128 protein-coding genes, 8 tRNA genes, 4 other RNA genes, 3 pseudogenes and 1 riboswitch (1 of these 144 cut by a window edge) are annotated in these 113230 nt (G+C 41.6%); of the genes and pseudogenes, 43 read left to right on the forward strand and 100 right to left on the reverse strand.

Annotated elements, in window-relative coordinates:
• Positions 1-258 precede the first annotated feature (258 nt).
• Both ABLT31_RS22145 and ABLT31_RS22150 read left to right on the forward strand, forming a co-directional pair.
• Positions 259-465: a DUF1657 domain-containing protein gene (locus ABLT31_RS22145; protein ID WP_367755793.1), complete on the forward strand. Its 207-nt coding sequence runs from the start codon at positions 259-261 to the stop codon at positions 463-465.
• Positions 466-689: 224 nt separating this feature from the next.
• Complete coding sequence (locus ABLT31_RS22150; protein WP_367755795.1) at positions 690-1010, forward strand: hypothetical protein; 321 nt, start codon at positions 690-692, stop codon at positions 1008-1010.
• A gap of 100 nt (positions 1011-1110) precedes the next feature.
• Here ABLT31_RS22150 and ABLT31_RS22155 read toward each other — a convergent pair whose 3' ends face one another.
• The gene (locus ABLT31_RS22155) at positions 1111-1557 is read right to left on the reverse strand and encodes a phage holin family protein (protein WP_462976524.1); all 447 of its coding nucleotides are present in this window, start codon (positions 1555-1557) and stop codon (positions 1111-1113) included.
• Between the two features lie 235 nt (positions 1558-1792).
• On the opposite strand from ABLT31_RS22155, the gene ABLT31_RS22160 reads away from it, so the two are divergent.
• Complete coding sequence (locus ABLT31_RS22160) at positions 1793-2002, forward strand: DUF2642 domain-containing protein (RefSeq protein ID WP_367756136.1); 210 nt, start codon at positions 1793-1795, stop codon at positions 2000-2002.
• 193 nt (positions 2003-2195) lie between these two features.
• On the opposite strand, the gene ABLT31_RS22165 is transcribed toward ABLT31_RS22160, so the two are convergent.
• The 4 genes from ABLT31_RS22165 to ABLT31_RS22180 form a co-directional block, all read right to left on the reverse strand.
• Positions 2196-2789: a YitT family protein gene (locus tag ABLT31_RS22165; protein WP_367755797.1), complete on the reverse strand. Its 594-nt coding sequence runs from the start codon at positions 2787-2789 to the stop codon at positions 2196-2198.
• Positions 2790-3416: 627 nt separating this feature from the next.
• Positions 3417-3617: a tripartite tricarboxylate transporter permease gene (locus ABLT31_RS22170; protein WP_367755799.1), complete on the reverse strand. Its 201-nt coding sequence runs from the start codon at positions 3615-3617 to the stop codon at positions 3417-3419.
• 6 nt (positions 3618-3623) lie between these two features.
• Positions 3624-3812, reverse strand: coding sequence for a hypothetical protein (locus tag ABLT31_RS22175; RefSeq protein WP_367755801.1), 189 nt, complete (start codon positions 3810-3812; stop codon positions 3624-3626).
• 173 nt (positions 3813-3985) lie between these two features.
• Complete coding sequence (locus ABLT31_RS22180) at positions 3986-4237, reverse strand: hypothetical protein (RefSeq protein ID WP_367755803.1); 252 nt, start codon at positions 4235-4237, stop codon at positions 3986-3988.
• Positions 4238-4446: 209 nt separating this feature from the next.
• Between ABLT31_RS22180 and ABLT31_RS22185 the strand changes: the two genes are divergently transcribed.
• Entirely contained in the window at positions 4447-5232 is a 786-nt protein-coding gene (locus ABLT31_RS22185; protein ID WP_367755805.1) for an IclR family transcriptional regulator, read from the forward strand.
• A 293-nt stretch (positions 5233-5525) separates the two neighbouring features.
• On the opposite strand, the gene ABLT31_RS22190 is transcribed toward ABLT31_RS22185, so the two are convergent.
• The 5 genes from ABLT31_RS22190 to ABLT31_RS22210 all read right to left on the reverse strand — a co-directional run bounded on the left by ABLT31_RS22190 (position 5526) and on the right by ABLT31_RS22210 (position 8965).
• The gene (locus tag ABLT31_RS22190; RefSeq protein WP_367755807.1) at positions 5526-5717 is read right to left on the reverse strand and encodes a hypothetical protein; all 192 of its coding nucleotides are present in this window, start codon (positions 5715-5717) and stop codon (positions 5526-5528) included.
• 15 nt (positions 5718-5732) lie between these two features.
• Positions 5733-6680, reverse strand: a complete 948-nt coding sequence (locus ABLT31_RS22195) for a heme-dependent oxidative N-demethylase family protein (protein ID WP_367755809.1) — start codon at positions 6678-6680, stop codon at positions 5733-5735.
• Positions 6681-6754: 74 nt separating this feature from the next.
• On the reverse strand, positions 6755-7174 hold the full coding sequence (locus tag ABLT31_RS22200) for a GlcG/HbpS family heme-binding protein (protein ID WP_367755811.1): 420 nt from the start codon (positions 7172-7174) through the stop codon (positions 6755-6757).
• A gap of 176 nt (positions 7175-7350) precedes the next feature.
• Positions 7351-7620 (reverse strand): hypothetical protein, encoded by a 270-nt coding sequence (locus ABLT31_RS22205; RefSeq protein ID WP_367755813.1) that lies wholly within the window; start codon positions 7618-7620, stop codon positions 7351-7353.
• A 16-nt stretch (positions 7621-7636) separates the two neighbouring features.
• On the reverse strand, positions 7637-8965 hold the full coding sequence (locus ABLT31_RS22210) for an ammonium transporter (RefSeq protein ID WP_367755815.1): 1329 nt from the start codon (positions 8963-8965) through the stop codon (positions 7637-7639).
• 295 nt (positions 8966-9260) lie between these two features.
• Between ABLT31_RS22210 and ABLT31_RS22215 the strand changes: the two genes are divergently transcribed.
• The 6 genes from ABLT31_RS22215 to ABLT31_RS22240 are packed head-to-tail and all read left to right on the forward strand — an operon-like array spanning position 9261 to position 13612.
• Positions 9261-9920, forward strand: a complete 660-nt coding sequence (locus ABLT31_RS22215; RefSeq protein WP_367755818.1) for a cyclase family protein — start codon at positions 9261-9263, stop codon at positions 9918-9920.
• Positions 9921-9967: 47 nt separating this feature from the next.
• Positions 9968-10384, forward strand: a complete 417-nt coding sequence (locus tag ABLT31_RS22220; RefSeq protein WP_367755820.1) for a cupin domain-containing protein — start codon at positions 9968-9970, stop codon at positions 10382-10384.
• 27 nt (positions 10385-10411) lie between these two features.
• A complete protein-coding gene (locus tag ABLT31_RS22225; RefSeq protein ID WP_367755822.1) occupies positions 10412-11656 on the forward strand; it encodes an acyl-CoA dehydrogenase family protein in 1245 nt (414 codons plus the stop codon).
• Positions 11657-11682: 26 nt separating this feature from the next.
• Positions 11683-12090: a hypothetical protein gene (locus ABLT31_RS22230; protein WP_367755824.1), complete on the forward strand. Its 408-nt coding sequence runs from the start codon at positions 11683-11685 to the stop codon at positions 12088-12090.
• 13 nt (positions 12091-12103) lie between these two features.
• Positions 12104-12619: a dimethylamine monooxygenase subunit DmmA family protein gene (locus ABLT31_RS22235; RefSeq protein ID WP_367755826.1), complete on the forward strand. Its 516-nt coding sequence runs from the start codon at positions 12104-12106 to the stop codon at positions 12617-12619.
• A gap of 18 nt (positions 12620-12637) precedes the next feature.
• The gene (locus tag ABLT31_RS22240; protein ID WP_367755828.1) at positions 12638-13612 is read left to right on the forward strand and encodes a PDR/VanB family oxidoreductase; all 975 of its coding nucleotides are present in this window, start codon (positions 12638-12640) and stop codon (positions 13610-13612) included.
• A gap of 185 nt (positions 13613-13797) precedes the next feature.
• On the opposite strand, the gene ABLT31_RS22245 is transcribed toward ABLT31_RS22240, so the two are convergent.
• From ABLT31_RS22245 to ABLT31_RS22270, 6 genes and pseudogenes are all read right to left on the reverse strand, one after another.
• A complete protein-coding gene (locus ABLT31_RS22245) occupies positions 13798-14808 on the reverse strand; it encodes a LysM peptidoglycan-binding domain-containing protein (protein ID WP_367755830.1) in 1011 nt (336 codons plus the stop codon).
• Between the two features lie 295 nt (positions 14809-15103).
• Complete coding sequence (locus ABLT31_RS22250; RefSeq protein WP_367756138.1) at positions 15104-15568, reverse strand: CheR family methyltransferase; 465 nt, start codon at positions 15566-15568, stop codon at positions 15104-15106.
• A pseudogene (locus ABLT31_RS39035) lies at positions 15546-15740 on the reverse strand (histidine kinase dimerization/phospho-acceptor domain-containing protein); the annotation flags it as partial. The pseudogene ABLT31_RS39035 and the gene ABLT31_RS22250, both read right to left, overlap by 23 nt.
• A gap of 35 nt (positions 15741-15775) precedes the next feature.
• A complete protein-coding gene (locus ABLT31_RS22260; RefSeq protein ID WP_367755832.1) occupies positions 15776-16468 on the reverse strand; it encodes an MCP four helix bundle domain-containing protein in 693 nt (230 codons plus the stop codon).
• Between the two features lie 20 nt (positions 16469-16488).
• Entirely contained in the window at positions 16489-18462 is a 1974-nt protein-coding gene (locus ABLT31_RS22265) for an EAL domain-containing protein (protein ID WP_367755834.1), read from the reverse strand.
• 18 nt (positions 18463-18480) lie between these two features.
• The gene (locus ABLT31_RS22270) at positions 18481-18963 is read right to left on the reverse strand and encodes a response regulator (protein WP_367755836.1); all 483 of its coding nucleotides are present in this window, start codon (positions 18961-18963) and stop codon (positions 18481-18483) included.
• A 265-nt stretch (positions 18964-19228) separates the two neighbouring features.
• Here ABLT31_RS22270 and ABLT31_RS22275 point away from each other — a divergent pair, with 265 nt between their 5' ends.
• Positions 19229-19867: a helix-turn-helix domain-containing protein gene (locus tag ABLT31_RS22275; RefSeq protein ID WP_367755838.1), complete on the forward strand. Its 639-nt coding sequence runs from the start codon at positions 19229-19231 to the stop codon at positions 19865-19867.
• A 60-nt stretch (positions 19868-19927) separates the two neighbouring features.
• Here ABLT31_RS22275 and ABLT31_RS22280 read toward each other — a convergent pair whose 3' ends face one another.
• The 5 genes from ABLT31_RS22280 to ABLT31_RS22300 form a co-directional block, all read right to left on the reverse strand.
• Positions 19928-20443 (reverse strand): hypothetical protein, encoded by a 516-nt coding sequence (locus ABLT31_RS22280; RefSeq protein ID WP_367755840.1) that lies wholly within the window; start codon positions 20441-20443, stop codon positions 19928-19930.
• Positions 20444-20455: 12 nt separating this feature from the next.
• The gene (locus ABLT31_RS22285; RefSeq protein WP_367755842.1) at positions 20456-21532 is read right to left on the reverse strand and encodes a ParM/StbA family protein; all 1077 of its coding nucleotides are present in this window, start codon (positions 21530-21532) and stop codon (positions 20456-20458) included.
• Between the two features lie 326 nt (positions 21533-21858).
• Positions 21859-22560 (reverse strand): SAM-dependent methyltransferase, encoded by a 702-nt coding sequence (locus ABLT31_RS22290; RefSeq protein WP_367756142.1) that lies wholly within the window; start codon positions 22558-22560, stop codon positions 21859-21861.
• Between the two features lie 489 nt (positions 22561-23049).
• Entirely contained in the window at positions 23050-23616 is a 567-nt protein-coding gene (locus ABLT31_RS22295) for a hypothetical protein (RefSeq protein ID WP_367755844.1), read from the reverse strand.
• 175 nt (positions 23617-23791) lie between these two features.
• Entirely contained in the window at positions 23792-23971 is a 180-nt protein-coding gene (locus tag ABLT31_RS22300) for a hypothetical protein (protein WP_367755846.1), read from the reverse strand.
• A 588-nt stretch (positions 23972-24559) separates the two neighbouring features.
• Here ABLT31_RS22300 and ABLT31_RS22305 point away from each other — a divergent pair.
• The 4 genes from ABLT31_RS22305 to ABLT31_RS22320 are packed head-to-tail and all read left to right on the forward strand — an operon-like array spanning position 24560 to position 26627.
• Positions 24560-24772: a hypothetical protein gene (locus tag ABLT31_RS22305; protein WP_367755848.1), complete on the forward strand. Its 213-nt coding sequence runs from the start codon at positions 24560-24562 to the stop codon at positions 24770-24772.
• A gap of 12 nt (positions 24773-24784) precedes the next feature.
• Entirely contained in the window at positions 24785-25132 is a 348-nt protein-coding gene (locus ABLT31_RS22310; protein WP_367755850.1) for a DUF2085 domain-containing protein, read from the forward strand.
• A gap of 16 nt (positions 25133-25148) precedes the next feature.
• On the forward strand, positions 25149-25559 hold the full coding sequence (locus tag ABLT31_RS22315; RefSeq protein WP_367755852.1) for a hypothetical protein: 411 nt from the start codon (positions 25149-25151) through the stop codon (positions 25557-25559).
• Positions 25560-25595: 36 nt separating this feature from the next.
• Entirely contained in the window at positions 25596-26627 is a 1032-nt protein-coding gene (locus tag ABLT31_RS22320; protein WP_367755854.1) for an S-layer homology domain-containing protein, read from the forward strand.
• 392 nt (positions 26628-27019) lie between these two features.
• Here ABLT31_RS22320 and ABLT31_RS22325 read toward each other — a convergent pair whose 3' ends face one another.
• Together ABLT31_RS22325 and ABLT31_RS22330 are read right to left on the reverse strand one after the other, a co-directional pair.
• Complete coding sequence (locus ABLT31_RS22325) at positions 27020-27481, reverse strand: C40 family peptidase (protein ID WP_367755856.1); 462 nt, start codon at positions 27479-27481, stop codon at positions 27020-27022.
• A complete protein-coding gene (locus ABLT31_RS22330; RefSeq protein WP_367755858.1) occupies positions 27482-27856 on the reverse strand; it encodes a hypothetical protein in 375 nt (124 codons plus the stop codon).
• 451 nt (positions 27857-28307) lie between these two features.
• Here ABLT31_RS22330 and ABLT31_RS22335 point away from each other — a divergent pair, with 451 nt between their 5' ends.
• Positions 28308-29369, forward strand: coding sequence for a S8 family peptidase (locus tag ABLT31_RS22335; RefSeq protein WP_367755860.1), 1062 nt, complete (start codon positions 28308-28310; stop codon positions 29367-29369).
• Positions 29370-29575: 206 nt separating this feature from the next.
• Here the strand turns inward: ABLT31_RS22335 and ABLT31_RS22340 are convergent, their stop codons facing one another.
• The 3 genes from ABLT31_RS22340 to ABLT31_RS22350 form a co-directional block, all read right to left on the reverse strand.
• Positions 29576-29872: a hypothetical protein gene (locus ABLT31_RS22340; RefSeq protein ID WP_367755862.1), complete on the reverse strand. Its 297-nt coding sequence runs from the start codon at positions 29870-29872 to the stop codon at positions 29576-29578.
• Between the two features lie 209 nt (positions 29873-30081).
• Positions 30082-30669 (reverse strand): YdcF family protein, encoded by a 588-nt coding sequence (locus tag ABLT31_RS22345; RefSeq protein WP_367755864.1) that lies wholly within the window; start codon positions 30667-30669, stop codon positions 30082-30084.
• 273 nt (positions 30670-30942) lie between these two features.
• The gene (locus ABLT31_RS22350) at positions 30943-32322 is read right to left on the reverse strand and encodes a glycosyl hydrolase family 18 protein (protein WP_367755866.1); all 1380 of its coding nucleotides are present in this window, start codon (positions 32320-32322) and stop codon (positions 30943-30945) included.
• A 216-nt stretch (positions 32323-32538) separates the two neighbouring features.
• On the opposite strand from ABLT31_RS22350, the gene ABLT31_RS22355 reads away from it, so the two are divergent.
• Positions 32539-32850: an alpha/beta-type small acid-soluble spore protein gene (locus ABLT31_RS22355; protein ID WP_367755868.1), complete on the forward strand. Its 312-nt coding sequence runs from the start codon at positions 32539-32541 to the stop codon at positions 32848-32850.
• Positions 32851-32907: 57 nt separating this feature from the next.
• Here ABLT31_RS22355 and ABLT31_RS22360 read toward each other — a convergent pair whose 3' ends face one another.
• The 9 genes from ABLT31_RS22360 to ABLT31_RS22400 form a co-directional block, all read right to left on the reverse strand.
• Entirely contained in the window at positions 32908-33330 is a 423-nt protein-coding gene (locus tag ABLT31_RS22360) for an RDD family protein (RefSeq protein WP_367755870.1), read from the reverse strand.
• Between the two features lie 901 nt (positions 33331-34231).
• Complete coding sequence (locus ABLT31_RS22365) at positions 34232-34702, reverse strand: CPBP family intramembrane glutamic endopeptidase (protein ID WP_367755872.1); 471 nt, start codon at positions 34700-34702, stop codon at positions 34232-34234.
• Entirely contained in the window at positions 34671-35099 is a 429-nt protein-coding gene (locus ABLT31_RS22370) for a hypothetical protein (protein WP_367755875.1), read from the reverse strand. The genes ABLT31_RS22365 and ABLT31_RS22370 overlap by 32 nt, the downstream gene beginning before the upstream one ends.
• Positions 35100-35643: 544 nt before the next feature.
• Positions 35644-37545 carry a sigma-54-dependent Fis family transcriptional regulator gene (locus ABLT31_RS22375; protein ID WP_367755877.1) on the reverse strand — a complete coding sequence of 634 codons (1902 nt, stop codon included), beginning with the start codon at positions 37543-37545 and terminating at the stop codon, positions 35644-35646.
• Between the two features lie 251 nt (positions 37546-37796).
• Positions 37797-38069 (reverse strand): DUF1507 family protein, encoded by a 273-nt coding sequence (locus tag ABLT31_RS22380; protein WP_367755879.1) that lies wholly within the window; start codon positions 38067-38069, stop codon positions 37797-37799.
• Between the two features lie 87 nt (positions 38070-38156).
• Positions 38157-39314: an iron-containing alcohol dehydrogenase gene (locus tag ABLT31_RS22385; protein WP_367755881.1), complete on the reverse strand. Its 1158-nt coding sequence runs from the start codon at positions 39312-39314 to the stop codon at positions 38157-38159.
• A gap of 574 nt (positions 39315-39888) precedes the next feature.
• Complete coding sequence (locus tag ABLT31_RS22390; protein WP_367755883.1) at positions 39889-40329, reverse strand: hypothetical protein; 441 nt, start codon at positions 40327-40329, stop codon at positions 39889-39891.
• Between the two features lie 367 nt (positions 40330-40696).
• The gene (locus tag ABLT31_RS22395; protein ID WP_367755885.1) at positions 40697-41467 is read right to left on the reverse strand and encodes a lipase family protein; all 771 of its coding nucleotides are present in this window, start codon (positions 41465-41467) and stop codon (positions 40697-40699) included.
• 249 nt (positions 41468-41716) lie between these two features.
• Positions 41717-41959 carry a hypothetical protein gene (locus tag ABLT31_RS22400; protein WP_367755887.1) on the reverse strand — a complete coding sequence of 81 codons (243 nt, stop codon included), beginning with the start codon at positions 41957-41959 and terminating at the stop codon, positions 41717-41719.
• Between the two features lie 277 nt (positions 41960-42236).
• On the opposite strand from ABLT31_RS22400, the gene ABLT31_RS22405 reads away from it, so the two are divergent.
• The 4 genes from ABLT31_RS22405 (at position 42237) to ABLT31_RS22420 (ending at position 45117) form a co-directional block, all read left to right on the forward strand.
• The gene (locus tag ABLT31_RS22405) at positions 42237-42368 is read left to right on the forward strand and encodes a hypothetical protein (RefSeq protein WP_367755889.1); all 132 of its coding nucleotides are present in this window, start codon (positions 42237-42239) and stop codon (positions 42366-42368) included.
• Positions 42369-42682: 314 nt separating this feature from the next.
• Positions 42683-42841, forward strand: a complete 159-nt coding sequence (locus ABLT31_RS22410; RefSeq protein ID WP_367755891.1) for a hypothetical protein — start codon at positions 42683-42685, stop codon at positions 42839-42841.
• Between the two features lie 379 nt (positions 42842-43220).
• The gene (locus ABLT31_RS22415; RefSeq protein ID WP_367755893.1) at positions 43221-44510 is read left to right on the forward strand and encodes a DUF3231 family protein; all 1290 of its coding nucleotides are present in this window, start codon (positions 43221-43223) and stop codon (positions 44508-44510) included.
• Positions 44511-44892: 382 nt separating this feature from the next.
• Positions 44893-45117, forward strand: a complete 225-nt coding sequence (locus ABLT31_RS22420; RefSeq protein WP_367755895.1) for a hypothetical protein — start codon at positions 44893-44895, stop codon at positions 45115-45117.
• Between the two features lie 31 nt (positions 45118-45148).
• On the opposite strand, the gene ABLT31_RS22425 is transcribed toward ABLT31_RS22420, so the two are convergent.
• Positions 45149-45286 (reverse strand): PTS glucose transporter subunit IIA, encoded by a 138-nt coding sequence (locus ABLT31_RS22425; RefSeq protein WP_367755897.1) that lies wholly within the window; start codon positions 45284-45286, stop codon positions 45149-45151.
• 44 nt (positions 45287-45330) lie between these two features.
• Entirely contained in the window at positions 45331-45543 is a 213-nt protein-coding gene (locus ABLT31_RS22430; protein WP_367755900.1) for a hypothetical protein, read from the reverse strand.
• Positions 45544-45609: 66 nt separating this feature from the next.
• On the opposite strand from ABLT31_RS22430, the gene ABLT31_RS22435 reads away from it, so the two are divergent.
• Positions 45610-46434: a hypothetical protein gene (locus ABLT31_RS22435; protein WP_367755902.1), complete on the forward strand. Its 825-nt coding sequence runs from the start codon at positions 45610-45612 to the stop codon at positions 46432-46434.
• An 81-nt stretch (positions 46435-46515) separates the two neighbouring features.
• Here ABLT31_RS22435 and ABLT31_RS22440 read toward each other — a convergent pair whose 3' ends face one another.
• The 5 genes from ABLT31_RS22440 to ABLT31_RS22460 form a co-directional block, all read right to left on the reverse strand.
• Positions 46516-46806: an MDR/zinc-dependent alcohol dehydrogenase-like family protein gene (locus tag ABLT31_RS22440; RefSeq protein ID WP_367755904.1), complete on the reverse strand. Its 291-nt coding sequence runs from the start codon at positions 46804-46806 to the stop codon at positions 46516-46518.
• Positions 46739-47488, reverse strand: coding sequence for an alcohol dehydrogenase catalytic domain-containing protein (locus ABLT31_RS22445; protein WP_367755906.1), 750 nt, complete (start codon positions 47486-47488; stop codon positions 46739-46741). The genes ABLT31_RS22440 and ABLT31_RS22445 overlap by 68 nt, the downstream gene beginning before the upstream one ends.
• A 107-nt stretch (positions 47489-47595) precedes the next feature.
• Positions 47596-48057 (reverse strand): hypothetical protein, encoded by a 462-nt coding sequence (locus tag ABLT31_RS22450; protein ID WP_367755908.1) that lies wholly within the window; start codon positions 48055-48057, stop codon positions 47596-47598.
• A gap of 179 nt (positions 48058-48236) precedes the next feature.
• Positions 48237-48413, reverse strand: coding sequence for a hypothetical protein (locus tag ABLT31_RS22455; RefSeq protein WP_367755910.1), 177 nt, complete (start codon positions 48411-48413; stop codon positions 48237-48239).
• 90 nt (positions 48414-48503) lie between these two features.
• Positions 48504-49277: a GT-D fold domain-containing protein gene (locus tag ABLT31_RS22460; protein ID WP_367755912.1), complete on the reverse strand. Its 774-nt coding sequence runs from the start codon at positions 49275-49277 to the stop codon at positions 48504-48506.
• A 193-nt stretch (positions 49278-49470) separates the two neighbouring features.
• Here ABLT31_RS22460 and ABLT31_RS22465 point away from each other — a divergent pair, with 193 nt between their 5' ends.
• Positions 49471-50205 carry a C40 family peptidase gene (locus tag ABLT31_RS22465; protein WP_367755914.1) on the forward strand — a complete coding sequence of 245 codons (735 nt, stop codon included), beginning with the start codon at positions 49471-49473 and terminating at the stop codon, positions 50203-50205.
• A 330-nt stretch (positions 50206-50535) separates the two neighbouring features.
• Here the strand turns inward: ABLT31_RS22465 and ABLT31_RS22470 are convergent, their stop codons facing one another.
• Positions 50536-50805, reverse strand: coding sequence for a hypothetical protein (locus tag ABLT31_RS22470; RefSeq protein WP_367755916.1), 270 nt, complete (start codon positions 50803-50805; stop codon positions 50536-50538).
• 741 nt (positions 50806-51546) lie between these two features.
• Here ABLT31_RS22470 and ABLT31_RS22475 point away from each other — a divergent pair.
• A complete protein-coding gene (locus ABLT31_RS22475) occupies positions 51547-51837 on the forward strand; it encodes a hypothetical protein (RefSeq protein ID WP_367755918.1) in 291 nt (96 codons plus the stop codon).
• A 249-nt stretch (positions 51838-52086) separates the two neighbouring features.
• Here the strand turns inward: ABLT31_RS22475 and ABLT31_RS22480 are convergent, their stop codons facing one another.
• A complete protein-coding gene (locus tag ABLT31_RS22480) occupies positions 52087-53520 on the reverse strand; it encodes an NAD(P)/FAD-dependent oxidoreductase (protein ID WP_367755920.1) in 1434 nt (477 codons plus the stop codon).
• Positions 53521-53616: 96 nt separating this feature from the next.
• Positions 53617-53716, reverse strand: a riboswitch (purine riboswitch).
• A gap of 296 nt (positions 53717-54012) precedes the next feature.
• Positions 54013-54267: a hypothetical protein gene (locus ABLT31_RS22485; RefSeq protein WP_367755922.1), complete on the reverse strand. Its 255-nt coding sequence runs from the start codon at positions 54265-54267 to the stop codon at positions 54013-54015.
• Between the two features lie 377 nt (positions 54268-54644).
• On the opposite strand from ABLT31_RS22485, the gene ABLT31_RS22490 reads away from it, so the two are divergent.
• The gene (locus ABLT31_RS22490; RefSeq protein WP_367755924.1) at positions 54645-55025 is read left to right on the forward strand and encodes a GNAT family N-acetyltransferase; all 381 of its coding nucleotides are present in this window, start codon (positions 54645-54647) and stop codon (positions 55023-55025) included.
• A gap of 199 nt (positions 55026-55224) precedes the next feature.
• On the opposite strand, the gene ffs (ABLT31_RS22495) is transcribed toward ABLT31_RS22490, so the two are convergent.
• An RNA gene (ffs, locus tag ABLT31_RS22495) (signal recognition particle sRNA large type) lies at positions 55225-55489 on the reverse strand.
• 735 nt (positions 55490-56224) lie between these two features.
• On the opposite strand from ffs (ABLT31_RS22495), the gene ABLT31_RS22500 reads away from it, so the two are divergent.
• From ABLT31_RS22500 to ABLT31_RS22525, 6 genes are all read left to right on the forward strand, one after another.
• Complete coding sequence (locus tag ABLT31_RS22500; protein ID WP_367755926.1) at positions 56225-56869, forward strand: hypothetical protein; 645 nt, start codon at positions 56225-56227, stop codon at positions 56867-56869.
• 472 nt (positions 56870-57341) lie between these two features.
• Positions 57342-57416: transfer RNA gene (locus ABLT31_RS22505), tRNA-Asn, on the forward strand.
• A gap of 7 nt (positions 57417-57423) precedes the next feature.
• Positions 57424-57512 (forward strand) — tRNA-Ser (locus ABLT31_RS22510).
• Between the two features lies 1 nt (position 57513).
• Positions 57514-57589: transfer RNA gene (locus ABLT31_RS22515), tRNA-Gly, on the forward strand.
• A 9-nt stretch (positions 57590-57598) separates the two neighbouring features.
• Positions 57599-57675, forward strand: a tRNA-Val gene (locus ABLT31_RS22520).
• A 227-nt stretch (positions 57676-57902) separates the two neighbouring features.
• Positions 57903-57978, forward strand: a tRNA-Ala gene (locus ABLT31_RS22525).
• Between the two features lie 191 nt (positions 57979-58169).
• Here the strand turns inward: ABLT31_RS22525 and ABLT31_RS22530 are convergent.
• On the reverse strand, positions 58170-58409 hold the full coding sequence (locus ABLT31_RS22530) for a hypothetical protein (protein WP_367755928.1): 240 nt from the start codon (positions 58407-58409) through the stop codon (positions 58170-58172).
• A gap of 588 nt (positions 58410-58997) precedes the next feature.
• Here ABLT31_RS22530 and ABLT31_RS22535 point away from each other — a divergent pair.
• Positions 58998-59654 carry a 2OG-Fe(II) oxygenase gene (locus tag ABLT31_RS22535; RefSeq protein WP_367756144.1) on the forward strand — a complete coding sequence of 219 codons (657 nt, stop codon included), beginning with the start codon at positions 58998-59000 and terminating at the stop codon, positions 59652-59654.
• Between the two features lie 359 nt (positions 59655-60013).
• Here the strand turns inward: ABLT31_RS22535 and ABLT31_RS22540 are convergent, their stop codons facing one another.
• The 23 genes and pseudogenes from ABLT31_RS22540 to ABLT31_RS22655 form a co-directional block, all read right to left on the reverse strand.
• On the reverse strand, positions 60014-60862 hold the full coding sequence (locus tag ABLT31_RS22540) for an SDR family oxidoreductase (RefSeq protein ID WP_367755930.1): 849 nt from the start codon (positions 60860-60862) through the stop codon (positions 60014-60016).
• Positions 60856-61935, reverse strand: a complete 1080-nt coding sequence (uxuA, locus tag ABLT31_RS22545) for a mannonate dehydratase (protein WP_367755932.1) — start codon at positions 61933-61935, stop codon at positions 60856-60858. The genes ABLT31_RS22540 and uxuA overlap by 7 nt, the downstream gene beginning before the upstream one ends.
• Before the next feature lie 36 nt (positions 61936-61971).
• Positions 61972-62988: a zinc-binding alcohol dehydrogenase family protein gene (locus tag ABLT31_RS22550; protein WP_367755934.1), complete on the reverse strand. Its 1017-nt coding sequence runs from the start codon at positions 62986-62988 to the stop codon at positions 61972-61974.
• A gap of 170 nt (positions 62989-63158) precedes the next feature.
• A complete protein-coding gene (locus ABLT31_RS22555) occupies positions 63159-63866 on the reverse strand; it encodes a GntR family transcriptional regulator (RefSeq protein ID WP_367755936.1) in 708 nt (235 codons plus the stop codon).
• A gap of 81 nt (positions 63867-63947) precedes the next feature.
• Positions 63948-65225: a TRAP transporter large permease gene (locus tag ABLT31_RS22560; RefSeq protein ID WP_367755939.1), complete on the reverse strand. Its 1278-nt coding sequence runs from the start codon at positions 65223-65225 to the stop codon at positions 63948-63950.
• Complete coding sequence (locus ABLT31_RS22565) at positions 65225-65785, reverse strand: TRAP transporter small permease (protein ID WP_367755941.1); 561 nt, start codon at positions 65783-65785, stop codon at positions 65225-65227. Before ABLT31_RS22565 ends, ABLT31_RS22560 begins: the two co-directional genes overlap by 1 nt.
• Positions 65786-65869: 84 nt before the next feature.
• Complete coding sequence (locus ABLT31_RS22570; RefSeq protein ID WP_367755943.1) at positions 65870-66928, reverse strand: TRAP transporter substrate-binding protein; 1059 nt, start codon at positions 66926-66928, stop codon at positions 65870-65872.
• Positions 66929-67426: 498 nt separating this feature from the next.
• The gene (locus ABLT31_RS22575) at positions 67427-67738 is read right to left on the reverse strand and encodes an MTH1187 family thiamine-binding protein (RefSeq protein ID WP_367755945.1); all 312 of its coding nucleotides are present in this window, start codon (positions 67736-67738) and stop codon (positions 67427-67429) included.
• A 117-nt stretch (positions 67739-67855) separates the two neighbouring features.
• Positions 67856-68177: pseudogene (locus ABLT31_RS39040) on the reverse strand (zinc-binding dehydrogenase); the annotation flags it as partial.
• Between the two features lie 180 nt (positions 68178-68357).
• Positions 68358-68678, reverse strand: a complete 321-nt coding sequence (locus ABLT31_RS22590; RefSeq protein WP_367755951.1) for an ABC transporter substrate-binding protein — start codon at positions 68676-68678, stop codon at positions 68358-68360.
• Positions 68679-68681: 3 nt separating this feature from the next.
• Entirely contained in the window at positions 68682-68831 is a 150-nt protein-coding gene (locus ABLT31_RS22595; RefSeq protein WP_367755953.1) for a hypothetical protein, read from the reverse strand.
• Positions 68819-68989, reverse strand: coding sequence for a hypothetical protein (locus ABLT31_RS22600; RefSeq protein WP_367755955.1), 171 nt, complete (start codon positions 68987-68989; stop codon positions 68819-68821). Before ABLT31_RS22600 ends, ABLT31_RS22595 begins: the two co-directional genes overlap by 13 nt.
• A 115-nt stretch (positions 68990-69104) precedes the next feature.
• The gene (locus tag ABLT31_RS22605) at positions 69105-69503 is read right to left on the reverse strand and encodes a Na-translocating system protein MpsC family protein (protein ID WP_367755957.1); all 399 of its coding nucleotides are present in this window, start codon (positions 69501-69503) and stop codon (positions 69105-69107) included.
• 30 nt (positions 69504-69533) lie between these two features.
• Complete coding sequence (locus ABLT31_RS22610; RefSeq protein ID WP_367755959.1) at positions 69534-69659, reverse strand: hypothetical protein; 126 nt, start codon at positions 69657-69659, stop codon at positions 69534-69536.
• Positions 69660-69926: 267 nt separating this feature from the next.
• Positions 69927-70019 (reverse strand): annotated as a pseudogene (locus ABLT31_RS22615) (AraC family transcriptional regulator); the annotation flags it as partial.
• Between the two features lie 342 nt (positions 70020-70361).
• Positions 70362-70874 carry a DNA topology modulation protein gene (locus ABLT31_RS22620; RefSeq protein WP_367755961.1) on the reverse strand — a complete coding sequence of 171 codons (513 nt, stop codon included), beginning with the start codon at positions 70872-70874 and terminating at the stop codon, positions 70362-70364.
• A 325-nt stretch (positions 70875-71199) separates the two neighbouring features.
• A complete protein-coding gene (locus tag ABLT31_RS22625) occupies positions 71200-71559 on the reverse strand; it encodes a hypothetical protein (RefSeq protein ID WP_367755963.1) in 360 nt (119 codons plus the stop codon).
• A gap of 263 nt (positions 71560-71822) precedes the next feature.
• Entirely contained in the window at positions 71823-72338 is a 516-nt protein-coding gene (locus tag ABLT31_RS22630) for a VOC family protein (RefSeq protein WP_367755965.1), read from the reverse strand.
• 227 nt (positions 72339-72565) lie between these two features.
• Complete coding sequence (locus ABLT31_RS22635) at positions 72566-73351, reverse strand: arylamine N-acetyltransferase family protein (protein WP_367755967.1); 786 nt, start codon at positions 73349-73351, stop codon at positions 72566-72568.
• A 239-nt stretch (positions 73352-73590) separates the two neighbouring features.
• On the reverse strand, positions 73591-74109 hold the full coding sequence (locus ABLT31_RS22640) for a DUF2269 domain-containing protein (RefSeq protein ID WP_367755969.1): 519 nt from the start codon (positions 74107-74109) through the stop codon (positions 73591-73593).
• Positions 74110-74111: 2 nt separating this feature from the next.
• Positions 74112-74318 (reverse strand): hypothetical protein, encoded by a 207-nt coding sequence (locus ABLT31_RS22645; RefSeq protein ID WP_367755971.1) that lies wholly within the window; start codon positions 74316-74318, stop codon positions 74112-74114.
• A gap of 367 nt (positions 74319-74685) precedes the next feature.
• A complete protein-coding gene (locus tag ABLT31_RS22650) occupies positions 74686-75069 on the reverse strand; it encodes a VOC family protein (RefSeq protein ID WP_367755973.1) in 384 nt (127 codons plus the stop codon).
• A gap of 547 nt (positions 75070-75616) precedes the next feature.
• The gene (locus tag ABLT31_RS22655) at positions 75617-76456 is read right to left on the reverse strand and encodes a DNA-primase RepB domain-containing protein (RefSeq protein WP_367755975.1); all 840 of its coding nucleotides are present in this window, start codon (positions 76454-76456) and stop codon (positions 75617-75619) included.
• A gap of 230 nt (positions 76457-76686) precedes the next feature.
• Here ABLT31_RS22655 and ABLT31_RS22660 point away from each other — a divergent pair, with 230 nt between their 5' ends.
• From ABLT31_RS22660 to ABLT31_RS22675, 4 genes are all read left to right on the forward strand, one after another.
• Positions 76687-77880: an AAA family ATPase gene (locus ABLT31_RS22660; RefSeq protein WP_367755978.1), complete on the forward strand. Its 1194-nt coding sequence runs from the start codon at positions 76687-76689 to the stop codon at positions 77878-77880.
• Positions 77877-78677 carry an HNH endonuclease gene (locus ABLT31_RS22665; RefSeq protein WP_367755980.1) on the forward strand — a complete coding sequence of 267 codons (801 nt, stop codon included), beginning with the start codon at positions 77877-77879 and terminating at the stop codon, positions 78675-78677. The genes ABLT31_RS22660 and ABLT31_RS22665 overlap by 4 nt, the downstream gene beginning before the upstream one ends.
• 296 nt (positions 78678-78973) lie before the next feature.
• Positions 78974-80911, forward strand: coding sequence for a PTS mannitol transporter subunit IICBA (locus ABLT31_RS22670; protein ID WP_367755982.1), 1938 nt, complete (start codon positions 78974-78976; stop codon positions 80909-80911).
• Complete coding sequence (locus tag ABLT31_RS22675) at positions 80911-82077, forward strand: mannitol-1-phosphate 5-dehydrogenase (protein ID WP_367755984.1); 1167 nt, start codon at positions 80911-80913, stop codon at positions 82075-82077. Before ABLT31_RS22670 ends, ABLT31_RS22675 begins: the two co-directional genes overlap by 1 nt.
• A 203-nt stretch (positions 82078-82280) precedes the next feature.
• Here the strand turns inward: ABLT31_RS22675 and ABLT31_RS22680 are convergent, their stop codons facing one another.
• From ABLT31_RS22680 to ABLT31_RS22695, 4 genes are all read right to left on the reverse strand, one after another.
• On the reverse strand, positions 82281-82520 hold the full coding sequence (locus tag ABLT31_RS22680) for an ATP-binding protein (RefSeq protein ID WP_367756147.1): 240 nt from the start codon (positions 82518-82520) through the stop codon (positions 82281-82283).
• Between the two features lie 1040 nt (positions 82521-83560).
• The gene (locus ABLT31_RS22685) at positions 83561-85138 is read right to left on the reverse strand and encodes a GMC family oxidoreductase (protein WP_367755986.1); all 1578 of its coding nucleotides are present in this window, start codon (positions 85136-85138) and stop codon (positions 83561-83563) included.
• Positions 85125-85727, reverse strand: a complete 603-nt coding sequence (locus ABLT31_RS22690; protein WP_367755988.1) for a gluconate 2-dehydrogenase subunit 3 family protein — start codon at positions 85725-85727, stop codon at positions 85125-85127. The genes ABLT31_RS22685 and ABLT31_RS22690 overlap by 14 nt, the downstream gene beginning before the upstream one ends.
• A 5-nt stretch (positions 85728-85732) precedes the next feature.
• Positions 85733-86125: a hypothetical protein gene (locus ABLT31_RS22695; protein ID WP_367755990.1), complete on the reverse strand. Its 393-nt coding sequence runs from the start codon at positions 86123-86125 to the stop codon at positions 85733-85735.
• A 245-nt stretch (positions 86126-86370) separates the two neighbouring features.
• Between ABLT31_RS22695 and ABLT31_RS22700 the strand changes: the two genes are divergently transcribed.
• The gene (locus ABLT31_RS22700; protein WP_367755992.1) at positions 86371-86856 is read left to right on the forward strand and encodes a hypothetical protein; all 486 of its coding nucleotides are present in this window, start codon (positions 86371-86373) and stop codon (positions 86854-86856) included.
• A gap of 273 nt (positions 86857-87129) precedes the next feature.
• Here the strand turns inward: ABLT31_RS22700 and ABLT31_RS22705 are convergent, their stop codons facing one another.
• The 7 genes from ABLT31_RS22705 to ABLT31_RS22735 all read right to left on the reverse strand — a co-directional run bounded on the left by ABLT31_RS22705 (position 87130) and on the right by ABLT31_RS22735 (position 92620).
• The gene (locus ABLT31_RS22705; RefSeq protein WP_367755994.1) at positions 87130-87327 is read right to left on the reverse strand and encodes a hypothetical protein; all 198 of its coding nucleotides are present in this window, start codon (positions 87325-87327) and stop codon (positions 87130-87132) included.
• Between the two features lie 21 nt (positions 87328-87348).
• Positions 87349-88032 carry a hypothetical protein gene (locus ABLT31_RS22710; protein ID WP_367755996.1) on the reverse strand — a complete coding sequence of 228 codons (684 nt, stop codon included), beginning with the start codon at positions 88030-88032 and terminating at the stop codon, positions 87349-87351.
• Between the two features lie 21 nt (positions 88033-88053).
• Positions 88054-88221, reverse strand: a complete 168-nt coding sequence (locus ABLT31_RS22715; RefSeq protein ID WP_367755998.1) for a hypothetical protein — start codon at positions 88219-88221, stop codon at positions 88054-88056.
• Positions 88222-88390: 169 nt separating this feature from the next.
• Complete coding sequence (locus tag ABLT31_RS22720; protein WP_367756000.1) at positions 88391-89050, reverse strand: response regulator; 660 nt, start codon at positions 89048-89050, stop codon at positions 88391-88393.
• Positions 89043-91364 (reverse strand): sensor histidine kinase, encoded by a 2322-nt coding sequence (locus tag ABLT31_RS22725; RefSeq protein WP_367756002.1) that lies wholly within the window; start codon positions 91362-91364, stop codon positions 89043-89045. The genes ABLT31_RS22720 and ABLT31_RS22725 overlap by 8 nt, the downstream gene beginning before the upstream one ends.
• Before the next feature lie 58 nt (positions 91365-91422).
• Positions 91423-91593, reverse strand: a complete 171-nt coding sequence (gene comX, locus ABLT31_RS22730) for a competence pheromone ComX (RefSeq protein ID WP_367756004.1) — start codon at positions 91591-91593, stop codon at positions 91423-91425.
• A 115-nt stretch (positions 91594-91708) separates the two neighbouring features.
• A complete protein-coding gene (locus tag ABLT31_RS22735) occupies positions 91709-92620 on the reverse strand; it encodes a polyprenyl synthetase family protein (RefSeq protein ID WP_367756006.1) in 912 nt (303 codons plus the stop codon).
• A gap of 573 nt (positions 92621-93193) precedes the next feature.
• Here ABLT31_RS22735 and ABLT31_RS22740 point away from each other — a divergent pair.
• Complete coding sequence (locus tag ABLT31_RS22740; RefSeq protein WP_367756008.1) at positions 93194-93745, forward strand: HD-GYP domain-containing protein; 552 nt, start codon at positions 93194-93196, stop codon at positions 93743-93745.
• Between the two features lie 56 nt (positions 93746-93801).
• Here ABLT31_RS22740 and ABLT31_RS22745 read toward each other — a convergent pair whose 3' ends face one another.
• The 13 genes from ABLT31_RS22745 to ABLT31_RS22805 form a co-directional block, all read right to left on the reverse strand.
• On the reverse strand, positions 93802-94272 hold the full coding sequence (locus ABLT31_RS22745; RefSeq protein WP_367756010.1) for a hypothetical protein: 471 nt from the start codon (positions 94270-94272) through the stop codon (positions 93802-93804).
• A 193-nt stretch (positions 94273-94465) separates the two neighbouring features.
• Positions 94466-94849 (reverse strand): VOC family protein, encoded by a 384-nt coding sequence (locus ABLT31_RS22750; RefSeq protein ID WP_367756012.1) that lies wholly within the window; start codon positions 94847-94849, stop codon positions 94466-94468.
• Positions 94850-95128: 279 nt separating this feature from the next.
• Positions 95129-96466, reverse strand: a complete 1338-nt coding sequence (locus tag ABLT31_RS22755; protein WP_367756014.1) for a YheC/YheD family endospore coat-associated protein — start codon at positions 96464-96466, stop codon at positions 95129-95131.
• A gap of 483 nt (positions 96467-96949) precedes the next feature.
• Complete coding sequence (locus ABLT31_RS22760; RefSeq protein WP_367756016.1) at positions 96950-97234, reverse strand: hypothetical protein; 285 nt, start codon at positions 97232-97234, stop codon at positions 96950-96952.
• Entirely contained in the window at positions 97212-97634 is a 423-nt protein-coding gene (locus ABLT31_RS22765) for a hypothetical protein (protein ID WP_367756018.1), read from the reverse strand. The genes ABLT31_RS22760 and ABLT31_RS22765 overlap by 23 nt, the downstream gene beginning before the upstream one ends.
• A 557-nt stretch (positions 97635-98191) precedes the next feature.
• On the reverse strand, positions 98192-99277 hold the full coding sequence (gene rsgA / locus ABLT31_RS22770; protein WP_367756020.1) for a ribosome small subunit-dependent GTPase A: 1086 nt from the start codon (positions 99275-99277) through the stop codon (positions 98192-98194).
• 306 nt (positions 99278-99583) lie between these two features.
• Positions 99584-99659 (reverse strand) — tRNA-Ala (locus ABLT31_RS22775).
• Positions 99660-99739: 80 nt separating this feature from the next.
• A tRNA-Val gene (locus tag ABLT31_RS22780) sits at positions 99740-99800 on the reverse strand.
• An 11-nt stretch (positions 99801-99811) separates the two neighbouring features.
• An RNA gene (gene ffs / locus ABLT31_RS22785) (signal recognition particle sRNA large type) lies at positions 99812-100077 on the reverse strand.
• A 19-nt stretch (positions 100078-100096) separates the two neighbouring features.
• Positions 100097-100286, reverse strand: a non-coding RNA gene (gene ssrS, locus ABLT31_RS22790) — 6S RNA.
• A 15-nt stretch (positions 100287-100301) separates the two neighbouring features.
• Positions 100302-100380, reverse strand: a tRNA-Arg gene (locus tag ABLT31_RS22795).
• Between the two features lie 24 nt (positions 100381-100404).
• Positions 100405-100883: RNase P RNA component class B (gene rnpB / locus ABLT31_RS22800), an RNA gene on the reverse strand.
• A 292-nt stretch (positions 100884-101175) separates the two neighbouring features.
• Positions 101176-101412 carry a DUF3237 family protein gene (locus ABLT31_RS22805; RefSeq protein ID WP_367756022.1) on the reverse strand — a complete coding sequence of 79 codons (237 nt, stop codon included), beginning with the start codon at positions 101410-101412 and terminating at the stop codon, positions 101176-101178.
• Positions 101413-101461: 49 nt separating this feature from the next.
• Here ABLT31_RS22805 and ABLT31_RS22810 point away from each other — a divergent pair, with 49 nt between their 5' ends.
• From ABLT31_RS22810 to ABLT31_RS22830, 5 genes are all read left to right on the forward strand, one after another.
• Positions 101462-101896 (forward strand): substrate-binding domain-containing protein, encoded by a 435-nt coding sequence (locus tag ABLT31_RS22810; protein WP_367756024.1) that lies wholly within the window; start codon positions 101462-101464, stop codon positions 101894-101896.
• 229 nt (positions 101897-102125) lie between these two features.
• On the forward strand, positions 102126-102710 hold the full coding sequence (locus ABLT31_RS22815; protein ID WP_367756026.1) for a Uma2 family endonuclease: 585 nt from the start codon (positions 102126-102128) through the stop codon (positions 102708-102710).
• A gap of 587 nt (positions 102711-103297) precedes the next feature.
• Complete coding sequence (locus ABLT31_RS22820; protein ID WP_367756028.1) at positions 103298-104140, forward strand: aldo/keto reductase; 843 nt, start codon at positions 103298-103300, stop codon at positions 104138-104140.
• A 444-nt stretch (positions 104141-104584) separates the two neighbouring features.
• The gene (locus ABLT31_RS22825; RefSeq protein WP_367756030.1) at positions 104585-105367 is read left to right on the forward strand and encodes an SDR family NAD(P)-dependent oxidoreductase; all 783 of its coding nucleotides are present in this window, start codon (positions 104585-104587) and stop codon (positions 105365-105367) included.
• Positions 105368-105649: 282 nt separating this feature from the next.
• Positions 105650-106471 carry an ATP-grasp fold amidoligase family protein gene (locus ABLT31_RS22830; RefSeq protein WP_367756032.1) on the forward strand — a complete coding sequence of 274 codons (822 nt, stop codon included), beginning with the start codon at positions 105650-105652 and terminating at the stop codon, positions 106469-106471.
• Between the two features lie 48 nt (positions 106472-106519).
• Here ABLT31_RS22830 and hpaD read toward each other — a convergent pair whose 3' ends face one another.
• The 6 genes from hpaD to ABLT31_RS22860 form a co-directional block, all read right to left on the reverse strand.
• Entirely contained in the window at positions 106520-107500 is a 981-nt protein-coding gene (hpaD, locus tag ABLT31_RS22835) for a 3,4-dihydroxyphenylacetate 2,3-dioxygenase (protein ID WP_367756034.1), read from the reverse strand.
• Between the two features lie 22 nt (positions 107501-107522).
• A complete protein-coding gene (hpaB, locus tag ABLT31_RS22840) occupies positions 107523-108977 on the reverse strand; it encodes a 4-hydroxyphenylacetate 3-monooxygenase, oxygenase component (RefSeq protein ID WP_367756036.1) in 1455 nt (484 codons plus the stop codon).
• Positions 108978-109001: 24 nt separating this feature from the next.
• Positions 109002-110483: a 5-carboxymethyl-2-hydroxymuconate semialdehyde dehydrogenase gene (gene hpaE / locus ABLT31_RS22845; RefSeq protein WP_367756038.1), complete on the reverse strand. Its 1482-nt coding sequence runs from the start codon at positions 110481-110483 to the stop codon at positions 109002-109004.
• A gap of 28 nt (positions 110484-110511) precedes the next feature.
• Complete coding sequence (locus tag ABLT31_RS22850) at positions 110512-110997, reverse strand: DUF1572 family protein (RefSeq protein ID WP_367756040.1); 486 nt, start codon at positions 110995-110997, stop codon at positions 110512-110514.
• Between the two features lie 866 nt (positions 110998-111863).
• Positions 111864-112517 carry a transcriptional regulator gene (locus tag ABLT31_RS22855; protein WP_367756042.1) on the reverse strand — a complete coding sequence of 218 codons (654 nt, stop codon included), beginning with the start codon at positions 112515-112517 and terminating at the stop codon, positions 111864-111866.
• Positions 112518-112752: 235 nt separating this feature from the next.
• On the reverse strand, positions 112753-113230 hold the 3' end of the coding sequence (locus tag ABLT31_RS22860; RefSeq protein WP_367756044.1) for a carbohydrate kinase family protein. Its footprint extends 494 nt past the window's final position; the window shows 478 of its 972 coding nt (coding positions 495-972); its start codon lies off the right edge, out of view — the gene reads right to left on this strand; it ends in the stop codon at positions 112753-112755.

Consider the following 113230-nt stretch of genomic DNA (forward strand, 5'->3'; position numbering starts at 1 on the left):
GGCACACACGGGACTTGAACCCGATCAGTAAGATGCGCTGCCAAGCGCACAAAAACGTGAGCTCCTTTGTCTCACTCAATAAAATGTATCCTTTAAAAATATTCTCTTTGAGACCCGTTCAATATCCGATTCTTCATTCAAATAAATTGATTTAGTTTATCAGGGTAATTTTACCAACATACTTGAAACTTATTTTATTAACACATTGGAGACATTATCTATTGGTTATTCAAATCATCTCATTCGGAGGTCCATTTAATGACGGTATCCAGCCAAGTTAAACAAGTAGTTGCGGGATTAAAAGGTGCTCAAGCAAGTTTAGAAACCTTTGCGCTCCAAACCCAAGATCAGCAAGCCAAGCAAATGTATGCTCAAGTTGCTCAACAAACACAATCCATAGTTAATACCCTGGAATTCCGAGTAAGTAAAATTGAACAACAGGAACCACAGTACAAAGGTTTCTAAAACAAGGAAAAGACCTCCATTTTGGGGGCCTTTTTACTTCAAAGCTATTATAAATGTAATTATCAGGAAAAGGGTAATTACTGTCATCATGACTATAACAATAACGGAGAATCAGAATTAATTCCCATGGCACAAGGCCAATTAATTAGGACAACATATCAAATGGTTCTAAACCAAACCTTTATTAAAATTAATCATGGCGGTGATACCATTTGAGGGGAACGTTGATATTCTTATTAGCTTCAGGAATTAGTATTCTTGCGTCTGTAACCCAAAGAAATCGAAATAATAAAGAAATGTGGCCACAAATATTGCAAACATTCTCACCCAGACGAAACAATAAATGGGGAATGCCCGTATTATTAGCTTTAGGGATAGGCTTTATCTATATTCTGACAAGAACTCGAAATAATATTGGATTGCAACAAATGATGCAACCTTTCACTAACATCATGAAAAACAGAGAAATGCAGGAAGATTTAAACCAACAAATTCAGTACGATGGTCTAGCAATAAATGACGAAATGACGATTGAAGAAAAATAACACATTAAACCGGGGGAATCCCGGTCTTTTTCTTACATCACAATATATAAATCAGTGTAATTCAACCATAGAATGATCCGATTAAAACCTCAAATTCTAGCTAAGTTAGTTCAATTCCGCCGAAATTTACGTGTAAAAGGATTGGTACCCAGAATCTTACTTGGCATCGATGCGGTTGGAAGCTTTTAATCCACTCCTCCTCCGCTTTCTGAGCAAAACGCGGTTTGGCTAGTACAAACAAATCAACAATCCCTATTGCGATAGCTGCCATCAATGCCCCAATAATTGTGACCCTAACACCTGCAATAAAAAACTGTGTAAGGTATATTACAATCGCGCTTACAATAAATCCAATAAACCCGCGGCTATAAGGGGATATTCTCGGTCCCATAAATGCTTCAATCCCCCATCCAATCGCTGCAATAATAATTGCAGCTAAGAATGCACTCCAATACCCGACAACCTCGATTCCTGGGACAATCCATCCAATTAATAAAAATACAAGTGCTGCAACGGAAAAACGAATGAGGTGACGAATAATAGTCATTATTAAACTCCTTCTTTCGTAGTTTAATCTTGTTATGTCCATTTTCATCAAGAAAATACAAAAAAATCCCCAGCCTTCGAGAGAAAGCAAAACATTACCTGCTCATTTTGTGGGTACGATATCTTAACTGAGATAAAACTAGTCTCCCTTGGAGTGGTGGATCATATAAATACGGTGTTATTAATTTTTCTAAGGAGATCTCGGGATGTGAAGTTATGCTGTTTCCCAAACGGAAATCGATTACGAACATGAAGCAAATAGGCAACTCCAAAGGCCTTTTTTATCTCACCTTCGTGAACGGAGAGGAAAAACCATTACGATTACGACTATGAGGGAAACATTAACGGGAACTTTGTCCAATATATTTAGCGATCACATTCTTTTAAATGTAGAAGGCAGGCCTACTCATATTCCATTTACAAGTATTTTATATTTCCATGATTAGATTTAGGGTGTTACTAACTTAAACTGATTGACCTGTGTCTCCATCAGATTAATTATTATGGTCATTAACGTATCTATAGAAAAAACAACCCTCACCTATAAGTGGGGGTTCATACTTGATAAAATCCAATATCGCTTGCAAAATTTTCTTAAGCAATCTCGCCTTTTAAATAATGCAAATACAGCATCGATAATTAACTCACATTTCTACTCTCCCAGGTACACAAACTTGTCATCAATCCCACAAATATAATGGTGACCATGGACAATAAAAAAGTTTCTGTGGAAATCAGGATCCCACCTATAAAGATTACAACTATGTCAATAGAAAAAATTATTATCCCGACATTAATTCGAAAGATATCAGCTAGAAATTGTGCTAATAAGTCAGTTCCACCGGTACTTGTTTTATAGCGAAGCATGATCCCAATACCAAGACCCACAAGTGCGCCGCCAATCATTGAACTCATAAGAGATGAAAATGGAACATAAGTAAGAACAGAGTCATGAAAGGGATAAAGCAAGTCAATCATGAAAGAAGAAATCAACATTCCGTGTAAGCTGTTATAAAAATAATTTCGATAATAAAACCATGCATTAACAAAGATTGGAATACTTAGCACAATGATCGTTATACCCGCTTTGACCCCCAACAAGTACCTGACAATTAACCCTAAGCCGATAATTCCTCCATCAAGCAACTCAAATGGTACAAGAAAAAAATTAATCCCCATGGATAGAACGAAACTCCCTAAAATAATGGCTATACCTTTCGATAAAAAGGGCATGATTCATAATCATCTCCAAAACAGTTGGACATGTTCCATGTATATGCCTCTATCATAGTGAACTTGTTGAATTACCCTAATTTGTAAGTTTTCTTGTATCCAATCCTCCATACGTTAATCTTCCATTTTTCCTAATATTCTTTAAGGTCATTCTCCCCTTGGGTGATAAGGTGGAAGATAGCTTATCGACAAAGACAAGTTGAAATTTTGCTCTATGGGACATTAATCGGAATTTTTTCAGTCATTTTGGATAATGTAGGTAGAGAGCTTTTGTGGTGGGGCTACCTCGACAAGTTACTCCAGATGGTACCCTCTTTAATTCCGTCCATTTTTTCTTAGAAACGTTGCGGTTGGATAATACTTTATAAATCGCTTAAACTATTAATGGCAATTTCCCCTCACGATTGCCGGTTTAGGTGGAAAAAGTCCCTCTATGATGATGGGCTTTTTTCTTTTTCTGCAGATGTTAGTTTTTTCTTTCCTTACCTCATCTTCAACCACCGTCTACGTTCTCTCTCGAAAAAAGCTTTAACGCACTTTTCCCAACCGATCATTTTGTTACCCCCTATGATATAGGGGAGAATTGAGAAGACAATCTTTATCTTAGATTACATCTCCAACGAGAAATTACGGCGGTGACCATCCCTTCTCCTCGTTCCCCCACTTCGGGCTCATCACATTCGATTCCTTAGTTTCTTGCTCCATGCTAGGTGGGGATGAAAGCCCCCCGGCATTGTTGGACGTTTCCGATGCTACAATCCCATCAGGTATGCCTGTGCCGAACTTTTCCGGATGCTTGGAAAACTTCCTGGCCTGATCGTAGCTCACAACATTTTAATTGTTTTGAAAATTTAACACTGCTCCAGCTTGTAACAGCACGTCCTCCGCCCTTTTTTGAGCTTTCTTCTCATCCACGTAAGGGAGTGTTTCTATAAAAACCGGCAATAACATACCGGCAATTAAACCTGACAGAGAGATAGAAAATAGCACTCGAAAAAAAGATCCAGCTTCCAGGACAATCACCTTGTTTTCTCTTGGATTTTACATCCTATGATGGCATTATAGAGCAGGTTCCTGGCAATACAATGGGTTAACGATAATGTCAAATGATATTAAATCCCTCAATGCTCCACCATAAAAATAAAAAGCACCTCAATGGGTGCCTCATCCTCTGCTTTTCAAACGATTTTCCTTCTTTACATTAAAGGTGTGTCATCAGCTTTTTCTTCCTCAGCCACGTAACCCACGCGATAGCAATCATATGCCAATTGGGTCAATAAATGGTCTGCGTTTTCTTCCGAGATGGGTCCAATTGCCTGCATCTTCATCCATTCATCTAGGGCTTTACCTACATAAAAACGCAATACCTCATCGCTATGGGTAGTTTCAATGCTTGCTGATGCTTCCGAAAGTTGGGATAATTTTTCTTCAAGATTAGAGTTCATCATTTCGTTCCTTCCCAAGTAAATTTAATAAAAATAATTTGCCCAGGGCTATCCTTAATATTCAATTAATTGCATGTGTAAGAACTACAACTGACAATTCCGTTTCGTTTTTTACAATGAAGGATCGGAATAACACGTTATCATTAAGCATGACGGTGAAGGAAGTGGAAATCAGAAGATTAGAGTCGAAATAAAAGGAGGATAGCCCCTACATGGCCGATGTAATCAGTAAAATGATGCAACTATTGCATGCCCTGGCACCCAATGAGGATGAGAATGAAAGGAGCGCGACACAAATTAGCCGAGAGTTGAATATACCGGTCCAAACCGTCCATCGTCTTCTTTTATCCATGACCAAGAGCGGTTTAGTCTACCAAAACAAGGAAACCAGAAAGTTCCGGCTGGGCATGACCTTGATGCAATTCGGCTTTATGGTTTGGGACAACATCTCCGTACGCACAGCGGCGAGGCCATTTTTGGAAAAGCTATCCAAGAAGACAGGAGCGAGTGTCTACCTTACCATTAGAGAAGGACATGACGGCATTTTCGTTGATTCGGTTAACCCTTCCCCCATCTATAAAAGTAGCGAACCGATCGGAATGCGTTTGCCCTTACATATTGGAGCTTCTAAAAAAGTTATCCTTGCCTTTCTCAAAGAGAAGCTACAGAACCAAATCTTGAATGATCTGAGTCCTCTCCCTGCCCGCACTAAGTCTACCATCACCAATAGGGAAATACTGCAAATTGAACTGATTCGCATACGCCAGCAAGGTTACGCCATCAGCTATGGCGAAACCACTGAAGGGACAGTAGGCCTTGCCGCTCCTATTTTTAGCTGGGATAACCAAATCATCGGCTCGATTAGCATCGCTGGGTATGAATCTTCGTTTATAAAGGAAAATTTGCCTCGGCTTGTTCATGCCGTTAAGCAATCCGGTTCAGATATCTCAGAAGAATTAGGGTGGCTCCCGCAAAAAAGAGAATGGAGGAACGGTTAATCCAAAGCTGGTCCATACTGAGGATTTAATGGGAAAAACTCCACTAATTTTAAAAATGAAGAAAAATTATAAGGGAATAGTTGGAAAAAGTCCACTTATCATCGATAAAACGATCTGAAACCTAGCATTTACCGTGATTAGTAGACGAATATCCAACTATTTTCTATGAAATCTTATAAAGTTTTATGGTTAAGTGTCGATTTTCCAACTATTTTATTGGCTCTCTTCCTTCGTTTTTGATGTTCGATAACTACAAAAAGGGGCTGAACCCCAAGCATCCTTGTACTTGAAGGTCAGCCCCACCCCAGAAGCATATATTTGCTCCAACCTGAGACGAGATCAGAAACATATACAGATAAGGTACTTTCATCATTCAGCTTGATTCTATACCATTGCTGATCATCCACCGACAGCACTTCGGCGAGGCGACCAAAAAACGGATGGCGCTCGTTCACCAGCTGCACAATCTCTCCTATTTCAAACATGGCGAATCTCCGAACTTAAGATCGAATCGGCAATTTGTTTTTCAGATAACCGATGATTTCATCTTTATATCCCGAAAATCCTTTATATTCGCAAATATAATCAGGCAAATCTATTAATACTTTTTGCAGGCGTACTCCCCAGGCCTCGTTTTGGATCAGTTCTTCGAGCGAAATCAGATGGGTATGAATGCTAAACAGGATGGCCTGACTGCGCAGCAATCTAAATAAGCGCTGATCCTCCACGCGAAGATAGACGGTCTCTCCTGCGTTTTCTGCCGTGACCTTCTCTCTCTCCGGCCCCCACTCGTCAAAATTCTCCGGGAAGGTATCATATCGTCCATCGACGGTCATCGTCCAGTTATACCGGGTCCATGGTTTTCCTGCTTCCATGCGCATCAGGAAGTCTCGGACTTTCGCTGCGATACCGCTATCCGAAAAGACCGGTACCGGGGAATGGAATTCCGTATAGCTCATCCCCAAATCAAACTTGATGGACCAATTGGCGGGAAAGCAAAGCTGCCCCGCATCCATGTACAGATTTCCATCCCGCTGCATCACCAGAACCAAATCTTCCTGGATATGCCGGCCGATAAAATCTAAAGGCTCACAAGGCAGAGTGGATGCATCGCCAAACACGAAACGATGCTCCTCACCCGTCCGATGATTGGTAAACGTCCAAAGATCGTCGTTTTTCAGAAGACTGAAAGAGCTGGGGTGGATCACTGCCATCTCATGGACCAGCATGTCCAACACTTCCCATTGCGCTTCAAGGGTGTGCGGAAAAGACTGAAAGCAGCGATCGGGGTATTTCTCAAGAAGCTCCCGCTTCAGGCGGATTTCTCCCTCATATTCCTGCGTCATGTCGAGACAGTACGGGGGATCCAAGGGGCGAGAATTATTCGAATAACGATAGGTGTCATCCTGAAAAGGAAAAGGGAACTGACTGGATAGGGTTTGATTCATGAAGCTGCCTCCTTTGTTTTGATGTTCTGCCTCAAGACTTTCCCAGGAAACATCCTGAGGCAGCATGTTCACTCCTATACCGGAACTAATACGTTGAACGCCTGGACAGCCGCTTCCGCCACGAGAACGTCGTTCGGCACTGTGCTGCCGCTCACTCCGACGGCCCCAATTACTTTACCGTCTTCCATCAGCGGAATCCCTCCTCCAAACAGGACGATTCTTCCTTCATTGGTGGTGTTCAGTCCCCATAGCTCTGCACCCGGCACCGTTAAATCAGCTAAAGCAGCGGTGGGAAGCTTAACCGCTACCGAGGTCCAAGCCTTATTTTGAGAGATGTCAACGCTCAGCAGCCAAGCATCATCCATACGGTGGCAGGCAATCAGATTGCCTCCTTCATCCACCACGGAAATCACCATAGCCAGTCCCAATTCTTTTGACTTTTGTTCGGCCGCTTCAATTAATTTTTTCGCTAATGCCAGATTCATTTTCCCCAAGATCGATCCATCCCTTCATTGTGTTATGCAGGAAACCTATAAGTTTGTTCCTAACCTCATTATCTCGAAAAGATCGCTGCCCGAAAATCGAATTATCTCACATAATAAGATCATTTGATTTTGCTTGTCATATAACCTGACACTAGAAGGGAAGGGGAGCATGCCCCTTCCTTCTTTCAGTCTCCTTGTTGGATAGCCATTGTGACAAACCCGCCGCTTTCGAGCGACTCATATAGGTTTACAGATGAAACCGACTCGCCTGTCATAAGGGGAAAAGCATGTTGCGCTTCCTGATAGCAATGATTCTCATGCTGAATCATCCGGATGAACACGAACAACAGCAAGGCTGCCGCGCTGATCAGCGCGATAGACACCCCGATTCCCTCCGCTCCAAATGTATAATACGCCGCAGCGCCTTCCCATGTCGAAATTGGACTTGTATTCATCTTTTTTCCTCCCTTTTTATAAGCTTTGTTTTTTATGAAGCAGAAATGGATGGACTTTTCCTTCTGTGTGTTCTTCGGGATAAGCTTCCATGGCAAATTCGGGCAGATCAAGCCCGACGATCTCCACCTCAGTGGGAATCCGCAGGGCACCCAGTTTTTTCAGCACAAACGAGGTGACATATCCGGGAATGAAGCCCAATGCGGCGATGACAAGGGTTCCTATCAGCTGGCCGACCAAGGAAATCTCCGGACCGTTTAAGTTCGGATACCCCGAGGCGAATAAACCCACGGCAATGACTCCCCATAGTCCGACCATGCCATGCGCGGCAACCGCTCCCACCGGATCATCAATCCCCCGCCGCTCCAGCCAGGCTCCAATAAATGGCATGAACAAACCGCCCATCCCACTGATCACTAACGCTAAAGCCGGGTGATACAGATCGATTCCAGCACCTATGGAAATAAACCCGGCGATACCTCCGGAAATCGTCCAGAACGGGTCTCCTTTAGACGATAAATAAGCACCCAGAATCCCGCCGGCAAATCCCATAAGAGAGTTAAAAGCTAAAGCGGACAAGGTCGTCGGAGTTCCATAGATGGTAATCCAATCGGCGCCCACCTGGAAAATCAAGCAGCCTGCCAGAAATCCGAAGAAACCCACGTAGATCAGCATGAATCCAATAAAAACAAAAGGCAGATTATGAGGCAGAATGCTGCGGATGTCTCCCTTTCCGTCATATTTGCCGATTCTCGGGCCTAAATTCATGAGCACACCCAGTGCAAACATCCCCGCAATGCCATGGACCACCCCTGATGCCCCTACATCATGGTACCCTAATTGGGACAGCATCCACCCATCTCCATGCCAGCCCCATGCGGCTCCCATGATCCAAACAAAGCAACCGAGTACCAGGGCGAGAATGAGGTAAGCACTTAAACGGATTCTTTCAATAATTGCGCCGGATAAAATGGAGGCGGTCGTACAGGCGAACAGAGCAAAAGCCCCCCAAAACACCCCACTGAGATGATCGCTCAGATTGGGAGCCATATTCGGGCTCCAGGGAAGAGCAGCCATCGATAATTCATCAAATCGCGGGCTTATACCCTCGGGAAAGGCATTATAGATCCACCACCCGATAAAATAGAAACCCGGAATGACCACCGCTAGGGTCATTAGGTTTTTCATTCCTGATGCCATCACGTTTTTCACCCGTGACGCCCCCATCTCGTAAGCCATAAATCCGGCATGGATCGCAAACATCAACCCAATGCACCACCAGTAATAGGCCTCGATATTCATCTGGGCAAACAAGTCAAAGGAAGCTTTTAATTCATTAACATTCATCGGATCACCTCTTTCATTGGTTTAGTTCCTTTCCTATTTCCATCATGTCTCGTTTTTTATAACGAAAAAAGTGATCCTTCCCAAACTATGAGATTTTTCAGATAAGTCTGTTAGATTATATATCATTCCACATGCTCGATATGGCGCAGGGAGCATCATGTCAGATTAATTGACAATAAAAGTAAAACTCTTACCAATATTCGGGATATTTCTGTTTAGGCTTTTTTAAAAACATGTGATGATAAAGGCAAGTCAGATCACAATGACCCATCAAAAGAATGAAAGGAGGTAAAGCATGAGAATGCTCTTGGATTTTACACGACCTATTCAACACGGCATGCCGGTTTATCCAGGCGAACCGGAAGTTCTAATGGAATATCGGCAAACGGTTCCTTATGCGACAGTGGCCTTGTCCCTTAGCACGCATTCCGGAACGAGTGTCGATACGCCTAAACATGTCTTCCCTGATGGAGCCACCATGGATGCCTATCCTCTCCATCGATGGCGCAGCCATGGCGGGGTCATTATGCTGAAAAATCTCAAAGACAGACAGCCGATCGAGCCGGAACACTTGGCTGCCGCTGTCGTAGGATTTTCTCATTTATTGCCTGGCAGCTTTCTATTGATTCGAACCGGTTGGGAACACCAGTGGGCAAGCGAGCGATACTTCGATCATCCCTACTTGAGCCAGGACGCAGCCCGCTGGCTCGTCGAGAAACAGGTTTCGCTCGTTGGGGTGGATACGCCCAATACCGACGCCAGCCTAACCGATGAGGATCAAGTTCATCAGATTTTGCTTAGCCATGATGTGCTGGTGGCAGAGAATTTATGCGGGTTTGATCCGTTGCTGGAAAAATCCTGCACCTTTATCCCGCTTCGTGAGGTATGGATGGTTCCGTTGCCGCTGGCCCGTGCAGACGGTTCTCCCGTTCGTTGTTTTGCTTCCCTTGAATAAACGCAGGCTCCATTCATTTCCTATTCAAACTGAAAGGGTGATTTCAAATGTCCAATATCTCTACCGAAAATCAAACGTATGAGTATGTAAGCGAAAAACCGGGGATTGTCCTCCTCAAAGCGGGAACGCCCGCCATGAAAGAGTTGAACCATCTCTTGGGGTTGCCTGATCTAAAAAGCCAAATCATGGATGTTCCGATCACTTCCAGACTCGACGAGCTTCAAGTCGGAAGATATGCGATGCAGCCTTCCGAAGATTTCCTCTTCCAATATACTTATTTGGAAGTAAAGGTAGTTACCAGCGGCTGCATTATTGTTCGGGACGAACAAGGAAACCGCTATGAAGCTTATCCGGGCGACATCTACGTTTTTACGCCAGTCACCAACGTGATCTTTGATAAGGAAAGCAACGGCACAGCCGTTTATTTCGGTCACCGCCTCCCAGAACCCGCGTTTATGAAATAAAAAACCAAAATCAAGGAGGTTGAACAGTTGAGTACAGAGGTCATCAAAACAAAGTCGGCCCTTAATCAGTTCATCCCGGAAGTCGCTTCGATCCCGGACGGGTGGGAATTTCCGCGAGGCTTGGAGTCGCTCATTTCCAAGGCAAAGGAAATCGGGGAATCCGTACTCCTCCCTGATGCGGAGAGCAATGACCGGGAACGCCGCTTTCCGCGGAAAAGCCTAGAAGCCCTTGCGAAAGCCGGGTTTGGCGCGGTCACTCTCCCCCCTTCCTACGGCGGCACAGGAAAAGGGTATACCGGATTTTGTGTCCTTTCCCAGATCCTTGCCCAATACTGCACATCCACAACCATGGTTTGGGTCATGCATACCGCCGCGGTACATACCCTGTACGCATCGGGAACCGAAGAACAACGCCAGCGTTTCATTCCAGGCGTGCTGCAGGGACGAGTCGGCGCCCTGGCGTTCAGTGAACCGGCCACGGGAAGCCATTTCTGGAAAGTCGTCAGCTCCGCGCCGAAAACGCGGAACGGCTATCTGCTCAATGCGGACAAATCTTTTGTTACAAGTGCCGGTGAAGCCGATTGGTACGTGGTCGAGACCCGCTCACCGGAGACCTCGGATCCGGATGAGCTGATGTTCCTCTTGGTCGAAGATGGGCAAGAAGGCGTGCAGGCCTTCCCCTTCTCCGCTTTGGGGTTAAATGGGAACAGCAGCGGACCCATGACCTTCCGTGATGTATTCGTTCCGATTGAAAACCGGCTCGGTAAAGAAGGAGGAGCAGGATGGTTCAATGATAATGTAATCGATCCCCTCTTCTTGCTGGGTACGAGCGGCTGCTGGATTGGAGTCGCTCAAGGGGCACTGAATGCAGCGATAGACGGTGCCAAAAAGAAAGTGCACGTAGACTCCGGTTCATCGGTTGCCGGATACCAGGTCATTCGGCACGAATTAGCCAAAGCCCAGATCCTGATTGACAGTGCCCGCAGTATGCTTTACCGTGTAGCGGCGGAAATGGATCGATTCGGGAAGGCTGGGCAACCCATGAGCGATCTATTATATATGCTGTGGCAGCTGAAGACCCATTCTGCCGACATCGTCATTACGGTAACCAACCAAGCGCTGCAGATTTCCGGCGGTCGCGGCTATAAAACAGGATCGGTCGAACGCTATCTGCGTGATGGCCGGGCTGGAGCAGTCATGGGACCCACCAATGAGATCCTGCGGGAATGGATCGGCCGAACCCTCGTCGGCATGCCCTGGATGGACGCTTAATTCAATTGAAAAGGAGAATGATGAGAATGGAAAAGACAAAAGAAACGACTTATGCTTATTTGAGCCAAAGACCGGGAATCCAACTGATCAAGGCGGGTTCTCCCGAAATGATCGAATTGAATGATTACCTTGGCATTCCTTCTGTGAAAAGCCAGATTATCGACATTCCCATTACCCATCAATTGGATGCCTTAACAACCGGCCGGTTCGCCATGCAGTCCTCTTGCGATTTCGAGTTTGAATATGCCTTTTTGGAAATCAAGGTCGTGGTCAGCGGAAAAATCGTGGTTCGGGATACAGAAGGAAATCGTTATGAAGGTCACGTCGGGGATATTTTCGTCTTTACTCCTCCGTTTAAGGTGATTTTTGACGGCGAAAGTGATGGAGTCGCTGTATATGCAGCCCACCGCTCGCCTGAGCCTGCTTTCATGTAGAGGAGATGGTTCCATGTCCGATCTGGCAATGAAAGAAGCGATCGAAAAGGACTCAGCAGTGGCCCGTCTCCGAAGGCATTTAGTGATTGCTGATTTCGCAGGAATCGAACTCGTTTTAAAACGGGTCGATTCCCTCCCCTCCAACGGTATCGCATCGGGGATCTTCCTCCTAGGTGATTACCCTTCTGCCTTGGACAGGCGGATTCGAATGCTAGATCCTGCTGATCTTCCCCACATCCTGGCGGAACAAAAAATGGGAACCAGGCTTTATCTGGCCGGAAATTGGGAAACGGTCGAATCCGTCGCAGAACGAGCGATGGAAGCCGGGTTTACAGAACAAGAGGTGGAAATTCATGGAATAGGCACTCCGCCTGTACGGCTGTTTTGTCCCAAGTGTTATGGGGTTCATCGATTGGACGAATATCCCAGCCCATCGGCTTGTTGCCCTCAATGCGGGGTCTCGCTGGACATATCCCAGCACTATTCACGGAGGTGGAAAGCTTATTTGGGCTTCATTAGACTGACTTAATTGAGGCAGGTGAAATGGATGAACCCATCCGCAGCAAAACTAACCGTTTATGTCGCTCATATCCATAAGGAGACCCCTTATGTCAAACGATTCGAACTGATTCGAGCCGATGGCAAACCCCTTCCCCCTTTTTCCGGTGGTGCTTATATTACCACCTATGTAAGGGATGCTGATACCGATCAGATCATCGAGCGAAGCTACTCTCTCGCTCAGGATCCATCTCAGCGTGACTATTACGCGATTGCCATCCGTCGGAGTCCGACATCGAAAGGCGGTTCGGTCTACTGGCATGACTCGATTCGAGAAGGTGACTTGCTTGAAATCAGCTATCCCAAAAATCACTTCCCCTTGAGCTTCCAGGCACGCCATCATGTATTTTACGCGGCCGGGATTGGAATTACCCCTTTCCTGGCCATGATGGCAGATCTCGAAGCAAAACATCGTTCCTTTGAGCTTCACTATGCGGCCAAATCCAAAGAGGAATGTGCTTTCTATTCGCTGCTTCAAGAAACTTATCCTGAAAAGTGCCGATTCTACTTTTCAGAGGACCCGTCCAGCCAAAAGCTGACAACAGAATCCATGAAGGATCAACCGATCGGGTCCCATGTCTACTTCTGCGGACCAGAAGCCATGATCAAGCAGTTTTCCGATGAAGCTTCGTCTTATGGGTATCCCAAGGGGAGTATTCATTATGAGCTTTTCGCTCCTCCTACTTTTGGATCCTCCGATCCCTTCCAGGTGGTTCTGAAGCAAAGCGGGCAAGCCCTGGATGTTTCAAGCGAGCAGTCCCTCTTGGAATGCCTGCTGCAGTCTGGGGTTAAGGCCCCTTATTCCTGTCGGAGCGGCGGGTGCGGGAGCTGTGAAGTGGAAGTGTTAGAAGGCCAGGTGGACCACCGGGATCTGTTTCTCAGCGAGGAGGAAAAAAAGCAAAACAAGGTGATCTTGACCTGTGTCTCCCGCGCAAAATCGAAGGAACTTGTCTTAAATTTATAATCTAGGAGGATGTGATGAACCTTCTAGTACTTCAGAGTCCTAGCTACTGCCAATAGGCATTCCCTAGGACTTCTTCATTTGTGGTGTGTTCCAGATTTGGAGTGATATTCAAACAAAAAAAACCGAACAAGTATATGCTTGTACGGTCGTTTAGCTTAATTATATCTAGACGGTTTGACAAAAGTTTATCGAATAGATGCTAAAATTTCTTTCATTTTGCGGGACACTAAGGGATAAAAATGGTTTTTTGCACTATTTGTGGAATTCCCCCCGAAAAATCCAGTACCGGGGCAAGTTTTAACTGCATGCCCTGCACTGTGATCCAATACTCTTTCTCCAGTATAGATATCCCACCAATGATGATAAGTGATACTGTCAATGGAAGGAGTTAACCCAAATTTTATACTAAGCAAGGCAGCCACGTATACAATCGTTTCCTTTTGTTCCTCCGTCATTTCATCATGACCTTTATCGAAGTCTCCAACATTTTCAATGAATACCGATTTTGCTAAAACGGGTAACCCTGCAGCTTTATTCTTTAATCCAATTGAACCTTCGGGAGCCATGTTAAACGGTCTACAAACGGCTATTTTTCCATCCGGAAATGTTGTTATGTTTTGAGCTATATTCTTCCATCCCATTCCTTCAACATGAAACCTCTCCATACCTTTGAGCAATGAAAAATGATTGGAACCATTAAATTTCTTGTATGAAGGATCCCACGTGTGATGTTCTTGGATTATGCTAATTTTTCTATTAAATCTATTGTGAAATAACCATTTTCTAAATTCCTCCCTTGTCATCAGGATATACTGTCCTTGCATGGTCATTCTTTTAGGAGAAATCTTCAACTTTTGTCCTATATGTATCAAATCAGACGTAAGTCCATTGGTTGTTTTTATGGTCTGGACGGAAGAATTATATGCTTGGGAAAGCTTCCATAGTGTATCCCCAGCAGTAACTTGATACATGATCGGAACCCACAATTTCTGACCCACGAACAATAAATTGGATTGCAATCCATTAGTTGCTCTGAGCTCTTCTACAGAACTACCGTATTGGTTGGCAATTTTCCATAAAGAATCTCCAGCTTTCACCGTATAAATATTGCTTGGTTTATTTCCAGCTGCATGTGCAGGAGATATATTCATGAGCATTGTAATAATTAAACTAAATACAGCAATATATTTTTTCATTTTAATATCCTTTCAATCCTATTTTTGTTGAAACTTTAGATTAAAGGAACTACCCTTTCTTTAAATTTCTACATTAATATATTGTAAAACGGCAATGAAATTATGCAGTTGAAAAGGGATTGATAATATTGTTCATTCTAATCGGTTCTCTATATTGGATATACTTCAGGGTATCTGCTATCCAAGTATCAATATGTAAACACAAAAAGACCACAACTCTTGGCTGTGGTCCGTAAAGATTTCCTCTAATTAATCATCATATTTTTTATAATTTAAATTGCTTTTCGTACCTAGACTATTTTACCTTTTTATATATCTTTTGATGGCTTACCACTGGCTCATAAGAATCAGCTACATTCGTATAGGCTATCGTTTCTTTATCCCCAAGACCAAGGATCCCAAACATAGCCAGGCTATTGTAGAAGAGGGTCTGAACCTTGTCTTGCAGAGGTTTATTAAAATAGATGAGAACATTTCTGCACAAAATCACATTAAATTCATTGAAGGATCCATCGGTAACTAAATTATGTTGAGCAAAGACAACGTTCTTGGTTAGGGAGGAATGGAACTTCACGCCATGTTTCGTTACATGGTAGTAGTCCGAGAACGCCTTTTTTCCGCCTGCTTTGATATAATTACTGGTGTACTTTTTCATATTGTCTAACGGAAACAACCCCGTTTTGGCTGCTTGTAAGACATCTGTATTAATATCCGTTGCGTAGATCTTCGTTTTTTCGTTGGGCGAATTCCACTTGCTTATCGGTTAAATTTTGGTCTTTGTTCTCAGCGAGCAATCTTGACAGAATGAGTAAACTATTTAATGGAGTGCGCAATTCATGTGACATATTAGCCAAGAATTCGGATTTATATTTTGAGCTTAGCGCTAGCTGCTTGGCCTTCTCTTCCAGCTCCCATCGAGCCTTTTCTAAGTTCTTATTCAGAACCTCATAGATCTCCGTTTTTTGCCTTAGTTCTTCACTAACGTACCATTAGAGACGCCAAGGATGACACTGGACACTTGATTTAGGCGTGTGGTTGCGTTCCAGATTCCCCGGATCAAAAAACCAAGGCCTAAAATTAAACAGCCTAAAGAAATCAAAATGCCCCAGAAAAGCTTTTGGCGAAAGTCCTTTGAAATAAGATCGAAGGAAGTGCCCATATCTTTTTGAAATGATTCGTATAAATGTGATATCCCTTGAAAATACTGATCTTGCAATGGCTTGCTCTCGGAATTCATCAGAGCAATCGCTGTCTGTTCCTGCCCTTGGTTTACAAGATCAATCATTTTGTCCTTATACTCCATAAAACGTAGATTCGTCTCTTTCAACTCCCCAACTCGCTTTTTTTGCTCCTCAGTCAAAGCATAGCCTTCAAGAGAACGAATGTTTTGGTTAATGGATTCACTTTCTGACTGTAGGGTGTGGATTTCCAGTTGAATGTCCTCTTGATCCGCATAAATCATGATATTTCTTAACCCGATGGCTACATTCTTAATTTCTCTTTGAATCTCCCCGGCCGCATACACCATCAGATATTTTGTCTGCATTTGTTCCGTGGCTTTATTTATACTATGAATCTGGTACCACCCTATGCCAATAAAGATAAGAATCACTAGGGGCATGATGCTAAAGCCCAGTAAAACCTTGGTTTTAATTTTCATGGATGACTCCTTGCAAATGATTACTGAACATGGAGATGCTGCGGTTGCTGGATACAAGCATGGTATACCTTGGCCATGGCTTGCAGACGATCATTTACGTTTAGTTTTTGAAAAATTCTCGTGATGTGGTTTTTGACGGTGTGTTCACTAATAAATAACGCCTCTGAAATCTCTTTATTGCTCAATCCATTGACAATAAGCTTGAATACTTCAAACTCACGGTTGGATAGCGAGAAGGTCTCTTGGGTAAGAGTCAGGGCCGTATCCAATACATCTTGCCATGGTTCCTTACGCTTTTCTTTCTTAACCGTGTAAGATGCTGCTACCGATGACCCTTGTTTTAAAAGGCTCTCCAGTTCTTTCTCCGCTACAGGCGGGCTAAACAGGAATCCTTGTATTTCTTCACAATTCAGTTCCCTCAGCACGGTGAGTTGTTCCTGCGTTTCTACTCCTTCCGCAACAACAGTCATATTTAAGCTATGGGCTAAGGATACAATGGATGATATGAGCGCCGTACTTTCCTTAGGGCGAAAAGAAATGTCCTGAATGAACGATTTATCGATCTTCAGGGTATGAACCGGGAAGCGGCGAAGATAATTCAAAGAAGAATAGCCTGTCCCAAAATCATCGATACTGATGTGAACGCCCATTTTCTTGATTTCAGTAATGGCTTTGGTTACAATATCTTCATTTTTCATAATCGCCGATTCGGTAATTTCCACCTCAAGCCACTCAGGAGACAAACCCGTTTCAATAAGGATTTTCTCTACTTGTTGAAAAATATTTTTCTGCAAAAATTGCTTGGCCGAAAAATTCACAGCCATCCGGATCGGTTTAATCCCTGCATTCTGCCATTCTCGATTTTGCCTGCAGGCTCTCCGTAAAACCCATTCCCCGATATCCACAATCAGTCCTGTTTCCTCCGCCAACGGAATGAATTCCGAGGGCGGTATGACTCCCCAATGAGGATGATTCCAGCGGATTAAGGCTTCTGCACTATGAATGGCACCGGTTTTATTGTCGAATCGCGGTTGATAAACCAATCTCAATTCTTCATGTTCAATCGCTTTACGCAGGTCATTTTGCAAAATAAACGTCTTATACGACTGGATGTTCATCCCTGAATGGAAAATTTGGTATTTATTTTTGCCCTGTTCTTTAGCCCGATATAATGCGGCATCTGCATTCTTCATCAAGGATAAGGGATCTTCGCCGTCATAGGGGAACACACTGATTCCAATGCTTGTCGTAATGTATAATTCATACTTGTCGAGGTAGTAGGGTTCTTTGAATGCTTCCAATATCGATTCCGCCATCTCAAGCGCCGTTTCCCTATTCGTATTCGGCAGCAGAATGTTAAACTCGTCACCGCCCATTCTCGCGACGAAATCTCCTTTACGAGAGTTGCAGCCTAATCTTTTGGCAATCTCTTGGAGCAGCTTATCCCCCACCAAATGCCCAAGGGAATCATTGATATATTTAAACCGGTCCATGTCTAAGTACATCATGACGAGGGATTGATTGTTTTGCTTTGCTTCAATCAAGAGTTGGTTCAATTGATCATTAAATTTTCTGCGGTTTGGCAAGTCTGTCAATCCATCATGATAAGCCATATACGTGATTAATTCTTGGGATTGCTTTTGCTTTGAAATATCTCGTATCGTACATGCAATAATGCTCTCATCTTCAATAAAGGTTCTTCCAATCAGGATCTCTGCAGGAAATGTGCTTTGATCTTTTCGAACCGCCATCACTTCTGCTGCCTTCTCATCTCCCTTAGTCCCCGTTGATATAACAGTATTTATATTCAGAGTATTCTTTGCGTAAACACTGGCGCCCTCAGAAGATAAGACGACTTCAATGCTTTTTCCCAATATCTCTTTTTCTTGATACAAAAACATGTCCGAAACAGCAGGATTCACTTTTAAGATGATTCCATGCTGATCAAGAATGAACATAGAATCAATGGAGGTTTCACTGATGACATTCGCCAAGGCTTCAGATCTCTGCAGCTAGGAGGTAGCGACGGAAAGCTCTTTATAAGCTTTCTCCACCTCGATTGTTTTTTTGATAAGGCCTTCGGTTTGTTGCACGAGCTTCAGATTCATTTTGTAAAGATCGACAAATCCTTGGACTTTTGCCTTTAGGATATACGAATCAAAAGGCTTAAGAATATAGTCAATCGCCCCTACAAAGTACCCATTAAAAATATGTTGCGAATCCAAATTATTCGCCGTAACAAAAATTAGAAGAATATTTTTGGACTTTTCGCGGGCCTTAATAATTTTTGCCGTCTCGAAACCATCGATTCCAGGCATTTGAACATCTAATAGAATCGTAGCAAAATCATATTTCAGCAAAAGCTTTAGGGCTTCTTCGCCTGAGGATGCCTTAATCAGCTGATAGTCTTCTCTCTCAATAATCGCTTCCAGAGCCAGTAGATTTTCCGGACGGTCATCTACTAATAAAATATTCACCTTACCCTCGCTTGACATGTTAGTTCCTCATCCCTACTTTTTCGATTTATATCTGCTCTGAAAGTTGTGTTGTAACATGAAAGTAACCTTTGTTAATAATTAACATATTCAAAGTCAAAACTACTCTTAATCCTCGCGATAGATGGATTTCATAGTAATCACACTATGTGATAATCCTATATTATCACAAATCACATTTTGTGCATAAAAGAAACTAGTTGATGCTTATCTTTCCGTTTTAGGTTATGGTATACAAGTACTAACTTTTATCTAGGTGGTAAAGATGAATAAATTACATTCTTTCGGAGAACGTCTAGCCCAGTGCCGGACAAAGCTTGGTTTATCCCAGGCTGAACTTTCAGAGCAATTGAGGATGTCGAAGAGTACTCTCGCCATGTACGAAACGAATAAACGGGAGCCCAATCTTGAAACCCTTAACAATCTATCGGAGAAATTAGGCGTATCGCTTGATTATTTAATAGCAGGGAAGGAAATGGATATTGAGAAGCTTCTTAGCAATCATTGGGGAGCTATTCCGCATGTGAGGGAAATCACGTATGAAGATCCGATTACTACTCATATGAACATAGAAACCTATTTCAGCACCCCATTTAGTTGGCTGGATGGAAAATCGGATTATCTATGGTATACCCCTAAAGAGGAAGATTACATAGCCAAAATAAATGGACTTGACCCATGGGTACTCATTGAACTCCAAACCGAACTTGAAAACGGGGATTTGGCTGCCGTATGCATCCATGATGGAAGCGCTGTACTCAGGCGAGTTTATTTTTCCGATGACAACGTGACGTTAATTCCTTATAATCCGCAAAAGGATACTCCGCCATCATTCCATCATAAAGAGGATATCAAAATACGCGGTAAAGTGATGGCTCTCCTTCAATCGAAGTTATTAGTATAGTCATCGCGGCAGCCGTCAGTATTAAGTCCCGACTCTATTGTGAGCCGGGACTTTTTTCTTTCACAATAACGCCTTTAATTTTTCCATATTAGGTTTTCTGTTATCCGCTTTACTTTTAGGTTTCTTCTTTGGTTGTAAGGGAGTAACCTCGATTTCACTTGTATTTATTGTTTCGATGACATTTATAGCATTCTGCGTATTTTCGTTTTCTTTTGTTTCCGTAACGGGCAAGCGCTTGGGGACCTTGGTTGAAAGAGCTTCAATGATTTGGTTGGTCATTCTTTCGATATCGCTTTGATCAACCACTAATTGCGGTTTTGGATTTTCCTTTTCATGAATGGCATCTAAGATATACTGAATCCCTTTGGATTTAATGTAATTTTGAAGTTCTGTGTGTTGTTCGTCCACCCCTCCCAGATATCGATTGGCCTTTTCCATAAAAGCATCTCGGCAAAATCGTTTCAATTCACGATTTCTCCTCAACTGTTTATACAGTGTAAAAAAACGGTCGGCTTTGCCCTTGTTTTCGAAGTTCATGAAATTCACATCAAAAACAATCGATTCGCTTTTCTTCACATGAATCAGCTCCTAGTTTGAAACAATCTCCTCTTCCTTTTCCACTTCCGGCTGGATCTCGTAATCTTTCGATAGCAATAAGCCGAATTTCATGAAGCCCCTCGCGTTGGCCACTTGATAATCCGTTATGACACGGATGTCTTTAATGAATTCTTTAAACCAAGGCTTCATTAATTTTGCCCCGCCGCCGGTCAAAATGACCATGTCAAACTTGCTTCGGTTCTTCCAGCGCATTTGAAGCTGATTGATGAGATATTCGGCCGTTTCGCGTATAATCCTTTCCTTCGTTTCTTTGATAGGGACAGTCAGACGTTTTGAAGCTTGGTAAACATCACTTTCGAATTGCAGTTCCACACTTCTTGCTGTTGAATAGGCATCAGGGTTTTGGGAATTGATATAATCGGCAAGACGCTGGTAAATTTCATACATTCCGACGGGGATGGTATGCCGATCTTCAGGCATGGCTTTCAGAGAATCAATTCCGTCACAATCGGTCGTACCGGATCCAATATCGATGATCCCAATGTAGGAAGTGGCGATTTCTTCACTTTCGACATTTCCATGCTTATCAATATATAAATCCAGAACCGTTCCAAGGGGTTGCGGCAATACTTTGCATTCCCTGACGTTGATCACTTTTTGTGCATTATTCATTTGTACCGCATGTTTTCCCAGGAACACCTTAATCAGTTCATTTACTCGCTTGGTCCCTTTTTCGCGCGGCGGGCAACCCGTGACGAGCAAAACGTCAAAAGTCCCTTTTTTGGCTGTAATGAGACTGGCTAAGCCAAATTGGCTTAATAGCTTATACTGTTTCTGGGCATATCTGTCCTCATTGGTATAGGTCGAAAAGAAATTTCCTTTTGCCTTATTAATGTCATTGCCCCACACATAACGTTCTCCGGCGTATAAACTGGATTCAAACTCATTATATTTTACATCCCCTCTTCCCGTTGAATCCTCCCTTGTCACACTTTCTTTCGTAAGAAAACCACTCGGCAGAACGATTCCCTTTGAATCATTGCTGAATCCCTTGAAGTATCCATTCCCGTGATCAATTCCCATAATGATGAGTTTGTTTCTAGCCACTTTGTACCCCTCCATATGAAAAGCGTTCAATAATCCTTCCTATTTTCAATAGGGCATGCCATATGGTGACATTGCATGAGGTTAATAACAGCGAACAAGCCAAAAAAGCAAGGATTATAGCCTAACTCACAAAATAATATGAGGATTGGCGACACTGTGTGACACATTGAAGCATAGAAGAGGTTACGAATAAATGGAATTGCTAAATCTTTTCCCAAGTACCTGTTCCTTGAATACATTCGCGACTAAAACAAAAAGAGCTCCTCCCGACTCTTGTGCAGGTAAGAAGCTCTTCTAATTTATTCAGGTATTGACACCCTCGCTGATCAAATTATTTTTTTAATCTTCAACATAGAATTGGCATCTTTTTGAAACTCATAAGAAACCTTGATTTCTTCTGTGGTAAAACCTCGACTTTGAATATAACCAATGAGTTTATCCATATGTTCATATCTATTACATGAAAGGTCAACCAAAGGGAAAATGCGTATTTCATCCTTGGTGACACGCATTAACTCCTGTATGGATTGCAAGTGGAAGTCATAATCCAACCTATCAGCATACATGAACAAGAAATGGGCAGATAGAGTTAGATCATATTCCTTGTCTTTAAAGGGCAATACAGGTAAGACAGCAGGAATATAGCGATTCGGAAATTGTTTCATATCCTTCGCACAATCATGGAGTGCTTGCATTCTATGATTTCTTAACCCCGCTACGGATTTAAAATAGTCCCATACGTAATTACTCTTTGCCTTTTCCAGATTCAGCATGGCATGTTCGATATCTTCAAATCCCTTTTCTGCAAGCTGTTCGAAAGGATGATAATAAGCAATATCCGTTGCCGTAACATCCGCACCCAATTGGTTTGCCATTGCTGTAAAAGAACATGCACCTGCAGGGCAATCAAGTATTTTTCGATTTATTAACTCCTCTTTAGTTAGGTTGAACATGGACATATATTCATCAAATGTTCTCCCTATAAATACAATTCGGCTTAAATCTAGCTTTACTTCTGCTTGACTCATCTCATCTCCACTCACCTTTCTAAACTCACTTGTACCCATGGATAAATATAACATATAATTGGATTAATTTAACACATCATTTTCTATTGGTTCAACAGGAAAGTCCCATCCCAAGATCCCTCGAACCACTATAGCGAAAAGCCTATTTAGCCGTATACTATACAACCTCATCTTTCATATAGTATCATGAGGTGATTTTAATGAGATTGGTCTATATTCGCACTTACTATAGATTCTATCCTGACACTTATTATTTAGTTTCTATTGAAGGTGGAACTCGGGAAGAATACCTCGAAAATTTGCGTTGTTTTGATTCAAAACATTTTGAAAATCCTTACGACAGTGCTTTCGAATACGCAATGGAATTGCGGAAGAGGCACCATTTAACAATCGAGATACCTTCTGAATTTGATCCAAACACCTTAAACTGAGGTGTTTCTTATTTTTTATTGGGGCTATCAAGTCCCATTTAGCGGATAAGAATACTTGTTATTTGATAGATTCCTTTATATAGTCCTCCATATCAAAGACAGTATCACCCCAAAAACGACTTTTTTTATCGACTCCGAGTGTATACGACATTCCGAATGCATCTGGATGCTTATAGTCATTCATGGACTTATCTAAATCATGAAAGATTCTATGCAAATAGATAACAGAAACTTTATCTTGTCTCGATTGTTGAAGAATTTTAGACAAGCCAATTATATTCTCTATATCATGCTTTACTCTCTTATCGTCAACTTTCACTGAGTCTAAAGCGTTAAGCAATAATTCAGCTCTTTGCCTTTGTGTATTCCAATTTAATCGGTTGGCTTTGCCCCATCCCGTCGTTTCGTTATAAAATTCGTAATTTATTGAAACAAAACGTTGAAAAGGTTCTATATTTCCATTAAATGTTATTGCTTTTAGCTTTGTCCTCTCTGATATTGGATTCTCAGGCTTTATTGTTGTGTAATCCTTTGGAGATAGAATTCCTCCAAGGATGAATCCGGAAACCAGAATAAGGATAACCCGAAATCCTAATCTCTTGTTTTTCATTGAATTTTTGTCCACAAATGTCCAAATTGTTCTCTTAAGATCCTGATTAAATTCAACATCATTTCCGCTCCAAATTCCTCATTTGGTTAAAGTATATCATAAGAAATACTTCCCTCTTACACCTTTTGTTCGTCTAATTAACTTTTGTCCACAATAAAACCTCCTACAATTTTTTGCAGGAGGTTTTATCTTACTCGTTCCAATGCAGTGAAGCATAATCTCCGCTATCGTCGTCATCAAAGATGTCGTTTGAAATCTTTTTCTCCATTGATTTTAATTTACTCTTAACCTCTTTTGTTTCACTAACAAATGGATTGTCATTCGGAGAAAATGACGGATAAACCATTCCATCCTTCTCATCTTCAATCATGATAATCACTTCACTTCCTAAATATGATTTAAGTTTAGGATGCTCCGATAAAGTTGTTTTCATTTACCATGATAGGAGCAGACCCCTATAGAGCAGATAAATTGGTTGCCAGAAATCCCTATAAATGTTCTCGATCGAATCACTTCATCATAATGTTATTGCGTTCTAGCCTCATTCTATTTGTTCCGGTAATTCTTAAAAGTACTAACTTTTCTTGGTACCTTCAGCGCGATACCTATTTGGTATGTTTACAGACACCTGATTTAGCCAAAAGGTACTACACAAAATTGGTACTTTTTTAAATCTTTAAATTTGCATAGAATTCAATTAGAGCAACCAAATTCTGGGGAAAATTGCTCCTGAAGAAAAAACATGACAATGATCGTCAACCGTAAGGACGGTCAAATAAGGATGGTGTCCTATTGAAAAAATCATAACTTGTGGATGGTTTATGTAGTTTATCATCTGCTTAATGGAGTGGCGAAAACTGAGTGACATGGATCAATCGTTAAATAGGATCAAGCATGAAGGGACATCAAGAAAGGCAGAAGTGAATGGGCATTGATATATCTACTTTTGGTTTGTTCGATGACCTTATGTGGTTCAGGATTGTACCTTCTTATTCATACTCCAGAAAGATATCTGCTCGGCTGGATCCTTGTTGGACTTGGGTTGCTCTTATTCGTCGAAACCATTTATTACTACGCAACCCGAAGAAAAGACAAATGCGGAGAATGTGCCTATCTGTCCCTAGGCTCAGGTCAATTAGACTGTGACTGCACGCCTGACTGCTCCGATTAGGTGGTGAAACGTATGAAAGAACTGTTCACTCTCTCTTTCATCCCTTGTCATCGGCTGAAAGCACGCTCCTTCTCCATTTTTGGGAAGCAATTTCCAATCTGCGCCCGATGTACAGGAATTTTGGTTGGCTTTTTACTTATGCCTGTTGTACTCTTTATTCCTTGGAGTATCCCCTTTTGGATTGGATTATTATTAAATATTCCTATGATAATCGATGGCTATACTCAGCTTAAAAGGTGGAGACAGAGCAACAATTCATTACGCTTCTTCACTGGATTGGTCGGTGGGTTGGGTTTGTCTGTCCTTGTTGTTAGCGGATCGATTGAATTGGGTACCTTCCTATCAAAATGGGAATTCTGAACTGCGGGGGAAGCTGATGAGATTTAAGCCCATAAGTTTTGTGCGCATCATTTTCATTTCACTGTTAATCGGGTTACTAGGATGTCAAAAAGACACGGAGCACACAGAAATTGAGGAACCATTTATTTTTTCATTTAACCGTAACACGATAGAAAGAAAAAATGCTGAGGATGTTAATATTTGGTTAAAAAAGGCTAAAAGTGAACATCAATCTAAATTGCATAGTTACGATATGGGAAATGGATACATGTATTTTTACGCAAAGGGATTTAGCGATGTCGCAGTGACTTACAGCATGGAAGCGAAAAATGACAATAGAGCTAGATTGATTAAAGCCAGATTTAATAAAGGCAATGAACATGATGAAGTATTTATTGAAGTCAAATATAATCCTTTATTGTGCTGTGATGGTATGGCCGTGGAATGACAAAAACTGATTGTTTTTTTGAAAGGTGGGGCAAATATGTTCCAATCGATTAGAAAGTTCATCACGCTCCTCATTTGTTCCGTGCTCGCATGCGGCGGATCGTTAATGAGTGTAGCAGAGAAGGCAAATGCAGAGGCAGGAATAGGACATTCGAATTTCTCTGATGTCAATGGACATTGGGCAGCTTCGGAGATCGCGGAATTTGCGAAAACGGGTATCATTCGGGGGTTCCCTGACGGTTCGTTCCGACCGGATGAGGTGGTAACCCAGGAGCAATTTATGGCAATGCTGCAGCAAGTTCTTCCGCGGATTGCAGGCCGCCAGTTTGATTCCTTCACCCAAGGGTTGTATTTAACAGATGTCAAGGGCAGATGGTCGGAGGCTACCTATACCAATCTGTTAGCTGCGGGAATTATCCCTTATGGAAAACCAGCCGCGCCAATCGACCGATTGCTTGCGTCACATTTGATGTTGACTGCATTGGCAGGCGGATCGGAAGGCGACAAGTACAGAGACACGAAGGCTGCGTTGTTTAAGGACATCGATGTTTCCCAGGAATATGAGGTGACTACCGTATATCCGTTATATAAATGGGGGGTGGTGGCAGGCTATCCCGATGGGACCTTCCGGCCAGCGGAACGGGTCACCCGTGCCCAGGCAGCAGTCATGCTGAAGCGAGTGCAGACAAAAATCAAAGAAATTTATCCGGATAACGTCGAGAACAATAAAAAACAAGCGATGGTCTCCACAGTAAAGCGGTTCATTGAACAGGTAAACAACAATAACATAGTACGATTTGATGATTTAGTACGGTATATGAAAGATAACAATCTGCCCGTGACAAAGGCGTTCCTGGAGGAGCATTATTCCTTTATGAATCCGGAGGCAGTTGAATGGGTGAGTTTTCCACAGTTTAATGAGCTTGTTTACGTATCCAAAATCGGGGCTGATAAATACCGCATTACGGTCCAGTATTATTCCGGAGAGGTGCTTGGCAGCATCGATAAAAGTTTTTACTTGGTTACTAAGGATGGCAAGACCATCCGCTTGATTGGCCGAAATGAGTAGTGCACTTCAAAGACCGTTCACTCACAGGAACGGTCTTTTCTTAGCTTAACAAGCTATTGATTTTTATCGGAATATAATTGTGCGTGAAGGGCTTCAAAAATTAAACTCCCTCTTTCCAATGTCGCTAAGTCATCTGGGCTGGTTAAGCGTATGCCAACACAAATGAAATCCAGCCCTGGAGCCACCGGTTCCAAGAAAGCTTCCTATACCTTCTTTTGAAGTAGTAATTGGATCTTCTCCCCCATATACAGTCAACTGACCTAAACGATTTTTTGGTAATTTAGAGTGAAATTCAGCCCTACGATCTTCCCGCAAAGCTGCCAAAAATGAGTAACAATAACGCTTTTTTTCCAACCGTATAACCCATCCAGCCTCTTTACAAAAAAGCCTTTTTATAACACCCGTTTAGCAAACAGGTATCGTGTAAACCAGATCGTCCCTTTGCCGATCGGACTAATCGTGACCCCTATGCCTGCTCGGAAAGTATGCAAAACATGACCATTTCCCAGATAAATTGCTACATATCCCACTTTTTCCAAACCAGAAAAATCCTTTCGCCTAGGGGTAGTAAAAAACAATAAATCACCCTTTTGAATTTGATCAAACGGAATATATTTGCCTTTAATCGATTGTTCTCGAGTGGTGTAGCCAATCTCATACCCATGTTTCCAAAAAATGAACTGAGTAAAGGAAGAGCAATCAAAATTTTGATCCTGCATTCGTGGTGCACCATATACATATGGCGCATCTAAGTATTGTTTGCCGGTATTAATGATTTGATCGGCTTGACTCATCGCAGAAACCGAAGTCTCAAAAAAGATAAATAAAAACAAAAACAAAAACAACCGAATCAACTATCTCATTCCCCCCTGAAATGCACAAGTCCTTGTCATTATAGCAAGGGCACAAAGGGAACTTGTAGTAGTAAATTCTGTGAAACCGGATCCAGTTTCAGGAATAGCTGCCTGGACGGAAGGGGGAAACGTAAATTGAGCAATCATGATTCCCATAGCTGCAGCAATTGACTTGTCCACAAATAGCGGAATTTCGGCTACTCGCAAAGAATGACTGTTTTCAATGGAGTACATATCGAATAAACCGATACCTATAAAGGAAAATACCAACCCTAATAATGACCATTCTGTATGAGGCTTGTACGTTTGGCGAAATTGTTTACCTAGGGTGTCGGAGTCCCCCATCTTGCTGGATGGCCTTGCGAATCGCCTCACCTTCTGGGATATTATCCACCATATACCCTTCTGCAATTTCTTCTATATGGCTCCGCAACTGATATGAAACTTCTAATTAATTATTCGATTTACATCCTATAGGTTAATGAGCCTATTTTTAAAAACATGGTTAGTCATCCAAACGACAGTATAGCTCCGCAAATATCTTATCTTATAAATTCAAGTTACTTTGAAGGAGGCAGTATACATGGAAAGCAAATATTCCTGGATACTTCAATACAGGAATAAGATAGATTTTCCTCTCAGAAAAACTCTCCTAAAATGGAGTCGTAATCCCGGGACAACGAATCCTAGGCTATTTGTTATGATTCAACTCAAGAAAAAATTAAACCGAGTACTACTCAACTCATTGGATATACTTATGCGATCTTCAACTTGGACTATTACCCACAAACTTCCAATTATAAATTCAATATCTGGCAAAATATCAATGTCGGATCTCAAGAAATTGTGCGTAACTGACCTGGTTAAACGGATTTATCTAGATGCTAAAGGTCGGGTTGCGCTTGATATTGGTAGATCTGCAGTTGGGTCCGATGTTGCGCAAAGGGCTGGTGGATTAACCGGGAAAGGAATAACGATTGCGATCCTAGACACGGGCATCTTCCCACACCCCGACCTGAGAAACCGGATTATTGGTTTCAGGGATTTCATCAACAACCGTAATGATGTACCTTACGATGACCATGGTCACGGTACACATGTTGCGGGTTGTGCTGCTGGGAATGGAAGAATGTCTCGCAGGCGAATTCATGGACAACCGCGAAGAGGATTTATTGGGACAGCCCCGAGAGCCAATCTAGTAGGGGTCAAAGTAGTTAATGCTCAGGGCAGGTTTAATAATTCTGATCTTATTGCAGGAATACAGTGGTGTTTGGATCATCGTACTCGCTTTAAGATTCGCATCCTTAACTTATCTCTCGTATCGGATGAAATAAATGAAAGGTGTATTGATTCTCCTCTCTGTCAGGCGGTGGAAGCTGCTGTAAAAAAAGGTCTGGTTGTTACAGTAGCTGCCGGGAACAGAGGGCCCAATAATAATACGATCACATCTCCCGGGAACAGTCCACTTGCAATCACAGTAGGAGCTGTGGATGATCATAATACGATTACCCAGCCAGACGATACAGTTGCCAATTTTTCAAGCCGCGGACCAACTCGGGACGGACGGACTAAGCCTGACATTGTGGCACCGGGTGTAAACATAATCTCGCTTCGTGCACCAGGTTCAACCGATGATGTAAGAAAACCTGGCGCCCGAGTCGGAAAATGGTACTTCACAAATTCAGGAACCAGTATGGCAACTCCCATCGTTTCCGGTATTGTGGCCCAAATCTTGCAATGCAGGCGAAATCTCGCACCAAGGCAAGTTAAAACTTTATTAAAACTAAATGCGGTCAATCTTGGGCTCGATATAAATAAACAGGGCAACGGCGAAGTAAATGTCCGATTCTTGAGTAGAAGAAAGAGGAAAATGCAGGAAATCATCTAGGTTGAAATTTAAAAAAAGTCCTCCATCACATTTTTTCTTTTACTTACAAAAGAAATAAAACCCCATTAATGGAACACTGTTAATAACCATTGCTGTTTGCGGGCTGTAAATGTATACTCGCATGCCATCCATCCTTTCTTGTTCTTGTCAGGTTTAACCGGCAGCTGAACGAATTTGAAGATATCTAAAACTGCATATCAGTCCGACTACATATAAAACCAATAAAAAATAAGCAGGAAGCAAATGAATGAAGTCCATGTATCCGATATGAAGATGGGTGCCAATTCCCGCAATGAATCCAGGCAGTCCCCCAACAAAAAGGGTCCACCAAACCCATTTCTCTCCTTCTCTGAACCCCCAGTTTCATCGTAAGGGAGGATCACGAGAGTCAAGGCAAACACCATGGCAATAATACCAGCCAGAAAAACACCCAGTCCCATCAGAAACAGCCATCCCCACTCCTTGAAAGAAGCTGCTTCGGTCGTTCTGTACCGTGCAGTCAAAGCTTCATTATGTATTGTTCCAGGTCGCTACATTGGGGCCGAACACCAATGAATAAAGGGATGGATGAATATCTTTCCTTTAGCGCGCGAAATGTTTCAACTTGAAGTCCATCTATTCCTTCAAGGATAAATAAATCTGCCATGGCCAGCAACTAACCGCCCCTCTGTACTGAACGAATCACCGCGTATGATGAGGATTTGATCTATATTTACCTAAACGGTTTTGTTAGCAAATACCCAATATAGAAAAAGGTTTCACGTCCCAAGAATGATAATCTTGTATCCATGCTCTTATATACTGACGTAGGGGTCGGGGAAGGATATGCTTCCATACCCATGTCTTTTGCAAGCATCATGGACCGTTTCATATGCAAAGGGTCACTTACAATTGAAAATGTTCGCAGATCATGTTCCTTAGCTACCTGATAAGCGTATCTCAAGTTTTCTTCTGTTATTTTTGACTTTTCCTCCATCAGGATAGACTCTTCTTTTACGCCGCTGCCTATTGCATACCGTTTGGCAACATAAGATTCCGCTAATTCATCGGAAGACCCCGATCCGCCCGTAAAGATGATTTTTCCTGCATAACCATGCTTATATAACCATACAGCATGATTGATTCTTTCTCTAAAGACGGGTGAAGGGTCGGCCCCCCATACCGCTGCCCCAAGAACAATGGCCGCATCCGTTTTGGGCATAGGAATATCTGCTTTGAAAGTCCAAATGGACATGGCGATATTTCCAACAAAAATAATCGATAACAAAGATATGCCTAAAACAAGCCTTTTCAGTTTCATTACTAACACCTACTACTCTAGGTTGTATTATATAAATTAGGTATCCTCTTCTTACCTCCTTGATGAACTGTACCTAAAAATGAAATAAACAATGTGGATGTTTGGTGATATTCTAGCCAGTAATCAGGAAATTGTCAAAGAAGGCAAATAATATTTATATTTGTTCCAGATACACTGTTAAAGTGAATCTCACCTTACAGAGGGCATCCAAGGCTTTAAAAGAAGTTGCTTCGAGAATGTAAAAAAACAAGGGCAGGTTACGCCGCCCTTGGTCTATTGGACTACTCTTTTCGCCCCAAGATAATATTTCCTCGCTACACTTGAAGAAAGCTTCAATTCCTTGATTGTTTGGTATGGCTTGTGAGCTAATACGAATTTGCCATTACCTGAATAGATGCCTGCTGCAAATATGTTTTTGGCACTGCTTCCGAAAAATACGATGTCACCAGGCTGCAGCTTCTGAGGATCTTTAATAAGAGATCCTACCTTCTTCAATCCTGCCAGCGCACTTGGTACGTTTACTCCTTTTTGTTTATAAACAGAAGAAACGAAATCAAAGGAGCTATTGTTCGTGATTCTCTTGCCTACAAGCTTTTTGGCTTCAGCAGCAATTTGCTGACCCTGACCTTCTCTTGGTTGTGCCTCCTGCTTCTGCTCCGCCAGCATACTCCAAATCTGAGGATCCTCTTGGCCTAAACGCCAGCCTCCCCAGCCCCGCAGGCCAAACTGTTCAACAAGAGAAATCTTTTTCTTTAAGCTTTCAGCATTATCAATCCAAATCTCGTATTGAGTTCCTGTATTTTTATCAATAAAGAGGGCAAAAGTAGACTGATGGGCTTTATTCCACTTAAATGAAACACCATTTCGTTTCATCAAGCTTTCTGCCTGAGCAAACGTAAACGCATTCCCTTTGACATTCCATGTCCAATATCTGCCGTAAAAAGGAACCCCCAAAACAAGCTTTTGCTTAGGAATCTTGCTGGAAAGATAGCGAATGGACGACTTTGTCCAATCAACCCCTGCCTGCGGACCAGCCGGCCCGCTTAGATAGTACTGCTCATAAGCCATGATAAATACTGTATCTGCCGTCTTGCCAATCTCTTCAAAGTCATAAGACCCAAACCACCCTTTATCCGTATCAGCAGCAACCGGAGCCACCGCAATGGCTACGGTTTTGCCATGCGGGCGAAGCTTTTTCACTAGGAGCTGCAAGAACTCCGTTTGGGCTGTTCTTTCTTTTTCCGTCAAGTTCTCTATATCGATATTTACGCCGTCCAGATTGTGCTTTAGCACAGCCTGAGCAAGCTGGTCAGCCAGCTTGACCCGATTGGCCATAGCTTTGGCACCCAATTCGTAATCCCAATGGTTGCTAATAAATGGCGTGATCTTATAGCCACTGTCGTGTGCGTAACGGACAAAAGACGGATCCACTCTATCGATGAGATTTCCGCTGGAATCAATGTCAAAGTAACCAGGGATCAACGTCCCAACCAGATTTTTTGTAATGGCCAACTGTTTCTTATAGGTTTCAGCTGAACCTCCATATAAGTAAATCATATTATCTTTATTCGGTGAAGTCTCTGCTTGAGCCGGAGTGATAATAGGTGAAGTGAAGAACGTCATGACGACAAGCAATAGGATTGCTTTTTTCATAGCTGTCTAGTATTCTCCCTCCTAAATCTAAGCTACCGAATTATCTTATAATAGATTTAGAGGAGTGACTACTGTTATTAAATGGTGTCACGCTTTATTGGTTATTCAAAAACAGGATCATAAAATAACAAACTGCTGTTTGGTTATAAAACAAGTGAATGATGGTCATTATTATTAAGGTGTCAGCTCCTAAGTCTAAATCATGGAGGGTGCCTAATGAAGGGTCAAATGTGGGATCGGTTTAAAAGCGAGACTGCTTCCGAATTAGGAATACCGCACTATGATGAGATAGACAAAGGTCTTTTGCCGTCTCGTGTCAACGGAATGGTTGGCGGAATGATGGTGAGGAAAATGATTAATTTGGCAGAACAGGTGATGGAAAATCAAGGACTGAATCAGACTATGGTGAACGATCAATCGGTTACTGCTGAGGATCAAAATCGTGTGGCACAGACCATGCAACAGGCTCAGGTCATACCCGCCTATCAAATGCCGCAAGAGTCCTTTCACCAGCAACAACTGCATTAATCTGCTGACGCAAAAGGAGCCCATGGGCTCCTTTTTTAAGGCTTGGTAATAGCTATACTAACTTTTGGTCACATACGTTCCTGCAATCAAATCATGAATAGCCCTGCGATCTTCCCGCAAACCAACCATAAATGCAGTGACAATCACTGCAATTCCAAAAGTAAAGATATAAACTAGTCCACCGACTAGGTTTCTCTTCAGCATAGTACCCATTCCTACTTTTTCACCATTTACCTTCACGATTCGAACTCCCATTACCTTTTTTCCAACCGTATAGCCCCTCCAAAACACAGGAACCAATAAAGGATATAAAAATGAAACAAGCTTAGATAACGCTTCGGTCGTAAAATTCTCTTCAACACCCCATACATAGAAAGCCATACCGAATGGTGCAGAGATAATAATGGAGTCAATGAGTAAAGCAACAAATCGCACCCAAAAACCAGCTGTCCATTGTCTGATTGATGGCTTCCATTTCATCTTCACCCCTCATTTCCATTTTGCTTCCCTTGTAACAATTAAGCGCATGCATCAACCCGGTCATTCCCTGATTGTCCATTCTTGCGGCCTATAAAAGGGTTGCAAAGGTATTTCCCGCTGGCTAAAAAATATAAAAGAAAACTATACATTTTCATTCAACTTAAATTCTAAATATTCATCTATACTAGGGATGCCTTTTGGATTATTAAGTATGGTATTGACCCAAGCCTCTCTTTCAAAGCTTAAGACCTTCAAATCCCAAGTACATGCTATCAACGATACTGCTCATTTAATTTAATCACTGGTTACATCCACTTAACTAATTTTGTGATAATTTTCTTACGTTTTAGGGAGGTAAAATGTTTCTATGAATCAGAAAAAAAGAATAAAGAAGCCTGTAACTTAGATTACTGAGTAACATAAGATACAGGCTTATTCTGATGAACCCCAGAAGGAGTTTATATTTATTTAAACATACTGGCGAACTTTAGCTCATTCATCTTTTCGCTGCTATGGATTTGATTCGTTGCAACATTCGTTTTCGCGCACCTGCGGTTTGTCCTGTGATCATTGGAAAAGCACCAAACGTTGTACTTATCACACAGCTGAATTTTCCGCCATTAGCGCGGAAACAGGTGATGTTTATGTCCTCCGCCCCCGTTTTTGAGATAAACCTATTGACTTCCCTTTCAATTCTTCGTCTTCCAGCGTTTATTATATTTCTACAACTTCCCGTTTGTGATGTTCTCAAAAAAATCACTCCATTTTGTAATTCTCTCTACTCGCAATACATTTTATGAAAAATCGTAATCATATGTGTTAGATTTTAGACCTAATAAAGATAAACGAGAGATGATATGAGGAAGGTGTCACCTGAGACGCCCTCCCTTGAAATGTAATATCATGAAGTATTAGAAACACTCCGTTGTTTCTTTATCATAAACTTAATAAAAACATAATTTGCAAGAATTAATAAGGTAGCTAATATACCCGCTTCTGGACCAAATTCACCACCAGATAGCCACTCTTTTCCTTTTATAATCTCGGTTTGATATAAGCCTTCTAACTTAAGGGCGCTAACAGGAAATCCAAAGACGGCTCCTTGAAAATAATTCCATGTAATATGATAGCCGATGGGCATCCATAAATTTTCCGTAATATCGAACATATATGCAAATAACAGGCCAACCAAACCCACATTTAACAAGCCGATAAGACTTACATTAGGATTTGCTCCGTGAACAATAGAGAAGAGGATGGCTGACACGAAATAAATGATCGGTTTCCGGTAACCTGTGGATTCCAAAGTCCTCATAACATATCCACGAAAAAATAATTCCTCAGAAAACCCAACGAGTACATACAATAACAAGCGGCCAACTAAAGTTCGTTATTTTCGGTTCCAGCATAGGATTCTTCAGCGCAATGGCACCTGTTTGCCATAAAATCAAAAAAATGATGGTCATTGAAGCTGCCCCAAGCCCTAATCCACATGCGAGATCCAAACTGGAGTGTTTAAGGGCTCGAAGACCAATATCCATCACTTTCATTCTGTTAAAAAGCTTCAAGGAAATTAACGTGCCCCCAATCATCCCTATAGGCATCCCCATATACATAACCAATTGCATCCAAGGCTCCGCTTGATTAGAGAGAACAATCATAAGAAGAAAGGTCAGAAAAAAACCAATAACCATAATAAATAGTAATGTAGCCAAAACGTTCCAACCAGCCCTTACGGTTCCTTGTTCGCTGATAAATATTTTCTTCATGTAACTTATCCCTTCTAATACTTTTCGTAAGCTAGTCATGTGCCATCAGGCTGCCAAGAAAAACATGTCTATAATGATTCCCAGTATATTAGGAAAATAGGCGCTTTGTTCAAACAAGGTCTGCACCTTACTAAAAACAAATTCTTCTTAATAGGCCAATAACTATCACTGATGGATTCGTATTTCAAAGAGAGACTATCACACCAAGACAGGGTTTTCTCGTGGTTGATTTGACCGCATTTAGAAATACGATTATAGTCAGCGCAGGGTGGTAACCATTTGTAAGCGAATCTTATCCGTGGATCCGGAATGGGAAGAGCATTTGGAGTTTAAACCTCTTTAATCGATCGAATAAAAGTAAAGACGTAGAATTATCCGCAATAAATTAAGGAAGTCAAAAAAGACAAAAAAGAGAAGTAAAGGAGTGGGTGTGCATGTTGGCGAGAGCCTGCACAAGCATTTTCTTTGCTTCTCTTTTTTGATGATAGTCTTTCAAACCAAGATGATTAGATCCACAGCGTTGAGGGAGGCATGAGTAATGGACTTACAACGAAATCTTGTAGGCCCTTATCTTTCGGTAAAGGGTGTTGCGCCCGATATTTAACCGTTTGGCTGCTTGGGAAATGTTTCCGTTCACTTGCTCTAATGTCTGTCTGATGCAGGCCGCCTCATTCGATTTCAGGCATCTTCCAACAGGTCCCCAATCCCCCTCCTCTTCTCGTTCAAGTTTTTGCTGGAGAACCGACTCTTGGTAGTGACCAGCAGAAGACGGGCAAAGGGAAGCAAGCAGGGATCTTTCAATCGGTCGGAAATCAGCCAACAGGGACGCTTGCTGCAGGACATTCTGGAGCTGGCGGAAGTTGCCGGGCCAGTCATACCCTAAAATGAAGGACTTAGCCTCCTCGCTCAATACAGGCTTAGTCTTGGCAAAAGGCAGATGGGAAAGCACATGGTCAGCCAATAGGAGCAGATCCCTCCGCTCCCTTAAAGAGGGGAGCTTCAGGGTAAATCCGTTCAGGCGATAGTACAGGTCAGCGCGGAACCGTCCTGCTTCGATTTCTTTAAGCAAGTCCTTGTGGGTGGCCGCAATAATCCTAACATTAACAGGCCGCGGGCTAATCCCCCCAATTCGGGTCACGCATCGCTCCTGAATCACACGGAGCAAGGTTGCTTGCGCTGCCAAGGGCATATCCCCGATTTCATCCAGAAACAGGGTTCCCTCATCTGCCGCTTCAAACTTGCCGGCTTGTCCACCGCTTTTAGCCCCTGTAAACGCCCCTTTCTCATAGCCGAACAATTCGCTCTCCAGCAGACTTTCCGGAATGGCACTGCAGTTGATGGCTATAAACGGCTTGTCGCTTCGGAGGCTGGCACCATGCAGCGATTGTGCAAATAGCTCTTTCCCCGTTCCGCTTTCTCCCGACAGCAGCACATTGATATCCAGAAGGGCGACTTTTCTTGCCATCTCTATCGTTTCCTGTACCCTAGGGTCATCGCAAAGAATATCTTGAAAGGAATAACGATTCGTTAATTCCCCATACTCCCCCATCTTTTCCCCGCGAAGAAGCAATTGACGGATTCCGTCTTGACTGTCAGACATGATATGAGTCGTAAAAATATGATTTTTAAACCTCAATTTTTGTTCTTTGACCCAACCTAAGCTAGGTGAATCCAGTTGTTCAAAGACTGCCCCAACCGGCTCCCCGACCATCTTGGATCCTAAGATTTTTGATGCGGAAAAGTTCATGCGCGTAATGATTCCCCCTTCATTGACCGTAATCAGGGAGGAAGGGTGGTGATCATAAATGAAATCCAGGTCTCCGCTCACCGGTTCCTCCTTTTGCTCCTTTTTCATCCCTGCGATGTAGAGGGCCTGCTCTATGCTATGAGCCGCCCGCTTGACGAGTCCCAGTGAATAGGGATGGAAATTGTACTTGTAGCTGCTCATATTAATGATCCCAAGGACCTCTCCTGAAGGGCCAAATATAGGACTTGCCGTGCAAGTGAGAAAATGGTTATCCCTGCAGTAATGGTGGCTACCATGGACAACGACTGGTTTTTTCTCAGTAATGGCAGTGCCAATCGCATTCGTGCCTTTATATTGTTCCAGCCAATTGGCACCCTTGCACAGCGCCACCCGATCAACCTCCTGCAGAAAGGTATCATTTCCGATACTATTGATGACATACCCCTCAGGTGTAGCCACCAACACCAAAAAATCAGTCCCGACAATATCTTGAAACATGTCTTCCAAAATAGGAGAGGAATAGTGCAAAAGTTCAGCATAGCGATCAACATAATCCCGCATTTCATATTCGCCTAAAGTGCTATCCAAATCCATATTCGTGGTTTTAATTCCAAATGATTGGCAACGCTTCCAAGAGTCTTCAATATAAGCAGGAATGATCCCGGATAACGTAGATGCAGGAGAAAGATCCATAACCATTTCGTAAGATACCTCCTATTTCAATTGTGTCCCCTGTCGTTCACTATAGCTCCAGCATGTTTTACATTATTTGCAATTTTCATACCATCTAAAAACGATTTAAAAAGCGCCTTCCTCGTAAGGTTTTAGGACGATTTCTCGGCTAGTTGGGACAAAAAGTCGGCTGAAGGCCGTTTTTTTGTCATCTGAAAACAAAAAAACAGGGACAAATGCTTGTCCCTTCCAACTGTCTTACTTCTGTATATCGTATTTTAAGACATGTTGAATGTCTCGTAACTTTTACTGATTGTGATTTCCAAGTTATTCATGATGGCCTTTCCTTCAGTAGGGCTTAATAGGTTCATACGAACTAAAAAATCAATCACGCGGGATAGGCCAAACAATTGCGTGTTCAGCAGATCCTCATACAGCGGATCATGCTGCTTCAAATGAGGATTCATTTTTTCCATTAAGATCATGATCCTATGAATATCATACTCCAATTGCTCGAGCACAGAATCTTGTATCTCCATCATTTTTTCCATCTTATTTCTCCCCAAATGATAGTTTTTGCTTTAATAAGCCAATTCCACTCGACTAAAAAGAAACGGTCTCCACCATCATCCAACCCATTAAAAAGCCGCGCGAATCATTGCTTGAACTTCATCAAGTGTTGCTTTTCTTGGGTTGGTAAAGGAGCAGGCATCCTTCATCGCATTTTCGGCTAATAGGGGAATATCTTCTTCCTTGGCGCCTAATTCGGCAAACCCTCTAGGAATATTGACATCGCGGGCCAAAGTAACGATCGCTTCAAGAGCTTTTTCCGCTGCGGCACGAGTCGATAATCCACTTGCATCCTCTCCCAGCGCAATGGCGATGTCCACGAAGCGCTCTGGCTTAGCAATCAGGTTAAACCTTTCCACATGAGGGAGCAGGATCGCATTGCACACCCCATGCGGCAGGTTATAGAATCCTCCGAATTGATGGGCAATCGCATGTACATATCCGAGGGATGCATTATTAAACGCCATTCCGGCTAATAGCTGGGCATAGGACATTTTGTCGCGGGCCACGATGTCTTCTCCGTTCGCTACGGCTGCGCGCAAATATTGGCTGACTAGACGGATGGCTTGTAGGGCACAAGCGTCTGTAATCGGAGTCGCAGCAGTCGATACATAAGCCTCTACGGCATGAGTCAGGGCATCCATGCCGGTTGCAGCAGTCAGAGCAGGCGGTTTTTTCACCGTCAACAAGGGGTCATTAATCGAAATGGCCGGAGTCACATGCTTATCCACAATCGCCATTTTTACCGAGCGTGAGGTATCTGTAATAATGCAAAAACGGGTCATTTCGCTTGCGGTTCCTGACGTCGTATTGATGGCAATCATGGGAATCATTGGTGTTTGGGAGCGATCTACCCCTTCGTACTCATGAATAGTCCCGCCATTTGCCGCCACAAGGCCGACTCCTTTTGCACAATCATGGGAGCTTCCTCCCCCTAAAGATACAATGGCATCGCAGCCTTCTGTCTGAAAAGCAGTCAACCCGGCTTCCACGTTCTTATCCGTTGGATTCGGCTCAGCTCCAGGGAAAATGGCTACTTCTACTCCTGCTTCCCGTATGTATCCTGCAATTTGATCAGCCACACCAAATTTATATAAGCCCGCATCGGTTACGATTAACGCTTTCTTTTTCCCTAATGACTTGATTCTTTCTCCTACTTGCTTGGCCGCTCCTACACCCATAAGATTGACACTTGGCATAAAAAATCCGAATACTTGCTCTTGCATACTTGAACAACTCCTTTACATTTTTATCGTTGTGAATGCGCTTTCTATTTATATACTATTGCAATAAGCGCGCCAACAATGGGATCTCAACCAATCCCTTCTATATTCAAGGAGTTGCCTATCATCCTTTAGCTATTGCTCCACTCTAGAACAGGTAATAATGTTCCGTCATGTAACACTGTCTCATTTACGACCGCCCTCCCGAGAAGAGTTTAGGTGGTGCCATTAAAATAGATGGAAAATCTCCACTTACCATAAAATTTTATACGATTTCATTAGAAATAGTTGGAAAATTGCCTACTAATCACCATAATCGCTCCGTTTTGGATCGTTTTATCGATGATAAGTGGACTTTTTCCAACTATCTTCTAAATATTTTTCTTCAGTTTTAAAATAAATGGAGTATTTCCCATTAAATCGTCTGCATGGACCAGCTTTTGTTTTGGGAAGCCATTTAAAACTCAATCCCGTGTAATTGAACATTTTGTAATACTTTCCCTAGCCAAATGACCGAAAATATCATCACGGATAAGGGGTCTAGGCTTAATAATATACTAGGAGGCTTTCATTAAAACTACATTTGCCTCATTTCGGATTCTTCCATGGGGTCATAGTCCTGCCAAGCGTCATCCAGCATCATTTCAATGTCTAATGAAGCACACTGGGCCTGCACAATAGGAGAAGTAAGACTTAGATAATTCATTAGATCGGTCATGCTTCGGATCAGCACAAAATCCGTCCGGTGGTGGTTGAAAGTCTGGAGAGCTAGATATTTATGAGGGATTTCCGGGTTTTTATCCTTATCTTCCTTTTCAAAAACAATAATTTCAAACCCCGCATCAATATGTCCGAGCTGCATCATATATCCGTCCTCTTCATTTCCAAAACCGTTCATAAACAATTCTTCCGCCCAATTCCCTTGCTCGCTCAACTTCCAATTCAACTCCAGGTCAGCATAAACACCTCCCAGACCATATTCATAAAAGACTGTTTTTTCATTAGTACGTTTTTGCATAATGCTGATCCTCCTTGTTATGTATGAGATATCCCTAATTTATTGAGACTGTATTGAATTTACCTCCCATTATTGTTAAAACGCCCCAAAACTGTTGTTATTATACCTAACGGTTTTAAAGATATACCTCATTTCCTATTGAATTGTTTAACAATTCTGTACAGTGTTTTGTCAACAAGTTTTACATTCTTGTGAAGAAAATGGGGCATCCCTCTTAAAAACAATAGAGTACAGAGAAACGTATAGTTTCTCTGTACTCTGATGAGGCTAGCACCTCTAAGCAGTGTAAATACATGCAGCACAGTAGGTGGTATTCAACCTTAATTAGCGGTGTCGTTGATTAGCTTAGCACCTCTTAGCCTTTGTCTTATCGTCGCTTTACGTGTTTCTTCTTCATACGGTTTTGAGATAAGGGGCAAAAATTTACCGGATTCTTGGTGCATAGCCTTCTGCAGAAGAGGGGATGAAAGCGGCAAACGGCATTAAAATAATGGGCCATTTCATGGTTTCTAAAGGGATTGGAGGTATTGAAAAAGATGGGGAATCGCTTCTGGACATGGGTGAAAAAAGGAGGAAGGTAGGGCACCAGGTCAAGGACATTAACGATTCGGGCACTCTGCTTGATGGCCCGATTATAGGCAGAGGCAAAGGTTTGATCCCCTGTGCGGGGAGAGGCGAAAGTATAGACAATGGGGTTGTTATATTTCGTATTGATGGCAATGTCCAATGCTGCCATTGTGGCTAAGGCGCCACCTAAACTGTGTCCGGTTATAAAAAGGGCCTTGCGGGAGGACAGCTTCTGCAGGATTTCCGCCAACCGAAACCTTATTCTTGAATAAATACTGAGAAAGCCACGTACAACCGATCCTCCGCTGGGGACAAATGGAAATTTGACGGGCAGAATATCAAGATCCATTAGATTGTCATAGATATTCTCCGTTCCTCTGAAAGCCACAATAATTTCCTTATCAGATTGGGCAATGTATCCTATCCTAGGGAAAAAACGTCCCCCGTTTAATGTATCCACAAGGGTAAAGCCATTTGGAAGGATAAATTGATCCGGATTTAGGAATTTTTGAATCGCTTGATAGGTCATTGCTGCAAGAAAAATACCGCGCTGGATCGAGAGCTGTTTCAATAATTGTAAAGCTCCTTTCTAGTAAGATTTATTGATCATCCCGACCGACAAGGTAAACCACTTAAATTTTGGTGGCAGGAGACGGGTTTTCAATACCCCTAAATTATCATTGGAGAATGAGGCAGGAAATTTGGACAGAGTAAGGCAATTAAGGGTGTTGCTCAACTTCCCTTAAATATTATATCGGTCTGTTATGCACCCGACCCTGCAAAATCTTTAAATGGTTGTATATCCTTGTATATCCGTCATCTAATGAGGAATATTTTCAATTACGACCACATAAGCGTTACAGGGGATGCTTTCTTTTGCTGAAAACTCAAATGGATAAGCAAATCTCCCGTTTTGCCCAATCAATTCTCTGATTAAATCCCCTCTTCGCATCCGAATCAGAATATAGCATAAGTGACAGTGGCGTTTATGAATCAGGCGGCTTCCTTCCGAACCTGACCGGTTCATGGATTTCGGTTGCGTAGAACCGATTGTCCACGCCACATGCATAAGACAGACCATGTATTCGCACCTTCGATGGGAATAACCTCGCTATACCACCATCTCCCCATCCATTTTTCTTACAACTGTATTCTCATATGAACCTTTTCCTATGCCACAAACAAATTTGTCTTTTCAAAATTGATTATCTTTCCTGACTTGCGGACATAACTGGAGTTATGGAGGGAATAGTAAGTACCGTTTGGAAGATGATCGAGGAAATGTAAGTTAATCGGACAAAAATAAGTGAAATTTGCCTAGGAGCATGTAAGGAGGGTATATGAGCAATATACTTATGTGTGAAGAGTGCGGGCACGAGCTTACATTCGTTGAGGAAATTCCAGATAAATTATGGCTTTATGAATGTAAAAACTGCAATGACGAATTCATGTTGACTGACCAAAAGGAATAAGCCTTCTACACAGTGGGTAGAAGGCTTTTATCATTCCAATAGGATACTTTTGAAAAAATCAATTCTCCATCATGTAGGAGCTAAAAAAGGGCGTTGCTTGATCTGTTTTTAATGGATTGAACCATGAACCCCCTCCCCTACTACTTTCTTATGCTTAACCGCTGCATCGAGCCATTGATCTTGTCGTATGTCTAGTTAACAAAGGTAAAATCCCCACTACCCATTTGTTTAGAGGGGATTCGTTTTGGTATATCTTCTTACTAAAGAGGTAATACCAAATAACAAATATAATTTTGAGGAGATTGCTAAATAAAATGGATATCCTATCTACTTACAATGAAGAGCTTGCGGAATATATAGAGTTCCACGCACGGTATGAGGAAGACATGCCTGTACATGTCAAAGAATTACTTTTACAGCGCATAGCCTTTTTAAAAGAGTTAACGGAAGATCTGAAGGAAGCTAATCTATGATAAAATCCCCACTGCCTTTGTGAGCATTGGGGGGATTTTTAATGTAAAAAAAATAAGCTTGCCTAAGCAAGCCCTAGTGTGTTGGATACAGGAGGAGATCAAAGACCTCTCAAGTTAGATTATAACGATTAATTATTAACAGACTATTATCTTTCTTTTTCCTAATAAATAAAAATCCCCAGCTTCGAACTGGAGAAATTGAACGAGATATTGATCGATAGTAGTATATGGATAACTCTGTCCAATTAGCCTGGTAAATCATACCACAAAAATATCCCCCAGCCGAACAGTACGAAGTTGTTCGGCTCCTTCTGACAGTATATTGCGAAGAATACTTCCACAATATAACTTTATAATAATGGTCTGTTGGAGGTCATTTATGGTTAACAGGACGATTACTACTTCTCAAATATCAAATATTTTCACACAATTTGCAAAGGAAACAAATAAGACTTCCCTTTCTGCTTCTGAGATATCGAACATATTATCACAAATAATGGAAGAAGCTAAAAACAACTCCCTTAACACTTCTGAAATATCTAATGTCCTAAACAACCTTATTGGTGAAGACAAGAAAAACACCCTTACTGCTATTGAGATATCCAGTATTCTAGGACAAATAATGGAAGAGAAAAAGGCGGCCTCCATTAGCGCTTCGATGAGTGGGACAAAGAAGAATACCTTTACTGCCGCGGAAGTGTCTAACCTTTGGACTCAGTACATGGGCGACAGTTTAAGCATTTGCGTCTACAAATATTTTCTTAACATTGTTGAGGATAAGGAAATTCAACCGTTTTTAGAATACGCTTTACAATTGGCACAGAGCCATATCGTTCAACTCACGGAATTTTTCAAGCAAGCCAATTTCCAAGTTCCCATTGGATTTACAGATAATGATGTAAATTTAAATGCACCACGATTATTTTCAGACCAATTTCTCATATTTTACACAGACATCATGACGATACACGGGTTAACGGCTTACAGTTTAGCCATTACGACATCTGATCGGGAAGATATTAAGGAATATTTTTTTGACTGTACCTCAAAAGCTTATGAATTGATTGCAAAAGTGTCTCGTTATATACAATCTAAAGGACTGTATTCAAATCCCCCTTCCGTTCCATCTCCAGAAAAGGTTGAGTTTGTTGAAAAAATGGGGATGATTACTGACTTGTTTGGAGACCGTAGACCACTTAACGCATCCGAAATTAATAGCCTTTTCTTTAATACCAGAAAGAACGCACTAAATAAGGCTCTGGCTTTGGCTTTTAGTCAGGTAGCTGAAACAGAGGAAGTACGCCATTTCATGTTGCATGTGGTTGAGAAAGCAGGGCAGGATATTGACAGTTTTATCTCTATACTGGAACAGGAACATCTGACAACCCCGCGAATATGGGATTCCGAAATCACTAACTCTACTGTCAGCCCGTTTTCGGATAAACTAATGATGATTCATCTTGCATTTCTAACGAGTGCAGCTCTTGCTTTTTATGGAACAGGACTGGCCTCATCGATGAGACCGGATGTAATTGTGGCTTACAATAAAATATTTGAAAACATTCATGAAGGCTCTAGGAAGATGTTTACGATCATGCTTAAGCATGGATGGTTAGAAAAACAACCTGAAGCGATTGACAGAAAATCTCTTGCTTTAGGTGAAAAGTAATGGGATGCCAAAGAAACTTGAGGGGTTTTCTAGAGTTATGCATTAAGACGTTTCATGGTAAAAGCATTTCTAATAAAGTAACTCAAACAAAATGAGACTGAACATAAACTACAGTCTCATTTATTCTTTTCTTTCTAGCATTATTACGCTCTTGGATGCCGGTTTGCTTAAACATTTTGGAATTAAACGATAATATAGTTCCTCTTTTATATACAAGAAAATAACAGTAGAAAAATAGATGGCCAAAGTATCCAGTAACGAATGTAGTCAATTAGTGTTACTTCATTGAACATTTTTTACCCTTTTTTGTTACCATTGATCCCTTTTACTACTGAAAACCCTTTCGAATTTGTTATAATAATAGTCAGAGGGGTGAAGACAGATGAGAAAACCAGTTTTTAACAATAAAGTAATTCCAGGTCTTTACAATGGGCAAAAATGTAATTGTCAGATTGAATTCGTCAACGGTGATTATGTAGTTTATAATAGTGGCGGTAATGGCTCAGCTATTTCCTCTTTAAGCGATAAACAAATGTTAGAGTTATTACTGACTGGTGAATTAACATACGGAAAACTTCAGTTGTATCTTGACTTTAAGTATTTTTAATCAATATAAACTGACCCTGAAAAACTCAGGGTCAAAAATGAAATTTTTTCTTTTCTTTAATGGCTAATCCATCCCCCATCAATTTTTGCAAAAAAATGGGATCCGGGACTTCTTCCAACTTCAACACCTTTCCGGATAAAGGTGACAGAACGGTAAACTTTCTGGACATCCCTATCTATGTCCCAAAACCGAATAGTTTTTTTAGCATCTTATTCATTCCTCCCCATTCGTTTCCAGATTATGATCCGCAGAAGAACTGACAGCGAAGCCTCCAAGATCCTCTACTTGCCGGCGAACTTGCTGCAGACGGTCCAGATTATTGGAAAAAACAAGCCATTTATAAATCTCAATCCCTTCCCTTGAAAGAACCTCGTCATAGCTACGCACTTCAATCCGCTCCTCCGTTGCCGCGATCAAGGCGAACATACAGACGGGTTCACCTTTCTATGCATAAAATAGAGCAACCCCTTGCGAATGGGAGGAAGGTATACGATGTATGTGGTTGGTTTTTATTCCCCGCGGCCAAAAAGCGGGGTTACGGAGATGGCGCTGTCCGTAACCCGTTATTTGAGAGAGGAAAAAAAATTATCGGTAGCATTCGTTTCGAATGGGGTCCTTCAAAACGAGCCTTTGACGGATGAAACCATCGACCGATTTGCTGTCTTGCCTACCAGGAAGCAAAAGCAAATTATGAAGAAGCTCAAACGCGTACATGATTTGGTGATCTATGATGTCTCCACCGCAGATTTCACCGATCAGGTGCTAGAGCTGCTGCCTCTAGCGGACCGTATTTTCGTGCTCAAAGATGACGATATGCGATTTCAAGAGCTCCTATACTCGATCTTGACTTTCAATAAGCAATTCAATACCAAAACAAAAGATATGGTCAACCATATCCACAATGATGGCTATTATTTGCTGCCGAAAGAAGAGCGGATCGGCTTTACGAGTCCTTCGGACCGAAATGTGAAAATGACAGGAGAAATTATTTATCGGCACTATCAAATTTATAAACTCCATGTTTACTACGTTACTCGCTATAATGAGATCAAAAAAAAGCTGCTAAACCTTCGCCCAGACGGTTCGATTTTCCAATTAGCTCATGAAAATGGAATGGACTTTCAGAAGGCCCTTCTACTTGAGGTTTTTGTCGCCCTAAGACAAATCAATAAGCAGCCGTATCCCCATATCATAGAAGATTTATTTCCTCTTTTTATTCACGAAGATTTCCCGTCCCTGCTGCAACAATTTGAACAGGAAAGGACTCTAACGGGGTTGCGGATGAATTGGATTAATCAAAAAAAGGATGAACGGTGACCTGTAAGGATGGACACTAGAAACGTGGCCTCCTTTCGGGTCATTTGTGTTATAGTCATGGTTATCCTGAAAATCGCAAGTTTAAGGCATCAAGACGACTTTGATACACCTATCCTTCTTATGGGCAAACATCCGAAAACCTTTCTCCCCCTCCTCAAGCGTGAACCGATGGGTAATCACATCCTTCGCCTTAAGCTTCTTCTCCCTCAGCAATCGGTACAAATCGGGAATCAGGTGGGTCGCCGGGTTTAACCCCATCTTTAGCGTGATATTGCGCATAAAAAGAGCCCCGAGGGGAAAGCGCTTATAACGAGCCCCGTAAATTCCCGTAAGCTGGATGGTTTCCCCTGGGCGAACAACCTGGGAAGCCATCTCGATCGCTCCCATCGCTCCCCCTTGAAGCATTAAGACTGTTTCTACCAGTTCGAGTGGCGTAAACATGCCATTCATGCCAACGCAGTCTATCAACCGCTTCTGCCCCGCCGCCTGTTTTCTCTTTTAAGAGTTGACTAAGATGATTGACTCTTTGAAAATTAAACGTTTCGACCCGGTTGGTTCGCTCAGCATGTTCCAGCCTATTATCGATGTGATCGATTGCGATCACTCTTTCCGCCCCGTGAAGCCATGCCATCTTTTGCACGAGCAATCCCACCGGTCCACTGCCAAGCACAATGACCGTATCTCCCGCTTTCACTCCTGCGTTAACGACGCTCCAATAGGCGGTAGGGAGGGCATCCGTGAGCAGCAGAAGCACATCATCTTCGATCTCATTGTCACCCGGTACCCGGAAGGAGGTGAAATTGGCAAAAGGAACCCGCAGCCACTCCGCTTGTCCTCCTTCATAGTCCCCATACAGCCTGGAAGATCCAAAAACTGAACCGATTTCTCCTTCCGGATTGGAAAAGTCACATTGGCATGCCAGTCCTTTCTGACAAAAACGGCATTTGCCGCAGGCAATGCAATTCGGGATGACCACCTTATCGCCCTTTTTTAAGCGATGAACTCCGGGTCCTGCTTCTTCCACAATGCCCACGGTTTCGTGCCCCAAAAACATAAATAGATCAGGATTTTGGTTGTTGAGCCGGAAAAACTCCGCTTATTTTTCATTTTTTAGCCTAAACGGAGAAACAGTCGGAAACATCGGACCCTTGGAAATTCAATCTATTTCAACCCAAACTGATCTTTATTAACAAGTTGGTTACCCTGAAACATGAGGTATGCCTTGGCGCCAGGATCCCCTTCTCCTTCATACTGGTACATTACAGTATGTAACCGTTCTCCAGGGCTTCCACTTTCAGACATAGCCTCACCAAGCCCTCCAATAATCGCTTTAGCTTCTTCGTATGTCATCTTCATTTTTAATTGATCGAACTCCGCTTTATTCATGGACGTTTTGTGAGAAGGCAGTTCTTCTTTGTTGTGTTCTGATTTTGGCTGTGCAGTTACCAGATGATGGGCCAACGCTTTTTTAGTGGTTAAGGGTAGAGTGCTTGATTTCTGTGTAGACTGGTTAGGTTGATCTTCTCCACCACTCATATTCACAATAATAATAATTCCGATTAGCCAGACCCACCTTTTTTTGTATTTTGGCTTAGGCTTTTTCAATTCTATGATCTCGGACATACCAGTACCCTCCAAATATTATATGTACAGGTTACTATCACAATATTCCAATGATAACTTCCTGATTACTCTAATTTACAACTAAAAAAATCCCCGATTCTCCTGTGAGAAACTGGGGATTTCAGCCCTTTAGAACCTACTCCTTAACCATTTGTACTTGTGCCACCTACGAGAGTCTCCTATTCAATGATAATCTTGGCTACAATATCGCGCAGGATCTTATTCGCTTCTTTATATGCCTTAAGTTTATCTGTTATATCTACAGCTAAAAGAACATCACGTAATAATTGTTTCGCTTTTTCTTCTGGCATTTTATCAATGAATTGTAAGACCTTTTCAAGTGTGTCTTGATTCATCATACCACCTCCCCCGGTTCATCACCCTACAGCCTATTCCGTTTTGGTAGAGAATAGTGCCAATGAAAGTAATAAATGATTATTTCCTCCTCATGGACAAATTTCTAGTTTCCTATGGGCGAGCTTGCGCATCCACCGAACCTTAAATTTCTTGCGATCATGATGCTGATTCCACTCGTTCGGATTTGCTAACGCATCCATCATATGCCCAATTTCAAATGATGTTTTATTCAAACGCTTCGTCAGGTCAACGCACAAGATTCTGCCCGGAACACTAGCGCCGACAAGGGCGAGATCCCACTGGTTTTTTGTCCGCTCCAGCTGAGCAAACGCTTGGGGAAGACGATCATAATGACCGAGACTTACAACGACAGAGACAGGTAAATTCATTTTTTTCAGCTGTTGGGCAGCCGCTTCAGCCGAACGTCCTACAAGAGCGACCCGAGAGCTGCGAAGCAAATGATGAAGATAGCCTTGGTCATACATCAGGTCATTAATAAACGAGTCGGTAATAAAACGCGGGATCCATCCCGTCGTCTTCATAAATTTTTGCAATTGCCTGGCCCTTATGGGAAAATAAGTCACTCCGACCACGGTAGCCTGGCGTACAGAACGGCTCAGGTCTTGCAGCAATTGGGGGCTAGGCGGATAGGAGATTCCCAAGAAGGGTGATTCCCTCTTTAGGCTAGACAATTCCTCTTTCGCTAATAATTTAGCCATCTTGTCTCCTAAACGGATAATAGAAATTCCTTTTCTTTTTTTCACCGACCATTGAAGCAATCGAAAAATATGATGAGGCTGGAGCAATTGGCGCCCATACGCTTTTTTCATCAGAATCTCTCTGCTTCTTGGATCTAGGATCATGGTCTCTCACCACCAATAAGATTTGCATAGTAACATTCTAGTTTTTTCTTGTAAGGATGTGACCCCAACTTTCATCCATGTGAACCCACGAATGCGCGTTGTTTTTTATTGATTTATGGAATAAATGGGAGTATTTCGTCCTCACCGGTGGGAAAATATGAAAAATGAATCCACGCGAAAAGGATGAGAAATCTTGAAAAGGTTGGGAATAGTCTTTCTACTATTTGTCCTTATGGCAGGTTGCGGTATAAATGATCAAGGTTTTCAAGCTAATCATGAGAAAACGAGAAGGATGGATGAGGTTGTAACGAATGATTTAGGAACCAATCCTGACATACTTGAGGATGATCGATTAGTTAGGATTGGGGATTTAGGGGTAGAAAATGAGTTTCAGCACAAGGCATCGATCAATAATACAGAAATAATGGAATCCCGAGTTCCTCCACAAGCTGCGGTAAATCCGGCTATCCAGCCTCTGCCAGGCGGCTATGTGGAAAATGTGATATCCATGGGAGTGTTATTTTTAGGGACTCCTTATGAGTATGGTTCGGATCGGGATACACCCACTACTTTCGATTGCTCTGATTTTACGCGCTGGGCCTACTTGGCTGCATTAGGACTAGATCTTCCTAGTGATTCAAGGAGCCAAGCCGAATACATTGATGTCTATTCCCCCCGGAAAGTATGGAGCCTTTACGACGCCAAAAGAGGAGACTTGTTATTTTTCATGTCCTACAGAGGGCCTAGAGAAGAAAACTATGCTGGGATTAACAAAGCAGACCAAAGGATTACTCATTGTGGGATCTACTTGGGAGATGGAAAAATCCTGCATACAATGAGTGAAAAAACCGGTGGGGTTCGTATTGATGATGTTTTTGACAGACATTTGGAGTGGAGATTTATCAAAGGGGGCAGCGTTCTGCCTTAAGCAAAATCCAGGCGGGAGTCCTTACACCTAAGTGTTCCCGCTTAGGCTTTTTTCTTTTTTCACTCTTACTTCATTAAAAACCTATTTTTCCTTGCATAACGACTGTCGAAGGGGAGCGGGGCACCCGTATTCAAATATATAATATTTTAATTGACGAAGATCACAGCGATTAGGTGTTTAGCTGTATAAAAAAAGCGACTCAAATTCGGTTCCTGAATTTTAGAGTCGTCTTTTTCTCATTGGGTTTATGTTATCTTTTTGCAACGCGGTAGTTATAAAAGAAATAACCCTCCGATTTACTGGGGGCTATTTCTTTTATGACAAAACAGTTTATGTTTTGGTTTCTTTAAAATCATGATTCAGAAATTGCATTTTTACTGTTGGGTGGCTTTGTAATTCAAGCCCTTCTTGTTGTATTTGACTCGTAGTAGCCTTATCATTAGGTTTCCTAAGTAATACCTCCCAACCACCGCCAATAAGTGATACATAATAATACCTGTATACTCTTTTGTTTTTGGAAGCCCGTATAATGACCTGACTATCCCAACTTGTTGTATCAATAGTTCTTACATTAACGATCTCCACATTTGCAAAACCCATTTCATAACCTCCGGTTTTCTGTATTTCATTTCTTCTACCTTTATGATTGGACTAAAACCAATAATTTAATCAGTTTTCTTAAATTTTAAAATTATGTTACAAATTTAGAAAACCGGTTCCCCATCACACCCTATCAAGTCAACCCATATATTTAACATAGGACATAAGTGCTTGCCTCACGGGTGGTAGAATGCTAAGTGATGGAATTTATGGGATCTTAATCCATTGTTAAACCAAAATAATTCTGTCGCATACACTATGATGAGGTGAGCCGTTTGAATAAAAAATACGCAATAGGTCAAAGAGTAATTCTATATCGTATGCATGGACTGAAAAATGCACCAGCTACTGTACAGGAGGTATACGAAGATCACCTTATTGTCCGAACTCATAACGGTCAGTATGTAAAAATTAAGGATTGTGATATTATGGGAACCGCTAAATAAGCGGTTTTTATTGTTCACTACTACTGAGTGAAGCATTAAACACAATTAACTTGTTGATTAATTTACTCACAAATTTTATAGTGCGTTTGTTAACTAAATAGCATTCGGATGAACCACACATGAGAAGGTTCAGTAACAAAATCTGGGGACTATTGCTTGACATAATCAACCAAACAAAAATCCAAACCATTCTGGTTTGGATGCTTATACCATGGAGTAGGAGACCAAATCCGACATAATTAGTTTTATATCAAACTATTCCTTCGTTTGCCGATAGTGTGGGAAACCTCATAAATTGTTACTGAACTTAAAAATCTTTAACACTGTAGAAGGATTGATTCGCGAAGCCATGAAGCTTGGAGTTACCCATGCAGGTGGACTAGACCCAAGCTTGGTTGACGAGAATATGGAAAAATCTTTTGATATTCACCTTCATGAGGGACCACCAACGGGCTTTGTCTGCCATCCGCGAGATAGCCGATCTAACCGAACAAACCAAGCTAAAGGGCAAAGTGACGATCAGCCACGCGCTGGCGCTTTTTTATCCGGCACTCCTGAAGCATGGCGTAAAAATATTACTTGGTAATGACAGTATCTTTGATCACTAAACTTCCAGGATAATCTCTAAGTTAAGATCTTGTCTTTCTCCTGTTTTTTCATCATTTCATAGCAGATAAAGGTTTATATAGGCTATAAAGCTAAAAACCAGAATGAATTCCCCATTCTGGTTTCATCATTGTTTTCAGTTGTGAGAATGGTTGAGAAAGGGAAACGAATTGATCTATAAAAAAACCAACTGTATTGACAGTTGGTTTTCTACGTGTTGCCCTTTTCATTAAACACAACGTTTGATGATATTTCTGGCAATCCAAATTCCCGCTGCGCCGGCTTGGGCCAATCCTCTCGTGATTCCTGCACCGTCACCGCCGCAGAACAAACCTTTGATTTCTGTTTCAAATTCTTCGGTTAGTTTCGGACGTGCTGAGTAAAACTTGGCCTCCACACCATAGAACAAGGTATGCTCGGATGCGATCCCCGGTGTGACTTTATCTAAAGCCTCCACCATTTCAATCAGGCTCTTCATCGTGTTATACGGGAGGACCAAGCCAAGATCTCCAGGCACCGCTTCTTTTAGGGTAGGCTCGAGGAATCCTTCTTTGATCCGGCTTACCGTCGAACGTCTTCCGCGAATGATGTCTCCAAATTTTTGTACGATCACGCCGCCATTCGAAAGATCATTGGCTCGCTTGCAAATTTCTCGCGCGTATTCGTTTGGCTTGTCAAATGGATCGGTAAAGGTGTGTGAAACAAGCAAAGCGAAGTTGGTATTTGTTGAACCCAGCGCTGGATCTTTGTAGGAATGGCCGTTGGCAGCCATAATTCCACTGTGATTCTCCACCACAACATGTCCGGAAGGATTGCTGCAGAAGGTTCTTACCCGTGTACCTACGGAAGTATTGAATATAAATTTGCCCTCATACAGATGTTCATTGATTTCTCTCATGACCACATCGGACGTTTCCACGCGGACCCCTACATCCACTTGGTTGTTGTACATTTTCAGCTTTCTCTTTTTCAGAACATCCGTTAACCATGCGGATCCATCTCGACCCGGTACAATTACCACATGATCGCTTGAATACACGTCCCCGTTTTTCAGCTGGACCCCTTTGACAATATGTTGATCATTATCCTTTACGGTAATAATATCTTCCACTTCGGTTTTATACATCATATCAATCCGCTGTTTCAGATATTCATAGATGGACGTCAAGATTTCGAGGTTTTGCTCGGTTCCCAAGTGCCTTACTTGGGCTCTTAATAGCTTCAAGCCTGCAGCATATCCACGCTGTTCAATATTTTTGATCGTTTCCGTAGTGGGATCGGTAATCGATTCCGTGGCCCCGTGATTCAGGTTAATTTGATCGACATCCTTAATTAATTCCAGAACTTTAGAGGGAGGAAGATAATCGGTCATCCAGCCTCCAAACTCTGTTGTAATATTGAATTTCCCATCGCTATAGGCCCCTGCTCCACCAAATCCGCTTGTAATGGAACAGGCTGGAAGACATCCCGCGTAATCCTTTTTGCCGGCAGGCGGAGGACAGAGCTTAATCTTCTCTTCCAGAATCGGACAGCGTCTGGAGTAAATATCATGTCCCTTATCTATTAACAGAACTTTAAGATGAGGCGCCTTCAGTGTTACCTCATACGAAGCAAAAATACCAGCAGGTCCCCCACCAACGATAATTACATCATATCTATTCATTTGATTGATCCTCCTATGGTTTCAATGGTCTCATTCAACTCTCTGAACTGGGCTTATCTATGCCTGGGGCAAATAAAAAATCCTAACTCGAAAGGGTATAAAAAATACCCCATTCGTAGTTAGGAATTTCAGGTTCCTTGTAGAGACCCTCAAACCATATTTTTGAGGATATACGAACAGTTCTCAACAATTTATTCATTTCATGCCAATAGAATAATAATCGAAAACCGTTCATTATGTCAAGATCACATAGAAATATATTGTCTTTTTTTATGGAAATCCGTAATAAGAAAGATATCAAATGAGATAAGGATCTGAAAACCCGAACATTAACTTTAACAATGCTCTAGGGTTAATTTTCCTCGCTTCCTATCGGAAGTTACATCGCCTCGTCTTCAACAAACTGCTTAAATTTTCTAAATAAAAGTTAACCCGCTTGCAATAACAAGGCAAAAATAGGCTAGAAATCCCCACTTAAATGGATTCTAACCCTTACCGACCGACACGCTTTTGCCGCAGCTTTTGTTGTCTGAAAACCGATCTATGCCCGTTTGCTGCCGGTACATATTCTACTAACGTTTTTAGAATGATTACCGCCCCTTTTAATGCACCAATGCCGTAAGTTCTTCTTCGTATTCCACCCGTTCTAAGAGTTCCGTCTTGTATTGATGAAGAAAGAACCCCTTTGTGCCGTTTGAAAAAACAGAAACCATCGTTAGGGTGCATACTCGCTCCCGCTACTATCATTCCGCCGTATGGACGGCTACCCTAACGAATTACCCCTTCTATTTATCTTCGCCTTCATCCGTTTGGATTTTCTTATATTGACTGATGCCTTATCGTTGCCATCCCCGTATAGATTGTTACTTTCTTAAAACTCTTCTGATACGAAACCGAAACACAAAAAGCCAATCCCTTCAAGGATTTAGGGATTGGCTTTTTTCATCTTAAACAAGAGTCTCCTAATATAAGTTATTTTGAAAATTTAAACTTGTTATTGTAAACGTTGACAAAAATTGACGAACATTGTCGAAATGGAGCATAATGTATTCGGGTGATAAAACATGGTATATTCTTTTATTTCTGATGTGCAAACCATTCTTGACCAATATTCTATATATTCTATGGAAACTATTGAGCCTGATCATATCACGATCTGTACCGACCAGATGATGAAAGATCCAGGATTTGCATATGATAATAAAGTATTGGACCTGTTTGTTGATATAAAACATCATATTTTGTTCATTGGACTATTGCGCATACCGACAAGTTATCGAAGACAACATATTGGTCTGAGTATTGTCGAACAACTGGAATCATGGGCCAAACAGAATGGGTTTACCTTGTTCCTCGATAGTTGTGAAGAAAGTGTTCCTTTTTGGAGAAAATGCGGATTCCAATCCATATGCAGCCAAGACGGTTTTTATGTAATGGGCTTTGGAGATGACGATCTAAAAAGCAAGTGGAAATACGGGCAACGCCTATTTCATGAAATTCACTAAACCCTAACCTTTTAAGCTTTTATATAAGGTGTAAGTAAAGAGGGCGGACATATTATTTACATAGAGGAGGGTCTCCCAAAAGCAAAGCTTTTGAGAGATGCCCTCTTTTTTTCTGTTATCGAACCTCCTGATAAAACAAAAAGCCAATCCCTTTAAGTTAGGAATTGGCTTGCATCGAGCTTATATGTATAATAAATCACCGTGCACCCATCCTGGATACGAACATCCGAGCGTTACTTATGCGGTTAGCTCAAATCAGGCGCTCCACCGGCACATCGAAGACTCCACTTATGGCTGCTTCCTTCCGGACCTGACCAGATTCATGGGCTTCCATTGCGTTGGACCCAATTCTCAACACTACCTGCACAAGGCAGACCTCACATATTCGCACCGCAGATGGGAATTCAACCCCGCTAAGGCGGATTGCGGGTTACAGGGCACCGCCAACTCCCCATCTAGCACGGTATGTATTGTTAATTGAGTCCCACAGATGCCGTTTCTCCATTTGTTTTTTCAACCCGCGCTCTCGCAGGTGGGTTTCCGCAGGTTGACCTTTCCGCGATCCCAGTTTGGGAAGAGTTTTGTAGACTATGGTTAGAGGGGGTTAGGATGTCCTATATCTTAATAGTTTAATCCTGAAATGGAGTTTTGAATATTGACACAATTCGTTGGATTATCTTCCGTTAAACGCTCTGTTAGCAGAATACCCTTGCCTACTCCATCAAATCTATTATCGCGCCTCTAGACAGTCCGGATTTATTTTCGTATCCTGAACACATATATTTGAAGTGGAGGTCTTTATGGAAAAAGAAACACCAGAATGTCCCATATGCGGATTCCATCTAATATGGAGCTGGGGCAAATGGAAGTGTATCAATTGCGGTCAATGGAATGGATGTTGAGGTGATCCGGGAGATGATCCTGCCGGGTTGCAGGAATAATATTGAAACAGCCCCACAATCCGATTATGGACAGTGGGTTTGTAATAATTGAATTTCAGGAACAAAAAGAGGAGCCGATTTCATTACGGCTCCTTAACTATTGACTTTGCTGATAATATCTGATGATACATATAAATGCCAAATAATGATGATGTAAGATTGAATACCAATCCTGTTTTTTTATGCACATCGATAGGGATATTTAAAAGGATTTTGCTCATGCTAATAAAGTCATATAACAAAAAAGGAGCAAGATGAATGAATAAGCAAACCCGTCAGGAAGTAGATAAAGAAGCAAAGAAAATAGTACAAGAAGAAATGTCACGTGAAATTGGGGTGATCAGATCCCAATTAAATGAAATAATAGATTCCTTACATCAACAAACAAGCAATACCTTCAACCCTAATGATTTAATACAACAAATTCAGCAATTATTTGAAGAATCTCAACACCAACTTCGAGTGATGAACCAGCAACTAACTGATTTTATTCAAAAAGCGACACCGCTTTTGAACCATAGCGTTCAACAGTACAAAACCAATCCAAATATAAGTCAACAAAACACTTCAATGTCCCAGTTTTACAGTCAACATGGCAACGGACAAATGCAACAGACAAAAAGCCAAAAGAATCAAATGTCCCATCCAATCCCACAGCAAGGCTATGGGCAAAATCAATTTTCTGCTCAAAGTCAATTTAGTCAAAACATTCACCCAGCAAGAATCAACCCGACTTTTAATAACATTAGTGGACAAAGGATAATGAATCCAAACGGCCAAACTTTACCTGCTTCTTTTAATCAACTAAATAGTTACGGTACCCTAACGCCTGACTATTATGGGATTGGACAAACGAACAATCAATACCAAACTACGCAAAATTTCCAAAACCGTAATTTTTAGAAAGTCCGTGTTTAATAATTCGTGCTATAACTATCTTAACCCTCAAACAACTGAAGTCAGGGTAATCAAAATCCGGGGTCAAGAAGGCAGATCGCTACGACCCCATTCTCAACCACACCTATTATGAAATGACTGCCCATTACGGATCTGCTATTTGCCTACTCGCCTGAGAAAGCCAAAAGATAAAGCAAAGGGAAAAAATGGATTACATGAAATCAAAAAGCGCGGATATAACTCAAGCGATTCCATGGGGGCAAAGGGAAACTTACACTCCTTCCAAGAAGCCACACCATATTATGGTCGCTCTACTATGCTGCCGTTGCCATTACGCTCTTGTATCTACAGGTGTCGATTGCTCACCCTCTCCATAGAAATCTACATTTTTATTTTTCATTTACATTCATACCAAAAAATCACGTTTGATTTTAACACCATAATCTTATATAATCTTTTTTGTCAGCAAGTACAACATTCCTCAGTAGCTCAATGGTGGAGCAACCGGCTGTTAACCGGTAGGCTGGCGGTTCGAGTCCGTCCTGAGGAGCCAATATCATGGAGGAATACCGAAGTGGTCATAACGGGGCGGTCTTGAAAACCGTTAGAGTGCAAGCTCACGTGGGTTCGAATCCTACTTCCTCCGCCATGCGGACGTAGCTCAGTTGGTAGAGCACAACCTTGCCAAGGTTGGGGTCGCGAGTTCGAGTCTCGTCGTCCGCTCCAAATTAATAAGGACGATTAGCTCAGTTGGTTAGAGCGCTACGTTGACATCGTAGAGGTCGGCGGTTCGAATCCGTCATCGTCCACCATATGCTGGAATTATATCGTTGTCCTCGGAGAGGGCACCATCTGTACTCATTACCACTACGTCGAAACAGCTTCTTCGATGAAATGAGATCGTTGTACCCGAAGGGTGCACATATTATGGCAATCTTGGTAACCAATCCAGTGATTGCCACCGGCAACGGAATGCTTACCGAACGGGTCAGGTCCGGAAGGAAGCAGCCACACGTAGTTATTCCGTGTGCCACTTATTGGGGCATTAGCTCAGCTGGGAGAGCGCTACACTGGCAGTGTAGAGGTCAGCGGTTCGATCCCGCTTTGCTCCACCATACATACGATTAAAGCCGCCTAATTCTTTAGGCGGCTTTTTACTATTGGATTTACCTCTTTTTGTCACAACGTTTTCCTTGTCTAATCAAAAACAAAAAAGTCTTTATTGCATTAGCAACAAAGACTTTTTTGAACTCCAGCTCACAAATTAGAATTAGGTAATGACCTAAAAAGATTGCGATGTTTTGGATTACGCTGCATCACAGTCAAAATAACGCCAACGATCATGGATAAAAAACAGGAATACCTCAAGAAGGTAATTCTCCACACCCTGCTCAGGCTGACGAACGTAACGACAAAACCATTGATTTTGATCAATATCAATAACGAATGCATGATTTCCTGTTTGGTTTAGAACGATTTCATGAATATAATTCAAGATCTTGCCCTCCTTCAATCGATAAGCTTGTTTATCCAGGATATCTTTCATAAAAACGAAACCAATAATATTGAAATCTTCTTCTTAAAATGTTGTTATATTATATTTTATTTTACCATATAGGGACATAAAATTGTATCTAAGGACATAAAACGTCCCGATAATCACAAAAAAGGCATTGCATCACCTAAATGGAGAAATCTATCTTACCCGTGGGAGTAACATTCTTATTCATTATTCCAACTAGTCGTAATGAATAGGTTTTTTTATATTGATATGCACGTTATAAAAATAATTTCAATTACCCAATTTACGTATCTTTCATGCTCTGATAAAATCTTATCATTAGGCTGCACAAGTGACTTATTCTTCTTTGCTTTATTCCTCCCCATTCGAATTGGAAAAAAGGTAGCTTCATCAGCGATCCGATTCTTTCCCTTATTTTTAAATTACCAAATTGAATTTTGAAAGCAATTTAAAAGAGCATATGCTCAAATGGTTAAGGAAGTTGATGCATCAACATCTTAGTTATAATTCTTAATTTTGAGGTGATATATGAAAAAGAAACTTACAAATTTTACAGATGAAAAAGTAGCGATTTCTGCCGCGTTGGAGCACTGCGATTCGCCAAATCCAGTCATGAGCGGAGATGCTAGCGAGTTAACGATTAAAGAACAAACCATCTTTAATCACATTGGAAATAAAATAAAAACAGAAGATAGAGAGATTAACATCATTGCTAGAATAGATGAACCACTCATCGTCATTTTAGGTAATGTTTTAAGTGCCGAAGAATGTGATGAGCTCATTAGAATGTCAAAAGAGAAAATGGAGCGTTCAAAAATTGGTGCGTCACGTGATGTAAATGAAATAAGAACAAGTAGTAGTATGTTTTTTCAAGAAGGTGAAAATGACCTGATTACTAGAATTGAAAAAAGAATATCCTTTATCATGAATATACCTATTGAACATGGAGAAGGGCTGCAAATTCTTAATTATCAAATGGGTCAAGAGTATAAAGCTCATTTTGATTTTTTCTCATTAACAAATAAAACAGGAAATAATCCTAGAATCAGCACACTCGTCATGTACCTAAATGATGTAGAGCATGGTGGAGCAACTTTTTTTCCAAAACTTAATTTTTCCGTATCTCCACATAAAGGTATGGCGGTGTATTTCGAATACTTCTATCAGGATCAGAATTTAAATGATTTAACTTTTCATGGTGGCGCACCCGTTATAAATGGGGAAAAGTGGGCTGCAACACAATGGATGAGAAGACAAAGATTTGCATAAAAAGGCTTGGGGAATAAGTCACGTAAACTGCAAGTTAAATTTCGCGTATAAACATCAGCCTATGCACTCATTTTAGTATTACCACCGAGTTTTTCGGGTTTTGATTGATCGCTCACTACATCTCGAGTTGCCATAACAAATAAAAAGGGATAGATAGTCTATCCCTTACTTTGATCTAAAACTTTTCTAACTACAATCTTGCCAATGGTCATGAATTCTTTTCACACCACATCTTCCAATTGACCAACAAACGCCCCTCACAATATAAGAGCATGGTATAACGACATAGCATCCTTTTGGTTGTTAAACACAAAAAAGGAATGGGTACTTTTCGTCCCAATCCTCCATATCAATCCTAATTAAACTCCGGAATAAGCCATGAAGCCGCCATCAACCGGAATGGTAACTCCGGTTACAAAACCTGACATATTCTCATCCGCTAACCACAACAAGGTTCCCAGGAGATCATCAGGATGCCCGAACCTTCTCATCGGAGTATGAGAAATGATTTTATTAGATCTTTCTGTTAAAGAACCGTCTTCGTTCTTTAATAGATTTCTGTTTTGTTCTGTCAAGAAGAATCCCGGTGCTATCGCATTGACTCTGATCCCCACTTCAGCCATGTGAACGGCTAACCATTGTGTGAAATTGTCTATTCCTGCTTTAGCAGCACTATAGGCTGGAACTTTCGTCATTGGGCTTGGAGCGCTCATGGATGACATATTGATGACAATGGCTCCCTTTTTGTTGATCATCCTTTTGGTGAATACTTGAGTGGGGATGAGTGTCCCAAGAATATTCAAGTTAAATACATGACCAAATCCTTCCACACTCAAATCAAAAAATGTCTTGATTTCTTTATTCTCAAGATCTTCGATCTTCAAGGTTTCATTCGTAGTCACACCGTTCGGATGGTTTCCTCCCGCTCCGTTGATCAAAATGTCACAAGCTCCAAACGCATTGAAAATCATTTCTTCTGCACCCTTTACACTTTCTGCTTCTAGCACGTTGCAGGAAACGGCCAGCGCTTCACCGCCTGATTGCCTGATTTCTTCTGCTACCTTTTCTCCCTTTTCTGCCGTTCGGTTAAGAATGGCTACCTTGACTCCCTGTCTGCCCAGCTCTTTAGCCATAGCACTGCAAAGGACTCCGCCTCCGCCCGTGATGACTGCTACTTTGCCTTTCAGGTTTTCATTGATTCCTAGCATGTCCTGTCCTCCTTCTTAGCTCTTTCCAATGCATCCCAAATGCCCCATAAGTACATAATTCCCATAGCTCGGTCATAAAGTCCATAGCCTGGCCGGCATTCCTCATCCCAGATATGTCTTCCGTGATCCGGTCTGGCATAACCGGTAAACCCATTGTCATGGTAAGCTTTGACGATCTCAACGATATCAACGGAGCCATCGGTTGTTCTATGGGAGGTTTCGATAAAATCGCCATTTTCATAGACCCTTACATTGCGAATATGGGCAAAAGGAATTCGATCGGCGAATTCTCTTACCATCTCCGCTACATTGTTATTGGGATTGGCGCCTAAAGAACCGCTGCAAAGCGTTACGCCATTGTATGGATTGTCTACGAGTTTCAGGAATCTCCTAATATTCTCTTGGCTTGTCATGATTCTTGGCAAACCGAAAACCGACCAAGGCGGATCATCCGGATGGATGGCCATTTTAATATCGTTTGCCTCAGCTACTGGGATTATCTGCTCTAAGAAATATTGCAAGTGATTCCATAAATCTTCTTCCGTTACATTCTTATATGCTCCGAAAAGATCAGTAAGATGCTTTAATCTCTCCGGCTCCCATCCGGGCATGGTAAACTCGGGATTGTCTGCAATTTTTCGAACCAGCTCGATCGGATCCATATTTTCAATCTTTGCTTTTTCATAGAAAAGCGCAGTCGATCCATCTTCCAATTTTTTGAATAAATCGGTTCGAATCCAATCAAAGACAGGCATAAAATTGTAGCAAATCACCTTTACGCCGACCTTTGCCAGCTTTTCAATCGTTCTCTTGTAGTTGTCGATATATTTATCTCTCGTTGGCAGCCCCAGCTTGATATCTTCGTGCACATTCACGCTTTCCACGACATCGATGTGGAATCCATGCTTATCCGCCAGATTTTTGACCTCAATGATTTTCTCCATAGGCCACTCTTCCCCTGCCGGAACATCATGAAGAGCCCAGACAATCCCCTCTACGCCAGGAATATGTTTAATATGATCAAGCGGAATGCGATCATTTCCTTCGCCAAACCATCTAAATACCATTTTCATCGCTTGGTACCTCCATAAGAAAAATTAAAGCTTCTATTAATATTCCAAAACAATTTTGGTTACTTCATTCGGGAAATTTTTAGCCGTTTGAAGAGCTTTTTCGATTTGCCCAAACGGCATGATCTGGGTAATAAAAGCTTTTGCTACATCCGGGTTTGAATGAAGAAATTGAATGACTTCCGGAAATTTATTTACACTATGTCGTGTTCCATGAATTTCCACATCTTTCTTTGTTAATAGCTGTCCGGGAAACGTTACGTCCTTCCCTGTCAATCCGACGATCACGATACGCCCTCCGGGACTGACTAGGTGAATGGTTTGTTCAATCGTTAAGGGAATGCCTGCTGATTCAATCACCACATTCGAGCCTTCGCCATTCGTCAAATCCTGAATAGCCTCAATGGTATCCCGTTCTTTCGGATTAACCAAAACGTCCGCTCCAAATTTTTGAGCCAATTCAAGTCGTTCCTTAACCAGATCAACGGCAAACACCTTCACATCATATTTCTTCTTGATTTGGGTAAGGATCGTCAATCCTATAGGCCCCATCCCTATAATGGTAACCGTTTGGCCGGGCTGCAGATCAGCCCGATCCATCGCTTGCGCTCCAATCGTAAAAGGCTCACAAAGGGAACCTACTTCAAAACTCATGTCATCCGGCATCCCATGAACATGATTTTCCGGAACAACAAGGAAATCCGCAAAACCGCCGGCACGGACGGAACCGATCATCCCGATATTTCCGCAAGCATTGGTTTTGCCGATACGGCATGGATAACATTCGCCGCATGGTACGGCAGGTTCAACCACCACTCGTTCCCCTGGTTTTCTAGTGGTCACTTTTGATCCTATTTCTTCTATAACCCCCGCCAGTTCGTGTCCAAAAATTTGCGGATATCTTGCATAAGGGTTTGATCCATCATAAAAGTGAACGTCACTGCCACAAATGCCTGAAGCCTTCACGCGGACCAAGACCTCATGGGGCCCAGGCACAGGACGCGGCACCTCTTGAAATTCAATCGTAAATGGTTTTGTCATGACAGCTGCTTGCACAGTGTACTCCCTCCTAAAGTCCAAAAGTTCTATTTGTTTTCTTTTACTCTAAAACATTTGTATACCATCAACCCAATACTAGGACACTTGTATACAAGATAGTATTAAAAATATGATTCTATACCACTGACCGATCGCAAAAAGTATAGAATCAACAATAAATCAACATATTATTGAGCGCTAAAATAATGAGAGTACTTTTGAATAATTCTTGGCAATTCATCCTTCAGCTGCTGCAAATGATGACTCAACAGCATTTCCGTCTTTTGCTCATCATTCGAAGTAATCGAATGAAAGATGCTCGTGTGCTGTTCTATTAATTTAGTCATCTCATGGGCTTCTTTCAATTCCAAATAGCGCATCCGATTGAGATGCCCCCTCATTTGAGATATGACGGAAAGCAGCGTGTGATTTTCAATTTGTTCAAGAATCAGATGGTGAAACGCTTCATCTAAATGCAAAAATTCAATGGACTCTCCTTTGGCCGCAGCTTTATGTTGATCTTCTAACAATTGCATCGTCTCGATTCGCAATTTTTTATATCTCTCTTCATTTTCATTCCAGTTTCTAGCAACCGCACGAAACGCACTTTTTTCTAAGCTTTCCCGGACAAACCGCGCTTCTTCCACTTTTTTTGAAGAGATATAGGCCACGCGTGCCCCACGTTGCGGCAATATTTCAATCAATTCATCTTTAAGAAGCATCAGAAAAGCTTCGCGTATTGGTGTGCGGCTCACCCCAAGAGAAGCAGCCAATTCATTCTCATAAATCATTTGCCCCGGCTCAAAACGCAAGGAAATAATTTCATCCCGGATGGCCTTATAGGCCACTTCTCCCAGAGTTTTCCGATTGGGTGAAGAAATTTGGTTTAAACCCATTGCTTATCTCCTTCGCTAAATGGGATATTTTTCACTATTATAAATATAATTGTTTACTTGTATACATGTCAATGTAACCTCTTATGTCAACCATCCAAGCGGAACAGTAACAATCGACGGGAACAAGATCAGCAGGAATAAAATAATAACTTCGACGAGCAAAAACGGCCAAATTCCCTTCATGATATCTTCCATCCCGATTTTGCCCACCCCGCAAGCCACGTTCAATACGGTACCTACAGGTGGTGTGAGTAGACCGATACAGTTGTTCAGGATGAATAAAACGCCAAAATAGACTGGATCGATTCCCGCTTGATCAATTATAGGCATTAATACCGGTGTAAGAATTAGAATCGTTGGCGTAACATCCATGGCTGTTCCGACGATTAAAACCAAAATATTAATGAGGATCAATAGCAGAAGTTTGTTTTCCATGAAAGGCCCGAGGACATCCGTTATCATCCCTGGTATATTCGCTACCGTAATCAACCACGCGGATACCATAGCTGCTGCCGCCAAGAACATCACTACACTGGTTGTTTTGGCTGAAGCGACTAAAACGTGATACAAATTCTTGATGGCTAATTCCCGATAAATGAAAAGACCGACGAAAAGGGCATAAAATGCGGCAACCACTGCTGCTTCCGTTGGAGTGAAGACTCCTCCGCGAAGCCCCAAAATGATGATGGCAGGCAAGAGAAGGGCCCAAGCCGCTTGTTGTGTAGCCTTAATCATTTCCTTTGCTGATTTGCGCGGAAAAACTTCCACTTCATCTTTTCGGACAACCCACCACCAAACAGTGGCCAGGCCTACTGCGATCATGAGCCCGGGTACAATGCCCGCCATAAAGAGCTTGGAAATGGATACTCCACTTGTCACTCCAAAAATAATCATCGGAATACTAGGAGGGATAATGGGTGCGATAATTCCGCCAGCCGCAATCAGACCGGTGGAACGGTTCCTATCATAACCGGCTTTTACCATCATAGGGATCAAAATGGCTCCAAGCGCTGCCGTGTCGGCTACTGCGGAACCCGATAACCCTGCAAACAAGACGCTTGCAATGATGGCTACATAACCCAATCCTCCGCGGATATGCCCGACTAGCGCCAGGGCAAAATTGATGATTCTCGATGAAATCCCGCCGGCATTCATCAATTCACCCGCAAGGATGAAGAAAGGAATGGCCATAAGCGGAAAGTTATCCGCCCCATTAATGAGATTCTGAGCAACGATTTGACTATCAAACATATCCAGAAAGAACATCAAAGTGACGCCGCTGAACAGCAGGGCAAAGGCGATCGGCATCCCAAGCGCCATAACAGCCATTAGCGAACCGACAAATACAACCAATGTCATTACCTTCTACCCCCTGAAACAGCATGTTTTTCGTCATGAAAGGCTTCCAGCATCTCTTCTTCAGACTCTTTCATGAGAGTCAATTTATCAATCGCACCTTTTTCAAACAGAGCGCGGTAAAGATTATAAATAAGGATGATACCCATAGCTACACTCATGACAACGCCAATACCATAAATGAACGACAGCGGCAATCCGGTTGCAGGTGCTGTACTATCCATGTTTAGCAAGGTCATTTTCCAGCTTCCATCCAATACTAACCATAAAATATAAAGAACTAATAGATTGCTTACCACATAGGCTAGTTTTTTCAAGCCGGGCGAAAGTTTTTTGACCAGCATATCCACCCCAAGATGTTCATTATCTTTCAGCGCTCCGATGGATCCGAGGAAAATCATCCAGATGAATAAAAAACGCGCCATTTCTTCCGACCAGGTAATGCCCGAATTAAACGCATAGCGCAATACGACATTTCCGAAAACCAGAAGAGCCATAAACGCCAAGGAAAACGCCATTAGAACATTTAGGGAATTCTTCAACCAATTGGATATTCTCTTCATCCGATTCCCTCCTTTAATTCCTTATTAATAAGATCATCATCAATGCTTTAGGGGCCACATGTCGGCCCCTTAATACCAAAACCATTACTTCGCTTCTGCTTTAATTTTTTCTACCATTTCTTTTGCCCATGGATACTTGCTGTAGATTTCGTCATAAAGCGGTTTTACAGCAGCTTCCATATCCGCTCTGAATTTGTCGTCCGGTGTTGTGAATTGAACGCCTTTTTCCTGAAGGAATTTTTTATCTTCTTCAAGACTCTTGGCATAGAGCTCCCATTCATAATTAGCCGCTTCCACTGCAGCATCTTCTAATATCTTTTGCTGATCTGGCGTTAACTTTTTCCACAATTTATCGCTTACAATATGTTCTAGAGGACTAAAGATGTGGTTGGATTCCAAAATATCACTTTGTACTTCATAAAACCCATTTGCTCTTACTGTAGCAAGGGCATTATCTTGTCCATCCACGACTTTTTGCTCCAAAGCTGTAAACACTTCACTCAATGGCATCGGAGTTACATTCGCTCCCATGGCTTCACCGACTTTAATATAGGTAGGGTTATTAGGCATTCTTAGACGCAATCCCTTAAAGTCTTCCATGCTCTTGATGGGGCTATTGCTGCTGAACGCTTTAAAACCGTTTGCACTCCAAGCAAGGACTTGTACGTTTACTTTGCTTTCTAATTCTTTTGCGATTTCCTCACCGATTGGTCCTGTAAACACTTTTTTCGCATGCTCCACATCTTTCATTAAAAAGGGCCAATCACCGACAGCCATTTTTTCTACATCGCCCGCCATGACCGTAGAAACAACCGCCATTTCCACTGTCCCATTACGTACGCCATCATATATTTCCTTTTCCGCGCCCAATTTATTATTATCGTAAATGTCAACCTTCAGCGTACCTCCGGATTTTTCCTCGACGATTGGCTTAAACTTCTCGCGCAGTGCTACATTCAACGGATGGTCTGTTCCAAAAACGGTTGCAAGCTTCAACGTATGAGTTTCTGCTTTCGGTGCGCTTTCAGCCGCTCCTCCACTTTGCGGTTGAGCTGATTCTTGTCCACCCCCGCAACCTGCCAAAAGAACGGAAGTTGATAAAATTACACTGCTTAATATACCAAACATTTTTTTACTTTTCATAATGACCCTCCTATAGCTTTTGTTTTTTTGCAAACCCTTACAACATTTAAAAGTGTAATTGCATTAAGCTTTAATTTTTATATCACTGGTTTCCCCATGGCCCGCCCTGTTTTCTCATATAACTGAGCAGCGAGTGTTAACCCCCCTTATTTCCACTCCCTTAAAAAACTTGAACACTCAAGCTTATTTTTGGGAATTGTCATTTCTTCATTTTTTACTAAAAGTAAAGGTAAAACGCTTGCAGAGGTGAAAATCAGCATGGTTCATTTCATAATGCCTTTTCTTTAACTATTGATATACTATCATCCTAGGACACTTGTATGCAAGTATTTTTTAAAAATTTAATCAAAAAAATTAAATGTTATGTCTGCTTAATCAATGAAAATTGTCGTATTGGCAAAAACAAAAAAAGTCTTTATTGCATTAGCAACAAGGACTTTTCTTGAACCACTGGCTCACAATTTAGAATGAGGTATATAGATTTAGGATGTTATCTTATCAGGGCTGAATTAGTTTTTCCTGGATAGACTTCATCTTTTGATCCATAGAGGAAGCTTTATCTCTTCGTTCATCAATGCGAATGATCGTATTTACCCGCAGCGCCCCTTTGTTGAAGGGATGTTCATGCATTCTTTTCACCACGGAAAGGATATCATTTAGTTCTCCCTCGATAATCGTTGCCATCGGCGTTAATTGATATTTTATAGGCTCTTCCACAGACTCTAAAATTCGCTGTACATCTGCTATATATTCGCTTACACTTGGTGAGCCGGTTCCCAAAGGCAGGATGGTTACTTCAACTATAGCCATGATTAAGACCTCCGATTTTTATTTTACTCAAATTGATACACATCCTTATTATTACAAATTGCTGCCACTTTTTCAGCTATGAATTCATGATTACCCGGAAAAGAAAATGGATGCCTTTTACACAGTGATGACAACCTTTCCTTGAGCGTGTCCTTTTTCGAAATACCTGATAGCTTCGGGAACTTCACTCAACTTATAACATCTATCAATAACTGGTTTTACTTTGCCGGCTTCAAGAAGTTCTTTCATAAAAACGAGATCTTTTTGGTTTGGTCTTTGTAAAATGGAATCAGGTCATAACGCTGCGTCTTTTTTTAAAATCTTCCTTTATATAATCGATGACAAAGTCTGCACCAATCGATCGTACAATGTTTAAATTTCTCGTACTGCACACACCAGTTACCTCAGCCCCGAACGCTTTGGCAATCTGTACCGCGAAAAATTAAAAGATATTTTAGTCAGCTATGGCCATTCGAGAAATTTTCGAGAGATTAAACGCAAGGTTCGAGAGATTTTTATTCTATTTCGAGAGATTATTGCATTGGAGGTTATTCTATGAAGGATGTACTCCTGCACAAGGCTTATATTTTTAAGTTAATTTTCATTTTTTTTAAATACACTAAATCCAAATGTCTGCCGTTCCCGCCAGCAGCGCTGCTGCTCCCTTGTCGGAGCCTTGCGAGGTGACCATGTCCACCTTTAGCCCTTCTTCTTCAAAAAATCCTTTTTCCATGGCCACATACTGCGGTGCGTAGAAGATGGAGCGGATCACCTCGGAGAAGCGAACCGTAACCGGTTCGGAAGGCGGCGGGGCACTGGTCCCTTCCTGAGCTGGAGGGGCTTCGGCCGGGGTTGAGGATGGAGTGGAAGAACCGCAGCCGGTTACGGCAAGCAGGGTCAAGCATACCACTAAACAATTTCTGATCCAATGTTTCTTCATCATTTATACCTCCTCGTATTGGTTAATGGCTGGAACTAAAAAACGATCCAGCTCCATGGCGGAAGCCAGCTCAATCACACACTCCGTCATCGTCATGCAAACCCCGGCCTTTTTAACCGGCTTGCCTGCTTCTCCGAATATCACCCCGGGCATTTCGATGGGCTTTTTCCCGGAATATGGGACGCCTTCATCACCACGAAGGGATTCTTGCCTTCCGTGATTTCCTTCCAATCCTTTACCATTCTCCGTTGGTAGATTTGGTCTAAAGCCAGCAGTACGGAATGAACCGTGGTCGTGTCTGATTGATACATGGGTTTCCCCTTTTCTTTTTGAGAGATTTTTTGACAAATAAAAAAACGCCTACCTCCACCAACCCCCCTTCTGTACCGTTGCAACAGAATAGAATGATTTTGTGTCGATAAGCGGTCATAAAGCTTCGGTCGAAACCCTATTACCTGCTTCGTTGGCCCATGACTCCAGGTTTTCCATAAAGACGATGACCGTCAGCGCTTCTTCTGTGCGAGGGTCATAGTCCCTAAAAATTACCTTGACCGGGAGATGGAGATGTTTCTCCAATCGCTCGGCAAGCATGGCCTTATTCTCTTCAATAATGGCAATATCCAGTATGCGTGTCAGCAAGCGCTGCGATTCATCCAGGACTTTCAGCGGCTGGATCCGCTTATGGGTAGCATAGATGAACACCCTGTCCTCCATGATCTCCACTCTTTGGGAACGGATACCGATGCCGAAAATCTCTTGATTCACCGTGTTGTACAGCTTCAGAATCTCCAGCTTGAACTGACCGGGCGAAATCCTGGTCTTCAATGGATCACTCCTTCCGCCTTCCGTCCGGGACTAGTCCCAACGGACAACTTCTCGATGAATCGGGAAGCCGAATACTTTGTAGGTGGTGATCAAAAAGCGATTCCCCCGCACCATATCGTTTTTTATTTTCTTCTCGATTTTCATCCAAGTCTTCATGGCGTCCCTCCTCGTCTTTCATGCTTTTATTATACAAGCTTCGGGAGGGCTTTTCTTCGTTTATGTGAGGGAATCTGACACAAATTATATTTTTAAATTGAATGCTTGTCAGGATCTTTCCTTAGCTAATCCATACCTACTTAGTAGCTCTACATATTTTCTCCTGCCTTCTTCCTATCTCGATTTGAAATTTGCGTAATAATAGGGATGATTTAAGTGTTCTTCTATTTCAAAATCGACTAATTGTTGCTTCTTAAATTCTTGAAGATGACTACTATTTCTGGCTTCTGAAGGCGTTACACCATGCAAACTTTGAAAAGCTCTGGTAAAAGAGTCCAGTGAGCTGTATCCATACTTTATTCGCAACATCAATTATTCTTATGGATATGAAAGCTTCGTTTTCGTTATCTAAAAAATCAATCCATCTTTTCTCTGCCATTTCATACGATAATCCCGCTAAATACTCATCTGGCACTAGCCCACGATAGGTAGTTCTCCAACTATTAACATAAACTTGTGATATACCTTTTATATCTTCTTTAGTTGCTTTCCTAATCTGCAATTTAAGCACCTCAAATTTGGACTAATGCTTTCAAAATAAACATATTTAACTAAACTCCTTTACCTCAATACAAAAAGAAAAGACCGCCTAAGCAGCCTTCCATCCCTATAGAATCCCAATAGCTCAACAAGAATAGATCCTTATTTATTTTGCACTTCTTTTAAGAAACGGTGAACTTCTTTGGGGGATTTTAAGATAATAACTTCTTTATCATTTAACAATTGTTCAAGTCTTTCTAGAATGCTTGGTCTCTTAGTCTTTGGATATTCCCAAATCCATTTAAAAAACTTAAAGGAAAATCTTTCCTCGCAACCTTCACTCATATCTGGTCTTGTTCTATTACGATATTGAAGAATTCTTTTAAATACTCTAAAAACACATATTATCCTCGATATATCTAGAAAAATTATTGTATCGGCAGCATTAAGTCTAATGTCCATTGTCCCGCCATAGTTACCATCAATAATCCAGTTCTCTTTTTTAACCAATTCATTTTGAATTTTTCTTTGTTCATCTTTAGGAACACCGACCCAATTTGGTTTCCAGAATAATGAATCCAGATGATAAACATCGATTTTTAGCTTTTCTCCTAAATTCCTTGCTAAGGTTGACTTTCCTGAACCACCTGAACCAACTATTGCAATTTTTTTCACAATCACCCCCCTCACCATTACAAAAAATAATTTCTTCAATTTCCTCTCTCAATTATCTATATTTTATTATTATTATTAAGCAACCCTCGAATAACCGCTTAACCAATCTACATGTATCCTATCTTCCAATTTTATGACCAATCCATAATAAACACCAATCATTAGACCATGATTTAGTTGGAATACAGAATCTTGTCCAAGAAATCCCTGTAAGTTCAGTGTTAAAACCATATATACAAGCGAAAAAAGAGCAGAAAACAACCAAATTGGCATGATTTTTTCCTTTAACAGAACTAACAAAAGTCAAGGATGCTCGATACACTTTTTAGAATAATGATAATTGACCGTCATCTTTGGTCTTTTTTATGCTCTTTGTGGTTTTTTGTTCAATTTCTTTAGGCGATTCGATAGGGGGTGCTTTTACCCCTATCCCTTTATAAGAATGTTCCTGTACACAGACAGGACAAATATAAATGACATTTGGCAATCGAGATTTCGCCAACTTCATTCGTTCATCTAATGGAAACCCTTTATCTTGCGAACATCTCCCGCAAAGTAACTCCATGTTCTTCTCTCCTTTCTTTACAAACAAACTATATCTCATCTTATCATCACCATAGGTATCACTAAAACACCTAATTCCAAAAGAAGCAATACAAACATGGCTGAAATGGCAATAACTCATATTCCAAGGATGGAACATGAGCTTACTTTGCATTTCTTTGCTAATAACTTATACAAAATAATGACATTTAGGCAGATCAGCTGGGGTACAACCTAACGTAAATCTTTGTGAGTAGTTTTGTATTTGGTTTTTTACTTTAATTTTATAGAAACTTCTTTATAAATTAAATGAAAACTCTCATGTAGATTCAGATTCTAGTTATTACGCTAACCTCCCGTTACTTCAATAAGAAAAGCCGTCAGCAATGGCAGCCTTTATATTACTTATAGATCTTTTTGATCAACATTTAGTTCAATCAGATTACCATCTGGGTCGGCACAGAAAATTTGTGCGAATCCACTTTTTCCGTATGGTTTTTCAAGGATTTCAACTTCATTCTGTTTTAACCATTTAAGAGTGTCATAATAGTTCTCGACTCTAAGGGCAAAGTGACCTTCTCTGCTGGATAAGCTTTTATCCTGACGAATCGTCTGTGAAGAGGGATCGACTATCAAGTGGAGTTGCTGTCCCTCTATTTCATACCAGGCGCCTGGAAAGTCAAAATTAGGACGCGGTATTTCTCTTAAACATAAAGTTTTCCCATAGAAATCTTTTGCTCTTTCCAAATCTGTAACAGTAAGACTTACATGATGGAGGTATTTATATTTAATCAAAACCTTCACTTCTTTCATTTCAATTAATTTATTTTTTGCGTTATTCGTTTTCCGGCTAAGATGAACACTACGCACCGCAGCTGGAGCAACTCCAACATTGATCGGGTAAGTTAAACAATTCGGCAACTAGATCCAACAATCCTTCTTCAACTAAACTCCCTCTAGCGGAACAAAAAAAGGACTGCCGAAGGCAACCTAGTTTGTCGAACAGTCGATCCCCGTAAGCTCAAGCGTTACTTACTCAATTTTTGTTGCAGAAAGTTAATGAATGAACATTTCCAGTTAGAGAATTTTCCGATATTTGTTTAGCGACACCTGCGTAAACGAATTTCATTTAGGTTAAATACGGGTTCTCATAGTTCTAGAAATCCAAAATGTTGTTTTGCTAGCTCTTTATATTTAACGTTGTCAATCTGTTCCTTTTTCGATTTTCCATTAATCCATTGTGTGAAAGAAGTATCGGTTAACGTTACACTCCCATCGCTTTTAAGTTGGGTAATTATTGGGGTTTTGTTAAATGGTGATTCTTTGTGCTCAATTATGATTCCTTGGACTTCATTCAATTCAGATAAGCTCTCTAATGGTCGTTTTGTATCAAACGCATAGCCTATTTTCCAATCTATATCTTTATATTTTAGTCTCATTTCAAGTATATAATCCCCATAATCACTTTCCATTGCTTTGACTCGAAATTCTCCATTCACAGAGGAGGTTATTTCTCCATTTAGTGGTACAGGCTTTAGTGGTAGGTTTCCTCCAAAGCCAGTATCAACCAAGTACGTTTGACCTTCATGTTGCAAAAGAATAGCTACATGAGTTCTCCCAAGTTTTGACCAGTCCTTCGTTGCACTATTGTATACTTCTCCACGAACTAACACTGCATTGAACCCATTTTCAACGAAGAAAAAATAAAGCAGAGGATTCAATTGATAGCAAAGACCACCTTCATTTTTTACGAGAATTTTGTTAATCAAATTCTCTTTTGTTATTGCTCTTGATTTATTCGAAATGATGTATAAATTTTCAAAAGGAATGGTTGTTGCTGTTTTTTCAAGAATGTTATCTAATGTTTCAAATGTAAGTTTTTCGTTCTCTGGAATACAAAGTCTTTTACGAAATAATCCATTCAACTTATTCATTTTGAAGATTCCCTCCATTGTTTTTACTCAAAGATTGGCGATATGTTTAGTAATCATATTGACGAAATATATGTTATATCCCTTCACCGCATAATGAATTCTGCCCTTTATTTGAGCAAACAAAAATAGGATCGAGAACTTCTCTACGACGCTCTCGAATCCCGTCAATAAAATTAGAAAAGACTGCCGATGCAGCCTTCCTGCGCTATAGATCCCCGGAGTTTAGCAACTTGCTTCAATTACGGCTGCGACTCCGTACTCCGCTCATGCAACTTACGCCATCCGTAGGGGGTAATGCCCCGTGGTTTATACACGGACAGAATTGTGATTACAAGTAACACTATAAGGGCACCAACAGCGTGTCCTAAACCTGCACCCATCGCACGAAGCTCGATAATGGATGTCGTCGGGTCAGATGCTACGGCAACCATGCTATTAAGTGTCTGCGTGAATCCTAGCAAGATGACGGTAGCAAACACGGTTAACAGGAGTTTGAACACGACCCAATAATGTCGGAATAATCCCCACGAGGTTCCAAGTGACATAACAAGTCCAGTGAGTAGCGAGGTGAAGGACAATGGTACAATGACGTATAAAGTGATTGGTTCTAATGCGAAATAGGCGGCACGCACCATCTGTACATCTTGATTTGTCCGAGTTACAACCGCAAGAGATAGGTAAGATATGACCGCACCGAGCCATCCAACCGAAGAAGTGATATGTGTGGTGAGTGCGAACTTACGGAGGCGGGGTGTCATAATTATGGCTGTTGCCCCCTTTCTTCTACGGACGAAAAGTGGCGATCAGGACCGTGATTTCCACCGATGCCAGTGAGTTTCATGATGACAAACAGCAGAAACAGAGCGATAATAATACCCCCAAAGACCTTTACCCAACGTGGTGTTGGAGGGGGCGATTTACGGTCAGCCATGGGCATGTCCTCCTCTGATGTGCAAAATTTTCTCATTTAATTTTATCATTGAGATACCTCCCTTAATTTTCATGTTCTCTCAGTGCTAAATCCAGTATAGCACTAATTTTATGAACAGAAGATGAACGGATAATCACTTCTTATTCAGCTTTATTGAATCATCCTTCCAAATAGTTGAGCAACGACAAAAGGAGCAGTTGTATATGCTCCTCCGCAATCGATCCCCGATAGTTTAAGTGAACTTATTCACAATGTACATTTATATTGGGAATGACAACAATGTCATTTATTATTAAACCTTAAAAATGTATAACCCTGTCCTAAAATTAGGACAGGGTTAACATAAAGTTGTTGTTTAATGTTGATAAAAAACACTTCATCGAACAACTATTTCGACATAAAGTTACTTCTGCACTATCTGAATAAGGTTGCCGCATGTATCGTCGAAGACAGCTATTGTGACTTCGCCCATTTTTGTCGGCTCCATAGTAAACTTCACGCCGTTTTCCAATAATCGTTCGTACTCTTTACGAATATCTGCAACGCCAAACATTGTTGCTGGGATGCCTTCGGCAAATATCTTCTTTTGATACTCTTTGGCGGCTGGATGGTTATTCGGTTCGAGCAAAAGCTCGGTACCTTCTTGGTCCTCGGGAGAAACAAGCGTTATCCACCTAAATTCTCCTGCGGGAACGTCATGCTTTTTTACAAAGCCCAGGGTTTCTGAATAAAACTCCAGTGCCTTGTCTTGATCTTGTACGAATATACTGGTAACAATAATTTTCATACTGTTTTTGCCTCCTTTGATATTTGCCATGTATGTTGCTCTGGTAACAATCTGGCTACAAGCAAAACAACCCACACATTCGTCAGAAGTCTTGTTCCGAATTTATCATAGCACTTTAATCAGTATCTCGAAATCAAGTCTTCCATAATCCTGCCCGCAGCAACGAAGCAAGGGACGGATGCTGATCCTGTTCCCCTACTATCGATCTCCGTTGAATAGAATGTAGAATTACCTAAGATAAGAAAACCTTATAAAATACTAGCGTTTCTGAACTTACCTTTTTCACGTCCTTTCATTATTTGCAAATTATAAGGTTTCAATAATCAAAGTTCCACTTTAGAGCGAACAAGATGGTTTTTAGTTGCATCAGGGTTATTGAAGTAAACTGCCCGCTCAATAACAAAAAGGAGCATTGGTGTAGACTGCTCCTTAACAATAACAATTTAGCTCAATGTAAAAAGCCTCCGGACATTCCAAAGGCTCTTCTCTTTCATTAATCTTATTTTGCTTTTTCTTTGCTTCTAAATCTTTCAAATGGTCTCTATTGTCAAGGGTGAACACGCATAATATAAGATTTTAAAGCAAGTTTATTTATTAGTTCATCTTGCGTGAACGGATTTTTCCTTCCCCATTGGATGACCCGAACCAAAAAGGGCCTTTTAGGATTTTTCATATGGTAGAAGCCGGGTATGCGCATGACTCTTGATAGATCTGTAATCTTTGGATCGGAACCGAATTTTTGGGCTAATGCTTTTTGAATAGGAACGAATTTGCTTATGGATCCACCTTTAATGACCCAATAAATGTGATATCCGTTGTTCGTTTCGATGATCATCGCATTCCTAATTTGGTTCCAATGCTTTTTAAGAAACTCTTTTTTCAATTGTGCGATTCTCCGTTCGGTTCGATGAGCTAAAAGTTGGTATTGACCTTGTTTATTTTTATAGACCGTAATCGATTGGATCTGTTCTGATGGATTGGATTTTATGGATTGGATTTTCTGCTTCACTTGTTCATTCGTGTTTAAACACTCTTTAATTTTGTTGAGATCTACATCAATAAACTGTGCTCTGATTTCCTTAATTTCTCTACCCTTTTTTCCCCTGTAGTTAATCCCCATAAAAACAGCGTAACCTCTTGCGTTTTGACTGAGTAAATGGATGGGTTTGTTGTACTTGGAAAAGAGTGTCATTTGAGGTGCCCATTTTTCCATGTGCTTTAGAGGTTTTTGCAGCGTGACCGCTGGTTTATACCTGCGTTTATCGTCATTGACTAAAACAAAATACAGACGCTCGTTCTTCTTGTAGCCAAGTTTTTTAATAAAATGGTGTACTTGGCTGGAAGTTTTTCGAAGGAGGTTGGAATATGTGTTTAAACCCGGTTTCATGAAATCACATCCCTCTGGCTAGCATTACACTTTAATTTCTTATCTAAACAATCATATTCTTAAAAAATTAAACTAGTGTAAACCAGGGAACCTATTTTTCGAAACGGTATACTTTTTTGCTATGCATTCTACCATTTTTACTTTTATTCCGTTTTTAGGTGACGCAATGAATCCCGGAATTCATATATTTATTATAGAAAGAGTATAATAGTTTGCTAGGGAGAACGATCATGATTATAAAAAACTTTCAATTAAAAAACTGGAATCAGTTTGAGAACGTGGACATCGAATGGCACCCCCGTTTAACGGTCCTGACTGGGAAAAATGGGGCGGGGAAAAGCACGATTCTGCGTATTTTGAGCAAATTGATCGGAAGCGAATCTTACGAATTGGCCACTCCATCAAAACCCACTGGAACGAACCGCATTCAAGTCACCTTGCAACGGAATCCGAGTCAACAGAAGCAGTCCATAAAGTCCCAAATCGGAACGATAACTTTAGCCAACGGGTCCTTATTGGACCTTCAGGTTCCCGATCAGTCTTCATCTCCTTTGTATTCCATCACTTTCAGTCCCGCTCTCCTGTACCCAGCAAGAGGATTTCTTATCCCTTCCTATATCCCGCTTGATTCTTACCAAAAGGTAGAGAGCGTTTCCATCCGGACCCACATCAAGGGATCTTTGAAAACGGGCATGATGGGAAGACGGCAGATTAAAGAGTCGCTGGTCAGACTGGCTGTTATTGGCGAGGGCAATGACTCTGCAGCACAAACGAAAGACGCAATGCAGTTTTTTTTAGGTTTTATCGATGTATTGAAGATTTTACTCCCCCCCACCTTAGGGTTTCAAACTATAATTGTTCGGGATGGGGAGGTTGTATTAAAAACAGCAAGCGGAGAATTCCTGCTCGATGCCGCATCCGCCGGGCTTGGTTCGATTATCGATTTAGCCTGGCACATCTACATGGTTGGTGCCGGTGAAACGGAACCTTTCTTGGTTCTCATTGATGAAGCGGAAAACCATCTCCACGCCTCGATTCAAAGAGGTCTTCTCCCCAAGCTTTTGCAAGCATTTCCGCATGCGCAGTTCATCATCTCGACCCATAGCCCCCTCATGGTCAATTCAGTCAGGGACGCCTATGTATATGCACTTTCCTACAACGAAAACAACCTAGTAGAAAGCCATAAGCTTGAATCTTTACATTGCGCAGCAAACGCCACGCAAATTTTCCGGGATGTCTTGGGGGTTACCGTAACGATGCCGTCTTGGGTTGAAGAATCCCTGGCCCAAGTACTGGAAAACTTCAAAAATAGTGAAATGACATTGGAAAGCTATATTTGTTTAAAGCGAGAACTTTCTATACTAGGTCTTTCGGAATATCTCCCCCAGGCCCTTCAGTATGTTCAGGAAGGGGAATCACCATGATTTCCCTGAAAAAGACTGCCAAACCCGAGATTCTGAGAGAAAACGAAGTGAAGTGGACACGGGAATGGCTGGATTATGTACAAAGAGGCGAAAAAATGCCCGATTGGATCGTGAAGCGCTATCGGCTTCCAATCATCAAAGAAGCCCTATTGAAAGAAACCCAACATAAATGCGCTTATTGTGAAAGCAAGCTGACCCACACGGATTATGGGGATATTGAGCATATCGAACCGAAAAGCAAGGTGCCCTCCAAGACTTTCTCATGGGAGAATCTAACCATAGCCTGCAGAAGGTGCAACCAATCTAAAGGAGATTATCATTGTCCACAGATGCCGCTACTCAATCCCTTTACAGACAAACCGGAAAAGCAAATCATTTTTCTTGGTCCCATTCCTGTACCGGAACCAGGAAATGATCGGGCAAAGCTGACCATCCGGAGATTGAAATTAGACCGCGCCGAATTGATTGAACGAAGACAGGAGCATATCACCCAACGGATGATGCCACTGATTGAATTTTACATGAGAACCACAAATTTACCTTTGCGCCAAGAAATCTACAAGGATATTATGGCTCTTAAAAATAAAGAAATGGAGTTTTCCTCCATGTGCAGTCAAACAATAAAACGATTAATCCTCCCTGCAGTTCGAGGAAAACCATCAGCAAAAAGGAAGAGAAGCGAGAATCGTGGGCCATCAGACGATGAAGATGACGATCGGGCAACGGAAAACATGAAATGCCATTGTATTATGTATGAGGTCAGCCAGTTTTTTCTGGCTGATCTTTTTTCATTTTAAGTTTTTATTATTACGGCAGCCCCTCAAGCTCACGTTCAATCTCCTCGTTAGACCAGATTCTGGTAATAAAATTGAAATAAATGTCCCCATAAAAGTTCCTCCACATTTATTTGTAAAACGGACATATAAGCTAATTTCTTCATTACTTACAATGTTTACTTTTTCATTTTCGAGTAAAGCTAGGATCCTATTAGATCTGATCTTGGGCGACTCTTTTTGTACGTGTATTAAACTACAAATGATACCAGATACTAAACTTATATCATTTTCATTTGTAATACTGATGGGAGGTTGCCATGGATAACGGGAAAGAAGACGTAAGAGTCCGAGTGCAAAAATTTGGCAGGTTTCTGAGTGGTATGGTTATGCCGAATATAGGTGCATTTATTGCTTGGGGACTTATTACTGCATTGTTTATTCCTACAGGATGGATACCTAATGAAAATTTGGCTAAATTAGTAGGCCCTATGATTACCTATTTATTGCCCCTCTTGATCGGATACACCGGAGGAAAAATGGTTCATGATATTAGAGGGGGCGTGGTTGGCGCCGTTGCCACAATGGGTGTGATTGTCGGTACGGACATTCCGATGTTTATAGGTGCCATGCTAATGGGACCTCTTGGCGGATGGGTAATCAAAAAATTTGACCAAGCTATCGAAGGCAAAATAAAATCAGGATTTGAGATGCTTGTCAATAACTTCTCTGCCGGAATTATCGCAAGTGCTTTAACATTGCTTTCTTTTCAGATCATTGGTCCTATTGTTCAGTCGTTGAGCAATACTTTGGCATCAGGAGTGCAGGCGATTGTCGATATTGGGTTACTGCCTCTAGCGAACCTGATTATTGAACCGGCAAAAATCTTATTCTTAAATAATGCGATTAATCACGGGATATTGAGTCCAATTGGATTGCAGCAAGCATCAGAAACGGGACAAGCGATTTTCTTCCTGCTGGAACCAAACCCCGGTCCGGGATTAGGTCTCTTATTAGCTTATGCCCTTTTTGCAAGAGGTGCGGCAAAACAGTCTGCTCCAGGGGCAGTAGTGATCCATTTTTTAGGTGGGATTCACGAAATCTATTTTCCATATGTCCTGATGAATCCTAGGCTGATTATAGCAGTTATCGCTGGCGGTATAAGCGGAACCTTTATCTTTCAATTGCTTGGTGCAGGATTAGTTGCTGTGCCATCTCCCGGAAGCATTTTTGCTTTAATGGCCATGGCGCCAAAGGGTGGATTGTTCCCTGTATTAGCCGGAGTCGTTGTTGCAGCAATCGTATCCTTTCTTGTTGCTTCCCTTATTCTTAAAACAAGTATGAAATCCATTAGTGATGAGGAACTGGAAGACGCTACAGCAAAAGTCCAAGAATTGAAAGGAAAAAAGAAAGAAACGGTCAACGAACGAATCATGGAAACCGTCAATGAAAGATACAACGAAATGATCCCAGCCATTCATAAACGCGATGTTGATCTTGTAGTTTTCGCTTGTGACGCAGGAATGGGTTCAAGCGCCATGGGGGCTTCGATCCTTCGCAAAAAATTTAAAGAGGCAGGCATTAAGATTGAAGTCATAAACAAAGCCATTAACGATATACCGGATGGAGCGGATATTGTAATCACCCAAAAAACATTGACAGATCGTGCCAAGGCGAAAAATCCAAAAGCGGAACATGTTTCGGTAGATAATTTTCTTAACAGTCCAAGATACGATGAACTGGTAGAATTTCTCTCCAGGGATCCTAGTGAATTCAAAGAACAGAACGATAACGGCAAGGAAATGAATGATGAATCAAGTAATCATTCCATTCTCACATTGGAAAAAATCGAATTAAATGCACAGATCAGCGATAAGTATGAAGCCATAAAACATGCAGGAAAATTGCTAGTTCAAGCTGGGCACATTGGTGAAGATTATATCCAGATGATGATCGAACGGGAAAATTTAACAACTACCTATATGGACAATGGCGTAGCGATTCCTCATGGAACGGAGGATGCGAAGCCCCATATTCGTTCAACAGGAATCTCGATTGTTCAAATTCCCGATGGCGTTGATTTCGGCAATGGAAACGTAGCACGTCTAGTGATCGGGATTGCAGCAGTGGGTAATGAACATTTAGAGATATTATCTAAAATTGCCATTGTCTGTTCAGATATGGAAAATGTTAATAAAATTGTCCAAGCTGTCAGCAAAGAAGAAATCATGCAAATTTTTGAAGGAGAAACGGTATAATGTTAGCTGTTCATTTTGGTGCTGGAAATATCGGAAGAGGATTTATCGGACAGTTGCTCCATCAATCCGGATTTGAAGTTTGTTTCGTGGATGTCAATCAAGAGATTATCGATGCCATAAATGATAAGCGGGGTTATAAAGTCGTCCTGGCCTCTGAAGTAAAAGAATCATTTCTCATTCAAAATGTCCGAGCCATTAATGGAAAGAACGTTGAAGACATAGCACAAGAAATCGCCAAAGCAGATTTGGTGACGACCGCAGTGGGAGTAAACATTCTCCCGTTCATCGCCCCTGCCATTGCAGCAGGAATTTCGAAACGAATCAGCGAATCCTCCTCTCCGCTGAATATTATCGCCTGTGAAAACGCCATCGGTGGAAGCACTCAATTAAAAGAGCATGTATACGAAAGTCTTGAAGAACAAGACAAGGAGAAAACAAAAAAACTCATCGGATTTCCCGATGCTGCTGTCGATCGTATTGTTCCTCTTCAAAAAAACGAAGACATCTTAACCGTTTCTGTTGAGCCATTTTACGAATGGGTTGTTAATCAATCCCAGGTAATGGGGAATATTCCTTCCATACAAGGAGTTACTTTTGTTAATGATTTGACACCTTATATCGAACGAAAACTTTTTACGGTCAATACGGGTCACGCAGTGATCGCGTACCTTGGCTATCTTTTAGGATTTAAAACCATTAGCGAAGCCATCCAAGACCCCTTTATTTTAGAAAAGGCAAAGCAGGTTTTGCACGAAACGGGTCAGCTTCTTCAGCACAAACATGGATTTGATAAAGAAAATCATGAATTTTATATCGATAAAATTATTAAACGATTTAAAAACCCTTACATTTCAGATGAAGTTGTACGTGTAGGCCGCTCCCCTATTCGAAAACTTTCTCCACATGATCGGTTGGTCGCTCCTGCAATGGAAATGTTTCATTGCCATTTAACCGTTACTCATATTCCTACAGCGATTGCAGCTGCATTATTATTTGACGAGCCGGAAGATGCTGAAGCTGCAGCGCTTCAAAATTCTATTAAGAATGACGGTTTAGATCAAACCATTACGTATTACACTAAAATCAATAAAGATCATCCGTTGCATGGAATAATTGCCAAGGAATACGATAATTTATATAAAATGAAGATGAATAATAAACAATAAAAAACACTCTAATCATTAAAACAAAAGGGTTCCTACGTAATTAAACGTAAGAACCCTTTAACAAATTGGTCTGGTTGGCAACTTCGGTAATTCGGACATAGTTTGCTGGGGGATGTGTACCCCTTTTTTCAAAGTAACCATATAAGTTGTATTTTATTTTTAGCTTAATAAAAGAGATTTTAAACATAGTTATTAAAAAATGCCTATCTGGCGAATGGTAAAATGACTTCCACCGTAGTTCCTTTGCCAACTTCACTTTCAATCCGCATGTGTCCTTCATGGTTTTGGATAATACGCTGTGAAACCATTACGCCTAATCCGGTTCCATTTTCTTTGGTAGTAAAGAACGGGTTACCGATTTTAGATAATTCATCTTTTGGGATTCCACACCCTTGGTCTATGATCCGAATGCATACCTTATCGTCTTTGCGATTGGCTTGGATTCGGACTTCTCCTTGCTAGGAAAAGAAAAAACCACCTCCAAGATGAAGGTGGTGAATATGGATAGGAGAGTAACCAGAGTAGGGGTGCCACTCTGATAACTATACTATAGCCCGTTCATATGTTATTTTGTACCAATATCGTTAAATAATCTGACTGTTGTTTTTCAAAAGAGGAACCATATTAATTATCTCTTAACCAAAACCTATTTACCCAATTCGAATAAATTTCATGAATTTTTCTAATGAAAAAAGTTATCATTATCATAATAATGAAATATACTTTAAGGTCATCTTTATCTTTGGTTTAAAGGGGGAAATAAGAAATGTTATTCGTATGCAAACGTCATGTGAAAGATGGTTTGAAAGTCCTTACTGTTCCTCACGTTAGAAAAATAAATGAACCGAATTGTAAATGTTACCTCTCAACCTGTACCGAAAAAGCTGACTTCAAATTATTTTTTTCAACATCATCTTTCAGAAATTTCAAACATACAGTTTAAAGTAACACTTATTACCTATGCTCTCAAAAGAACATTCTGTTTTAGTTTACTATTAAGATTGAACCCACGTTGGACCTTACATTGTTCAGCCTATTGCGGTCTATGACTTAATAAGGATCTAAACCTAATATAACAAGACAATTAAACCAAGGCGTTGTAAAACCAGTTCGGGACGATATTATTGACGAAAATGTTTTCTTTCTCCTCTGGAAGAAAGAATGAGTTAGTACTAATAACATAATATTTAGAGGCTTACGTCAATTCGTAAGCCTTTAATCGTTTATTGGTATAACATCAAACAGTTACCCTGTGGTTTTACCGGAATAGTAGTGGGAATGTGGAGTCCTACCATTAACCGTCGTATACCATATCCACCCTAGACCAATTATATCGCCCCAAAGCTCACGTTCATCAAACACATCCGTTTGATTCCAAACACTTCTATCTGCCTACAACACATCACTTGTTTTTGAAGTATTTTCGCACCTAAAATTATTATAGACAAAAACTCCCCAGTCTTTATATGAACTGGGTAAAGCGTTAAATCTCCAATGTTAAAGCCTTATCTTTAATATAATCAGCCGTTCTTGCCGCTAATGCCATGACCGTATTCGTTGGGTTTCCTCCACCGGAAGTAACGAAGATACTTGCATCGCTTATAAACAGATTCGGAATGTCATGCGTTTGACCGAAGGAATTGACGACAGACGTGTTCGGATCATTCCCCATTCGGCATCCACCCATCAAATGGGCTGTATCCTCTACGATAAATTCCGGTTTCCCGCCAGCTGCCTCGATAATGTCGCTCATTTTTTTTACTGCGTGATTGATTAGTTTTTGATCATTTTCCCCATAGCTGAATGTCACCTTTGCACGCGGCAAGCCATACTCATCTTTTTCGTCAGCCAAGGTGATGGTGTTTTTTTCGTTGGGAAGAACTTCACCTACTAAGGTAACTCGTCCATAATAATTATAATCCAGAGCGACTTGACGCAATGCTTGTCCCCAGAGAAGCCCTTTATTCTGTGAATTGGAAACGCCATTAATAAACTCAAGAGGTCTGGCCCCATGGGCATGAAGCGTATATCCCCTGACGAAATCATGTTTAGGATTGGTGCGATAAAATTCCTGTGTGGTTGCTAAAACAGGAGTGCCCTTATACAAGCGAATTTCATCATCAAATTTCCCGTACACATCATGGCTGCTATGGGGCATAAAAGCTTTTCCTACCCATCCGCTGCTGTTGGCTAAACCATTTGGAAATGGAGCGTTGAAGGAATTCAGCAACAATCGCGGAGTTTCTACAACAAAGGCAGACAGGATGACTAATTTCGCTTCCTGCTTATAGGTTTTGCCTTCATGAATAAACTCTACCCCTTTCGCTCGTCCATTCCGATCCATTAAGATTTGAGTGACCATGCAATTGGGCAGCACCTCAGCCCCCGCAGAAATCGCCTTTGGAATATGTACAATCAAGGTGCTAAACTTGGCATTGGGCATACACCCTTGGTTGCAAAACCCGCGATTGATGCAAGGAGGACGGTCTTCAAAAGGGGCAGAGAGAATGGCCAATGGTGCTACTACACTTTCAATCCCAAGATTTGCACATCCATTTTGAAACATGTAAGCATTCGGACTTAATGGTTCTCTTTCAGGATACGGATAAGGTCCATGAAAATTCCCCCAAGGGAAATGTTTAGGACCCGAAACGGCTATTTCCTTTTCAATTTTGTCGTAATAAGGGGCTAAATCTTCGTATTCGATTGGCCAGTCGTCGGCAACGCCATCAAGACTCCTTGCCTTAAAGTCAGCATCATGAAAGCGAAGGAATACACCGGTAAAATGGCTAGTTCCCCCTCCAATCCCACGCCCACTGTTGTTATGTCCCATTTGCAATGGATTTTGGCCATCCACGATTCTCGTTTCTTGCCATCCCAGCCTTTTCATTTCAAGCTCGTCGCTCGCAAAGTCGTGCTGGGGGTCCCACATGGGGCCTGCATCCAGCACAACAACCTTCATCCCCGCCTCACTTAACTCCTTCGCAATTACCCCTCCCGCTGCACCGGCACCCACAATGACTGCATCCACCACTTCACTCTGATATTTACGATTCATCATCTGGTTGTGCCTCCCAAGGATCTAATTGTCCCAATTGTGTTCGAACATAACCTCGCGGATAAGCAGGACCGCCGTACCCTATTTCTGACCAAACGGTGGGATGAGAATAATAGGATTCTTTTGAGAGAGTAAGCAGTTTTTTGAAAAGCTCTTTTTGCGGAATGCTGTCCCACTCAGGTATGGAAACGGCCTTTGATTCGCTGATTTCAATTAATAACTGAACCTGAGCTTTCTTATCGAGTTGAATAAAACGGACAGTGTGTAAGTCCCGGGATGCTTGATCAATCGCCTGTAGACCTTTACGAATTAGAACCTGAGCTTTCGGAACGCCTGTTTTCCGCTGGCCTTCTCCAACCGAAGAATGGAGCGTATCATCAAAGTGATGCAGCATGAATTGAAGGATCTCCTCTCTTTCATCTCCAACTAATAGAGAGCAAATCTTTCGCAACATGTGAACCTCGGTATCCTGCAAGAACCGAAACCCAATATTGTTTTTTAACCTAGATGATACCACTTGCTGCGTATGGTCATCCCAATGATCTTTTTGCTCCATGACATCATATGAGGAGTAATGGGATTTGCTAGTCATTAGCTTCACCTCCAATATAAGGCAATCAAACCAAGAGCACTCATGGCCGTAAACATCAAAGGGAGTATGATTGGCGGGCCGATTAAAAAGTTTCGGAGTGCCCATCCGCCAACCCGAATCCCCACACCTCTAAAGTGAAAGTAAAAGCCAATCAGCCCATCAATTAAGCCAATCCACATCAACACAAAAAAAAGAGTAGAAAGCCAGTTCACCCTATAGAAAGTTAACGCTACTCCTACTATAAAAAAAATAGGCGCTGAGATAACAGGAAGCCACATGGATTTATGATGAAAGTTTTGACGATAATGAAACATTGTGACTTGAATCCCTATCATCATAAAGGCAAGACTTACAAATAAAATCGTTATTCGATCTAATGGCCAACCTGCCCAATTCATTTAGATTAACTCCTTCCTTGATATAACTAGAACCCATGTAATTATTTCCAATAATTTTAAGTTCCTCCAAATATGTGCTTTTTATGCAGGCATCGACGACATCACCTCTTGCTTTATAACTTCAAACATACAATAAAGTCCGATATCCCTGAGATGATTATAGGGACTGAAGTCCAATTCCTTATTTTTCAACTTGTTCATATTCCACATATCATTGTAAATTGGGGCAAAAGGGGTGATTAATCGTGGACAAGATCTTACTTAGCTTAAAGTGGCGAAAATTAAGGTTACGTGTTTGGAATAAACGGCTTCAAGACCAATTAAGCCTTTTATCTACCCGCATGAACCTCTCCATCCCATGTTTGCTTCACGTCTCATGGGGGCCTTTTTACGGCGGCTCAGTAGTAGTGGAACGTCGTCGCAGAAAAGCCACGATTTTAATACAAATCCCTTATGACGGACATATCACCACAAATGAACAAGAAGTGATGGCTACCTATCATATTCCAAAAAGGGCACTTCCCTATTTCATTTTATTTCATGAATTCTCTCACCTATTGGATGCCTTGCCTTATATCAATGCCGATAAAAATCAGGTCCTACAAACTTACCAAAGCAAGCTGAAAAAAGAGGCTCGCCTGACGAAGGACTATCGAAATTTAAATTTTGAAGAAAAAGCGGACTATTTTGCGTTTGAGCAGTACCAGAACTCGTTTGGTCAGGTTAGCTAAAGCGGTCTTATCCTTGTTATAAAAGTTACCGAGACCTTCCAAGACTATCATATCGGTGCGCTCCTTTTTTGGAAAAGACTATTTCATAGTCTATACAGGAAGGTCAACAGCAAAAGGAACAGCCATGGCTCTGGTTATGCCATATATAAATATCAAAATTACAAATGAGGATGTAATTCCAGAAAAAAAGACATTAGGCTGCCAACGTTTGGCAGCCATAGTTTAATCAAGTAAAGAATCCCGTTACCACAATAAGCCAAGTTTTAGCTGAAGTTACTCCTCCGACCACTGTTTCCGATAACCCTTAAACATTTGGTCATAATCATAGGGGAGGTTGAATTCCCTTCCGCTGTTCAACAGGGATCGTAATTCTTTCTTGGATTCTTCAGGAAGAAGTCCAAGTAAATGCTCCAAACCCATGTCTACGGTCACTGGTTGCCCTTCTTTCTGGGGTTTCAACTTCTCACTCAACTTCCTTCCCCTTCTTTCTTATTACAACGTTTCTTCCACCGCAAAATGCTGATATACCTTTCCTTGCTTTTCTTTCCGAATATAGCCGAGCTGCAAGGTATGTTCATACACTCGTTTGGGTTTCTGATACTCTAACTGGAAGGACTGGGTAATCCATCGGATGAGTGCAGCTTGATTCATGCCAGGTGTATCTAAGACAAACCCTTGAACTTCTTTGGCTAATTGGTCCAAACGCAAGATAAAGTCAATTTCCTTAGATATCCGTTCAAACTTGATATTACTTCCGTTTTGGACGTTCCGATCTCTGGTGATTTCTTGGATGGCCTTTTGTTTCAATTTTTCCAAGCCGGCTTGATCCCGAAGTTGGTCATAGATATTGGTCAACATATGATAGTGGGATGGGATATCGCTATCCAGCTGGAAGATGGCTTTCTCTAAGGTGGTTTTTGCCTTCTTTACTTCCCCTTTTTCATAGCACTCATTGGCTTTAAGACCCATTATATAGAACTGATCAAACCATTTATTGAGGTCTGTCACTCGTTTCTCGGTGGCTTCTAAAGAAAGATCCGGTTTCGGTTTAACGGACTTTTCACGTTGTGCCGTTTCTCGCTGAGACGATGTAGGTTTCACCGTCTTTGGAGACGGATTTGGTTTTGATTTAAACCAGTCAAATAACCCCATATTCTCCCCTCTTTCCTTGATCATTCAGGATACAATCGTGCCGGCCTACGTGGTGATTCCATACCGTTTTCGTTCCTCATCCGTTAGATAATCCATGATTCCGATATGGACTGAACACTTGCAACCTGCAGCATGTGGAGGGATTTGAGATTCCTTGATGGTGTCTGCAGGGGAATGTCTCTGCTCTGCAAAGTGTGAACCCTCCTGCTCCATTGATCATTACATACAGATCCGATTGATCTTTCCTTCGATTCTTGACCTCACGATAGACTTTCTTCCGATGGACCAAACGGAGGAGGTGCCTCATTAAGAACTCTAGCTTTTTCTTATCCACCATCACTTGTTTGGCCGCTGCCTTGGTAACTGGGAATTCAATATGTAATTATTGTTGTATAAATTCTGGAATTAAGCGTAAACGTTTCGCCTCCACCAATGCTTCTCCTCGGGATTTAACATTCAGTTTGTTAAAGATTCGGGTCAAGTAATATTCCACTGTTCGTTGGCTCATAAAAAGCGTTTGAGCTACTTCTTTATTGCTCTTCCCTCTCGCAATTTCTTGGAGAATGCTTTGTTCCTTCTCATTTATAGTGATTTCCTCTGCTTGATTTTGGCCAGGGGTTGCCGTTATCCTTGTATCCATTCGACGAAGCTGTTGTAAAAGGGCTATAGGAATAAGTGCCTGTCCGTTAAGAGCACATCGGATGGAGGTCACAAGTTCTTCTTTTGAAGCTGACTTACTAATAAAACCGGATACGCCAGCGTCCATTAAATAATTAAAATGTGGATGGATGTCATACCCAGTATAAATGAGTACAGTTGTGTCGGAATTGATGGCCATCACTTTACGAGTCAATTCAAGTCCATTGATGACTGGCATATTTAAATCGAAAAGCATAACATCAAATACTTTTGTAGTTAATAATTCCAGAGCTTTTTCGCCAGAGGATAAAACAGTTACTTTAATATCTGGTTCTTTCTCTAAAATCATTTTTGTACCCTGACCGACCGCTAGGTGGTCATCCACCAATAGAATATCAATCAACTGAAGCCCCTCCTAACATTACTTTTTCAGTATTGGGGAAAGTGAGAAATATTTCTAAACCTTCGCCCGGAATAGAATTTAACTCTACACGCCCATCAAAACAATGTACCCGCTCTTTGATTCCGGAAAGCCCCATATGACGTATAGAAAATTCAAATCGTTCCACATCCATACCGATGCCGTTGTCCCGGTATCGGAAATAAATTTGGTTACTTTTGTTATAAAGGTGCATGGATACCTGAGTAGCCTTAGAATGTTTAGCTGCGTTTGTAAGCAACTCTTGAACGATTCGATATAAGGCTAGAGCCTGCTCATCGTTCAATTCAGAGTCGAAGTTCTGCGCATCAAATTGAACGGAATAGTTTGTACGTAGACGTGCATATTCAAATAAAGATTCTAAAGATTCAAGAAGCCCCATTTCTTTGATAAACGGCGGGCGCAGCTCATTGCATGTTTCACGAATCTGGTGGGCAACGTCGAGTAAAGCCTCTGAAATGTTTTTTAGTTGCGACTGGATGTCAGTAGGAATGCGATTATTCCGTGATAAGGGTTCGAGCTGGCGATAGCATAATAATTGGTCCTGTAGAGCAGAATCATGCAAATCAGCAGCTAGCAGGCGCCTTTCTTTTTCAGACAAACTAAACAACAGACGTGAAACCCATGGAGATGTTTTGGAACGAACAGCGCCTTCCAACTCTTCAGTCAAAACCTCTACCAGGTTTAAGTTTTCATACATAATCGAAATGTAGCGGGCCACCGTTTGAATCCAGAATATTTCATCTTTGTTATAGCGAGTACGATTGTTTTTTTCTTCTAGGAATAAAAAATAAACCAGGTTATTCTTTTCTCCTATCTTCACGAATGCCTCACTGTCTAATTCAACCAGCTCGGTTTCGAAACTAAAACGGTCGAATATCTTTCTAATTGAGCCATAGTCCTTAAATTTACTTTCTGGATCTTCCTTTCTCACGTGTACATCCAGAGTTGATTTATCCATTTCCAATATCGTGGCCGACTTTACATTGAGCACTTTTTTGAATTCATGAGTCAACTGATCTTCCATCTCCGATAATTTCATGGATTTTGTAATTTTTTTCAAAAAATGATCGATCGCCACATTTAGTTGGTGTTTTTGCTTGAACAATTTGGAACTAAAACGATAATCTAGCTCCTCTTTTATATACAGGAAAATGACGGTAGAAAAATAGATGGCCAAAGTATCCTGTAACGAATGTAGCCAGTCATTGTTTGCGGGGATCATTACCACTTGAACCAGGCTCGTTGAAAATAAAGCTAGCAATCCATAATAACGCAGCCGGTGAATGAAAAAATCGATATCAAACAAAAGATCCGTTGTAATTAAGTAAATAAATAGAAAGGGTAAAATAACCAAGAACACTGCCGCAACGGATCCAGGGATGATTTCAACTCCAAAGAGAATTCTTGGGATCGCAACTAATAAGATAAATGGGGAAAAAGAAAAAGCGATCCCGTTTAGCATCAGTTTAAGCGCCGGTAGGGAGTTTATTCGTTTATAACTTGAACTCAATATATAAATACATAAAAACATATTAATTGAAAACAGAGCAAGCAACGTATTTTTTGCTAGTGAATACAACGATCCCCATTCCATGAAAAGAAACGGGGTGTGGAAGACAAAAACAGCCGCATTGATATAATAAACATATCTTAAAACAGTTTTGCTGAGCAACCTTATGCCATATCTAATGAAATAACAATAGATAAAATGTATAAAAAGAACAGGTACCGCGAGGAAAGTGAATCGATTGAGCAAGAGTGCCAACGGGTCTACTCGTGCAGAAGCAGAAGCACTCAAATAACATAACCCGAGAATGATACAAAACAAAATTAATATCCTTGCAGCAGGATCATTGCTTTTCCGGAAATAAAGAAATAAGGAAAGCAGGAAAAGGATCATGAAAACAATCCCAGGAATCACAATATGATAAACCATCAATTGGGGCAAAAACAATCCAGAAACCGTATGTCGTTTCTTTTCTCCATTGCGGCTCCATTCTAATTCACTAATATTCTCCACTACCCCATATTTAATTATAGAAGGATGTTCATCAGGTGGCTTTAGGTCTAATGAAAGGATGGAATCACCCTTTCGAATTCCGTTATATTGGGCCCAACCGATACTATCTACCTGGGCCACTTGCCAACCTTTCTCGTTCTTATCTACTGTAATTCCAATGTACATCTTATCTAGACTGGCTAAAACCAAATAGCCAGCGAGGATTAAAGTCAAAAAAAACGCTAAGAAAACCAGATTCTTTCGGACAACTTCCATTAAAATCCCCTTCCTCAAAAAAAGAAGCCAGGAAATTATCCTGACTGTTCATGGTTGATTACCAGTATTTTTTAACCGATAAGGCCGCTGTATCTTGGCTCGTGATAAAGATGTCCATCACAGCTTGTTTTTCCACTTCAGTTAGGCCGACTAGGTTCACTGTTCCATCCTTTAACTTTTCGATAATTTCATTATTACTCTTGAGATATTCGACAACCTTATTCAGCATTTTGGATCCTCCTAGGAATAAAGATCTACAGTATGATACCATTAGATATTTTATCATACTAACTATCGTTTTGACCGCGTAAGCTGATTGCGGTTTTCCGCAGAGGGGTTACGGTTCACATGTTGATGTTTTTTAGTAGCTTCTCTTTCCACAGCTGAGATAGAGGGAGTCGGTTTATATGTTCCATCGCTTTAAGTTGGTGAACACGCATAATGACAGCAGCATACTGCAGGGATCCTGAATTTTTGATCAAAGCTTCAATTTCTTGTTTTCGATGAAGAACCTCTTTCTCTTCAATCAATCCTTGATAATACCGTTTGACTATTTGATAGTCTTCGTGTTTGCTTTGAAGAAGGAATAGGACTGGGAGTGTAACTTTCTTATGCAGAAAATCGCTCTTTTTCTCCCAACAGCAAACATCTTCGATATCGTTAGCAATTTGCGCGGCAATGCCGATATGCGTTGAATATTCCTTTACTTCCTGATGATGTTCTCCAGTTGTGAGGGCAGTGCCTAATAAGCATGCAGCTGCTGTCAGAGAGCCGGATTTCAACTGAATGAGATTGATTAAATCCTCTTCATTCCGGATTGATTCGCTTAAGTCTCGATGCTGGCCATCCATGGCGTGAAGGATACAGGTGTGAAAATAGCTTATGGCGTCCTTTTTCCGTGCATCAGAGAAGGAAGCATTCTCTATTATCCTATAACTTAAAGACAATAGTCCGGTTGCTGCATTCATAGCAATGCCTGTATGCATGCCACTCCAGGGCGCGCTGCCATTATCTTTGTCCTGTAAATCATCTAATATGTCCAAGGCAAGGATCATGGATTCAATCGAGGCTGCAGCCTTATATATTTCTTCTGATTCCCCGCCGAACATATGGTAGTGAAGAAGTGTCAATTCCCCAAAGGGGAAGCCGCTCTTGGCTTTGAAATCTACGAAAGTGAGCAGAGTCCTTTTAAGTTCTAAATCTATGAAATTGCTAGTGATACCACGTTCAATCTCAGTATAAATAGATTGTACCATCAATGGCTCCGTTATCAAAAAGTGTATGACATGTCATTATTTTGAAGAAAATTTTTGTTGTCCGTCAAAGGCGGGAATTGAGTCTATTATTCTACTATGAAAGGAATGCTCATTGCAAATCCCTAAGTTATACTTCTGATTGGAAGGATAGGTTTTAAAACCGGTAATAAACTTTTGTGAACATAATACCATAGGATGAAGATCGTTACAAAAGATACAATAAAACAATGCAATCTACCTTCTCTCTAAAACAATTCCTTAAATACATTTTATACCAAAACTGGCCCCATCAAACCGTAAATCTAATGGGGAAAACCGTATATTTTCTGCGGTAGTTCTTCCGCTCTATGAGCAAACTTAGTAAATTTTATATGACCTCTAAAATGTAACTCCTGAACTAGTTTAATCGAATCGTGAAACCAATCAGTTACGTTGTGTTGTTTAAAATGCGATTCCCAACTTGAGAAATGCCCCCTAAAAAATTGCGGTTACTTGCGGTTAGAAATGCGGTCTTCAATAAGGTAGATTAAATTACAATGAATATAAAGCTTTTTAAAAAAGAGGTGTTCATTCTTGCTGGTCGATGACTTTGCTTCTGAATATGATCCATATACCAAAGAACACGTTAACCGGGTTTCTATTTTGGCTAATTCTTTTGCTCAGTATTTGCAACTCAGCAATAATGAACGGGAAATTCTACAAATAGGTAGCTGGCTGCATGACATTGGAAAGACTAAAATTGATCAACAGATTCTCAATAAAAAAGGGAAATTAACTACTGAAGAATTTGAGATTATTAAGAAACACCCTATTTGGGGCTATGAAATCCTGGCACCTTTTGGCTTGGATCAAAGGATCATGGAACTAGTAATATGGCATCATGAACGGTGGGATGGTTTAGGCTATCCGGATCATATTTCAAATAGTGAGATTCCCTACCTATGCAGAATTTTGTCCATTATTGACACTTGGGAAGCAATGACAGGCATTCGTGCTTACCGATTGCCCTTAACTTATGATCATGCTGTTGATCAACTCATTCATGCTCGGGGGTCACAATTGGATCCTAGGTTAACCGAGGCATTTATCTCCATGATGAAAGGAATACATACATTTACGACATAATTGACTCCCGTTATTTTTTATCTAGACTCTCCGACAACCAATTTCCTTTGCTTTAACTACTTAGCTTTTTCTTTTATTTTCATTTTAAATATTTTATTTAGTTTAATTTTATTCGATGATGCAAATTTTCTGGTTCCATTTATATTCCTTAATAAACGCAACTGCCATGGCAACCAGTACGCATAAATTAAAAAATATACAGGTAAAGACCACCACGTTTTCCATCCTTTTAATGTCATGTATCCAACTTGAACTAATACCCATTCAAAGAAGAAAGAAATAAGTACAAACAAAGTAACATATTGCCACTTCTTTTCCCATCTAAGATAATTTAAATAAATAACTGCCAGACATGAAGGAATTATTGCCATACTAATTAAGTCTCCAATCCCTTCCACTTGGGCTTTACTTCCCAAATCAAATACATCAAGGTAGGTTGACATAAAGTTAACATCTATTAACATTGTGACATAACCAACTACGCCGAAAGTAAAGTAAATTTCACTCTTTCTCAAGCGTTTTGGCATGAATAACATAAAAAGAATTACAACGGAAGCAAACAGAAAAACCCACCATATACCTTTTGAATCAAAATTTAGGTTCTGAATAAATGTATTTATAATAATCACTCATTTCGTTACTATAGTTGACAGTCGAAAATAATTTGTGTAATATGTTAAAATTTATTCACGTTTGTTTTCCTCGTTAGTGGGTAAAATTTCATATTTGGCTGAGAGCACAGATTGCTCCTTCAGGATATTCAATAACAGCATAACTGCCACGACCCTCACCTTGAGGCTCAAAAAGGACTTTACCACCAAGATTACGACATTCTTCCAGACTTGCTTTTAAATCCTTAACTCCAAAATAAACGAGCCACACCGGGGGAAAATCAGCAAGACTTCCTGCTCTTTGACAAATACCCGCCACGGGCTGTCCATCGGTAGTTATCATAAAATAGTCGGTATAATCTCCTCTTTTGTATTCTCTATGTTCCCATCCTATGACTTTCTTGTAAAAATCACGTACTGCCTCTGAATGATTAACCGTTACATCAGCCGAAAGGATCGTACCGGGGCGAAAAGAATTTTGCTCTTCTTTCATCAGTAAACCTCCTTTTAAATTAAGTATTAATTAATTTTGACTGCTGAACCAATATGCTATACCTCAACTATACTCTTTAATAGTTGAGTAACGAAAAAACGGTTACCATTGAAAGCAACCGGTATTATACTATGGATCCCCGTTAGTTGGTAGTGAAAACCGAATTACTTTAATGAAAGGGTAGTGGTCTGATTTTCATCTGGATATAAAAAATGAAGAGTGACTAAGCACTCTTCCTGAGTAATCGAATCCTGATACTTTCAATAAAATACCTAGGCTTCACATAAAGCCGGTGAGGTATTTTGCATAGTTTAATGGAGTAGTAACCACTTTGAGATAAAGGGCTTTATCATCAATATGAAGCGGGAATTGATGATACGTATCAAGCGTATTTACCTCCAAGATCCATATCTTGCCGTTCTTGTCAATCATGAGATCAATTCCAAGGTCTCCGTAATTCCCGTACTGATCAAAGATACGACATATGCGAAAGGAGATCGCTTGCAATTTCTTCATTTTGAGCATAGCTTCTTGATCATTCATTCCAAATGCCAATTGTAGGGCAGCGATTCCAGGCCGAACAAAACCTGACCTGCTAAAGTTGGTGATAATACTTCCTTTCTTGCCAAATTTCCCGAAAGTGCCGGTACATTGCCATTTGTTTCTTCCGTTTTTTTGCATGATCACTCGGAAATCGATGGGCATTTTTTTATATCTTTTCATATTGATTGCCTGCTGAATGAGATACTCCCTGCTTTTTAATTCCCGCAGCCAGTTAGATATTTCTGTAGGTTCACCTATCCGTCTTTTAATGATTGGTTTTTTCCCTTCCCGGTTCGGATACTCAACGAGGTATCCATTACGGCTCCTTTTCACTTTTCTGATCCCTTTTGACAAGGTCCCTCTAGTAGGCTTGAGATAAACAGCACCATACTTTTTCAAGCTTTCATCCAAATCTTTTACCTGTTTTACGGGGATCGTGTAAGGAAGATGACTGCGGAGTTCCGGGAAAGGGGATAGACGCATCCATAATTCCCATTTGCTGAATGATCCATTGGAATAACTGTTGAATATACGCCCCGCCATGCGGGAAGATAGATGATCGAAAATCCTCCTGCTTAACCGCGTTCGGTTATAAGCGGCTCCCGGATAGGGAAAGGTACCCTCTTTCCAAGGAGTAGCCCCTTTTGGGGCATGAGGGTCAAAATAATAACCCTTGATGGCTTGCCTCTTTGTATCGATCCCATCACTGGCACATAAATACAGAAGCCCGTTAATCTTACTGTATCGGGTAAAGTAACCGCGGAAATCGTCCAGTTGTTCGGCATTTATTTTCTTATGCTCTGAAAATACAATCAAGGCGATTACGGGTCCGAGATGAATTCGGTTTTTCAGACTATACATTTTATAAGGGAGATGATCGGGTATCGAAAATCGCTTCTTCCAGTCTTTCAGCAAACCAATGGTGTGCGGCGCGAAATCTTCATTTCTTCGAATGTCCGCTTGCTGGACCCAGGATCCAAAATGAAAGATGACTCGTCCCGGGGCAATTCCATATTCTTTGATGGTTTGAGAATTCATAACTATGCGGTTTCCTGGAATCCATTCTATTTGCATGTTTCTATCAACCTCGCAATAGTTTCGTATAATTCAGTCTATGAATCTATTTTGTATAAGTAATAGACTACTGCATCGAGATTTGAATAAAAGGCTATGAAACAATTACAGATTTAGGATGCGAAGGGGTTCCAGACCTTATCGCGGAAGTGTTATCCCCTTCAACCGCTAAGAAAGAGAAAGGAGTCAAGAAACGATTATACGAATGAGCGGGAGTTAAAGAATATTGGATCGTTGACCCTTTTAATCATACGATAGAGGTATACAGCAGCTTATCCGATGGGGGAAAGTTTGGGGAAGCCACATTGTATGGGCCTGAAGATGAGCTCAAAGTGGAAATGCCGGAAGGTCTTGTCATGGACCTAAGTGCAATGTTTATCTGACCAGTCAAGGCTATTTTCGCAAAGAAAAGCCAAGAGGCCGAACTCGAGTACCGTTCGACCTCATTAGCCTTATAACCAGTCTTTATGCGCAATTATCTTTTTATGTAAGATTAATAAAGTCTGTTGTTCCCGTAAACAATTCTAACTCTTTCGCTACTGCCAGCTGCATCTTTTCCCCACATTTCTCACTGCATATCGCAAAAATTCCATCTTGTCCACTTTTCTTTGCCTCTGCCCCCTCTGCCGTAACAATGAGTGGAACACTTGTTTTTCTTGAAGTTAAATAAACTGAAGTAATTTGGCCGCCTAGTTCGTTGAAATCGACATTTGGTCTAAACTTAACACTTAATCCAAAACAGGGTTTATTTTCTCCTATTTTTTTCATACACCATGCGCAGCGAAGCATGAGCAACACCCCTACTTTTTGATAGATAATGCTGAATTGAAATGAATCTTATATAAAAAATAATAACATCAAGAGCACTCATATCACCAGCATTTACCAAAAGCGTCGTGTATTCCATGCAGTAGAAACCAAGCATCACTTGGGTATTCGATTCTCCTTTCCTAGAATATTTCCTTCTTAAACAATAAAACCTGCCAATTGAATTAGCTGGATTGTAGGAATAGAAGGTGACATTTATCTTTTTACTATTTAACATTTTGTTAATATTACATTTAGTATTTAATATGGCATTAAGTGAGGAACGGAGTGCATGATATCCATATTTGCCTTCTAATTCACGCTCTCCCAAAATTGAGCGGCTGCTTTGGATAGGGCTCATCTTTTAATTTTACAATAAGATCATACAATACCCAAAAATCTTTCAGCGCTGGGAATATAAAATGGAAGAGGAATCTAATGTGAACTGCTGAAATGAAAATACCCCTGAACTCCATCGCATTGGAATTCAGGGCTTGATAGGAAGTTAAGTAGGGTTTTGTCCATTCATAAAGCTGGTTATACATAATCCACAATACGGCAAACACAATCGTAGCAAACAACTCACTGGTAAATAAACTAAACAACTTGTTCTTAACCTTTTTGTGCATTAAATCACCTTTTTTACTATCGACTGGTTGCTGTTGATCGATGTGTCAGAGGCATTAGCTTCGTTTCCCGACAGTGCGGATCTTCAACAGCTCCTATTTTTTCTCCATCAGGCGTTAAGCTAGATTAATCATTTTTTTCCATTGCGAAGTCAGTCGTAACACAAGGACATTATTTGAACATGGAGTTTGTTGCCGAAGGGGTAGAAAATGAACAGAACCTTCTGCAAAATAAAGTGCCGGCTCCAAATGGAGCCGGTCTAAAATAAAAAATGATCATTACATGGAATAATCAACGCCTCTTGTTCTTATTCTTTTCTCTCAAGAACTTCCTGGCATTTTTCATGCCTCCCATGCCGCCAAACATTTCATTAATCTTTTCTTTTTCAATCATCTTAGAATTCAAGCCATCATACTTCGCTTCCTTTTTGAGTTTCCGGAAGCTTTCTAGCCTTTCCGCAGACAACGTGCCAAACCTTATCGCTTCTTGCACGGCGCAGTTAGGCTCACTTTCATGGGAACAATCGTTAAACGCGCATCGGGAAGCAAGGTCGTCAATGTCCGCAAAGGATTTTGAGAAATCGGCATGAATCACACCAAGCTCACGCATTCCAGGCGTATCAATGACTACGCCACCTTCCGGAAGGATCATTAACTCGCGTCGGGTTGTCGTGTGCCTGCCCTTATCGTGATCGCCCACTTCATTGGTTTTCAATTCGTTTCGGCCGAGAAGACGATTAATTAAAGTGGATTTCCCAACTCCAGAAGATCCTATAAACGCAACGCTCTTGCCATGAGAAAGATATCTTTTTACCGATTGGTATCCATCAACGGACATGCTTGTGGTGACAAGCACATCTACACCTATCGCAATCGATGAAATCACGCAAAGCTTTTCCTCAAGATCCTCGCAGAGATCTGATTTTGTAAGTACAATCACCGGCACGGCCCCGCTATCCCAACCGATGGACAAATAGCGCTCTAGTCTGCGAAGATTGAAATCCTGGTTAAGGGACATACAGATGAAAACAATATCCATATTAGCTGCGACAATTTGCGCAGCGGTGGCCTTACCTGCCACGTTTCGCACAAAAGCACTTTTTCTGGTTAGGAAATGGTGAATGATTCCATAACCTTGGCAAGGATCTGTTCGGTCCACCATTACAAAATCTCCAACAGCAGGGTATTCGTAACGTTCAGTAGCTGTATGTCGGAGCTTTCCGGATATCTTAGCCGTTATCTCACCTTTATCCGTAAAGACCCTATATAAATCTTTAGCTTGGGACGAAATTCTGCCTATATGAAGATCTTTATATTTACTGGACTCCTGTATAAAATGTTCAGTCAGCCCAAGTTTTTTCATATCTGTAGGATTCAAGTGGTTTCCTCCTTAAGTTTGGATGAAACTTTTGGGAGGATTTATGCAATAATTATTTTGCATATCCCTCCCCGTCTCCTACAATCTCAGCCATTCTCCTGCTCATCATCCATCAACATCTCCTTTCAATTCCATTGCCGCAAGGGCTGAATTCATTTTACCAAATATTGTTCGTCTTATGAAGAATCCTGATCCGATCCATTCATACGATTAAAGCCGCTCTAAAATTATAAGCTGCTTTTTTTCCCGATATACAGCAAAAAGAGTCTCCTGAAAAATCAAGAGACTCTCAAAAAATACTATGTATGGTGGAGCATAGCGGGATCGAACCGCTGACCTCTACACTGCCAGTGTAGCGCTCTCCCAGCTGAGCTAATGCCCCATTTTAATGTGCCATATGGCACCAATCTATGATAAACTTCTTTCGAAGTGAAGCGGAAAGTTAACTCAATGAGGTTATATTGGTGGACGATAATGGATTACGATGTCAACGTAGCGCTCTAACCAACTGAGCTAATCGTCCTGTTTAAAACACCGTGCACCCATCTTAGATACGAATAACCAAGCGTTACTTGTGTAAGTTAGCTCAAACCAGGCTACCCCACGGCACATAGAAGGCTCCACTTATGGCTGCTTCCTTCCGGACCTGACCAGGTTCATGGGTTTCCATTGCGTTGGACCCGATTCTCAACACTACTCTCACAAGGCAGACCTCACCTATTCGCACCGCAGATGGGAATTCAACCCCGCTAAGGCGGATTGCGGGTTACAGGGCACCGCCAACTCCCCATCTAGCACGGTATGTATTTGTTTAAAGAAGTATGTCCCACAGATGCCGTTTTCTCTAATTGTTTTTTCAACCCGCGCTCTCGCAGGTGGGTTTCCGCAAGCTGACCTCTCCGCGATCCCAGTCCAAGGAGTGGGCATGGCGTTGTGTCAACAAATTTAAGAATCCCTAAAAAACAGTACGGTTTAAAACAGAAAGAGATCACGCACACCGCAGGATATGTATCCTGTTGCTTTATGGCGCGCTCGGAGGGATTCGAACCCCCGGCAAACCTGGTACCGGAAACCAGTGCTCTATCCAGCTGAGCTACGAGCGCAATCTTAAAGTTGGCACATGAAATGGCTGTAAGCCAGGTTTTGTTCCTGCGTGCTGTAACGATGCCACTCTCGCACAACAGGTGTAGTCATATGACTATCGGTTCAACACCGATCCACCCTTTTGGTTGAATTCCCTCCAGGTGGTGCCCCTACCATTCCCTATCTTGACATCAAGGGGTAAACCCTGAACTTTGATAAAATAATTTTATCAAAGTTCACCCAAAAGGTTGATGTCAAGGTAGGGAAAATTTGGGTTGCTCGCTCGTGGGGTTTACCGCGTTCCATCGCGATCCTTTCGGATTGCGCTGCGTTTCTGTGGCACTTTCAGGCTACACTCAGCATATCTCTTTTGAGACTTAGCATGATTTCACCGCCGTCAGTCGATACTAATATCGACTGACCACCCTTGCAGGTGGCACGAACACTCCGGGCATCTCAGCTCCGGGCGAGCCTGGACTTTCCTCAACTTATGCTTATACATAAGCCGCGACTACTCACCATTTCATGTTATGTAATTGTCAATGAATCAGTGATGATCGAGCTGTGATAGTTAATTTATCATATTTCTGTGCTTCATGTCATTAGTGAATGTTTTCCAGAAATCGCTGTTTTGTGTTTCTCGTTGACTTCTCAACAGCGAAATCTAATTTATCATGTTTAAATTCTAAATGCAATAGGTTGTTATTTCCAATCCTAAATAACAAAAGCAAAGTATATCCTAAATTGTATTTCAAGAAATCATGCACTCGAACAAGGGATCCCTCAAAAAAGAAGGATATTTGAGGCTACGGACTCTATTTCACTAGATAAGCATCATAAATGACGCCGCGGTCGGTCTTTGATATAACACAAGCAAACGCCACAACATGGTTCAACCAAGAATACTTCTCAGATGAAGTCTCAAAAAACAGATGTTGTTTAAAGTAATAGGAAGAAGGATCTACCGGTAGACCGGCCTTTCTTTCCTCCATAACCTCCGGGCTCTGCTGGACATAGCCTTTTAGTATAAAGGCTAATAATTGCACCGTCATCCGTTTGCAACAAATATCGGGTGTCTATTCCCTTTGTTGTTTCCTGATAATGATTCCCCGTGTTCCAGTCTGCTCCGACAGGCAGAACCGTTCCTTAATCCTGGGTCCTTCGAACTGTCCGCCTGACCTGAATGAACTTCCGGATTTACCTCGAATCAAGCATAAAATGGATCCCACTTCCCAAAAAATAGACGATCAGTGGTGGCAGGTGCGATTTTCACGTCCCCCTTTGATATTCATGGAAGTAGATCGGCCAGAAACATGCAAAGAAATGGTTATGCAAGGATTGGGTTATTGCATATTGCCAAGATACATGATAAAAAAAGAGGAATTAAGCGAGGATCTTTTTGTCCTTCCGTTAACCCAAATGGACGGCAAACCCTTCATGCGAAACCTTTGGGCCTTGTATCGCGAAGAAGACACCAATCTTACCATGGTCAAGGCGTTCGTCGATTTTCTAAAACAGCATTACAACTTAAATTAGGAACCGATATTATTAAAAAATGTTATTCTTTATTGGTCTGAATGGGGCGGGCAAAATCACCCTGCTCAAAATGATTAACGGATATTATGGCCTGATGCCGGGAACGGTGCATCCATAGAAGTTTTAGGAAAAAAGTTTGGAAGCGTTGATCCCCAGGGAGCTTCGGAAATCTTTCGGTCGGGTGAGTGTCTCTCTGGTCCCCAGGCAAGAAAAAGGGCGGTGAAATGAAGTGAATAAAAAACCAATAAATGAGCAATCAGGACCGTATACCCTTCAACAGTTCTTGAAATTCTTGAATACAACCCACGACCGTTACGAGCTGCATGAGGGATATCCCATACTTTTGACACCCGCCTCTCCTCGACATGAAGAAGTCGTGTTGAATTTAGGATCAGAAATTAGACGTTTCTTAAAAGGCGGACCTTGTCGCATTTTTGGAAGCAATCTAGCTGTTTACCTTCCATTCAATCCAGACACACCTCAATACTATTTGCCTGATATATCTGTGATCTGCGACTCCTCCAAACTAAAACAGGATGGATGTTACGGAGCTCCAGACCTCGTTGTGGAAGTTCTTTCACCCAACACGGCCCGAAATGATAGGCTTTCCAAATACCACTGGTATGAAAGATCAGGGGTTCGAGAGTATTGGATTGTCGACTCTAACGACTGTTGCATTGAAAAGTACGTCTTAACCGCTGGGGAATTTGTACGTGAAGATGTTTACGACTCAGATCATGATTTAGTTTCCACCATCTTTCCTGAGATCAACATTCATCTTCACGATATATTCTTTTCACTTGAAACAGATTAAAGGATTGCCTTAGAAATAACGGGCAGTCCTTTTTCTTGTTGTTTATTCGTTTCACTCCGTACAAAGGTGTTTCGGAGAAGATAACCGGGGTTTCTCCGTCTATTTTCACAAAAAAATCACCCATATATAAAAATAGTCGGACTTTCTCCTGTTAGCCGACACCCACCTTTCTATTCATCGACAGTCTCACATAGTCAGCTAAGGACCTTGTTGAAATTCGCCTTTCTGACCTATCGAGTCCTTCATTGGACATCCCTCTTACCCTTACAGCGTATATTCTTCCAGCGCAGATTTCGCAAACAGGTCTTCGATTTTCTTCTCCGAGGACAACTGATACAAATTTAGTAGTGAAATGTGGTGAAGCTGAACGTTAAATGATAGACTTTCTAACTACCATTGGCATGAAATTTCGGAGTTCGAGAGTATGAATTATAGACTCAAACCACTGGTGCATTGAGAATGGAGCCTTTTTGATATGGGCAGTAATGGGATCAAACTTCGCGTATCCTACCTCATCCATGTGAGCGTATAGATTCGTATTCATAATTATGGTAATCTTAACACATTACAGAAAGGAGAGATTTATCATGGCCAAATCAATTCCAGGGATCTCACTTCATGATGGGCTTACGTTGCCAGTTATCGGGCTGGGTACATATAAATTGAAGGGAAACGAAGGGGTACATGCGATACAGACTGCGATAAATTTAGGGTATCGACTCATTGATTCTGCTTATAACTATGAGAACGAAGGGACTGTGGGTGAAGCAGTTAGACGCAGTTCTGTTCCCCGAGAGGAATTAAGAATTACGTCCAAATTGCCGGGGCGTTATCATGCTTATGATGATGCTGTTACGACCATTCAGGAATCTTTATATCGTGCAAATCTAGATTATTATGATTTGTATCTCATCCATTGGCCCAATCCTAAACAGGATCAATATGTGGAAGCTTGGCAAGCCTTAATAGACGCTAAAAAATGGGGCCTTATTCGTTCGATAGGGGTTTGCAATTTCTTACCAGAACATATCGAGCGTTTAGTAAGCGAAACGGGTGTTAAGCCAAGCATCAACCAAATTGAATTGCATCCATTTTTCAATCAGGCACCGCAAAGAAAATGGCATGAAGAGAATAACATTGTGACGGAATCCTGGAGTCCGCTATTCCGTGGAAATGAACTCTTCCTAAATGACACGCTGCAACAAATTGCCGAACAGCATAACAAGTCGATTTCACAAGTGATCTTGCGTTGGCATTATCAAATCGGGGCCATTTCCATTCCCAAATCCTCATCACCTGCACGACAGCTAGAAAATATTTCTATTTTCGACTTCTCCCTGGATGAAACAGAAATGAACCTTATTTCCGGTTTAACTCGCCCTGACGGCAGAATTAAAAATCAAGATCCTGCTACTTATGAGGAATTTTAATTCATTGGTATACCAAGCTCATTTTTTGGAATGTGTCAGATAAGGTGTGTGGTGTAAGAGAGTGAGTTTCCATAGTTGGAGCTTTTTTGAACATGAGGGGAGGTCACCAAAACCTAGATCTCCATGTTCAGGAGCTCCTTTTATTTTAGGTATGATTTCTGGTCTGTAGACGACTTTCTTATTCGGATCTTCATTAAGTAATAATCTGTCAGCTTCCTTTCATGATCACACACCTTAAAAATTACATGGGCTCTCCCCGGTCTTACATCACATGACAAAGCGCCCCAAATCGAATTTCCTTTATTTTCAATTTTCTTGTTGTAAAATAAAGTTAGAAAAACCTTTTAAAACTGTGTATAGGCATAATCTGCCACCGTTTATGCACTTAAGGAACATACAAAGTCAATATTAGCCTTTGAGGCAGGAAAGGAGCATTTAAAGACTATGAATTTGGGGTTGAAAGGAAAAGTTGCCCTAATTACAGGGGCAAGTAAAGGTATCGGATTGGAAACTGCTCTGCATTTAGCTTATGAAGGAGCCAAAGTTGCCATTTGTGCAAGAAATGGAGAACACCTTAAGGCTGCTGGAACACTTATATTTGAAAAAACAGGAACTGAAGTGTTACATATCAAAGCTGATGTGACTCTAGAAGAGGATTGCAAGCGAATAGTATCCAAGACGGTCGAACACTTTGGAAGCTTAGACATTGTAATAAATAATGCTGGCACCTCTTCAGCCCATCCATTTGAACATGTGGGAACTGAACTTTGGCATCATGATCTCGATTTGAAGCTATTTGGAGCTATCCATTGTACACGCTATGCCATTCCTTATATGCGACAAGCTGGCGGAGGGGCAATCGTTAACGTGACTGCTGCTAATGCCAAAACTCCAACTGCTTCATCTTTGCCTACCACCGTCAGTCGAGCAGCGGGTATGGCTCTTACCAAAGCAATGAGTAAAGATCTTGGTCCGGACAATATTCGCGTTAACGCCGTATGCATCGGGAAAATTCGGAGTGATCAAATAGAAAGAAAGTGGAAACGGGAAGCACCTGACCTTACATGGGAACAATATGCAAGAGACCCCATCCACCAAATTCCTCTTGGACGTATTGGAAATGCTGATGAGGCCGCTAAAGTCATTACATTTCTCGTTTCAGATGCTGCCTCTTATGTAACGGGTACAGCGGTTAACATTGATGGCGGGAGGTCGGGTGTTCTTTAAAAGATTCACATGGGAGGGAGAATCACTAAGTGCAAATGGAGCAGCTTGCAATTTATGAAAGAAAATATTAGGGATAGATTCTATCTCCCTATTTATCTATCTCTATTTACGATGTTAGAGGAAAGCATGCAATGGTAGTATTTATTGACAGCAATATTCGCTAGTCTTATCCCCCAGAAAATTATGCTTCGAGAGTAAGTCCATACCAAATATAAACATACTGCATATCATAGTTATTGGATTTATACGTATTCCACTAACTATGAAAGGGGGTACATGAACATGGATGACGAAATCAGCTTTATAAAAAAGCGCTTTAAGCGTCTTCTTGGTTATAAACCGAACTTGGAAAATCCCCAAACCTTTCAAGAGAAACTTCAATGGATTAAACTCTATGGAAATCTAGAAAGGTTCGCAAAATATACCGACAAGTATGAGGTCCGCAAATTCATAAAAAGGAGAATTGGAGAAAAGTATCTCATTCCTCTTTTTGGCGTTTATAAAAAGGTGGATGACATTGAGTTCAATTCACTTCCTCAATCTTTTATTATGAAAGCCACACACGGCTGCGGTTGGAATATTATTGTTAAAGACAAATCAAAGATCGATTGGAACGACGCGACGGAAAAAATGAGAAACTGGGTCAATTCCAATTACTATCAACTGACTGGACAGAGAAACTATAAACCACTTAAGGGACGTGTGATAATTGAAAAATTACTCCAAGATCCGTCCGGTGATTTGAAAGATTACAAGTTTCATTGTTTTCATGGGAATCCCCTATATGTAGTCGTACATGGTGGCAGATATACTGACCGCAGAAGTGATGTGTATGATATGAATTGGCATAAGCTCCCCTTCAAATTCGCCAAGAAGAAAAATTTTTCCAGATCAGTCGAGAAACCAAAACGTTTCCATGAGATGGTTGCCATCGCCCGTAAACTTGCCAAAGACTTTGCCTATGTTCGCGTAGATCTATATTATACGAATGACCGAATTTATTTTGGTGAATTGACATTTGTACCTACTAACGGCTATACCCGCGCCCCGCTGGAATACGGGAAATTGTTTGGTTCATTGCTAGATTTGAATAAATATGTGTAGTACTAAACTGAAAAAGGGTACCAGCAGTACCCCTCGAAATTGCTCCCCTCAATTGTTCAGTAATTTTGGTTCAGCGATTTCCATCATTTTTCCAGTTATTATGTGCTGAACCGGCATAGCCTCGGTTTTCCAGCTTAACGGCGGATCAGCCCCCCAAAGCGTGGAGCGCTGAGGATCGTTTAGATGCCATTTGATCGGCTCCCAATCCGGATCATTGGTGAAATAATCACCCGTGTACAGTTCCATGCGGTGTCCGTCCGGGTCTCGAAGGTAAACAAAAAAGGCATTCGACGTTCCATGCCGCCCGGGGGGCCGCTCGATGGACTTGTAGTAATCTTTAAAAGAAGCCAGGTAATCGCATGCATCCAAGATAGATTTTGCATCATCCACCCAGAAACCTGCGTGATGGAATCGGGGCCCCCGATCATGAATCAGGGCAAGGTCGTGGACGCTTGGTTTGCGGTGCAGCCATGTCGCCCATAATCTCTCTTTTCCTTCGGATCCGGTTACGGTATATTCGGAGCACCTGAATTCCAGTTGATTCATGTACCAATCGCTAATCATGCTGACATCACGGACGAGGCAATTGACATGGTCAATCCGTTTCACCTTAGCTCCGTAATGTTTGTCAAACCTCTGAATCATTCGCTCCGCTTTCTCCATTTCACAGAAAAATTCGATCGGCATGCCTGCAGGATCTTGAACGCGAATGGCCCGCCCTTGGCCTTTTTCCTCATTCTTTCCTATCCAGCGCATAGGCAATTGCTGCTCCTTAAAAAAGAAAGCCAGCTTATCCAGTTCCTCTTCTGAACCGACCCGGTAGGAGAGATGATTGAGACTTGGCACATCTGACTTCGTCAGGACGATACAATGATGATTGGCGTCCTCCAGTGCCCTTAAGTAAATGTGAGTGGAGTCGGACTCCGTTTCAATAAAGCCTAAGCCGTTCACATAAAAATCGCGCGAGCTGCCAAGGTCCGTCACATTCAGCTCAACATGAGCCAAACGGATGATCTCAAATTTGGGCATACATACACCCCCTCTCCTTTATTTATTCTGAACCATTTAAAAATTCCTTCACCCGATCTACATATTCCTGTTTATCGTAGCTATTGTAGAGTGTACTTGCCATTCGCACCGGGTCGCCGAAGAAAAAGCGCTCATACAGGGTCTGGCGCGATCCGAAGGCACTGAGGCAAACATCCCAGGCCAAACGGAACAGCTTGACGCGGTCATACGCCTCGGCATTGGAAGCCTGGAGGTATTGATTCAAATCCTCACGCAATCCGGATTTAAAGTCCGCTTCCGTTGGGATGGCCATCAAGCCGCTGGCGCCTAGCAACTGCATGATCTCCGTCAAGCGCGGATAGATTCGCGGATAGTAATTGCGTGCGGCATTCAGCGGCGGAAAATCGGGAGCCATGATGCCCCACTTATCGATCCTAGCATTCGCTTCAGCAGCCACGATGAACGCTTTCATGGTTTCAAGCGCGATGATGACCTCCGCCATTTTTTCCTGTACGTGCTGGAACTGCCCGATATTGATAGTTTCTACCATCAGCTGCAGAATCCCAAGAATGAATTCTGTTTTGGCCACGTTTTTGCAAGCCACCTGATGCGCCATATGGACAACGGCGTTGCTTTCTGCAAAAGCGCGATTGCACAACTCGACATGACCAAGGGCAAACACGCGATTCCAAGGAACGGTTACATCATCAAAGACTACGATCGCATCCATTTCTTCAAAGCGTGAACCCAGCGGGTGATCAAACTGCGATTTGCCATAGTCAAATGACTCCCGGCAGATAAATTTCAAGCCGGGCATATTATTCGGAATCGCGAAAGCATAAGCGTAAGGATTTTCTTCATCCGATTGCTTCAGTAAGGTAGACGGAAATACCAGGATTTCATCGGTAATCCCGCCCTGCGTGGCGAGCAGTCGAGCCCCGCGAATGACAACCCCATCGTCATTTTTTTCCACCATGCGGGCCGCAATATAGGAATCCGGCAGTTGGGCCGCATGAAGGGCACGGTTTACTTGGGGCTGTATCAAGGTATGGGTTAACGATAAGTCATGTTCACGGCAATACTCGTAATAATTCCTCATATTTTCTGCAAACATTGGGTTCCGGCTGCCGAACATTTCCGCTGCCGATCCATAAGCCATCACGGCGGAATTAATATAATCTGGAGACCGGCCCATCATCCCCCCATTATATCTCGCCCATTGTTGAATCATCCTACGCCGCTTCTCTAGATCCTCTTTCGTTCTTGGCTGCAAAAAGGAGGTTCCTACAGGTACCCCTGTAGTCGGAGAAGGATAGGTCATGAAATCCGCTTTATCCTTTTCAAACTGCATATCGTATAAATCCGCTTGGCTTTTCATGACTCCCTTAAAAGCCGGATGCTCAGAGATTTTTCCCGTTACCCTCTTTCCATCAATCCAGACATTCGATTTCGCGTGATCAACACGTTCAATATATTGTTTCCCCGTCTTGGCTGGCACTCTTTTCCCTCTCCTTTATGATCGTTATTTGCCGAATTTCGGGATGTGATGATCACTAATGGAAACATGGATAACCTGTTTTTCCGTATAGAATTCGAAGCTGTAGTGACCGCCTTCGCGACCGATGCCGCTGGATTTGGAACCGCCAAACGGAATTCGCAAATCTCTTACATTTTGAGAGTTGACCCATACCATCCCGCTTTCGATGGATTGCGCAAGGCGGTGACCGCGCTTCATATCTCCTGTCCAGACATAAGCCGCCAGCCCATATTTGACCTCATTGGCCTTTTGGATGACTTCTTCCTCCGTTTTAAATGGAATGACGGCCATCACGGGGCCAAAAATCTCCTCCTGAGCGACCCTCATGGCGTTTGTGCAATTCAAGAGAAGAGTAGGTGCCACGTAATTTCCATTGCTTAAATCTGCAGGAACGCTTCCGCAGACCACTTCCGCACCTTCACTTTTAGCGATTTCAATATAGCTCATCACGTTTTCCCAGTGTTTTCGATGGATTAACGGCCCTACCTCTGTTGCTTCATCCATTGGATCACCAACTACAATATTGGCGACACGTTTTTTCAAAGCTTCGACAAAAGGCACATGAATCGGCTCTTCAACAAATAACCGGGAATTTGCCGTACAGCGTTCCCCATTGAAGGAGAAAACTCCCCAAATCACAGCATCCAACGCCCGCTCCAGATCGGCATCGGCGAAAACAATCGCAGGGGATTTCCCGCCAAGCTCCATGGAGAATCTCTTAAGCGAATCCGCACCATTTTTCATAATTTCCGTACCGGTTTGGGTTTCCCCGGTAAAGGAAATCAATTGAACCTCCGGATGGGCCACCAAGGACGCACCGGCCGTTTCCCCATACCCGTGAACTACGTTAAATACACCATGCGGCAACCCTGCTTCATGAATGATTTCAGCAAGCTTAAAAGCGGTTAAGGGCGACCATTCCGCCGGTTTTAAGACGCATGTATTCCCTGTGGCTATGGCGGGAGCCACTTTCCATGTCTCCAGCATAAAAGGTGCATTCCAAGGTGTAATCAAGCCCGCAACGCCTACTGGCTTATGGATGGTATAATTGATAAAAGACCGGTCAACCTGGTAGGCTTCACCGACAAGACGGCTTTTTACCATTTCCGCATAGAAACGAAAGTTTTCCGCTGCCCGTTCTGCCAGTTTTCTCGTTTGGCTGATCGGCAGCCCTGTATCCAGGGATTCCAGGCAGGATAATTCTTCCCCATGTTTCTCGATTAAGTCTGCAATTCTTAGGATATATTTCAATCGTTCATCAACGCCCATCGATCGCCACGGACCATGGTCAAAGGCATGCCTGGCTGCAGCTACAGCCAAATCGATATCTTCCTTGAACCCTTCGGCCACTTCATTAATCCGTTCGTTATTGAAAGGATTCACATTGGGGAAACATTTGCCGGCCATCCCCTCCACGAACCGGCCATTTATATAATGAAGAGTCTTTTTAACCATGATCTTGCCCATCGTTCTCCTCCCGGCCATGAGAGTGGGGTTAAATTAGTGTTTTCCATGGATCTGATTTACATTGTTTGGCAATATAAACAATCTGTCCAATATGGTAGGAATAGTGGTATACCTGTCTTTGGATCGCCTTGACTACACTATGAGGCTGATTCTTTATATAAACCGTTTTTAATAAATCATTTCCAGTAAGAGCATGTATTGCACCAAATACAGCTTTCCAACCCCTATCCCACATCAACAGCAACTCTTCTCTAGTGATTATGCTATCTAAAAACTCATGATCTTTGTTCCTGTCCGGCTTTTCCCCATCCGTATGTAAAAAGTCAGTCCATCTGGAAATCATGTTGCCATGTAAATGTTTAATAATGATGGCAATGCTATTAGAACGCTCATTGGGTTTCCAAAATAAATCAGAATCCTCTACTTGTTCTATAGCCTTTTCTCCTGATAACTTGATAATGTTTAAATTATTTATGACTACATTCAAATACTCATTAGCTATATTTTTATCCATGAGTACCCCACCTTTCCAACAGTTCACTATATTATGGTTATGTTAGAGCGGGAAGAATCATTATTAAAAAACCAGTGAAATTTTGAATGAACCTGTCCTTCATGACCTCCACTCTTTGGGAACGGGTACCGATGCCGACAATCTCTTTCGTTTATATTCGGGAATCTAACACCATTTCTATTTCGTACTTGCCAATCTCAAGCTTATAAGTAGCGGTTTCGATCTTTTTAATGACGGACTGCTTATACGCAGGCAAACTACGCCCACCACATTTGTAAAAGAGTGCGTAGACATGGCGGTCAAAGTGGGAGCATCACGGTCATTGTCGTGCCATCTCCCGTGGGGAAGACCCAGCCAGATACCGCCCGGAAAGAGGAATGGCGTCTCGCCGTGGTAAGCTTAAAGGAAGCGTTGTTCAACTTTTCACGTAAAGTACTACCAATTAGTTGCTTTTCAATGTCTCACGGCTAAGATCATTGAATCTGCCAGACTAACTTACGGCTGAGGTCTTTTCTCCAAATAAAAGAGCACTGCCAAATAATAGACAGTACTTTATCGTGTCTTAAAGTAGATTATGTGAACTGGATGTTGGAGTGAAAGAGTAACTAAAGTGAGATGAGGAGATTTAAATAAAGGGTGAAATGGGAGCTTGGTCTATATTTTAGATGTATTATTGAAGATGTTTACGGACATGGCTTCCGCTATCGGAATCATGAGGAGGAACTTCTACGCTCAAACGGACATGGGTTCCTTTATTTTAAGGAATGGGGCACCTTTTACATGCGTTTCTATTAAATAGAGGATTAGATGTCCTTTAACAACTTCAACATGGATGTTTGAGGGGAAATAAGGGATCAGGTGTCCGCCTAGAAATGGAGCCTATAGGTTCGCGCGCGCTGATTTCCGCTTGCAACGCTGAAAATTTCTAAATTAACGAGATGATGCAAAATCCGCCTGGCGTGACGGTCACTTATCTTTAGATGAGCAGCAATTTCATGAGGGGTAATCGGACGAAGCAAGCGACGGGCATATCGTACGGTCTCTGCTTCAATCCAAGTAAGACGGGGAGGGGTTTGTGTTGAGGTGAATTTACCAATAAAAGCAAGCACAAGCTGTTGACATTGTTTAGGTTCATCTTTAATTGATAGATAAGCAATGGGTAATAAAATCCACCCATCGAGGGATAATAAAGCATGCCGCCAGCACAAATCTTTAAATCTCCTAACATCAAGATCTCTCGCATGGGATCTGTATCCCTGAATTTCTATACATCCTTTCGCATCATCCCCAAGTCTGTAGGCAAGGTCAAGGTAACGGTATCCATTATTGAAATCACGCACCTCCCATTCAGGGTACAAATGATCGAAATTTCCCACAGCGGGAAACCAAATGGAACGAAGGAATTCTAGCGTACCATGGCCTAGGCCCTTTTCTAGGATCTCGCGTCTTCTATGGTTCTTCTCTTCGGCAATTTGCTCGTGAATCCATTCTTCATATTTTTGCTCAAATCTTTGCGTCATTCATACTCTTTCCCTTCCTGCTGGCTGTTTTAAATAAAAAGCCGCTTCAATACATCAGGATGAGTGTTTCGAAGCGGTGTTCATCCTTAGTATAGATCGAACTTGTCATCGCATCAATAATATTCATGGAATACTTTGTCACCAATCATGAACGTAGGGACAGCCCGAATTTTTTATAGTTATTCCAAACAGAAAAGCGGCTGAAAACAGCCGCCCTTCCTTTTTTCCATTCCATTTAATATTCACCATAATTGACTGCCAGCTCATAATCCGGCAGCGACGTTATGGCCCCCATTTTCGTGCAAACCAGCGCAGCCACTTTATTTGCAAAAAAGGTCATGTCCTTTATTTTCTCAAAATCCTGGACAGCTTCCAGAGGATGTCCTAACTGGCTTAACTGGAACAAGATGGCTCCAACAAAAGAATCCCCCGCACCTGTGGAATCAATCGCTTGAACCGGAATACTGGGTACGATCGCAGCCTGATCCCCATTGGATACATAAGTCCCCTCTTTGCCAAGCGTTACGCAAATCCATTTAGCCCCATATTGATGAAGAATTCTCACTCCATCCTCCAGGCTTTCCGTACCGGTAAGCAGCTGCAGCTCCTCCATGCTTACTTTGACCAGATCAGAGAAGGCTAGCGCCTTTAAGGCCAATTCCCTAAATTTCTCTGTTTGCCCCTTCCAAAGCAGCTCCCTATAGTTCGGATCA

This window comes from Ammoniphilus soli, from assembly GCF_040813775.1.

What these genes read in the sequence shown, in the direction of transcription:
- ABLT31_RS22405 (WP_367755889.1), top strand. Translation starts at nt 42,237, where the DNA reads ATGAGCAATATACTTATGTGTGAAGAGTGCGGGCACGAGCTTACATTC.
- ABLT31_RS22745 (WP_367756010.1), bottom strand. Translation starts at nt 94,272, where the DNA reads ATGCCAAAACGCTTGAGAAAGAGTGAAATTTACTTTACTTTCGGCGTA.
- ABLT31_RS22240 (WP_367755828.1), top strand. Translation starts at nt 12,638, where the DNA reads ATGAACCCATCCGCAGCAAAACTAACCGTTTATGTCGCTCATATCCAT.
- ABLT31_RS22145 (WP_367755793.1), top strand. Translation starts at nt 259, where the DNA reads ATGACGGTATCCAGCCAAGTTAAACAAGTAGTTGCGGGATTAAAAGGT.
- ABLT31_RS22805 (WP_367756022.1), bottom strand. Translation starts at nt 101,412, where the DNA reads ATGACGGTGCAATTATTAGCCTTTATACTAAAAGGCTATGTCCAGCAG.
- ABLT31_RS22430 (WP_367755900.1), bottom strand. Translation starts at nt 45,543, where the DNA reads ATGTTCGCCTTGATCGCGGCAACGGAGGAGCGGATTGAAGTGCGTAGC.
- ABLT31_RS22460 (WP_367755912.1), bottom strand. Translation starts at nt 49,277, where the DNA reads ATGATCCTAGATCCAAGAAGCAGAGAGATTCTGATGAAAAAAGCGTAT.
- ABLT31_RS22155 (WP_462976524.1), bottom strand. Translation starts at nt 1,557, where the DNA reads ATGACTATTATTCGTCACCTCATTCGTTTTTCCGTTGCAGCACTTGTA.
- ABLT31_RS22675 (WP_367755984.1), top strand. Translation starts at nt 80,911, where the DNA reads ATGTTAGCTGTTCATTTTGGTGCTGGAAATATCGGAAGAGGATTTATC.
- ABLT31_RS22855 (WP_367756042.1), bottom strand. Translation starts at nt 112,517, where the DNA reads ATGACGCAAAGATTTGAGCAAAAATATGAAGAATGGATTCACGAGCAA.
- ABLT31_RS22650 (WP_367755973.1), bottom strand. Translation starts at nt 75,069, where the DNA reads ATGAAAATTATTGTTACCAGTATATTCGTACAAGATCAAGACAAGGCA.
- ABLT31_RS22735 (WP_367756006.1), bottom strand. Translation starts at nt 92,620, where the DNA reads ATGGTACAATCTATTTATACTGAGATTGAACGTGGTATCACTAGCAAT.
- ABLT31_RS22205 (WP_367755813.1), bottom strand. Translation starts at nt 7,620, where the DNA reads ATGAATACAAGTCCAATTTCGACATGGGAAGGCGCTGCGGCGTATTAT.
- ABLT31_RS22760 (WP_367756016.1), bottom strand. Translation starts at nt 97,234, where the DNA reads ATGAAAAAAATAGGAGAAAATAAACCCTGTTTTGGATTAAGTGTTAAG.
- ABLT31_RS22665 (WP_367755980.1), top strand. Translation starts at nt 77,877, where the DNA reads ATGATTTCCCTGAAAAAGACTGCCAAACCCGAGATTCTGAGAGAAAAC.
- ABLT31_RS22195 (WP_367755809.1), bottom strand. Translation starts at nt 6,680, where the DNA reads ATGAATCAAACCCTATCCAGTCAGTTCCCTTTTCCTTTTCAGGATGAC.
- ABLT31_RS22490 (WP_367755924.1), top strand. Translation starts at nt 54,645, where the DNA reads ATGGAAACTATTGAGCCTGATCATATCACGATCTGTACCGACCAGATG.
- ABLT31_RS22530 (WP_367755928.1), bottom strand. Translation starts at nt 58,409, where the DNA reads ATGAAAGATATCCTGGATAAACAAGCTTATCGATTGAAGGAGGGCAAG.
- ABLT31_RS22470 (WP_367755916.1), bottom strand. Translation starts at nt 50,805, where the DNA reads ATGGGTTTTGCAAATGTGGAGATCGTTAATGTAAGAACTATTGATACA.
- ABLT31_RS22500 (WP_367755926.1), top strand. Translation starts at nt 56,225, where the DNA reads ATGAATAAGCAAACCCGTCAGGAAGTAGATAAAGAAGCAAAGAAAATA.
- comX (WP_367756004.1), bottom strand. Translation starts at nt 91,593, where the DNA reads ATGCTGAATAAGGTTGTCGAATATCTCAAGAGTAATAATGAAATTATC.
- ABLT31_RS22555 (WP_367755936.1), bottom strand. Translation starts at nt 63,866, where the DNA reads ATGGGTTTAAACCAAATTTCTTCACCCAATCGGAAAACTCTGGGAGAA.
- ABLT31_RS22685 (WP_367755986.1), bottom strand. Translation starts at nt 85,138, where the DNA reads ATGATGAATCGTAAATATCAGAGTGAAGTGGTGGATGCAGTCATTGTG.
- ABLT31_RS22595 (WP_367755953.1), bottom strand. Translation starts at nt 68,831, where the DNA reads ATGCCCGGGGTGATATTCGGAGAAGCAGGCAAGCCGGTTAAAAAGGCC.
- ABLT31_RS22725 (WP_367756002.1), bottom strand. Translation starts at nt 91,364, where the DNA reads ATGGAAGTTGTCCGAAAGAATCTGGTTTTCTTAGCGTTTTTTTTGACT.
- ABLT31_RS22425 (WP_367755897.1), bottom strand. Translation starts at nt 45,286, where the DNA reads ATGTCCAGAAAGTTTACCGTTCTGTCACCTTTATCCGGAAAGGTGTTG.
- ABLT31_RS22380 (WP_367755879.1), bottom strand. Translation starts at nt 38,069, where the DNA reads ATGGAAAAAATGATGGAGATACAAGATTCTGTGCTCGAGCAATTGGAG.
- ABLT31_RS22385 (WP_367755881.1), bottom strand. Translation starts at nt 39,314, where the DNA reads ATGCAAGAGCAAGTATTCGGATTTTTTATGCCAAGTGTCAATCTTATG.
- ABLT31_RS22715 (WP_367755998.1), bottom strand. Translation starts at nt 88,221, where the DNA reads ATGGAGCAGGAGGGTTCACACTTTGCAGAGCAGAGACATTCCCCTGCA.
- ABLT31_RS22600 (WP_367755955.1), bottom strand. Translation starts at nt 68,989, where the DNA reads ATGTATCAATCAGACACGACCACGGTTCATTCCGTACTGCTGGCTTTA.
- ABLT31_RS22345 (WP_367755864.1), bottom strand. Translation starts at nt 30,669, where the DNA reads ATGAAACTGAAAAGGCTTGTTTTAGGCATATCTTTGTTATCGATTATT.
- ABLT31_RS22260 (WP_367755832.1), bottom strand. Translation starts at nt 16,468, where the DNA reads ATGAAAATTAAAACCAAGGTTTTACTGGGCTTTAGCATCATGCCCCTA.
- ABLT31_RS22235 (WP_367755826.1), top strand. Translation starts at nt 12,104, where the DNA reads ATGTCCGATCTGGCAATGAAAGAAGCGATCGAAAAGGACTCAGCAGTG.
- ABLT31_RS22440 (WP_367755904.1), bottom strand. Translation starts at nt 46,806, where the DNA reads ATGGCTTCCCAGGTTGTTCGCCCAGGGGAAACCATCCAGCTTACGGGA.
- ABLT31_RS22350 (WP_367755866.1), bottom strand. Translation starts at nt 32,322, where the DNA reads ATGAAAAAAGCAATCCTATTGCTTGTCGTCATGACGTTCTTCACTTCA.
- ABLT31_RS22710 (WP_367755996.1), bottom strand. Translation starts at nt 88,032, where the DNA reads ATGATCAAGGAAAGAGGGGAGAATATGGGGTTATTTGACTGGTTTAAA.
- ABLT31_RS22655 (WP_367755975.1), bottom strand. Translation starts at nt 76,456, where the DNA reads ATGAAACCGGGTTTAAACACATATTCCAACCTCCTTCGAAAAACTTCC.
- ABLT31_RS22300 (WP_367755846.1), bottom strand. Translation starts at nt 23,971, where the DNA reads ATGATTGAAGATGAGAAGGATGGAATGGTTTATCCGTCATTTTCTCCG.
- hpaD (WP_367756034.1), bottom strand. Translation starts at nt 107,500, where the DNA reads ATGCCCAAATTTGAGATCATCCGTTTGGCTCATGTTGAGCTGAATGTG.
- ABLT31_RS22660 (WP_367755978.1), top strand. Translation starts at nt 76,687, where the DNA reads ATGATTATAAAAAACTTTCAATTAAAAAACTGGAATCAGTTTGAGAAC.
- ABLT31_RS22375 (WP_367755877.1), bottom strand. Translation starts at nt 37,545, where the DNA reads ATGGTTATGGATCTTTCTCCTGCATCTACGTTATCCGGGATCATTCCT.
- ABLT31_RS22570 (WP_367755943.1), bottom strand. Translation starts at nt 66,928, where the DNA reads ATGAAAAGTAAAAAAATGTTTGGTATATTAAGCAGTGTAATTTTATCA.
- ABLT31_RS22610 (WP_367755959.1), bottom strand. Translation starts at nt 69,659, where the DNA reads ATGAAGACTTGGATGAAAATCGAGAAGAAAATAAAAAACGATATGGTG.
- ABLT31_RS22230 (WP_367755824.1), top strand. Translation starts at nt 11,683, where the DNA reads ATGGAAAAGACAAAAGAAACGACTTATGCTTATTTGAGCCAAAGACCG.
- ABLT31_RS22410 (WP_367755891.1), top strand. Translation starts at nt 42,683, where the DNA reads ATGGATATCCTATCTACTTACAATGAAGAGCTTGCGGAATATATAGAG.
- ABLT31_RS22305 (WP_367755848.1), top strand. Translation starts at nt 24,560, where the DNA reads ATGACCTTATGTGGTTCAGGATTGTACCTTCTTATTCATACTCCAGAA.
- ABLT31_RS22270 (WP_367755836.1), bottom strand. Translation starts at nt 18,963, where the DNA reads ATGTCAAGCGAGGGTAAGGTGAATATTTTATTAGTAGATGACCGTCCG.
- ABLT31_RS22635 (WP_367755967.1), bottom strand. Translation starts at nt 73,351, where the DNA reads ATGAATAAGTTGAATGGATTATTTCGTAAAAGACTTTGTATTCCAGAG.
- ABLT31_RS22310 (WP_367755850.1), top strand. Translation starts at nt 24,785, where the DNA reads ATGAAAGAACTGTTCACTCTCTCTTTCATCCCTTGTCATCGGCTGAAA.
- ABLT31_RS22755 (WP_367756014.1), bottom strand. Translation starts at nt 96,466, where the DNA reads ATGCAAATAGAATGGATTCCAGGAAACCGCATAGTTATGAATTCTCAA.
- ABLT31_RS22355 (WP_367755868.1), top strand. Translation starts at nt 32,539, where the DNA reads ATGAAGGGTCAAATGTGGGATCGGTTTAAAAGCGAGACTGCTTCCGAA.
- ABLT31_RS22185 (WP_367755805.1), top strand. Translation starts at nt 4,447, where the DNA reads ATGGCCGATGTAATCAGTAAAATGATGCAACTATTGCATGCCCTGGCA.
- ABLT31_RS22320 (WP_367755854.1), top strand. Translation starts at nt 25,596, where the DNA reads ATGTTCCAATCGATTAGAAAGTTCATCACGCTCCTCATTTGTTCCGTG.
- ABLT31_RS22390 (WP_367755883.1), bottom strand. Translation starts at nt 40,329, where the DNA reads ATGCAAAAACGTACTAATGAAAAAACAGTCTTTTATGAATATGGTCTG.
- ABLT31_RS22625 (WP_367755963.1), bottom strand. Translation starts at nt 71,559, where the DNA reads ATGAGTTATTGCCATTTCAGCCATGTTTGTATTGCTTCTTTTGGAATT.
- ABLT31_RS22850 (WP_367756040.1), bottom strand. Translation starts at nt 110,997, where the DNA reads ATGGATAAAAATATAGCTAATGAGTATTTGAATGTAGTCATAAATAAT.
- ABLT31_RS22535 (WP_367756144.1), top strand. Translation starts at nt 58,998, where the DNA reads ATGAGCGGAGATGCTAGCGAGTTAACGATTAAAGAACAAACCATCTTT.
- ABLT31_RS22810 (WP_367756024.1), top strand. Translation starts at nt 101,462, where the DNA reads ATGATTCCCCGTGTTCCAGTCTGCTCCGACAGGCAGAACCGTTCCTTA.
- ABLT31_RS22765 (WP_367756018.1), bottom strand. Translation starts at nt 97,634, where the DNA reads ATGAGCCCTATCCAAAGCAGCCGCTCAATTTTGGGAGAGCGTGAATTA.
- ABLT31_RS22830 (WP_367756032.1), top strand. Translation starts at nt 105,650, where the DNA reads ATGGATGACGAAATCAGCTTTATAAAAAAGCGCTTTAAGCGTCTTCTT.
- ABLT31_RS22290 (WP_367756142.1), bottom strand. Translation starts at nt 22,560, where the DNA reads ATGAGTCAAGCAGAAGTAAAGCTAGATTTAAGCCGAATTGTATTTATA.
- ABLT31_RS22180 (WP_367755803.1), bottom strand. Translation starts at nt 4,237, where the DNA reads ATGATGAACTCTAATCTTGAAGAAAAATTATCCCAACTTTCGGAAGCA.
- ABLT31_RS22820 (WP_367756028.1), top strand. Translation starts at nt 103,298, where the DNA reads ATGGCCAAATCAATTCCAGGGATCTCACTTCATGATGGGCTTACGTTG.
- ABLT31_RS22215 (WP_367755818.1), top strand. Translation starts at nt 9,261, where the DNA reads ATGAGAATGCTCTTGGATTTTACACGACCTATTCAACACGGCATGCCG.
- ABLT31_RS22480 (WP_367755920.1), bottom strand. Translation starts at nt 53,520, where the DNA reads ATGAATAGATATGATGTAATTATCGTTGGTGGGGGACCTGCTGGTATT.
- ABLT31_RS22645 (WP_367755971.1), bottom strand. Translation starts at nt 74,318, where the DNA reads ATGAGAAAATTTTGCACATCAGAGGAGGACATGCCCATGGCTGACCGT.
- ABLT31_RS22220 (WP_367755820.1), top strand. Translation starts at nt 9,968, where the DNA reads ATGTCCAATATCTCTACCGAAAATCAAACGTATGAGTATGTAAGCGAA.
- ABLT31_RS22315 (WP_367755852.1), top strand. Translation starts at nt 25,149, where the DNA reads ATGAGATTTAAGCCCATAAGTTTTGTGCGCATCATTTTCATTTCACTG.
- ABLT31_RS22420 (WP_367755895.1), top strand. Translation starts at nt 44,893, where the DNA reads ATGAGAAAACCAGTTTTTAACAATAAAGTAATTCCAGGTCTTTACAAT.
- ABLT31_RS22540 (WP_367755930.1), bottom strand. Translation starts at nt 60,862, where the DNA reads ATGCTAGGAATCAATGAAAACCTGAAAGGCAAAGTAGCAGTCATCACG.
- ABLT31_RS22190 (WP_367755807.1), bottom strand. Translation starts at nt 5,717, where the DNA reads ATGTTTGAAATAGGAGAGATTGTGCAGCTGGTGAACGAGCGCCATCCG.
- ABLT31_RS22415 (WP_367755893.1), top strand. Translation starts at nt 43,221, where the DNA reads ATGGTTAACAGGACGATTACTACTTCTCAAATATCAAATATTTTCACA.
- ABLT31_RS22435 (WP_367755902.1), top strand. Translation starts at nt 45,610, where the DNA reads ATGTATGTGGTTGGTTTTTATTCCCCGCGGCCAAAAAGCGGGGTTACG.
- ABLT31_RS22275 (WP_367755838.1), top strand. Translation starts at nt 19,229, where the DNA reads ATGAATAAATTACATTCTTTCGGAGAACGTCTAGCCCAGTGCCGGACA.
- ABLT31_RS22445 (WP_367755906.1), bottom strand. Translation starts at nt 47,488, where the DNA reads ATGTTTTTGGGGCACGAAACCGTGGGCATTGTGGAAGAAGCAGGACCC.
- ABLT31_RS22210 (WP_367755815.1), bottom strand. Translation starts at nt 8,965, where the DNA reads ATGAATGTTAATGAATTAAAAGCTTCCTTTGACTTGTTTGCCCAGATG.
- ABLT31_RS22695 (WP_367755990.1), bottom strand. Translation starts at nt 86,125, where the DNA reads ATGAATTGGGCAGGTTGGCCATTAGATCGAATAACGATTTTATTTGTA.
- ABLT31_RS22455 (WP_367755910.1), bottom strand. Translation starts at nt 48,413, where the DNA reads ATGAATCAAGACACACTTGAAAAGGTCTTACAATTCATTGATAAAATG.
- ABLT31_RS22640 (WP_367755969.1), bottom strand. Translation starts at nt 74,109, where the DNA reads ATGACACCCCGCCTCCGTAAGTTCGCACTCACCACACATATCACTTCT.
- ABLT31_RS22370 (WP_367755875.1), bottom strand. Translation starts at nt 35,099, where the DNA reads ATGAAGAAAATATTTATCAGCGAACAAGGAACCGTAAGGGCTGGTTGG.
- ABLT31_RS22575 (WP_367755945.1), bottom strand. Translation starts at nt 67,738, where the DNA reads ATGGCTATAGTTGAAGTAACCATCCTGCCTTTGGGAACCGGCTCACCA.
- ABLT31_RS22485 (WP_367755922.1), bottom strand. Translation starts at nt 54,267, where the DNA reads ATGATAGTAGCGGGAGCGAGTATGCACCCTAACGATGGTTTCTGTTTT.
- ABLT31_RS22670 (WP_367755982.1), top strand. Translation starts at nt 78,974, where the DNA reads ATGGATAACGGGAAAGAAGACGTAAGAGTCCGAGTGCAAAAATTTGGC.
- ABLT31_RS22750 (WP_367756012.1), bottom strand. Translation starts at nt 94,849, where the DNA reads ATGAAAGAAGAGCAAAATTCTTTTCGCCCCGGTACGATCCTTTCGGCT.
- hpaE (WP_367756038.1), bottom strand. Translation starts at nt 110,483, where the DNA reads ATGGGCAAGATCATGGTTAAAAAGACTCTTCATTATATAAATGGCCGG.
- ABLT31_RS22165 (WP_367755797.1), bottom strand. Translation starts at nt 2,789, where the DNA reads ATGCCCTTTTTATCGAAAGGTATAGCCATTATTTTAGGGAGTTTCGTT.
- ABLT31_RS22825 (WP_367756030.1), top strand. Translation starts at nt 104,585, where the DNA reads ATGAATTTGGGGTTGAAAGGAAAAGTTGCCCTAATTACAGGGGCAAGT.
- ABLT31_RS22690 (WP_367755988.1), bottom strand. Translation starts at nt 85,727, where the DNA reads ATGACTAGCAAATCCCATTACTCCTCATATGATGTCATGGAGCAAAAA.
- ABLT31_RS22360 (WP_367755870.1), bottom strand. Translation starts at nt 33,330, where the DNA reads ATGAAATGGAAGCCATCAATCAGACAATGGACAGCTGGTTTTTGGGTG.
- ABLT31_RS22335 (WP_367755860.1), top strand. Translation starts at nt 28,308, where the DNA reads ATGTCGGATCTCAAGAAATTGTGCGTAACTGACCTGGTTAAACGGATT.
- ABLT31_RS22590 (WP_367755951.1), bottom strand. Translation starts at nt 68,678, where the DNA reads ATGAAGAAACATTGGATCAGAAATTGTTTAGTGGTATGCTTGACCCTG.
- ABLT31_RS22245 (WP_367755830.1), bottom strand. Translation starts at nt 14,808, where the DNA reads ATGAAAAAATATATTGCTGTATTTAGTTTAATTATTACAATGCTCATG.
- ABLT31_RS22560 (WP_367755939.1), bottom strand. Translation starts at nt 65,225, where the DNA reads ATGACATTGGTTGTATTTGTCGGTTCGCTAATGGCTGTTATGGCGCTT.
- uxuA (WP_367755932.1), bottom strand. Translation starts at nt 61,935, where the DNA reads ATGAAAATGGTATTTAGATGGTTTGGCGAAGGAAATGATCGCATTCCG.
- ABLT31_RS22565 (WP_367755941.1), bottom strand. Translation starts at nt 65,785, where the DNA reads ATGAAGAGAATATCCAATTGGTTGAAGAATTCCCTAAATGTTCTAATG.
- ABLT31_RS22450 (WP_367755908.1), bottom strand. Translation starts at nt 48,057, where the DNA reads ATGTCCGAGATCATAGAATTGAAAAAGCCTAAGCCAAAATACAAAAAA.